This is a genomic window from Novosphingobium sp., assembly GCF_965229225.1.
Classification (GTDB): domain Bacteria; phylum Pseudomonadota; class Alphaproteobacteria; order Sphingomonadales; family Sphingomonadaceae; genus Novosphingobium.
Window position 1 is genome coordinate 2,878,224 of record NZ_OZ245867.1, and the last position, 111,139, is coordinate 2,989,362.

Annotated in this window: 112 protein-coding genes and 1 pseudogene (2 of these 113 only partly in view); 55 read left to right on the top strand and 58 right to left on the bottom strand. The window is 65.7% G+C overall.

Features of this window, described 5'->3' with window-relative positions; translation table 11 throughout:
• The 10 genes from ACO06X_RS13305 to ACO06X_RS13350 all read right to left on the bottom strand — a co-directional run.
• Positions 1–111 carry the start of an efflux transporter outer membrane subunit gene (locus ACO06X_RS13305; protein WP_421836728.1) on the bottom strand. It extends 1,314 nt beyond the left edge of the window, so the window shows 111 of its 1,425 coding nt (coding positions 1–111); its start codon is at positions 109–111; its stop codon lies off the left edge, out of view.
• 198 nt (positions 112–309) lie between these two features.
• The gene (locus tag ACO06X_RS13310) at positions 310–1,377 is read right to left on the bottom strand and encodes an AI-2E family transporter (protein ID WP_421836729.1); all 1,068 of its coding nucleotides are present in this window, start codon (positions 1,375–1,377) and stop codon (positions 310–312) included.
• Positions 1,374–3,980, bottom strand: coding sequence for a cation-translocating P-type ATPase (locus tag ACO06X_RS13315; protein ID WP_421836730.1), 2,607 nt, complete (start codon positions 3,978–3,980; stop codon positions 1,374–1,376). Before ACO06X_RS13315 ends, ACO06X_RS13310 begins: the two co-directional genes overlap by 4 nt.
• Entirely contained in the window at positions 3,922–4,653 is a 732-nt protein-coding gene (locus ACO06X_RS13320) for a cytochrome c3 family protein (RefSeq protein WP_421836731.1), read from the bottom strand. Before ACO06X_RS13320 ends, ACO06X_RS13315 begins: the two co-directional genes overlap by 59 nt.
• Positions 4,653–5,186, bottom strand: coding sequence for a hypothetical protein (locus tag ACO06X_RS13325; RefSeq protein ID WP_421836732.1), 534 nt, complete (start codon positions 5,184–5,186; stop codon positions 4,653–4,655). Before ACO06X_RS13325 ends, ACO06X_RS13320 begins: the two co-directional genes overlap by 1 nt.
• 73 nt (positions 5,187–5,259) lie before the next feature.
• On the bottom strand, positions 5,260–5,961 hold the full coding sequence (locus ACO06X_RS13330) for a VIT1/CCC1 transporter family protein (protein WP_421836733.1): 702 nt from the start codon (positions 5,959–5,961) through the stop codon (positions 5,260–5,262).
• A gap of 154 nt (positions 5,962–6,115) precedes the next feature.
• Entirely contained in the window at positions 6,116–7,456 is a 1,341-nt protein-coding gene (locus tag ACO06X_RS13335; RefSeq protein ID WP_421836734.1) for a sensor histidine kinase, read from the bottom strand.
• Complete coding sequence (locus ACO06X_RS13340) at positions 7,449–8,135, bottom strand: response regulator (protein WP_421836735.1); 687 nt, start codon at positions 8,133–8,135, stop codon at positions 7,449–7,451. The genes ACO06X_RS13335 and ACO06X_RS13340 overlap by 8 nt, the downstream gene beginning before the upstream one ends.
• Positions 8,110–8,691 (bottom strand): cytochrome b/b6 domain-containing protein, encoded by a 582-nt coding sequence (locus ACO06X_RS13345; RefSeq protein WP_421836736.1) that lies wholly within the window; start codon positions 8,689–8,691, stop codon positions 8,110–8,112. Before ACO06X_RS13345 ends, ACO06X_RS13340 begins: the two co-directional genes overlap by 26 nt.
• A 29-nt stretch (positions 8,692–8,720) precedes the next feature.
• On the bottom strand, positions 8,721–9,002 hold the full coding sequence (locus tag ACO06X_RS13350; RefSeq protein WP_421836737.1) for a PepSY domain-containing protein: 282 nt from the start codon (positions 9,000–9,002) through the stop codon (positions 8,721–8,723).
• Positions 9,003–9,205: 203 nt separating this feature from the next.
• Between ACO06X_RS13350 and ACO06X_RS13355 the strand changes: the two genes are divergently transcribed.
• A complete protein-coding gene (locus ACO06X_RS13355) occupies positions 9,206–9,682 on the top strand; it encodes a ferritin family protein (RefSeq protein ID WP_421836738.1) in 477 nt (158 codons plus the stop codon).
• Positions 9,683–10,157: 475 nt separating this feature from the next.
• Here the strand turns inward: ACO06X_RS13355 and ACO06X_RS13360 are convergent, their stop codons facing one another.
• The gene (locus tag ACO06X_RS13360) at positions 10,158–10,523 is read right to left on the bottom strand and encodes a hypothetical protein (RefSeq protein ID WP_421836739.1); all 366 of its coding nucleotides are present in this window, start codon (positions 10,521–10,523) and stop codon (positions 10,158–10,160) included.
• Between the two features lie 66 nt (positions 10,524–10,589).
• The gene (locus ACO06X_RS13365; protein WP_421836740.1) at positions 10,590–10,859 is read right to left on the bottom strand and encodes a hypothetical protein; all 270 of its coding nucleotides are present in this window, start codon (positions 10,857–10,859) and stop codon (positions 10,590–10,592) included.
• Positions 10,860–10,868: 9 nt separating this feature from the next.
• Here ACO06X_RS13365 and ACO06X_RS13370 point away from each other — a divergent pair, with 9 nt between their 5' ends.
• Positions 10,869–11,174: a hypothetical protein gene (locus ACO06X_RS13370; protein WP_421836741.1), complete on the top strand. Its 306-nt coding sequence runs from the start codon at positions 10,869–10,871 to the stop codon at positions 11,172–11,174.
• A gap of 30 nt (positions 11,175–11,204) precedes the next feature.
• Here ACO06X_RS13370 and ACO06X_RS13375 read toward each other — a convergent pair whose 3' ends face one another.
• The 4 genes from ACO06X_RS13375 to ACO06X_RS13390 all read right to left on the bottom strand — a co-directional run bounded on the left by ACO06X_RS13375 (position 11,205) and on the right by ACO06X_RS13390 (position 13,310).
• Complete coding sequence (locus tag ACO06X_RS13375; protein ID WP_421836742.1) at positions 11,205–11,327, bottom strand: hypothetical protein; 123 nt, start codon at positions 11,325–11,327, stop codon at positions 11,205–11,207.
• A gap of 13 nt (positions 11,328–11,340) precedes the next feature.
• Positions 11,341–12,039 carry an SDR family NAD(P)-dependent oxidoreductase gene (locus ACO06X_RS13380; RefSeq protein ID WP_421836743.1) on the bottom strand — a complete coding sequence of 233 codons (699 nt, stop codon included), beginning with the start codon at positions 12,037–12,039 and terminating at the stop codon, positions 11,341–11,343.
• Positions 12,036–12,629 carry a 2-hydroxychromene-2-carboxylate isomerase gene (locus ACO06X_RS13385; RefSeq protein ID WP_421836744.1) on the bottom strand — a complete coding sequence of 198 codons (594 nt, stop codon included), beginning with the start codon at positions 12,627–12,629 and terminating at the stop codon, positions 12,036–12,038. The genes ACO06X_RS13380 and ACO06X_RS13385 overlap by 4 nt, the downstream gene beginning before the upstream one ends.
• Before the next feature lie 75 nt (positions 12,630–12,704).
• Positions 12,705–13,310: a TetR/AcrR family transcriptional regulator gene (locus ACO06X_RS13390; RefSeq protein WP_421836745.1), complete on the bottom strand. Its 606-nt coding sequence runs from the start codon at positions 13,308–13,310 to the stop codon at positions 12,705–12,707.
• Between the two features lie 249 nt (positions 13,311–13,559).
• Between ACO06X_RS13390 and ACO06X_RS13395 the strand changes: the two genes are divergently transcribed.
• From ACO06X_RS13395 to ACO06X_RS13415, 5 genes are all read left to right on the top strand, one after another.
• Positions 13,560–14,333: an SDR family NAD(P)-dependent oxidoreductase gene (locus tag ACO06X_RS13395; RefSeq protein ID WP_421836746.1), complete on the top strand. Its 774-nt coding sequence runs from the start codon at positions 13,560–13,562 to the stop codon at positions 14,331–14,333.
• A 26-nt stretch (positions 14,334–14,359) separates the two neighbouring features.
• Positions 14,360–14,980 (top strand): 2-hydroxychromene-2-carboxylate isomerase, encoded by a 621-nt coding sequence (locus ACO06X_RS13400; RefSeq protein ID WP_421836747.1) that lies wholly within the window; start codon positions 14,360–14,362, stop codon positions 14,978–14,980.
• Positions 14,981–15,076: 96 nt separating this feature from the next.
• Positions 15,077–15,733: an enoyl-CoA hydratase-related protein gene (locus ACO06X_RS13405; protein ID WP_421836748.1), complete on the top strand. Its 657-nt coding sequence runs from the start codon at positions 15,077–15,079 to the stop codon at positions 15,731–15,733.
• 33 nt (positions 15,734–15,766) lie between these two features.
• Positions 15,767–16,636: an SMP-30/gluconolactonase/LRE family protein gene (locus tag ACO06X_RS13410; protein ID WP_421836749.1), complete on the top strand. Its 870-nt coding sequence runs from the start codon at positions 15,767–15,769 to the stop codon at positions 16,634–16,636.
• A 66-nt stretch (positions 16,637–16,702) separates the two neighbouring features.
• Complete coding sequence (locus ACO06X_RS13415) at positions 16,703–19,204, top strand: TonB-dependent receptor (protein ID WP_421836750.1); 2,502 nt, start codon at positions 16,703–16,705, stop codon at positions 19,202–19,204.
• A gap of 52 nt (positions 19,205–19,256) precedes the next feature.
• On the opposite strand, the gene ACO06X_RS13420 is transcribed toward ACO06X_RS13415, so the two are convergent.
• The 5 genes from ACO06X_RS13420 to ACO06X_RS13440 are packed head-to-tail and all read right to left on the bottom strand — an operon-like array spanning position 19,257 to position 23,296.
• Positions 19,257–19,661, bottom strand: coding sequence for a hypothetical protein (locus ACO06X_RS13420; protein ID WP_421836751.1), 405 nt, complete (start codon positions 19,659–19,661; stop codon positions 19,257–19,259).
• Positions 19,658–20,062, bottom strand: a complete 405-nt coding sequence (locus ACO06X_RS13425; RefSeq protein WP_421836752.1) for a c-type cytochrome — start codon at positions 20,060–20,062, stop codon at positions 19,658–19,660. Before ACO06X_RS13425 ends, ACO06X_RS13420 begins: the two co-directional genes overlap by 4 nt.
• The gene (locus ACO06X_RS13430) at positions 20,059–21,612 is read right to left on the bottom strand and encodes an FAD-binding oxidoreductase (RefSeq protein ID WP_421836753.1); all 1,554 of its coding nucleotides are present in this window, start codon (positions 21,610–21,612) and stop codon (positions 20,059–20,061) included. The genes ACO06X_RS13425 and ACO06X_RS13430 overlap by 4 nt, the downstream gene beginning before the upstream one ends.
• The gene (locus tag ACO06X_RS13435) at positions 21,609–22,091 is read right to left on the bottom strand and encodes a MarR family winged helix-turn-helix transcriptional regulator (RefSeq protein ID WP_421836754.1); all 483 of its coding nucleotides are present in this window, start codon (positions 22,089–22,091) and stop codon (positions 21,609–21,611) included. The genes ACO06X_RS13430 and ACO06X_RS13435 overlap by 4 nt, the downstream gene beginning before the upstream one ends.
• Entirely contained in the window at positions 22,088–23,296 is a 1,209-nt protein-coding gene (locus tag ACO06X_RS13440; RefSeq protein ID WP_421836755.1) for an MFS transporter, read from the bottom strand. The genes ACO06X_RS13435 and ACO06X_RS13440 overlap by 4 nt, the downstream gene beginning before the upstream one ends.
• A 152-nt stretch (positions 23,297–23,448) precedes the next feature.
• Here ACO06X_RS13440 and ACO06X_RS13445 point away from each other — a divergent pair, with 152 nt between their 5' ends.
• Positions 23,449–24,096 carry a TetR family transcriptional regulator gene (locus ACO06X_RS13445; protein WP_421836756.1) on the top strand — a complete coding sequence of 216 codons (648 nt, stop codon included), beginning with the start codon at positions 23,449–23,451 and terminating at the stop codon, positions 24,094–24,096.
• On the opposite strand, the gene ACO06X_RS13450 is transcribed toward ACO06X_RS13445, so the two are convergent.
• Entirely contained in the window at positions 23,997–24,554 is a 558-nt protein-coding gene (locus tag ACO06X_RS13450; RefSeq protein ID WP_421836757.1) for a TetR family transcriptional regulator, read from the bottom strand. The two genes, ACO06X_RS13445 and ACO06X_RS13450, sit on opposite strands and share 100 nt — an antisense overlap.
• Before the next feature lie 85 nt (positions 24,555–24,639).
• Here ACO06X_RS13450 and ACO06X_RS13455 point away from each other — a divergent pair, with 85 nt between their 5' ends.
• The gene (locus ACO06X_RS13455; protein ID WP_421836758.1) at positions 24,640–25,680 is read left to right on the top strand and encodes a Rieske 2Fe-2S domain-containing protein; all 1,041 of its coding nucleotides are present in this window, start codon (positions 24,640–24,642) and stop codon (positions 25,678–25,680) included.
• A 60-nt stretch (positions 25,681–25,740) separates the two neighbouring features.
• Here the strand turns inward: ACO06X_RS13455 and ACO06X_RS13460 are convergent.
• The 7 genes and pseudogenes from ACO06X_RS13460 to ACO06X_RS13490 all read right to left on the bottom strand — a co-directional run bounded on the left by ACO06X_RS13460 (position 25,741) and on the right by ACO06X_RS13490 (position 32,910).
• A pseudogene (locus ACO06X_RS13460) lies at positions 25,741–26,314 on the bottom strand (hypothetical protein).
• 279 nt (positions 26,315–26,593) lie between these two features.
• A complete protein-coding gene (locus ACO06X_RS13465; RefSeq protein ID WP_421836759.1) occupies positions 26,594–28,219 on the bottom strand; it encodes an FAD-binding oxidoreductase in 1,626 nt (541 codons plus the stop codon).
• On the bottom strand, positions 28,216–28,527 hold the full coding sequence (locus ACO06X_RS13470) for a c-type cytochrome (protein WP_421836760.1): 312 nt from the start codon (positions 28,525–28,527) through the stop codon (positions 28,216–28,218). Before ACO06X_RS13470 ends, ACO06X_RS13465 begins: the two co-directional genes overlap by 4 nt.
• A complete protein-coding gene (locus ACO06X_RS13475) occupies positions 28,524–29,018 on the bottom strand; it encodes a hypothetical protein (RefSeq protein WP_421836761.1) in 495 nt (164 codons plus the stop codon). Before ACO06X_RS13475 ends, ACO06X_RS13470 begins: the two co-directional genes overlap by 4 nt.
• Positions 29,015–29,194 carry a hypothetical protein gene (locus tag ACO06X_RS13480; RefSeq protein ID WP_421836762.1) on the bottom strand — a complete coding sequence of 60 codons (180 nt, stop codon included), beginning with the start codon at positions 29,192–29,194 and terminating at the stop codon, positions 29,015–29,017. Before ACO06X_RS13480 ends, ACO06X_RS13475 begins: the two co-directional genes overlap by 4 nt.
• A 91-nt stretch (positions 29,195–29,285) precedes the next feature.
• Positions 29,286–32,249 carry a sensor histidine kinase gene (locus ACO06X_RS13485; protein WP_421836763.1) on the bottom strand — a complete coding sequence of 988 codons (2,964 nt, stop codon included), beginning with the start codon at positions 32,247–32,249 and terminating at the stop codon, positions 29,286–29,288.
• Positions 32,250–32,274: 25 nt separating this feature from the next.
• The gene (locus tag ACO06X_RS13490; RefSeq protein WP_421836764.1) at positions 32,275–32,910 is read right to left on the bottom strand and encodes a response regulator; all 636 of its coding nucleotides are present in this window, start codon (positions 32,908–32,910) and stop codon (positions 32,275–32,277) included.
• A 338-nt stretch (positions 32,911–33,248) separates the two neighbouring features.
• Between ACO06X_RS13490 and ACO06X_RS13495 the strand changes: the two genes are divergently transcribed.
• The 8 genes from ACO06X_RS13495 to ACO06X_RS13530 all read left to right on the top strand — a co-directional run bounded on the left by ACO06X_RS13495 (position 33,249) and on the right by ACO06X_RS13530 (position 40,038).
• Positions 33,249–34,079: an alpha/beta fold hydrolase gene (locus ACO06X_RS13495; RefSeq protein WP_421839911.1), complete on the top strand. Its 831-nt coding sequence runs from the start codon at positions 33,249–33,251 to the stop codon at positions 34,077–34,079.
• 7 nt (positions 34,080–34,086) lie between these two features.
• Positions 34,087–34,569: a DNA starvation/stationary phase protection protein Dps gene (gene dps, locus ACO06X_RS13500; RefSeq protein WP_421836765.1), complete on the top strand. Its 483-nt coding sequence runs from the start codon at positions 34,087–34,089 to the stop codon at positions 34,567–34,569.
• Between the two features lie 33 nt (positions 34,570–34,602).
• Positions 34,603–35,280, top strand: coding sequence for a hydrolase (locus tag ACO06X_RS13505; RefSeq protein ID WP_421836766.1), 678 nt, complete (start codon positions 34,603–34,605; stop codon positions 35,278–35,280).
• A 36-nt stretch (positions 35,281–35,316) separates the two neighbouring features.
• Positions 35,317–35,583 carry a DUF1427 family protein gene (locus tag ACO06X_RS13510; protein WP_298165989.1) on the top strand — a complete coding sequence of 89 codons (267 nt, stop codon included), beginning with the start codon at positions 35,317–35,319 and terminating at the stop codon, positions 35,581–35,583.
• A 98-nt stretch (positions 35,584–35,681) separates the two neighbouring features.
• Positions 35,682–37,529 (top strand): amidohydrolase, encoded by a 1,848-nt coding sequence (locus ACO06X_RS13515; RefSeq protein ID WP_421836767.1) that lies wholly within the window; start codon positions 35,682–35,684, stop codon positions 37,527–37,529.
• 1 nt (position 37,530) lies between these two features.
• Positions 37,531–37,959: a DoxX family protein gene (locus tag ACO06X_RS13520; RefSeq protein ID WP_421836768.1), complete on the top strand. Its 429-nt coding sequence runs from the start codon at positions 37,531–37,533 to the stop codon at positions 37,957–37,959.
• A 4-nt stretch (positions 37,960–37,963) separates the two neighbouring features.
• A complete protein-coding gene (locus tag ACO06X_RS13525) occupies positions 37,964–38,674 on the top strand; it encodes a YoaK family protein (protein ID WP_421836769.1) in 711 nt (236 codons plus the stop codon).
• A complete protein-coding gene (locus ACO06X_RS13530; RefSeq protein WP_421836770.1) occupies positions 38,671–40,038 on the top strand; it encodes an alginate export family protein in 1,368 nt (455 codons plus the stop codon). Before ACO06X_RS13525 ends, ACO06X_RS13530 begins: the two co-directional genes overlap by 4 nt.
• A 4-nt stretch (positions 40,039–40,042) precedes the next feature.
• Here ACO06X_RS13530 and ACO06X_RS13535 read toward each other — a convergent pair whose 3' ends face one another.
• A complete protein-coding gene (locus tag ACO06X_RS13535) occupies positions 40,043–42,973 on the bottom strand; it encodes a TonB-dependent receptor (RefSeq protein ID WP_421836771.1) in 2,931 nt (976 codons plus the stop codon).
• A 488-nt stretch (positions 42,974–43,461) separates the two neighbouring features.
• On the opposite strand from ACO06X_RS13535, the gene ACO06X_RS13540 reads away from it, so the two are divergent.
• From ACO06X_RS13540 to ACO06X_RS13550, 3 genes are read left to right on the top strand one after another with little or no spacing between them, the layout of a single operon-like run.
• A complete protein-coding gene (locus tag ACO06X_RS13540; protein WP_421836772.1) occupies positions 43,462–45,450 on the top strand; it encodes a TadE/TadG family type IV pilus assembly protein in 1,989 nt (662 codons plus the stop codon).
• A complete protein-coding gene (locus tag ACO06X_RS13545) occupies positions 45,450–46,070 on the top strand; it encodes a TadE/TadG family type IV pilus assembly protein (protein WP_421836773.1) in 621 nt (206 codons plus the stop codon). Before ACO06X_RS13540 ends, ACO06X_RS13545 begins: the two co-directional genes overlap by 1 nt.
• Positions 46,061–46,747, top strand: coding sequence for a TadE/TadG family type IV pilus assembly protein (locus ACO06X_RS13550; protein WP_421836774.1), 687 nt, complete (start codon positions 46,061–46,063; stop codon positions 46,745–46,747). Before ACO06X_RS13545 ends, ACO06X_RS13550 begins: the two co-directional genes overlap by 10 nt.
• On the opposite strand, the gene ACO06X_RS13555 is transcribed toward ACO06X_RS13550, so the two are convergent.
• Complete coding sequence (locus ACO06X_RS13555) at positions 46,744–47,268, bottom strand: hypothetical protein (protein WP_421836775.1); 525 nt, start codon at positions 47,266–47,268, stop codon at positions 46,744–46,746. The genes ACO06X_RS13550 and ACO06X_RS13555 overlap by 4 nt on opposite strands.
• A gap of 129 nt (positions 47,269–47,397) precedes the next feature.
• Between ACO06X_RS13555 and ACO06X_RS13560 the strand changes: the two genes are divergently transcribed.
• A complete protein-coding gene (locus ACO06X_RS13560) occupies positions 47,398–48,543 on the top strand; it encodes an aminotransferase class I/II-fold pyridoxal phosphate-dependent enzyme (protein ID WP_421836776.1) in 1,146 nt (381 codons plus the stop codon).
• A 61-nt stretch (positions 48,544–48,604) separates the two neighbouring features.
• Here ACO06X_RS13560 and ACO06X_RS13565 read toward each other — a convergent pair whose 3' ends face one another.
• Positions 48,605–51,781, bottom strand: a complete 3,177-nt coding sequence (locus ACO06X_RS13565; protein ID WP_421836777.1) for an autotransporter domain-containing protein — start codon at positions 51,779–51,781, stop codon at positions 48,605–48,607.
• A 361-nt stretch (positions 51,782–52,142) separates the two neighbouring features.
• Between ACO06X_RS13565 and ACO06X_RS13570 the strand changes: the two genes are divergently transcribed.
• Positions 52,143–52,832: a winged helix-turn-helix domain-containing protein gene (locus ACO06X_RS13570; protein WP_421836778.1), complete on the top strand. Its 690-nt coding sequence runs from the start codon at positions 52,143–52,145 to the stop codon at positions 52,830–52,832.
• Between the two features lie 8 nt (positions 52,833–52,840).
• Positions 52,841–54,244 (top strand): ATP-binding protein, encoded by a 1,404-nt coding sequence (locus ACO06X_RS13575; RefSeq protein WP_421836779.1) that lies wholly within the window; start codon positions 52,841–52,843, stop codon positions 54,242–54,244.
• Here the strand turns inward: ACO06X_RS13575 and ACO06X_RS13580 are convergent.
• On the bottom strand, positions 54,200–57,646 hold the full coding sequence (locus ACO06X_RS13580) for a glycosyltransferase (protein WP_421836780.1): 3,447 nt from the start codon (positions 57,644–57,646) through the stop codon (positions 54,200–54,202). The genes ACO06X_RS13575 and ACO06X_RS13580 overlap by 45 nt on opposite strands.
• Positions 57,647–57,956: 310 nt before the next feature.
• On the opposite strand from ACO06X_RS13580, the gene ACO06X_RS13585 reads away from it, so the two are divergent.
• From ACO06X_RS13585 to ACO06X_RS13600, 4 genes are all read left to right on the top strand, one after another.
• Positions 57,957–59,144, top strand: coding sequence for an FAD-binding domain-containing protein (locus ACO06X_RS13585; protein WP_421836781.1), 1,188 nt, complete (start codon positions 57,957–57,959; stop codon positions 59,142–59,144).
• Positions 59,141–60,667 (top strand): FAD-binding domain-containing protein, encoded by a 1,527-nt coding sequence (locus ACO06X_RS13590; RefSeq protein WP_421836782.1) that lies wholly within the window; start codon positions 59,141–59,143, stop codon positions 60,665–60,667. The genes ACO06X_RS13585 and ACO06X_RS13590 overlap by 4 nt, the downstream gene beginning before the upstream one ends.
• Positions 60,664–62,184 (top strand): cryptochrome/photolyase family protein, encoded by a 1,521-nt coding sequence (locus ACO06X_RS13595; protein ID WP_421836783.1) that lies wholly within the window; start codon positions 60,664–60,666, stop codon positions 62,182–62,184. The genes ACO06X_RS13590 and ACO06X_RS13595 overlap by 4 nt, the downstream gene beginning before the upstream one ends.
• Positions 62,185–62,260: 76 nt before the next feature.
• Positions 62,261–63,097 (top strand): DODA-type extradiol aromatic ring-opening family dioxygenase, encoded by an 837-nt coding sequence (locus ACO06X_RS13600; protein WP_421836784.1) that lies wholly within the window; start codon positions 62,261–62,263, stop codon positions 63,095–63,097.
• Between the two features lie 22 nt (positions 63,098–63,119).
• On the opposite strand, the gene ACO06X_RS13605 is transcribed toward ACO06X_RS13600, so the two are convergent.
• The 3 genes from ACO06X_RS13605 to ACO06X_RS13615 are packed head-to-tail and all read right to left on the bottom strand — an operon-like array spanning position 63,120 to position 68,029.
• Positions 63,120–63,995, bottom strand: coding sequence for a DUF6671 family protein (locus ACO06X_RS13605; RefSeq protein WP_421836785.1), 876 nt, complete (start codon positions 63,993–63,995; stop codon positions 63,120–63,122).
• A gap of 3 nt (positions 63,996–63,998) precedes the next feature.
• Positions 63,999–66,419 (bottom strand): YbcC family protein, encoded by a 2,421-nt coding sequence (locus tag ACO06X_RS13610; RefSeq protein ID WP_421836786.1) that lies wholly within the window; start codon positions 66,417–66,419, stop codon positions 63,999–64,001.
• Between the two features lie 32 nt (positions 66,420–66,451).
• Positions 66,452–68,029, bottom strand: coding sequence for a proton-conducting transporter membrane subunit (locus ACO06X_RS13615; RefSeq protein ID WP_421836787.1), 1,578 nt, complete (start codon positions 68,027–68,029; stop codon positions 66,452–66,454).
• A 109-nt stretch (positions 68,030–68,138) separates the two neighbouring features.
• Between ACO06X_RS13615 and ACO06X_RS13620 the strand changes: the two genes are divergently transcribed.
• The 3 genes from ACO06X_RS13620 to ACO06X_RS13630 all read left to right on the top strand — a co-directional run bounded on the left by ACO06X_RS13620 (position 68,139) and on the right by ACO06X_RS13630 (position 70,864).
• A complete protein-coding gene (locus tag ACO06X_RS13620; protein WP_421836788.1) occupies positions 68,139–69,035 on the top strand; it encodes a LysR family transcriptional regulator in 897 nt (298 codons plus the stop codon).
• Between the two features lie 230 nt (positions 69,036–69,265).
• A complete protein-coding gene (locus ACO06X_RS13625) occupies positions 69,266–70,039 on the top strand; it encodes a TauD/TfdA dioxygenase family protein (RefSeq protein WP_421836789.1) in 774 nt (257 codons plus the stop codon).
• A 216-nt stretch (positions 70,040–70,255) separates the two neighbouring features.
• Positions 70,256–70,864, top strand: a complete 609-nt coding sequence (locus ACO06X_RS13630) for an NAD(P)H-dependent oxidoreductase (protein WP_421836790.1) — start codon at positions 70,256–70,258, stop codon at positions 70,862–70,864.
• 30 nt (positions 70,865–70,894) lie between these two features.
• Here ACO06X_RS13630 and ACO06X_RS13635 read toward each other — a convergent pair whose 3' ends face one another.
• Complete coding sequence (locus ACO06X_RS13635) at positions 70,895–71,290, bottom strand: MerR family DNA-binding protein (protein ID WP_421836791.1); 396 nt, start codon at positions 71,288–71,290, stop codon at positions 70,895–70,897.
• 93 nt (positions 71,291–71,383) lie between these two features.
• On the opposite strand from ACO06X_RS13635, the gene ACO06X_RS13640 reads away from it, so the two are divergent.
• The gene (locus ACO06X_RS13640; RefSeq protein ID WP_421836792.1) at positions 71,384–72,820 is read left to right on the top strand and encodes a hypothetical protein; all 1,437 of its coding nucleotides are present in this window, start codon (positions 71,384–71,386) and stop codon (positions 72,818–72,820) included.
• 9 nt (positions 72,821–72,829) lie between these two features.
• On the opposite strand, the gene guaA is transcribed toward ACO06X_RS13640, so the two are convergent.
• Positions 72,830–74,389 (bottom strand): glutamine-hydrolyzing GMP synthase, encoded by a 1,560-nt coding sequence (gene guaA, locus ACO06X_RS13645; protein WP_421836793.1) that lies wholly within the window; start codon positions 74,387–74,389, stop codon positions 72,830–72,832.
• Between the two features lie 552 nt (positions 74,390–74,941).
• Here guaA and gluQRS point away from each other — a divergent pair.
• The 4 genes from gluQRS (at position 74,942) to ACO06X_RS13665 (ending at position 77,577) form a co-directional block, all read left to right on the top strand.
• Complete coding sequence (gene gluQRS / locus ACO06X_RS13650; RefSeq protein ID WP_421836794.1) at positions 74,942–75,796, top strand: tRNA glutamyl-Q(34) synthetase GluQRS; 855 nt, start codon at positions 74,942–74,944, stop codon at positions 75,794–75,796.
• Positions 75,793–76,029, top strand: a complete 237-nt coding sequence (locus tag ACO06X_RS13655) for an HIG1 domain-containing protein (protein ID WP_298165936.1) — start codon at positions 75,793–75,795, stop codon at positions 76,027–76,029. The genes gluQRS and ACO06X_RS13655 overlap by 4 nt, the downstream gene beginning before the upstream one ends.
• An 18-nt stretch (positions 76,030–76,047) precedes the next feature.
• Complete coding sequence (locus tag ACO06X_RS13660) at positions 76,048–76,623, top strand: cob(I)yrinic acid a,c-diamide adenosyltransferase (protein WP_421836795.1); 576 nt, start codon at positions 76,048–76,050, stop codon at positions 76,621–76,623.
• Positions 76,624–76,707: 84 nt separating this feature from the next.
• On the top strand, positions 76,708–77,577 hold the full coding sequence (locus tag ACO06X_RS13665; RefSeq protein WP_298165932.1) for a 3-hydroxyacyl-CoA dehydrogenase NAD-binding domain-containing protein: 870 nt from the start codon (positions 76,708–76,710) through the stop codon (positions 77,575–77,577).
• Between the two features lies 1 nt (position 77,578).
• Here the strand turns inward: ACO06X_RS13665 and ACO06X_RS13670 are convergent, their stop codons facing one another.
• Positions 77,579–77,923: a hypothetical protein gene (locus ACO06X_RS13670; protein WP_421836796.1), complete on the bottom strand. Its 345-nt coding sequence runs from the start codon at positions 77,921–77,923 to the stop codon at positions 77,579–77,581.
• A 147-nt stretch (positions 77,924–78,070) separates the two neighbouring features.
• Here ACO06X_RS13670 and ACO06X_RS13675 point away from each other — a divergent pair, with 147 nt between their 5' ends.
• On the top strand, positions 78,071–78,556 hold the full coding sequence (locus tag ACO06X_RS13675; protein ID WP_421836797.1) for a thermonuclease family protein: 486 nt from the start codon (positions 78,071–78,073) through the stop codon (positions 78,554–78,556).
• Here the strand turns inward: ACO06X_RS13675 and ACO06X_RS13680 are convergent.
• Positions 78,553–79,188, bottom strand: coding sequence for a TetR family transcriptional regulator (locus ACO06X_RS13680; protein WP_421836798.1), 636 nt, complete (start codon positions 79,186–79,188; stop codon positions 78,553–78,555). The two genes, ACO06X_RS13675 and ACO06X_RS13680, sit on opposite strands and share 4 nt — an antisense overlap.
• A 125-nt stretch (positions 79,189–79,313) precedes the next feature.
• On the opposite strand from ACO06X_RS13680, the gene ACO06X_RS13685 reads away from it, so the two are divergent.
• Positions 79,314–81,086 (top strand): bifunctional metallophosphatase/5'-nucleotidase, encoded by a 1,773-nt coding sequence (locus ACO06X_RS13685; protein WP_421836799.1) that lies wholly within the window; start codon positions 79,314–79,316, stop codon positions 81,084–81,086.
• A 3-nt stretch (positions 81,087–81,089) separates the two neighbouring features.
• Here the strand turns inward: ACO06X_RS13685 and ACO06X_RS13690 are convergent, their stop codons facing one another.
• Genes ACO06X_RS13690 through ACO06X_RS13700 form a run of 3 tightly spaced genes read right to left on the bottom strand, consistent with a single transcriptional unit; the run spans position 81,090 to position 82,979 of the window.
• Positions 81,090–81,593, bottom strand: a complete 504-nt coding sequence (locus ACO06X_RS13690; RefSeq protein ID WP_421836800.1) for a DUF2306 domain-containing protein — start codon at positions 81,591–81,593, stop codon at positions 81,090–81,092.
• Entirely contained in the window at positions 81,575–82,360 is a 786-nt protein-coding gene (locus tag ACO06X_RS13695; protein ID WP_421836801.1) for a DUF1295 domain-containing protein, read from the bottom strand. Before ACO06X_RS13695 ends, ACO06X_RS13690 begins: the two co-directional genes overlap by 19 nt.
• A complete protein-coding gene (locus ACO06X_RS13700) occupies positions 82,353–82,979 on the bottom strand; it encodes a lysophospholipid acyltransferase family protein (RefSeq protein ID WP_421836802.1) in 627 nt (208 codons plus the stop codon). Before ACO06X_RS13700 ends, ACO06X_RS13695 begins: the two co-directional genes overlap by 8 nt.
• A 242-nt stretch (positions 82,980–83,221) precedes the next feature.
• Between ACO06X_RS13700 and ACO06X_RS13705 the strand changes: the two genes are divergently transcribed.
• From ACO06X_RS13705 to ACO06X_RS13720, 4 genes are read left to right on the top strand one after another with little or no spacing between them, the layout of a single operon-like run.
• Entirely contained in the window at positions 83,222–83,593 is a 372-nt protein-coding gene (locus ACO06X_RS13705; protein WP_421839912.1) for a MarR family winged helix-turn-helix transcriptional regulator, read from the top strand.
• Positions 83,586–84,659: an HlyD family secretion protein gene (locus ACO06X_RS13710; protein ID WP_421836803.1), complete on the top strand. Its 1,074-nt coding sequence runs from the start codon at positions 83,586–83,588 to the stop codon at positions 84,657–84,659. Before ACO06X_RS13705 ends, ACO06X_RS13710 begins: the two co-directional genes overlap by 8 nt.
• The gene (locus ACO06X_RS13715) at positions 84,643–86,193 is read left to right on the top strand and encodes a DHA2 family efflux MFS transporter permease subunit (protein WP_421836804.1); all 1,551 of its coding nucleotides are present in this window, start codon (positions 84,643–84,645) and stop codon (positions 86,191–86,193) included. Before ACO06X_RS13710 ends, ACO06X_RS13715 begins: the two co-directional genes overlap by 17 nt.
• A 40-nt stretch (positions 86,194–86,233) precedes the next feature.
• The gene (locus ACO06X_RS13720; RefSeq protein WP_421836805.1) at positions 86,234–86,659 is read left to right on the top strand and encodes a DUF983 domain-containing protein; all 426 of its coding nucleotides are present in this window, start codon (positions 86,234–86,236) and stop codon (positions 86,657–86,659) included.
• On the opposite strand, the gene ACO06X_RS13725 is transcribed toward ACO06X_RS13720, so the two are convergent.
• Genes ACO06X_RS13725 through ACO06X_RS13745 form a run of 5 tightly spaced genes read right to left on the bottom strand, consistent with a single transcriptional unit; the run spans position 86,647 to position 89,969 of the window.
• Complete coding sequence (locus ACO06X_RS13725; protein WP_421836806.1) at positions 86,647–87,177, bottom strand: GNAT family N-acetyltransferase; 531 nt, start codon at positions 87,175–87,177, stop codon at positions 86,647–86,649. The genes ACO06X_RS13720 and ACO06X_RS13725 overlap by 13 nt on opposite strands.
• A 17-nt stretch (positions 87,178–87,194) precedes the next feature.
• Positions 87,195–87,878: a glutathione S-transferase family protein gene (locus ACO06X_RS13730; RefSeq protein ID WP_421836807.1), complete on the bottom strand. Its 684-nt coding sequence runs from the start codon at positions 87,876–87,878 to the stop codon at positions 87,195–87,197.
• Positions 87,879–87,882: 4 nt separating this feature from the next.
• The gene (locus ACO06X_RS13735) at positions 87,883–88,542 is read right to left on the bottom strand and encodes a CoA transferase subunit B (RefSeq protein WP_421836808.1); all 660 of its coding nucleotides are present in this window, start codon (positions 88,540–88,542) and stop codon (positions 87,883–87,885) included.
• The gene (locus tag ACO06X_RS13740; protein ID WP_421836809.1) at positions 88,542–89,252 is read right to left on the bottom strand and encodes a CoA transferase subunit A; all 711 of its coding nucleotides are present in this window, start codon (positions 89,250–89,252) and stop codon (positions 88,542–88,544) included. Before ACO06X_RS13740 ends, ACO06X_RS13735 begins: the two co-directional genes overlap by 1 nt.
• 54 nt (positions 89,253–89,306) lie before the next feature.
• Entirely contained in the window at positions 89,307–89,969 is a 663-nt protein-coding gene (locus tag ACO06X_RS13745; RefSeq protein WP_421836810.1) for an HAD-IA family hydrolase, read from the bottom strand.
• Between the two features lie 140 nt (positions 89,970–90,109).
• Between ACO06X_RS13745 and ACO06X_RS13750 the strand changes: the two genes are divergently transcribed.
• The 6 genes from ACO06X_RS13750 (at position 90,110) to yihA (ending at position 94,646) form a co-directional block, all read left to right on the top strand.
• The gene (locus ACO06X_RS13750; protein ID WP_421836811.1) at positions 90,110–90,889 is read left to right on the top strand and encodes a universal stress protein; all 780 of its coding nucleotides are present in this window, start codon (positions 90,110–90,112) and stop codon (positions 90,887–90,889) included.
• A gap of 430 nt (positions 90,890–91,319) precedes the next feature.
• Positions 91,320–91,454 carry a 50S ribosomal protein L34 gene (gene rpmH / locus ACO06X_RS13755; protein ID WP_298165898.1) on the top strand — a complete coding sequence of 45 codons (135 nt, stop codon included), beginning with the start codon at positions 91,320–91,322 and terminating at the stop codon, positions 91,452–91,454.
• A 56-nt stretch (positions 91,455–91,510) separates the two neighbouring features.
• Positions 91,511–91,888 (top strand): ribonuclease P protein component, encoded by a 378-nt coding sequence (gene rnpA / locus ACO06X_RS13760; RefSeq protein ID WP_298166067.1) that lies wholly within the window; start codon positions 91,511–91,513, stop codon positions 91,886–91,888.
• Positions 91,885–92,097, top strand: coding sequence for a membrane protein insertion efficiency factor YidD (gene yidD, locus ACO06X_RS13765; RefSeq protein ID WP_298165888.1), 213 nt, complete (start codon positions 91,885–91,887; stop codon positions 92,095–92,097). Before rnpA ends, yidD begins: the two co-directional genes overlap by 4 nt.
• 54 nt (positions 92,098–92,151) lie before the next feature.
• The gene (gene yidC / locus ACO06X_RS13770; RefSeq protein WP_421836812.1) at positions 92,152–93,972 is read left to right on the top strand and encodes a membrane protein insertase YidC; all 1,821 of its coding nucleotides are present in this window, start codon (positions 92,152–92,154) and stop codon (positions 93,970–93,972) included.
• Between the two features lie 11 nt (positions 93,973–93,983).
• On the top strand, positions 93,984–94,646 hold the full coding sequence (gene yihA / locus ACO06X_RS13775) for a ribosome biogenesis GTP-binding protein YihA/YsxC (protein ID WP_421836813.1): 663 nt from the start codon (positions 93,984–93,986) through the stop codon (positions 94,644–94,646).
• Positions 94,647–94,652: 6 nt separating this feature from the next.
• On the opposite strand, the gene ACO06X_RS13780 is transcribed toward yihA, so the two are convergent.
• Positions 94,653–96,614 carry a putative bifunctional diguanylate cyclase/phosphodiesterase gene (locus ACO06X_RS13780; protein ID WP_421836814.1) on the bottom strand — a complete coding sequence of 654 codons (1,962 nt, stop codon included), beginning with the start codon at positions 96,612–96,614 and terminating at the stop codon, positions 94,653–94,655.
• 162 nt (positions 96,615–96,776) lie between these two features.
• Between ACO06X_RS13780 and ACO06X_RS13785 the strand changes: the two genes are divergently transcribed.
• On the top strand, positions 96,777–97,445 hold the full coding sequence (locus ACO06X_RS13785) for a glutathione S-transferase family protein (RefSeq protein WP_421836815.1): 669 nt from the start codon (positions 96,777–96,779) through the stop codon (positions 97,443–97,445).
• On the opposite strand, the gene ACO06X_RS13790 is transcribed toward ACO06X_RS13785, so the two are convergent.
• Positions 97,442–97,828 (bottom strand): hypothetical protein, encoded by a 387-nt coding sequence (locus ACO06X_RS13790; protein WP_421836816.1) that lies wholly within the window; start codon positions 97,826–97,828, stop codon positions 97,442–97,444. The two genes, ACO06X_RS13785 and ACO06X_RS13790, sit on opposite strands and share 4 nt — an antisense overlap.
• Positions 97,829–97,942: 114 nt before the next feature.
• Positions 97,943–98,407: a cupin domain-containing protein gene (locus ACO06X_RS13795; RefSeq protein ID WP_421836817.1), complete on the bottom strand. Its 465-nt coding sequence runs from the start codon at positions 98,405–98,407 to the stop codon at positions 97,943–97,945.
• Between the two features lie 44 nt (positions 98,408–98,451).
• Between ACO06X_RS13795 and dapE the strand changes: the two genes are divergently transcribed.
• Complete coding sequence (gene dapE, locus ACO06X_RS13800) at positions 98,452–99,594, top strand: succinyl-diaminopimelate desuccinylase (protein ID WP_421836818.1); 1,143 nt, start codon at positions 98,452–98,454, stop codon at positions 99,592–99,594.
• Complete coding sequence (locus tag ACO06X_RS13805) at positions 99,591–100,067, top strand: nuclear transport factor 2 family protein (RefSeq protein ID WP_421836819.1); 477 nt, start codon at positions 99,591–99,593, stop codon at positions 100,065–100,067. Before dapE ends, ACO06X_RS13805 begins: the two co-directional genes overlap by 4 nt.
• Positions 100,068–100,071: 4 nt before the next feature.
• Here the strand turns inward: ACO06X_RS13805 and ACO06X_RS13810 are convergent, their stop codons facing one another.
• Genes ACO06X_RS13810 through ACO06X_RS13820 form a run of 3 tightly spaced genes read right to left on the bottom strand, consistent with a single transcriptional unit; the run spans position 100,072 to position 102,545 of the window.
• Positions 100,072–100,641, bottom strand: coding sequence for a Smr/MutS family protein (locus ACO06X_RS13810; protein WP_421836820.1), 570 nt, complete (start codon positions 100,639–100,641; stop codon positions 100,072–100,074).
• Positions 100,638–101,864, bottom strand: a complete 1,227-nt coding sequence (locus tag ACO06X_RS13815; protein ID WP_421836821.1) for a murein transglycosylase A — start codon at positions 101,862–101,864, stop codon at positions 100,638–100,640. Before ACO06X_RS13815 ends, ACO06X_RS13810 begins: the two co-directional genes overlap by 4 nt.
• Positions 101,865–101,870: 6 nt before the next feature.
• Positions 101,871–102,545, bottom strand: a complete 675-nt coding sequence (locus ACO06X_RS13820; protein ID WP_421836822.1) for a Tim44/TimA family putative adaptor protein — start codon at positions 102,543–102,545, stop codon at positions 101,871–101,873.
• A gap of 285 nt (positions 102,546–102,830) precedes the next feature.
• Between ACO06X_RS13820 and secB the strand changes: the two genes are divergently transcribed.
• The 4 genes from secB to ACO06X_RS13840 all read left to right on the top strand — a co-directional run bounded on the left by secB (position 102,831) and on the right by ACO06X_RS13840 (position 106,934).
• Positions 102,831–103,358, top strand: coding sequence for a protein-export chaperone SecB (secB, locus tag ACO06X_RS13825; protein ID WP_298165868.1), 528 nt, complete (start codon positions 102,831–102,833; stop codon positions 103,356–103,358).
• Positions 103,359–103,414: 56 nt separating this feature from the next.
• Positions 103,415–104,989, top strand: a complete 1,575-nt coding sequence (murJ, locus tag ACO06X_RS13830; protein WP_421836823.1) for a murein biosynthesis integral membrane protein MurJ — start codon at positions 103,415–103,417, stop codon at positions 104,987–104,989.
• A 15-nt stretch (positions 104,990–105,004) separates the two neighbouring features.
• On the top strand, positions 105,005–106,024 hold the full coding sequence (gene trpS / locus ACO06X_RS13835) for a tryptophan--tRNA ligase (protein WP_421836824.1): 1,020 nt from the start codon (positions 105,005–105,007) through the stop codon (positions 106,022–106,024).
• A 208-nt stretch (positions 106,025–106,232) separates the two neighbouring features.
• Positions 106,233–106,934: a DUF4136 domain-containing protein gene (locus ACO06X_RS13840; RefSeq protein ID WP_421836825.1), complete on the top strand. Its 702-nt coding sequence runs from the start codon at positions 106,233–106,235 to the stop codon at positions 106,932–106,934.
• A gap of 17 nt (positions 106,935–106,951) precedes the next feature.
• Here the strand turns inward: ACO06X_RS13840 and dut are convergent, their stop codons facing one another.
• Both dut and coaBC read right to left on the bottom strand, forming a co-directional pair.
• Complete coding sequence (dut, locus tag ACO06X_RS13845; RefSeq protein ID WP_421836826.1) at positions 106,952–107,422, bottom strand: dUTP diphosphatase; 471 nt, start codon at positions 107,420–107,422, stop codon at positions 106,952–106,954.
• Positions 107,409–108,602 (bottom strand): bifunctional phosphopantothenoylcysteine decarboxylase/phosphopantothenate--cysteine ligase CoaBC, encoded by a 1,194-nt coding sequence (gene coaBC, locus ACO06X_RS13850; RefSeq protein ID WP_421836827.1) that lies wholly within the window; start codon positions 108,600–108,602, stop codon positions 107,409–107,411. Before coaBC ends, dut begins: the two co-directional genes overlap by 14 nt.
• A 111-nt stretch (positions 108,603–108,713) precedes the next feature.
• On the opposite strand from coaBC, the gene ACO06X_RS13855 reads away from it, so the two are divergent.
• The gene (locus ACO06X_RS13855) at positions 108,714–109,118 is read left to right on the top strand and encodes a hypothetical protein (protein ID WP_421836828.1); all 405 of its coding nucleotides are present in this window, start codon (positions 108,714–108,716) and stop codon (positions 109,116–109,118) included.
• Here ACO06X_RS13855 and ACO06X_RS13860 read toward each other — a convergent pair.
• Both ACO06X_RS13860 and ubiB read right to left on the bottom strand, forming a co-directional pair.
• Positions 109,115–110,233: an acyltransferase family protein gene (locus ACO06X_RS13860; protein WP_421836829.1), complete on the bottom strand. Its 1,119-nt coding sequence runs from the start codon at positions 110,231–110,233 to the stop codon at positions 109,115–109,117. The genes ACO06X_RS13855 and ACO06X_RS13860 overlap by 4 nt on opposite strands.
• 1 nt (position 110,234) lies before the next feature.
• Positions 110,235–111,139 carry the 3' portion of a 2-polyprenylphenol 6-hydroxylase gene (gene ubiB / locus ACO06X_RS13865; protein WP_421836830.1) on the bottom strand. It continues 649 nt past the right edge of the window, so the window shows 905 of its 1,554 coding nt (coding positions 650–1,554); its start codon lies off the right edge, out of view; the stop codon is at positions 110,235–110,237.

The window sequence follows — 111,139 nt, forward strand, 5'->3', positions numbered from 1 at the left end:
GCGCGGAACCGCCAGCGCGTCCGGTGCAGGGGGATGGTAGTTCGGCCCGACCACACAGCCGCACAGTGCCAACACGCCGGGCACAGCCAGAAGCCGGAGCCCCAGCCTCATGCCGGCCCGCGCATGACGGCGGCTTCGAGCGAACGGCTGCGCATGAGGTCTTCCCACTGGAATGAGCGTGCAACGGTATCGCCTTGGGCTGCCAAGCCAGCGCGCGCACGCTGCCGAAGCAATGGGGCAGGGGGGTAAGGCTCACCGCTGTGAACTTGAGGTATGAAGCTGCGCTTCTGCCAGCGATACTGTCGGAATCTACGCAGCTGGCCGAGCGTCGCGGAAGATGTCCCAGACCGCCATGAACAGCGCTGCGATCACCGGGCCGATGACAAAGCCGTTGAAGCCCATCAGTTCGAACCCGCCGAGGGTTGCAACTAGGACGACATAGTCCGGCATCCGCGCATCGCGCCCGACAAGGATCGGGCGGACCAAATTGTCGACGCTGCTGACAATGAAAAAACCGACGAGGACCAAAGCCCCGCCGCGCCACAGGTCGCCCGTGAGCAGCAGCCATGCTGCGACAGGGACCCAAATGAACCCGGTCCCGATCGCGGGAAACAACGAGAACACGCCCATGGCGACGCCCCACAGCAGCGCGCCGCCGATCCCCAGCATCCAGAAAGCAAGGCCACCGGTCAGCCCCTGCAGCACCGCGACGATCAGGCTGCCCTTGATCGTGGCGCGGACGACTTCGACGAACCGCGCGGTCAACAGGCTGCGCTGATCGGGCGGCAGCGGCAGGCAGCTTTCGATCCGGCTGATGATCTGCGTGCCGTCACGCAGCAGGAAGAAGGTGAGATACAGCATTACCCCGAGCGACAGGAAGAAGGCGAGAGCCCATTGCCCGATATCGAGCGCCCGGCCAGCCAGCGGCTGGAGGCTGCTCGCGATGGCCTGGCTAATTCGCTGGCGCACCATGGCGAAATCGCCAAAGCCGATGTCCTCGAGCCAGTTACGCGCGGCTTGCGGCAGATGCTGTTCCGCAGATGCAAAACTCCTGGCGAAATCGATCTCCCCCGATTGCAGATTGCCAACCATCGCAGCCGCTTGGCTCAGCAGCGCCGCACCCAGCAGCATGGCAGGAATGACCGCGACCGCGATGACGGCCAGAAGCGTGCTGGCAGCCGCCAGATTGGCCCGCCCCGGCGCGCGGTGTAGCAGCGCAGCGTTGAGCGGGGCGAAGAGAATGGCAGCAATTACCCCCCACAGGATCGCACCGGCGAAGGGACCTGCCAGCCAGGCAAAGGCAAGCGTGACAGCCACGACCAGCATGAGGAGAAAGGCGTGCTCCATGGCGCTTTGCGGGTTTGGCGGTGCGGTCATGCAACGCTCTCGCGGAAGAGCGGTGCATTCTGCCCCCGACGCTCCAGGAACCGGCCCAGAGCCAACTTGCCTGCTTCAAGAACGGCCAGCAGCAGTGCGCCGAGAGCGCCAGCCAGCGCCATGTCGTCCCATGCGATCGCGCCGAACTTCAGCAGGGTCTGTGCTGAAGGGATGAACAGGATGGCCCCGGTGATCGCGGTGACGGCCATGAGGACCATGCGCAAGGCCGGGTTGGGCCGCAGCAGCGCCTGCCCCAGCGATGCGCTGAACGAGCGGTTGACGAAGGTCAGTGCCAGCACCGCAGCGATCAGCGCGAAGAACATAAGGGCGCGCAATTCGGTCTCGGACATGCCGCTAGCGGTCTCCAAAAACAGCACGGCGGCCAGCATGGCGAGCGCGGTGCCGCCCTGAAACACGCTCCAGGCGATCATCCGCCAGGAGAACAGCGGTTCGTCCGGCGCGCGCGGCGGTCGAGTCATGATATCGGCCTCGTCCTCCTCCGCCTCGAACACGAGCGCGCAGACCGGGTCGATCACCATTTCAAGCAGCGCGATGTGGATCGGGCCGAACAGCAGGGGCAGGCCGAAGAGCAAGGGGATCAGCGCAAGCCCGGCAATCGGAACGTGCACCGCGAAGATGAAGGCCATTGCCTTGCGGAGATTGTCGTAGATCCGCCGCCCGAGCCGCACCGCCTGCACGATCGCACCGAAATCGTCCTCCATCAGAACGATCGCCGCCGCCTCGCGCGCCACATCGGTGCCGCGCTTGCCCATCGCCACGCCGATATGCGCGGCCTTGAGCGAGGGGGCGTCGTTCACCCCGTCGCCAGTCATCGCCACGATCTCGCCCGCCGCCTTGAAGGCCTGCACGATGCGCAGCTTCTGTTCGGGCATAATCCGGGCGAACACGGTCACCGTTTTCAGGCGCTGCGCCAGTGCGGCGTCATCGAGCGCGGCAAGGTCGTCGCCGGTCAGCACATCGCCCGCCGCGATCCCCGCCTCGGTCGCGATGGCGCGCGCGGTGGCGGCATGATCGCCGGTGATCATCACCACCCGGATACCCGCGCTGCGGCATTCGGCGACAGCGGCTGGGACGCTGGCGCGCAAGGGATCGGCGAGCCCGACAAGTCCGGTCAGCATGTAGTGATAGCCCTGCTGGCTCTCGGCCCAGTTGCGGTCTTTCGGCGCAGCCGTGGCAACCGCCAGCACCCGGATGCCCCGTTCCGCCATAGCCTCGACCGCCGCTTTCATCGCCGCATGGTCGACCTGGGAGAGCCGGCACAGCCCGGCAATCGCTTCCGGCGCGCCCTTGGCGGAGAGCCGCAAGTCCTCGCCATCGTCCCACACGTTCGACATCGCCAGTAAGTCCGGGCGCAAGCCATAGGCCTGCACGAGATCGCCATGCGCTGCTGCGAGCGGTTCTTCCTTGTCGCGCGCGCCGTGAAGCGCAATTTCCATCGGATCGCTGGGGGTCTCGGCACTGGCAAGCGCAGCAGTTTCGACCAATGCACCAAACCCCTCCGGCATCACGGCGCCCGCCTTCAGCGCAAAAGTCTGCCCTGAGGGCAGCCACAGAGCGGCTACCGACATGCGGTTTTCGGTGAGCGTGCCCGTCTTGTCGGTGCACAGCACGGTGGCCGACCCCAACGTCTCGATCGCGGCGGCGCGGCGGGTGAGTACGCCGACCTTGCCGATCCGCCACGCACCCATCGCGAGGAATATGGTGAGCACAACCGGAAATTCCTCCGGCAGCATCGACATGCCGATGGCGATCCCGGCCAGCACTGCCTCGATCCACCCGCCGCGCAGCAGGCCGAATAGCAGCACAACCGTGAGCGCCACTGCGCCGCCGCCCAAGGCGCACCAGCCCACGATCCGCGTGGTCTCGCGGCGCAGGCGCGGCGCTTCGGTTTCCAGATCCGCGAGCGACTGGCCGATACGTCCGATCTCGCTGCGCGGCCCCGTCGCCAGAACGCGCGCGATCCCGCTGCCGCGCGTGACGAGCGAGCCCGAATAGAGGAACGGTAGCCCATCGCCCCCCGGACGCGGCGCGCCCTCCTCAGTCTTCTCTCCCCCCGCGACTTTACCAACAGGCACGGATTCGCCCGTCAGCAGCGATTCATCGGCCTGCAGGTCATGCGCTTCCACCAGCCGCGCGTCAGCAGCGATCCTGTCCCCCTGCTCCAGCACGATCAGATCGCCGCGCACCACCTCGCGCCCGGCAATGCGCAGCCGCGCACCGCTGCGGATGACAAGCGCCCGCGGTGCCGACAGATCGCGCAAGGCTTCCAGCACATGCTCGGTCCGCGCTTCCTGAATGACCGTGACGGCAATGGAAAACGTCGCGAACGCCAGCAGGATCAGCGCTTCGCTCAGGCTGCCGAGCAGCAGATAGGCACCTCCGCCCAACAGCAGCAACGCCAGCATCGGTTCGCGCACCACGCCCAGCGCAATGCGCAGGACTGAACGCTGCCCCGCGCGGGCGAGCTCGTTGGGGCCATCGGACGCAAGCCGGGCGGCTGCTTCGGAAGAGGTCAGGCCCGTGTCAGTCGCCCCTGCCACCTTCACCCCCACCTTCGCGCCCTTCCCCGCCTTCGCCCGCATCGCTGCGATGGCAGGCCACGCAATTGCTGATGTTCTGGATGCCTTCCTCTGCGTGGCTGGCGCGAATCTGGTCAGGCTGGTGCTCATGGCAACCGAAGCAGGTGTAGCGGCTGGTGTTTCCGCCGATGTGGCAAGTTGTGCAGGCCGCCTTGTGCGGTCCGGTCAGAGCAAAGTAGCGCGTGTGATCGAACGTCGCGGGCTTCCATGCTTTGGATGAATGGCAGGCGGCGCAATTGCTGCCGGCCTGTGCATGGAACGGTGTGGCCGGGGCGCGGTGGCATGCGGCACACTGCCCGCGCACATCGGGGCGCAGAAGGGAGTGCGCGAAGCTGCGATGCGCCGCCTTCAGCAGCAGCGGCCCGGAGTGATCGCTGTGACAAGCCATACAGTTGGCCTCGCTCAGCGCCTGATGGAACGCGATCCGGCTGCCGCTGGATTTCACCGGCACGCCCTTGGTGGTGCGAATGCCGATGTCGGACAGCTTGTGACAGGCTATGCAACGCCCCGCCGAGACACCGCGCAGCGGCGCGTGGCAGGCAAAGCAGTTTCCGGCGATGGCACTATGCGCGGGGATTACCGGGCCGGGCGCGACCATTGCTTGCGGCCAGACAAACGCCAGCGCAATGACCCCGGCGAGGGCGGCGATCAGCAGCCAGAGACCCGGGCGGCGCATCAATGCCACCCCCAGAACAGAAACGTCGAAACGATGTGCGCCAGTGCCAGCACGCAGAAGGCCAGCGTGATCGGCAGATGGACCACGCGCCACGACTTGACGAGATCATAGGTCAGGCTGTCCCAGTAGGTCTCCTCTTCCAGCGCCCCATCCGATAGCCCCGCCTCAAGCAGCCGCGCGCGGTTCGCCGCCAGCCGCTTGCGCGAGGGTCCCATCAGGTATTTGCCGGTGAGGCCGCTTGCGACGTTGATCAGCATGGCAGCAACGGTCAGCCACGCCAGCACCGCGTTGAAATGGATGCCGGCATGGACGAGGACCAGAAGCAATCCGGCCCAGGCCAGTCGCTCATGCAGGCGCAGCAGCGTGACTGGTTTGCCCGAGGAAATGAACTTGCGCTTGCGCAGCGAATAGGCTGACGAGGCGAGGATCAGCAGAACACCGGGAATGCCGAGATAGCGGCCGATCCAGACCACACCCGCAAGATGCAGTCCTGCGTCGACTGCCAGCGCCGCGCCGATCAGTGCCACAAGCATCAGCGCGAATGGCATAACCTCCCGGCTGAGCAAGCTGGTGCGCAGGCCGTTCATCCTGGTACCATACCGGGGGTCACACCGCAGTGCCAACAAGATTGCCGATCCCGGCGGTCAGCGCCATCGCCAGCGCGCCCCAGAAGGTGACCCGCAACGTGGCGGTCAAAACGGGCGCCCCACCTGCTCGCGCACCGATCGCGCCGAGCAATGCGAGAAACAGCAGCGAGGCGACAGCCTCGATCAGCACCAGCAGGCTGGCCGGTGTAAGGATCACGATGGCCAGCGGCAAGGCCGCGCCTGCGGTGAAGGTTGCAGCCGATGTCAGCGCTGCCTGAATCGGGCGCGCCGTGGTAAAGTCGGAAATGCCGAGTTCATCGTGCGCGTGGGCGGCCAGCGCATCCTTTGCCATAAGCTGCCGCGCTACCGTGTCAGCCGTGACAGCGTCCACGCCGCGCTTGATGTAGATCCCCGCCAACTCCGCGATCTCGGCGTCGACATTGCCCGCCAATTCCGTACGTTCGCGCGCCAGATCTGCCTGTTCCGTATCGGCCTGCGAGCTGACCGAGACATACTCCCCTGCCGCCATTGACATCGCACCCGCGACCAGCCCTGCGGCACCGGCAATCAGGATATCGGCGGGCTTTGCGGCAGCCGCGGCCACGCCGATGATCAGACTGGCGGTCGAGACGATGCCGTCGTTCGCCCCGAGCACAGCTGCGCGCAGCCAGCCGATGCGCGAGACGAGATGCCGTTCCGGGTGAAGATGCAATCTGGTCACGTTCGCAAATCCCTGTCGCGGCGGTTTGTTCCGGCCCGTGCTGCATCTGATGCAGCGCAGACTGAGACATGGCCATGCTGGTTGGCCTCGACTGGACCTTTTGTCGGCCAAAGACCTGACAGAAACCTGACGCCTACAACCGTCTGCACGCTCATCAGCCCAGTCCGGACGGTGCAAACGTCACCCGGAACAGAGCCCCGCCGCCAGGTGCATTGCAGACCGTGATCGCGCCGCCGTGCGCTTCTGCGAGCCGCTGGACAATGCCGAGTCCCAGCCCTGCGCCATCGCTCTTGCGCCGATCCTTGCGCCAGAAGCGCTCGAAGATGTGTGGCAGGTCCTCTTCGGCAATGCCTGGCCCATAGTCCCGAACGCTGACTTGCGGCCCCGGGCCGGCGGTGACCTCGATCGGCGTGTCACCGGGGGCATGCGCCAGCGCATTGTCGATCAGGTTGCGATAGATGCGGTAGATCGCCTCGGCATGGCCCAGCGCGCGGGTGTCGCCGATCGCTTCGAAGCGCAGGTCGCGCTGTGCAGCGAACGCCTTGGGCGCCATGGCCCCGACGATCTCCCGCCCGATCTCGGCCAGATCGACCAGCACTTTAGGCTCAACCGCTAGCGCATCGGCCTGCGCGAGATCGAGCATCTGCCCGACCAGCCGCGCCATATGCTGGGTGTCTGCCTGAAGGTCATCCCGCAAAGGGCCGGGCGGCAGTTTATCGAGCGAAAGCTGCATGATCGAAAGCGGCGTCCGCAGCTCATGCGCGGCATTGGCGGTAAAGCCGCGCAGGATCGCCATCGTTTGGTCAAGCCGTGTCAGCGCACGGTTGACCGCCCGCACCAGCGTATTGACCTCCCGCGGCTCGGGTGCCACCGAAAGGCGCAAGAGGACGTTATCGGGATCGAGCGCATCTACTTCGGCCTCGGCGCGCTGGAGGGGGCCCAGCACGCGGCGGACCGCGAAGACGTTGAACAGCAGCAGGAGAAGCGAAAGCGGGATCAGTGGCAGAGCGACATGCTGGATAATCTCGTTGGCGATCACGGGCACGTAGGGCCGGATGCCATCGCCTTCGAACTGCATGAAAAGCCACCGCTGCTGCCCACCCTGCTGCACCGAACGGACACCCGAGATTCGGTAGCCGCCAGGAATGCGTTCGCGGCGGGTCCAGTCCATCAGAATGCCGCCGGGCGCTTCGACCCGCGATGGCAGAGGCACGGATCCGCCAGCAGCCGGTTCGATATTGCGGGCCGTCCAGTGCTCCGCCCCAGGTGGCCCGGCCAGCAGATCGGGTGCTAGTGCCGTCGATCGTTCTGCTTTGTTAGCTTCCAGCGTCAGGAGTTCCTGCGCCAGCGATTCCGGCTGGCTGCTGTAAGTGAATACAACTATGCCGACGTCGAGAAGCGCGAACAGGAGCGTGAAGGCCGCCAGCCGCGTTGCGATTTGCCGGAAGAGCGTGGGGCCGGCAGGGTCCCTCTTGCTGTTGCCCGCCTTATCCATGCGCAGGCATCGGCGCGAACAGCGCATAGCCCACGCCGTGTACAGTCCTGATCTGCACGTCCGCGCCGGCCGTCGCCAGCCGCTTGCGCAGGCGCGAGACGCAAGCCTCCAACGCGTTCGGCGTCACTTCTGCATCCATGGAATAGAGTGCGCCCTCGAGTGCCATTTTGGCCACGACATGCCCTGCCCGCCGTAGCAGACATTCAAGCAGATCCACCTCGCGCGGAGTCGCAACCACGGGCTCGCCTGCCACCTTCACGCTACGCTCGGCCGAATGCAGTGTGACATTGCCTGCGCAAAGCTCAGTGCCCAGCGACGCGCCTGGCCGCCGCAACAGCGCCCGGCAGCGCGCGGCCAGCTCGGGAATCTGAAAGGGCTTCACCAGATAATCGTCCGCGCCGGCATCAAGGCCGAGCACCCGATCATCAAGCCCGCCACGCGCGGTCAGGACCAGGATCGGCATCGTGTTTTGCCGCCGTCGGAGCCCGCGCACCAGATCAAGCCCCTCGCCATCGGGCAGGCCAAGATCGAGGAGCATCAGGTCATAGTCGTTGATCGTGAGGGCATGCTCGGCCCCGGCCACGGTTTCGCACCAGTCGACCGCAAAGCCCTGACGATCGAGACCCTCGCGGATCAGGCTCGCCAGCCGTGCATTATCCTCGACTAGGAGCAGGCGCATTGTCGATGTCCGTTCCGGTTGCTGCCCGCTTGTAGCCGGTTATCATCGCCAGTGGCAGGTTCTCGTGATGGCGCACGCTTTCGGCAATCGCGCCGATCACGTGCAAGATTACTGCGCCGATCAGCACGTTCGCCGCAGTCTCATGCAGTTCCTCGACCCAGCTCACGCCCCAAAAGGCATCGAGGCCCATCATCCAACCACTTATGCCGACCATCATGAGTAATACGAGCAGGAGCACGATCATCGCCGCGCCCGCAGGATTATGGCCCAGATAGCGCGGCTCACGCCGACCGAGCATGGCGCCGACATAGCCGAAAAACCGGCCCGGCCCCGGCACGAAGCTGGCGAACCGGGCGTGCCCGCGCCCGACAAGGCCCCAGACGAGCCGCACGGCCAATGCCGCCAGAACAATGTAGCCTACGGTTATGTGGGAGCTCTTCGCCTCGCGCAGGAAGGTCAGGTTGGCGATGACGCCCCCCGCGACCGTCCAGTGGAACAGGCGGACAAGCAGGTCCCACACCCTGACCTGGCGGGGAACCAGGTCAGGGGCGGGCATGGCCGCGCGGGGGGGAGCCGCAGCCATGATCAATCAACGTTGTTCTGGACGACCGCGCCGGTCACCGGGTTGAAATAGACTTCAGCGCGCTTGCCGTCCTTGGTGTGCGCATAGATTTCGTAGCAGCTGCCCGAAACCTGAAAGACCTTGATGTCGCGGTAGCCCATCTTGGCGATCTTGGCCTTCATCTGGGCTTCGGTGAGCCACTTGGCCTTCGGCTGCGTCGTGCAAACGGGTGCGGCGCTGGCAGTTGTTGCGACCGTGAGTGCCAAGGCGGCGAGGGCGAGCTTGAGAGGGGTAGAGCGCTTCATGGGGAAGTCCTTTGTCGTCCGGCGGAGCGATCGCCCCGGCGGTTTCGATCTGGACCGGAGGACTGACGAAAAGCTGACAGGCACTGCGAAAAACGGGATAGGCGGTGCACCATGCCCAATCGATCTCACCGTCAGTGCCCGGTCAGAAGTTCGGCGCATTCCCCGGTTGTCGCCGATATCGGCTACACCCGGAGATACTCAGCATGAACCGCACCCTGCTTGCCGCAACCGCCACCGCGCTCGCGCTCCTTGCCACCCCCGCCATGGCAGCGGAGCCTGAAACCAGCACGCTATCCGCGCAGACCCGCACCAACCTCGAGGCGGCCATGCACGGCGAGGCCTACGCCAATCTCAAGTATCTTCGCTATGCCGAGCAGGCCGAAGCTGCTGGCAAACCCGAACTCGCCAAACTGTTCCGCGATTCCGCCAACATCGAAGCCAACGAGCATTTCGACCGCGAAGCGCAGGCATTGCAGCTTGGCGGAGCCAACAGCGCTAACCTGGAAGACGCGATGGTGGGTGAGCACTATGAGAACGTGACGATGTACATCACTTTCGCCAAGCAAGCCGAAGCTGATGGTGACACCAAAGTGGCCGCCATGTTCAGGCAGATCGCCGCCGACGAAGGCACGCATTTCGAAGCCTACAAGGCAGCGCTGGCCAAGCTGAAGGCACGCTGATCGAACCCTGCGGGTGGTGGTGCACCATCCTCTGCGAAGCGTGCTGGTGCCGCCTGCAGGTATGGCAGACATTGGCCGTTGGCCGGAGGGGAATGCAGGGCTGACCTTGATACAGCAGCCTGACCACGAGAATGGCCAAAGTTTGTACGGGAGCGGGCCATCCCATGAGAGGCCACGAATGGTCCGCTTTCCGCAAATGGGCAATTCAATGACCGCCAATCCGTAGCCGGCCCAGTTGTATTCTTGACCGGAACCGCATTTGCGGTGTCAAAAATGACCGATTCGGCGAAACCGGTCATTTTCATTGGCGGTGGCCACCAGCAGTTTTGTCCCAGAGTCTGCCCATGCGCCAGATGATTGGGCCAGGAGGAACCGATCTCGATTCCGGCTTTGGGAATTGAACCCATTTCGAATTTAGCTGTGATGGACCAATTGATGGACGAGCACCTCTGGTGCTCAATAATGAGATGTTAAATCAATGGTGTAGATCGACAATTGGATTCCGGCACGGATCGCGGATGGCCTGATTGGCATTGTAATGGCGGCGCCGCCCGGCGATCGACATGATCGGATAGGCTGGGTCCGACTCCACAGCGGCGATATCGAGCCGCGCCATCCAGTCAAACATCTCGGGGATTGCCAGATGGACCTTGCCATCGGGATGGCTGACCAGCCGCCACAGGTCCTCGTCCTTTTCGTCGATGAAGATCACGCCAGAACGCCGGATGATCATCGCCTCGAACAGCGCCTCGCCGAGCGCCGGGCGGTCGCCTGCGAACCAGGTTCTGATCACGGCATCGCGGTCTACCCGCGCGCAGTGATGCGCGGTCGGCCACCACACAGCAGTTGCCGCAGCGCCTGCTGGCAAGGTCTGGCCCAGCGTCTCGTAGAGGATGGCGGGCGCGATTTACCGGTCATGCGGTGCGTCCTTCAGCAGATCGGAGAAGGCAGCTGAGAACGCGGGGCGATCTGCACGGGCCAGATCGCGCAAGTGCTCCAGCGTGTCGTCCGCCGGCATGAACCCCATCGCGCGGAGCAGCCGCACGTAGATTTCCGGCTCGGGCATGGCGACTTCGACGACCACAAGCAGGTCAAGGCTGGAAAGCGCAGTTTCGACCGCTGTGGTATCCGTCACGGTATTGGCCGGATTGCCGGAATCCACGAACATCGCGCGCATGCGCTCGGGATGATCGGTCAGGATCGTCCTGGGCAGATCATTGGGCGGGGAAAGGCCCGCGATGCGCGCCTGCCCGGTGGCGAGATCGACCGAACCGGGCCGCGAATGGCCTCACATCGGCGCAAGCCAGCTGTGCTGGCCATTGCAGCCGAGCACGATGGTCAACTCCGCGCCGTGGACATCCTCTGCGGTGTTCAGCTTGGCTGCGATTTCGGCAATCCCGACGTACCAGGTGATCTCGTCGAACCCGCCAGTGGCATTCCGGCGCAGGGGACTCCTGAGCCGCAGCGCGCGATGATTGGCGTAGAACGGTAACCGTCCGGCTTTCTGGCAGATGCAGCCAAGCTACTTGGGATTGTCCTTGTCCCCGCATACGCGCTTCATCAGGCCGCCTTCGATCTCGACCTCGTTGCCGCAGTGCACATAACACAGGACGCAGGCCGATCTGCGCGTCACGGTTGCAGGCATGGCCCGCTTCCTCCTACCAGTTCTCTCGGTATGGCCTCACTTCGGCAAGGAACGACCAGGCCGACCGATCCTGATGCGCCAGATGGAAGACCTCGTCGGCAATCGCGGAGGGCTTGATGAAGAAGTCGTCCTCGGCGCTGGAATAAAGTTTCCGGGCCCAGGGAACGTCGATCACGGCATCGATGATCAGATAGGCGACATGGACACCCTTGGGGCCCAGATCGCGCGCGATGGATTCGGCCAGAATGCGCTGCGCGGCCTTGGTCGGAGCAAAGCCGGCAAATTTGGGACGTCCGCGCTGTGCAGAGGTGTTGCCGGTGACGATGATCGCGCCCTTGCCCTGTTCGATCATCAGCGGCGCGGCCCACCGGGCAAGATGCAGCAGCGCCATCACGTTGACATCGAAATTGGCCTGCAGCGTTTCCGGCGCCACTTCCTGAAAATCGGCAAAGGCCCCGCCAACCGCATTATGGACGACGACTTCGGGCGCTCCCGCCCGCGCACGGATTCCATCGAGCGCCGCGTGCAATGCAGCTGTATCCGTTACGTCGCACGGAACCGCGAAGGCATCGGGCAGTTCCGCGACCAGCGCATCAAGCCGCGCCGTGTTGCGGGCGATCATGGCAACCTGATACCCGCCGGCGATAAACCGCCGGACCAGCGAACTGCCGGTGCCGGGGCCGACCCCGGTGACGACTGCGAGGGGCTTCATGCCGCCACCGCCCCGGCTTCTGCCAGAGCTTCGCGCAGGAAATCGAGCCGGTCGTTGCCGAAGAACATAGCATCCCCGGCGAAAAAGCTGGGCGACCCGAACACGCCCTTTTCAGCGGCGGCGGCGTTTGCCGCATCGAGCATGGCTTCCAGATCGTCGCCATCCATCCGGTCGGCCAGTTCCGCGCTTCCCGCAACGCCAGCCGAGGAGAGCAAGGCCGCGATCTCGGCGGGCGAACCCAGCGACGCCGGCTCTCCCCACATCGCCTTGAACAGCGCTTCAACAGCCTTGCGACGTTCGGGGCCATCGGGAATGGCGAGCGTCGCGCGCAGCAGCCGCCGTCCGTCAATCTCGCGCATCTGGGGATTGCGGCTGAGCGGCACGCCGTAGCGGCTGGCCCAGCGGCCAAGGTCGGCGTTCGCGTATTGGCCTTTGACCATGCAGGTGATTGTGGTCGGCGTGTTGCCCACCCGTTTCATCACATCGATCACATCGAAGGGATGGAGGGTCAGTTCAAGGTCACGGATCTGCGTCAGCGCCAGATAGGAGTAGGGGCTGCGATAATCGAAATGGAAGGCCACTGCCGCCACGACTCATCTCCTCGATGCCAGACCGGCAAATGAGTATGATGACCATCATGCAAAAGCAAGCCGGTTATCCAGCCATCAGGCCTTGCGCGCGCCGTGCAGCTGCGCAAGCTCCAGAATGGACTTGCGCGCATGCGCCAGCACACGGTCGGCCAGCGGATCACCTGCCATGATGCGCGAGATCATCATCGCGCCGATCATCATCGACCATGCGGAGGCTGCAAACTGCTCCGTGTCCGGGTTTGCCTCACCTTTGGTCTCACCCAAGGCTTCGCCGATGATTCCGAAGCCCTTGGCCAGCTGCTGCGCCATGATGGCGCGCACTTCCGGATCGGCGCGGCTCACTTCGCTGGCAAGCGTCGGAATCGCGCAGCCGCTGCTGGGATGATCGCGGTGTGCGGGGCTGAGATAGCTGTTAACGATGGACTTGACCGTAAGATCACCCTTTTCGCCAAGATGGGCTGCAACCGCCTTGTCGCTATCGGCCAGTGCCTGCTCCAGCGCCGCCGCGATCAGATGCGCGCGCGATTCAAAGTGCCCGTAAAACCCGCCATGCGTGAGATTGACCGACTTCATGAGCTCGCCGACGCTGATGCCTTCAAGCCCGGCTTCGCGGATACGCGTGGCGGCAGCGGCCAGAATGCGCTTGCGGCTCTGTGCCTTCTCGGCCCTAGAATGCCCCAATTGTGGCCTCCATCTGCATCGGCTTTCCCTCTCACCATGATTTTCATCATGCTGAATATCCACCGCGCGGTACAGCGCGGCGGCAGAGAATGCCAGCAATTCCTGCCCGATTGAGCGCTACTTTAGCGCAAGTAACGCCACCTGGGACCGGAGGACAGCAACTCGCTTGACCATCTGCATGATAAATATCATACAGATGGTCAAGCGAGCGGCAGCCAAGCCGGAACTTGGCTTCAGCGGAATGCCCCGATGCAGGAGAGGCAGTTGGAACAGGCCAAGCAACTTAAGCCAACGCGCAAGGACGTGTGTCTGGTAATTGGCGCAGGCGACGGAGTTGGCGGGGCAATCGCTAGGGCTTTCGCACGCGAAGGCATGGCGGTTTGCATGACCCGGCGGGCCCGCAATCTGGACCAGCTCGAAGCGCTTGCCGAAACGATCCGGGGCGTGGGGGGCGAGGCACATGCCTTTGGCGTCGATGCGCGGTCCGAGGCGGAAACCATTGACCTGTTTGCAGCCATCGAACGGGACATCGGGCCGATTGCCGTGGTCGTTTTCAACATCGGCGCAAACGTCCAGTTCGGCATTCGTGAGACGACGACGCGGGTGTTCACCAAGGTCTGGGAAATGGCCTGTCTGGCGGGTTTTCTCGCCGGGCGGGAAGCGGCCAACGTCATGGTCCCCCGGCAGCGGGGCACCGTCATCTTCACCGGGGCAACCGCCAGCATCCGCGGGCGCGAGCGGCTGGCCGCCTTTGCCGCCGCCAAGAACGGCCTGCGCGCGGTGGCCCAGTCCATGGCACGCGAGCTTGGGCCGCTGGGCATTCATGTTGCGCATGTGATCTGCGACGGGGCGATCGACGGGGTCTTCACCCGCTCGCGGTTTGATGACGTGACGCCGCTGTTGGAGGAAGACCTTATCCTCAAGCCCGACGAAATCGCCCGGAACTACGTCATGCTGCACCGCCAACAGCGGTCGGCCTGGACGCACGAGCTCGATCTGCGCCCGTGGCGTGAGCAATGGTAAGTCTGAACGGGTCAGGGAGAACACCAGTGAGCAAACTGGCCATCGAGTTCATCTTCGACTTCGGCAGCCCCAATGCCTACCTCGTGCTGAAAGTCCTGCCAGCCATCGCGCAGTGGCACGGCGTGGAGATCAAGCTGATCCCATGCCTGCTCGGTGGCATCTTCAAGGCAACCGGCAATCAGGCGCCCTTCAACGCCTTCGCCGGCATCAAGGGAAAGCTGGAGTACGACCGGCTGGAAATGGAGCGCTTCGCCGCCCGGCATGGTTTGACTGCATTTCGCATGAACCCGCATTTTCCGATGAACACCCTGGCGCTCATGCGCGGCATGGTGGCCGCGCAGCACCTCGGCGTGGCGGAGACCTATGTATGCGCCGTGCTCGCCGGGATGTGGGAGCACGGCGAGAAGATGGACGACCCCGAAGTCGTTCTGGCCATATTGAACCGCAGCGGGCTGGATGGTGCGCGCTTGTTCGAACTCTCGGCCAGCCCCGAGGTCAAGGCCGAACTGGTGGCCAACACCGAAGCCGCAGCCCAACGCGGCGTGTTCGGCATTCCGACGTTCTTTGTCGGCGATGAGATGTTCTTCGGCAAGGAGCGCCTTGGCCAGATCGAAGAGCTGCTGGGCGCGCTCCCGTCTGGCGCGTGAACATCTGCATTCCAGAAATCATCCAGAATTGAGGCCAAAGTCGGCGCTGAAACGCGCGCAGCACGCGATCCTGTCGAATACCCCGCGAGCACAGCAATGTCTGATGTGTCTGCAGGCCGCGTCTACACCGAACGGCACGATTACGTTCTGAAGATCGTCATCGAAAATGTGGCGAAGAAAAACGCCCTCAGTCCGAAGATGATGGCCAAGCTTTCCGATGCGCTCACGTTGCTCGAAAACGATGATGCGCTGTGGGTCGGCGTGCTCTGCGCCGAGGGCGGCTCCTTCACTGCTGGCCTCGACATGCCCAAATTCTTCGGACCCACGGCCACGGTCAAGCCCGATCCCGAAGGCAACATCGATCCCTTCGACCTTGCCAACCAATGCACCAAGCCCATCGTCACGGCGGTCCAGGGCATCTGCTACACGATCGGCATCGAACTGATGCTCTCGGGCGTTATCGTCGTCGCGGCGAGTGACGCGCGCTTTTGCCAGATGGAAGCCCAGCGCGGCAGAGGCCTATCGCATCGGTCTGGTTCAGGAGGTTGTCGAACCGGGCCAGCAAGCCGCAGTAGGCGCCATCCCCGGCATCAAGGACCGCGTCATGAACAGCGCCCATGCGGCCGAGGGGATCCGATCCTTTGCGGAGCGCAGGGCCGCAGTGTTTCAAGGGAGATAGACTGCCGCCTGATGCGCAGAAAATCGAGAACGGCGCTTGACTCCTTAATGGTGTTAAATGATTATCTCTCATAACAACCGATCTCAGATCGGGCATGGGAGAGTGCAGTGCAGATAACTAAGCTGGATGTTCCCCGCTGCCTTGTGGGCGAAGGCCCGGTGTGGGACGTCGGCTTGGGGCTGCTGTTCTGGATCGATATCCTCGGGCGCAAGGTTCACAATCTCGATCCCGCGACCGGTGCAACCAGAGCCTGGGAAGTTCCCGGCGTGATCGGATCGATGGCGCTGCGCGAAAGCGGCGGGGCGATCGTTGCGCTGGCCAATGGCGTCCATGCGCTTGATCTGGATACCGGCGACTGCACGCTGATCGCGTCGAGCCCGGACCTTGATGATCAGGTGCAGCTGGCGGACGGCAAGGTCGATCGGCGAGGCCGTTTCATCGTCGGATCGAGCGACCGGAGCATGAAGGATGCGCGGGGCAAGCTCTACGTGCTGGAACCCGGAGCCGCGCAGCTGCGCGTGATCGACGAGGGCATGACTTTGTCGAACGGGCCGTGCTGGTCGCCGGACAATGCGACGTTTTATCACGCGGATTCGATCCGGAACGAAATCTACGCCTACGACTACGACATCGAGACGGCAGCCGTTCTGAACCGCCGCCTCTTTGCCAGCACGGCCGAGCTTGGCGGCATCCCCGACGGCGCAACCGTCGATGCTCTTGGCGGCGTGTGGAGCGCGATCTGCGAAGGCGGTAAGCTGGTTCGTTTTCTGCCAGATGGCTCCGTTGATCGGATCATCGACATGCCGGTCCGCCTGCCGGGCAGCGTCATGTTTGGCGGTGCGGCGCTGGACCGATTGTTCGTCCCCAGCCTCGATCCGTCCTTCATGGGGCGCGCCAACGATCCGCTCGACGGAGAAACCTTCGTGATCGACGGGCTTGGTTTCACTGGCCTGCCAGAGCCTCGCTTCACCGGTTAGCGGCGTTTTTCAAGACCACACAGATCAGCCGGACGCGTTTCGATTCGGCAATACAGGAGAGGGAATATGAAAGATCGCAACCCCCCGATTGTCCGACTGAGCGCCCTCCGGCTGGGCCTCAGCGCTTCGGTACTGGCCATCTCCACCGGCGCAGCAGCGCAGGCGCAGGAAGCCCAGCAGGCCGCCGCCACGGACGAGATCGTGGTCACCGCCCAGTTCCGCGAACAGCGTCTGCAGGATACGCCGTTGGCGATTACCGCGGTTGACAGCAAGCTGCTGGAATCGCGCAGCCAGACCAGCCTGACCGAAGTTGCCAATCAGGCTCCCAGCGTGGTGCTGCGCCCAACGACAGCCGCTTTCGGCCCCTCGATAACGGCTTCGATCCGCGGGCTTGGCCAGATCGATTTCAACCCGGCGCTGGAACCCGGCGTCGGTCTCTATATCGATGATGTCTATTACCCGCGGCTCGTGGGTGCCAACTTCGACCTGCTTGATGTGGAACGCATCGAAATCCTGCGCGGCCCGCAGGGTACGCTGACGGGGCGCAACTCCGAAGGCGGTGCGATCAAGTTCATCTCGCGCAAGCCGACCGGGGATTCAGGCGGATATCTTTCGGCCACTTACGGCATCCGCAACCGCATCAATCTGCGCGGCAGCGTGGACTTCACCATCGCCAAGAACCTTTTCGCGCGCATTTCGGGCACGTTCGCGGACCAGGAAGGCTACGTGAAGAACATCGATTATGGCTGCGCGTTCCCGGCCAGCGGTGTGCCGACGCGTGCGGGCGGTGCCAACTGCGTCGTGGGCAAGGATGGTGACGTCGGCTACAAGGCGCTGCGCGGTATCGTGCGCTACAACCCTTCGGATGCCGTCGATCTCACGGTCAGTGGCGACTATATCCGCGACAGCCGCCGCAACTCCGCCGAAGTGCTGCTCTATGCCAACAACACCAATCCGAACGTTGCGACGCCGAACGGTCTGCCGTTCGATTCACGCTTCATCTGCGGCCGGTTCTGCAACTATGCGACGACTGGCAACACCGCCGCATCCTTCGTCGCCGGGGCGATCCCGCCGCTGAACGGCCTGCCGATGGCGGCGACCCAAGGCTCAGGCCGCATGGAGTACAAAGGCTGGGGCCTTGCCGCAAACGCGGACTTCAAGCTGAACGACGATCTGAAGCTCCAGTCGATCACCGCTTATCGCAAGTTCGATACCGGCTTCAGCCCCGATGGCGACCTTTCGCCCGCCAATGTCGGCTTTGGCATCAGCCAGCTCGACAGCTGGTTCGTCAGCCAGGAACTGCGCCTTAATGCCAAGCTTGGCGATCTGGCAGACTTGACTGTCGGCGGTTTCATCTCGGATGAGAAGACCACCTACTACACGCTGCAGGACATCCGGTACGTGGCCATCGCGCTGCCGTCCGGTCCGCTGCCGCTCTTCCCACTGCAGTTCATCGGCAACGATCCGGTGCGGTCAAAGTCCAAGGCCGTGTTCGCCACCGCGATCATCCACCCGGCCCCGGCCCTGACGATCACCTTGGGTGGTCGCTATACCAATGAATCGAAGGCTTACACCTTCAACCGTTTCAATCTCGACGGCAAGACGATCAACGGCTTCCTCGATCCGGTCGGCGCTGCAAACGGGGCTGGTTACAATGGTCCAAACGGCAAAGCACTGACTGGCAGTACCGGCCGGTTCAACGGCAACCGGTTCGACTACCGGGTCAGCGCGGACTACCGCTTCTCGCCTGCGGTTCTGGCCTACGCGACGGTCTCGACCGGCTTCAAGGGCGGCGGTATCGCGCCGCGTCCGTTCAACGCGGCGCAGGCCGTGCCGTTCGGTCCGGAAAAGCTGACGGCCTTCGAACTCGGCCTGAAGACGGACTTGTTCGACCGCCGCGTGCGGTTCAACGTCTCGGCCTACTATAACAAGTTCAAGGGCGCGCAACTGACGCTGCTGTCCTGCCCGCAGTTCGGTGGCCCCGGCCCTTGCGCTGTGCCGCAGAACGCCGGTGACGCCGATGTTAAGGGCCTGGAAGCCGAACTGTTCATCCAGCCGGTCAAGGGCCTGCAGATCGATGCCTCGGCCTCGGTGCTGGATTGGAAGTGGAAGTGCGTCGTGCCGGCTGTCGTCAATCCTGCAGGGGCGACCAGCGGCTGCTCCAGCGAACCCGCGCTGGTCAGCCAGTTGGTCTCGCCGCCGCGCGGCGTGTCCAAGGCGCAGTGGAGCGCTGGCATCCAGTACGAGGCTGACCTTGGCAATGCCGGGTCGATCACGCCGCGCTTCGACGCCGCCTATCAAGGCGCGATTGCCGGCACCGCGACGATCGCGCCCAAGGGTTCGCCTTCGGATCTCTACGCCACCGCAGCGGCCTTCACGCTGGCCAATGCGCGGCTGACCTGGCGCAATGCCAGCCGGAATCTGGACGTTTCGTTCGAAGTGACGAACCTCTTCGACAAGTACTACTTCCTGTCGAAGTTCGACCTGACCGGCGCGGGCGCCGGATCGATTTCGGGCATGCCCGGTCGTCCACGCGAATGGGCGGTGACGGTCAAGAAGAAGTTCTGAGGCAATGGGGGCGGGTGCTGCAGTACCCGCCCCTATTTCTGATTGCGCCGCCTCAGGCCAGCGCGGTCAGGGTCAGGCAGAACGTGCCTTGCCCCAGCTGCCGGATGCTCGTGCGCAGCGCTGCCTCCCGTCCCAGCATTGAGAGCACATAGACGGCATCCCACCGGCCGATAACGTGCGCCGATCCTGCCTTGCACACAGCCGATCCAAGCCCGTCGCGCCACGCCCGGACCGGTTCCTGTTCCAGAATCTCGAAACGCCTTGTGCCGTAGATCTGCTCCACCATCGCCAGCGTCATCGGGTCGGTCTGGCGCGCATCGATCAGCAGCAACGGCACGGCCAAGCCGCCCGGCAGATTGTCCTGTGCCACTGCATGCCCAAGGGAAACGCCAAGCGCACCTCCGGCCCCGGCCAGACCGGCCATGGCCTTGCGGCGGCTGATCACCGGCCCTTTCACGGCTTTGCTTTCGCGAGATAGGCCGCGATCCGGTCCAGCTGCGCGTCCGAGAGCTCGCCGCGCCGCACCGGGGGCATATTGCCCATGCCCTGCCGCGCGACCGTTTTGATATAGTCCACGGTCAGGTCGGTGCGCGCTTCCAGTTGCGCGAGCGCGGGGTTCATCCGGCGGGCGAGCAGGACGGTGCCCATGCCCATGCGGCGATGGCACATGGCGCATTTCTCCACGAACAGCGCTTCATTGGGGCTGCGGGAAGAGCGGTCCTGCTGCGCGTTGGCACCGGCGTTGGCCTTCTGCTCGCCATTGGCGGCAGGGCTGCTCTGTCCGGCTTGCGCGGTGCTGAGCGCACTTGTCATTCCGACAAGCACCAGCGGGGCAATCCACCAAAGGGCGCGGCTCATGCCTTCTGCTCCCGCCGGCCCGCAGGCCAGATGCCGCTCTTGCCCGGCGCGATCACGCCGCGCGGGTCGAGCGCGTCCTTGACCCTCTGGTTCAGCCGCCGCAGCGCGTGGCCGTTGAAATCGAACGTGTCCGCGATCAGGTCCATGTAGGAGATATGCGCACGGTACTCGGCATAGCCTTGCGCGGCGGCTTCTTTCACCAGTTGCCGCAGGAGCTTGTCAGCATTGGCGACAAAGGCGGGATTGTCGCGGTCGAACAGCAACTGGTTGACGTTGTTCATGCTCCGCTCGCCGATCGCGAAGCTGGGATGGTAATCGAGGCCATACTGATCGTGCAGCTCGTAGTTGCGCTTGAACAGCTTGAGCGCCGCGTCACCGTCTACCGGCAGCACCGGTGAAAAGCCGAGGTGCCCGCCCCGCCCGCCGAACCAGTTGGCGTTGGCAAGCGGATAAGTGATCGGCACGCCGGTGACCGGTGAGCCTTCCGGCGGATCACCTTTCAGCCACCGGGTGTGGCCGAGCTTCTGGACCGGCTTGCCCTCGAACGCCTTCTCCACCACGCGTAGCGTCGCCTCGGTGATTTCAAGCGGGCCGTAGAACCGCAGCGCGACCGCCCACCAGCCGATGCCGAACTTCTGGCGGATCGCCGCAATCGCGCTGGGGCCGAGTTTCTCGCCGGGCTTGGCCCATTGCTCGCGCGTGGTGAGCGTGGCTGCCGCGCGCAGCCAGTTGCCGATCGAGGGCGACTGCTGCAGGATCCCATTGCGGCGCAGCGGGGCCAACGTGTCGATCAGCCAGCCCAGATCCTCGGGCTTGTCGACATCGATGTTGAGGCCCAGCACCGATTCCGGCTCGGCCATCAGCCACAGGCCCAGCTTGGTCACGATGCCGAAGTTGGATTGGCAGAACATCTTGTCCCAGCTTGGCCCATAGCCCGGCTTGTAGAGATTCCATGTCGGCCCCGACCCGATGGCGCCCATGCCGGTGCGCACCAGATCGCCATCGGGCAGCACCACTTCGAGCCCGCAGATGCGCGAGGCGTGATCGCCATAGGGTGTATAGCCCACCCCCCGGTCCAGCGCATTGCCGGCTACCGAACCCCAGCTGTTGCCCGGCACCGAAAGGATCAGCGGCAGCCCTTTGGCTTGAATGAAGTCGTAAAGGTCGAAGAAGCTGACCCCCGGCTCGACCACCACGGTGCCGTTGCGCTCATCGATCTCGATCTTCTTCATGCGCGAAAGATCGAGCACGACCGAGCCCGCAAGGACCGGCGCGGAGCCGCCATAGCCGAAGTTCTTGCCCCGGCTGATCGGCCAGAGCGGCGTGCCATGGCGATTGGCAATGCGCACGATTTCGCGCACTTCCTCCACGGTATCCGGCGCGATGGCGGCAGAGGGGCGGTGCGCCGCCACCTGATCAGCACCGGCAAAGTGATCCGAATAGGCGTCCTTGTCCTCATCGGAGGCAAACACGCGGTCCTTGCCCAGCAAGGCGGTGAAGTCCCGGAGCGCCTGTTGCAGACCCTGCGCGTCAATTGCGGTGCGTTTCATGGTTCATCACCCGTCATCGAGAGCAGAGGCGTGGGCTGGAAAGCCTCGGCAGCGGCACACAGTTTCAGCAGGTGGTCCATCAACTGCAATGTGGCGGCCTGGCCAATCACCTCGCAGCAGAATTCGAACTGCGCATCGATAGAGTCCAGTTCGAACGCTACAGCCGCTTTGCCCTTCGGCTTTACATGGAGCGCAACGGCCTGGCCTCGGGTGTCCGTGGCCCTACCTTCCAGCAGACCCTCACTCAGCAGTTCCTGAATGATGCCGTGCATGGTCGTGCGCCCATTGCTGAAATAGCGCGCAAGGTCTGCCTGCGTGATGCCGGGATTGGCGTCCACCAGCACGAGTGCCGTTGCGCCCTTGGGCGTCAGGTGCCTCATGCGCAGTCTGCCGGCGCGGTGTTTGGCCAGTGCGCGGCTGGCAAGGCCGATCCGCAGGCCGATGTCGCGATCGACAGGGGTGGTGTCGAGACGGGTCATGCCTGTGCGAGCCTCGGGGCCGTGAGCTTCACGACGGCCAGAGCCACCGGGACCACGAGTGCAATGATTGTCGCGCCAAGCAGGAAGGGCGCATCGGAGGCCTGGCTGAACACAAGGCCGAACAGCGGCGGCGCCAGAATCCTCGAACTCGCGTTCGATGCCATGTTCAGGCCCATGACGCTGCCCTGGCGTTCTGGCGGCGTATTGCGCGAAATCAGCGCGCCCGCGTTGGGAAAGGCAAGGCTGTGGCCTGCCATCATGAGCGCCATGAGGCAGACAGTGGCGACCGGTGCGTGGAAAATGGGCTGGAGGCCCACGGCCGCGCAAAGCAGGATCAGCCCTCCCACGATGACTCTTGCCTCACCGAACCGCTTGACCAGTGGGCCGATCCCCAGCGTCTGGACGAGCAGACCGATCCCGCCGACCGCGAGGAACGTGAGACCCACTTCGTGCGTGGTCCAGCCAAAGGCGCGCTCGGTCCACAAGCCGAACACCGCTTCGACCGAGGCGAATATGGCGATGCCGCACCAGGAAATGAGAAGCAGCCGCCAGAGCAGCGGACTCGCGCGCACGAAGCTGACAGCCTCGCCATAGCTGGGGGGCGTTCTGGCCGGACCCGGCTGCCGGGTCTCTGCAAGGAAACACCAGGCCCAGAGCGAGGCACCTGCAGCAAGCATGGCCGCCGCAAAAATCGGCAGATGGAAACCGGCAAGGCCTTGCTCCGGGGAAGCCAAGAGGCCGCCGATCGCTGGCCCTACGGCAAAGCCGAAATTGAAGGCCGCCCCGAAGTACCCCATGACCTTTGCGCGATCGCGCGGCGGCGTGATGTCTGCGATCACGCCCTGCACAACGCCCAATGTACCGCCGAAGAAGCCGCCGATGACGCGCAGGACCAATGCGGTTTCAAGGTTCTGCGAGAAGGTGAAGGCGATGTAGGTCACTGCAGCGCAAGCTGTGGTCAGGACCAGCACAGGCCTGCGCCCTCTCACATCCGATCGCCGGCCCCAGAAGATCTCCCCGGCGATGTTGCCAAGCGAATAGGCGGCAAAGAGGCAGGCAACAGCAAACGGGCCTGCGCCGAAGGCGTGCGCGTAGAAGGGAAGGAGCGGCAGGAGCAGGCTGAAACCGGCGATGTTCAGGAATACCATCACCAGCAGGAGCGGCAATGAGCCTGCGCCGATCTTGGGGCGATCTGCAGTGCTCACCGCGCCGGCCCGGCAGCATTCGGGCGCGTTTCAACACGCGCAGAAGCGGCGCAATCGCCCATTGTTGCCCTCTCCTTAATACCATTAAGGTGATTGCGTAAGGCCCGCTCAAAGTCAATAGCAGCACGCCAAGCGTGGGAGCAAAGGCAGCGATGGCGCTCGATCAACAGTCAATTGTGAGTGCGGCGCGCGAGATCCTTCAGAAGGAAGGTTTCGACAAGCTGAGCCTGCGCAAGATCGCCGACGCGCTGGGCGTGCAGACACCGGCGCTTTACTGGCACGTGCGCGACCGCGCACAGCTCTACGGCATGCTGGCCGAACAGTTCCTGCGCGAAGTCATTGTCGAGACCGGGCTTGAGACGACCGGGCGAGATTGGTTGATCGCGTTCGGGACCGCCTTGCGCGAAAGTCATCGCATCAATCGCGATTCAGCGCGGCTCGTTGCCTTCGTTCAGCCATCGCAGACCGTCGAGCAGGAAGTGGCCAATGTCATTCTGGACCACCTTGAAGCAGGCGGGATGAGCCGCGACCTGGCCAGAATTGCGTGTTCCAGCATGCAGGCGTTCACGCTCGGCTGGTCGCTGTTCGAGAGCAACGCCTCGGTGCGCCCCATGATGATCGGCAACCTCGATAGCGATGCCGCATTCCATCTGGCTCTGTCCCAGCTTGCCGAAGGGCTGGCCCATGCAGAGCTTTCCAGTCAGGCTGCAGCAACAGGGTCTGTTGCCGCCAGTCCGCCGACGATCGCCCGCAACCCGGCTGCAAAAGCGGTGTCGAAATCCAGCATGCCGACCAGGTGATCGTGCATGGTCTCCGATTGCTCGTAGACCACCCACCCGAGCGTGAGCGCGAAAACGGAGGCAACTGCGTTCAGCGCCTGCTCCTGCGTCATCCCCCAACTGGTCAGATTTCCGGTCATTCGCTCTTTGGCCTCGGGCGTGTCGCTCACCGCTGGCGGCGCGATGGCGCATAGCCGCGCTGAATCGCGGCAAGCCAGCAGGCCTTCCCGGAATGTGCTTCCGAGACGTTCAAGCCATTCCTGCGGACCGGACGCGGTGCTGGCCGCAGCGTAGGCCGTCCCGTAGAAATGTCCGGTCATCAAGGCATAGAGGCCGTCCTTGCTCGGCACGTGCCAATAGAGCGCCGAGGCCCGCACCCCCAGCCGCTCCGCCAAGGCGCGCATGCCGAGCCCCTCAAGCCCCTGCTCCTGCATGAGGGCGAGCGCGGCGGCGGTGATCTGGTCGCGATCAATCTTCATCCCCGCAATCTGGACAAGCACCTGTGGCTTGACAAGTGAACAGCGTTCAATGAACACCGTTAAGGAGAAACGGGCGAGGTGCTGAATGACCTATGTGCGCAATTGCTGGTATGTCGCTGCTTGGGATAGCGAGCTGGCCCGGGGCCAGCCGATGGCGATGCAGGTCCTGAGCGAGCGCATCGTGCTCTGGCGCGGAGACGACGGCGCGATCCATGCGCTGGAGGATCGCTGCGTGCACCGCATGGCACCCCTCTCACTGGGCCGGTGCGAAGGCGTGAACCTGCGCTGCATGTACCATGGCCTGCTGTTCGGGCCCGATGGCGGCGTGCTCGAAATTCCGGGGCAGGACAAGGTGCCGCCGCAAGCAAAGGTCCGCGCCTATCCCGTTGCAGTCCGGCACAGCTGGGTCTGGGTGTGGATGGGCGATCCGGCGCAGGCGGATGAAGCGCTCATTCCGCCCGCCGTCGGCTATGACGATGGCCGCTTCATCCTCGGGCACGGCCATCTCGACTATGCCGCACAGGCACGGCTGATCTGCGACAACCTGCTCGATTTCAGCCACCTGACTTATGTCCACGCTGCCAGTTTCCAGGCGGGGCCGACCTTTGCCGAACGGCTGCCGGAGATCACCCCGCTCGAACGCGGCGTGCGGTTTTCACGCTGGTCGCAGAATGTGCCCAACATCCGCGATCCAAACTCCGCCGAACGCTTCGATAATTACATGACCTACGACTTCCTGCTTCCGGGCGTTCTGCTCATGGAGTCTGCCAGCTTCATGGCAAGGACCGCAGCGGCGCTGGAGTTCGGACCGCCCGATTTCGACACCGCGATAGCCGGGCGCAACTTCACCAGCCAGGCGGTCACTCCGCTGACCGAGGGCACCGCGCGGTACTTCTTCAATTGGGGCCCGCACGGCGACCACGGCGACGAGGCCATGCGCGATGGCATGATGCAGCTCGCCGCGATGGCCTTTGGCGAGGACAAGGTCATGATCGAAGCGCAAAGCCGCGTAATTGCAGACAGCCCCGGATACGCCGTCATGCCCACAGCGCATGATCGCGGCGTAACCTTGTACAACCGCATTGTGGAGCGACTGGCGCGGGAAGAAGGCGGGGCTGGCAGATAATGTCTCGAAGGTGGTCGGCGGCTTGTGCCACTCGGTCGACTTGCTGCGTGACCGTTCGGCTCAGGCCAAGGCCCGCTCGGCGTCCATCATGCGCTGCAGCAGCCGGCGGCTCTCGACGGCCGTCCCGTCGCACTTGAGCATGAGTTCGGAGAGCAGCGTCTCGCAGCGGGTGAGGATCTTCTCGATCTCCACGGTCGCGAAAGAGTCTTCATCGAACACGGGCGGCAGCGCGATTTTCAGGGCCTCAACTTGTGCTTCGCTCGTGCCGCCGAGCGCAAGGAAACAGTTGGTCTCATGGCGCGTGGCCGGGGTGACCGCGTGGAAGACTTTCACGCTTTGCAAGCATTCGCCGCCGCACTCGGGATGACCGGCCACAACGTAGGTATCATCGAGGCCGGCATGGAAGCCGGGAGCAAAGAAGGTCATCCCGGCCAGCCGATCAATCGGGCCAGCGTAGCCTGTATTCTTCGCCATGAGCGGCGGGCAGGCCGTACCGCGCAGCCAGCGGCGGATGGCGACCTTGCGGCTCGCTGACTTGCCGTTCCTCGGGGGCACTGGGGTTCTCCTCACTGCCGATGCTGCTGGCATGGAGGAAGCCGAGGTGGGTGAGATCGAGCAGATTGTCGTTGAGCAGCTGTTATCGCCCTTCAACATCCAACGTGCTGAAGGGTTTGTAGATATAGCCATCGAGGCCGAAACCCATGTCCGCCTCGTAGGGGATCAGCGCTTCGTTGGCCAGTTCAGGATCACCCATCCAGAGGAACGCCCAGAGCCTGCGCTCGACGAGGGGACAGGACGGGATCTTGTAGACACCGGGAACCGTGTCCTGGCTCGGCGCGCGGGTGCATCGGGAAACTCCCTGAGCGCTTGCGCGAATGTGGATCGAAGGGCGCGGAACCCGCGCAGCTGTTTGTCAGGCAATCCCCTGTTTCCCCGGCGCAATAATGTGGTTGGGATCGAGCGCCTGCTTGAGCCGCGCGTTCACCTCGCGGTTGGTCGCGCCATACTGGGCAGCGACAAGGTCCATCGTCGAAACCGCCGAGCGGTAGGCACACCAGCCCTTTTCGCCGAAGCGGGTGATCATCTCGGTCATGCAGGCGTCCGCCCGATTCTCCTGCTCGGGGTCCGATTTGTCGAACATCAGGAAAATGATGTGGTGCAGCTCGCGTCCGCCCACGGCATAGGCCGGGGCATAGTCGAAGTTGTATTTGGCCATGATCTCCTTGGCGAGCGCAGTCTGGCCCTTGGGTTCCTCGCCCTTGGCCGGGGCAACGGGGGCGAAGGCAACCATGCCGCCACCGTTGCCACGCCAGCGCACGATGCCGATTTCCTCGAGCGTCATGCCGCCGCGCATCAGGGTCTGGTGGTGTTCGAACCACGGGTTGCCGGTCATCTCCGCCGCGGTCATCACCTCGCCGCCCGAAGCCTCGAACGCACGGCGCACGATCGGCTCGATCGCGCCGATGATCTTGTCGGTGCCGTAGAGCGCGAAATAGGTGTTCCACATGCCGAGCCCGCGCTTGGCAGCCTCGCGCTTGACCACCTCGTCGGGGATCGATCCGGGTTCCTTCCAGAACTCGTCGCGGCGATGGAACATCGCGAGCTGGTAGGCTGCCCCCATGATCAGCACGCCGTTGGGAATGAGGTTGCTCATCCGGAACGGACGGATCGTGTCGGTGATCGCGGCAATGTCTTCCGGATTGGGATGCCGCACCATGAAGGCTTTGTAGGCGGGCGGTTTGGGCATCAGCCACATGCCAAGCTTGGTGACGACGCCGAAGTTGGACTGGGTGAACAGCCCGTCGAGATAAGGCCCGTAGCCCCATTTGAAGGCTTGCCAGGTGGTCGAGTCCTTGACCGAGCCCATGCCGGTCTTGAGGATCGAGCCATCGGCCAGCACGACTTCCATGCCGCATTGGAAGAAGAAGTGATCACCGTAGGGCGTGTAGCCGACACCGCGCTCAAGCGTGTTGCCAAGCATCGAGACGATCGGACCGACGGTGGGCACATCGAGCCAGTAGGGCAGGTTATGTGCCACGAGGTAATCGTGCATGTCCTGATAGGTCACGCCCGGTTCAACCAGCGCAGTGCCAAGTTCGCCATCTACGTGGATGATCTTGTTCATCCGCTTGAGATCGAGGATCATCTGCCCCGAACTGGCAGGCGTCGCCATGCCATAGCCCATATTCTTGCCGGTCGAGACGGGCCAGAGTGGCAGCTTGTAGCGGTTGGCCACCTTGAGGATGGCCTGAACTTCCTCGACCGAAGCCGGAGCGACCGCGCCTGAGGGGATATGGTGACCGAGCGGGTCGGGGATGAAGCTCTTCTTGTAGCTGGCTGTGCTGGCTTCATCGGCAAAGACCCAGTCCGCGCCCACAATGGCGCGCAAATCCTTGAGCGCGGCAGCGAACACATCGCGGTCCATCGAAGCCGGCATCATCCGAGGACCGCCAAGCGGCGAGGCGATCGCCTGCCCCGCGAGGAGCGCCGAACCGACCGCGCCTGCGCGCAGGATTTCGCGCCGGGAAATGCCGTTCATTGGCCGTGCTCCTTGCTGTCGGCCTTCGACGCCGAAATCCATTTGGCGAGTGCAGAGAGTTCTGCCGGGCTGATCTCGGTGGGTTTGAAAGCAGGCATTGCGCCCTGCCCGTGGCGGACGATCATTTCGATCGCCTCGGCGGGCAGGCTGCGTCCTCGGATGACCGGCCCAACATTATGCCCATGGCAATAGCCGCAGGTCTTGGCGTAGATCGCATCGGGCGCACGCGGGGGCGGCGGATCGCTGGCATGAGCGGCACTTCCCATCGTTATCGAAAGCATGGCCGCCAGACCGAAGGCGATTTTCATTCGGCGATCTCCATGGACGCGACCTTGCTCGTTTCAGCTGCGCGCTCCACTGTGTCCTTGTCTTGAGCGCGCATCAACCGGGGGAAAAGGGTGATCGCCTTGCCTGCATTCGTGGGAAGGGGCCGGCGCGATGGGTCGGTGTTGATGATGCGCTGTTGCGCCTCGATCATGCCATTGTCTTCGTTGAAGGCCATCGTCGCAATATCGATCATGAGCTGCGCCATCGCCTCGTCGCCATGCTCCGCGGCAGGCCCCCACGAGTAGTAATAAGTCGTCGTCGTCTCGCTGGTCGGGGTCACCGCCAGCACCGAGTTCGGCGTCGCCGACTGGTCGATCTTTAGGTAGTCGCCGCCAAGCGTGACCTTCAGCTTGTCACTCGCCTGCAACTGCAGTTTGCTGCGGATGGTCCATTCATGCTGGCCGCCCTCGCGGTCGGTCGTATGGAGCGTTGCCGACTGATACGGGATGCTGGCCTGACAACCGCATTTCAAGCCGCTTTCTTCACCAGCTCTTCGCCGAAAATGGCGAAGGCTTCGGGAAGCAACTGCTCAAGCTGCGGCTGCAGAAGGCCGAGCAGATATTGGGCGATTATCGCTTCAGGTGGCTGACGATAGCCGAGATCGCCCAGCCGGTCGGCATATCCGACTTGGCCCTGTTCTCGCGCCATTTTCGCAACCACTATGCATATGCACCCCCTCGATGTTCCGGGGTCACGCTTCACCCGCCCAGCCGGGGAGACGAGCGCCTAGATACTGGCCCTAGAAAGTATGGCCGGGCAGATAGGCGAAGCGGGCCGGCACGATCAGGCGGATTTCGGTTCCGAACCCTTCGGCGCTCTCTATGCGCAGTCTGGCCTTCATGGCCCGGGCGCGTTCATACATGCCGAGGAGGCCGAAGTGACCGGGTCGCCCGCGCGGCGAAACGAAGTCGCGGCGGATCCCCTTGCCATTGTCGCGCACGAAGGCGCTGAAATGGAGCCGGCTGAAGACCACGCCGATATCGACGCGCGTGGCTTCGGAATGGCAGGCTGCGTTGTTGAGCGCTTCGCCGAGGACGGCGAGCACTTCATCGACCAGTTCGGGCAGCAGACGGCGCGGCTTGCCCTGAACCTGCAGCGGCCCGATCAGCCCGGCCGGGTAGATTTCCTGCGCGGCAATCCGGGCGAGCTCGGTCAGGATGTTGCGCTCGTCCATCCGGCGCAGCCCGGTCACGCGGTCGCGGCCCTCCACCAGCATTTCCTCGGCACGATCGAGCGCGGGCACGAGAATCGCCTGCGCATCGGCATCGTGCGCGAAGCGGTCTGCCACGGCCTGAAAGCGCAGGATCAGGCCCTGCACGCCCTGGATCATCGTATCGTGGAGTTCGCGCGCGATGCGCTCGCGCTCGCGGTTGCGCTCCAGCATGCGGTCCCGGATCTGGCCGCTCACCTGGCTGAGGCGCAAGCTGAAGAGGGCGTAGAGCCCGCCGCAGATGGCGAGGGCGGCAAGGACCGTGAACCACCAGGTCTGGTGCCAGGCGCGGGCGATGGTGAAGGAGAGGCGCAAGGGGGTGGGGCTCCACACTCCGTCCTCGTTGGCCGCGATCACTTCGAAGGTGTAGTCGCCGGGGCGGAGATCGGCGAACACGGCTTCGCGCAGGTTGCGCACGCTGGTCCATTCCGCATCCGCGCCCAGCAGCCGGTAGCGGAACCGGACCCGCTGGGGCACTGCAAGGCTGGTCGCGGTATAGCCGATCTCGATCCGCGTCGTGCCGGCCGGAAGCACCATTCCGCCGGTCGCAGCGAAGCGTAGCCCCTTGGCCATGATGTCGCGCACCAGCACTGTCGGCGGCAGGGGATTTACCGTGATCGCGGCGGGATCGATGAAGAGGATGTTGCGCCGGGTGGCGAACCATACCCGCCCGTCGCCGCCGATCACGACCTGATCGCCGCCCCCTTTCTGGACGAAGCTGTTGAGCCCATCGCGGAAATCGAACACGCGCGCGGCCACCGGTGCGCCTGGCCGCGCAAGCGCGCCGGCCAGGTCGGCAGTGCGTAGCCGCACGATGCCCATATCGCCGATGCCCCAGCTTTCGCCGCCACGCCCTTGCGCAAGCCCGTTGAGCGAGGCCGCCCAGGGATAGCGCTGCTTGTCCAGCAAGGGCCGGCCGGGCAGGAACGGCGCGGACAGGCCCGCCGAGCCGCTGACGAGCAGGGTCCCCTGCGCCCGCAGCAGACCCTCGATGCCGCCGCTCGCCACCGCGCGATTGTCGAGCGCGAGGAACGGCGTGGGGCCGCGCGGCGCTCCGGCGCGGAACTGGATCATCGCGCGTCCATCCGGCAGCAGCGCGGCATTGCTGGGAACGCCGGTGTTGGGACCAAGCCCCGGCCAGGCGTGCCAGCGCCCTGCTTCGAGCACGAAGAGACCGTGATCGAGCGCCGGCAACCACAACCGGCCAGCGGCATCTTCGGCGCAGGCCTGGGCGGTGAACGTCGCACGCTTGGCCCTGCGCGCGCCGCTGTCTTCCTTGGCATCCAGCCGAACGATCTTGTCTGCGAGCACGGCCCAGATACCGCCAGCCCGCGCGGGACAAAGCGCCTCGACCGCGTCCTGGGTGGCAAGGATCCGGACGGGATCCGCTCCCGGCGCGATCCGGTAGATTCCGCTGCCTTCAGCGGCAAAGACCACTCCGGCCTGGTCCACAGTGAGCCGGTACGTGTTGGCCGAATTGACCGGAATGCCCGGCGCAACCGTGATCGGCACCCGCCGCAGCATGTTCAGCCCCAGTTCGGTGCCGATCCAGATATTGCCTTCCCGGTCCTGAAAGATCGCGCGGGTCTGGTTTGAGAGCAGGCCGGTCGTCATGTCGAGCCGGCTCACTTCGGTGCGACCAACCGGACTGAGCGGTGCCACGACGCGCACGACGCCGCTGCTCCATGTCGCTTCCCACAGATCGCCGCGCCGATCGAACAGGGTGCGCGTCCCCCCCGCAGGGTCGGCATTGCTGTGCTGCCGTCCGGTTCTGATCGGTTCCGACCCGCCTTGCGCGATCTGCTGCGTGCCCGTCCGGTCGGAAAGCCAGATGCCGCCTTTTGCATCCTGCGCCAGGCTGGCGCGCGGGGGCACGATCAAGCCGGTCGGCTCGAACGTCCGCCTGCCGGGAAGGCGGCGGTAGATGGTGCGTTCCAGCACGACCCAGAGCGTGCCGTCGCGCGCGAAGAGCAGGTTCCAGATCGGCTGTTCGGGCAAGCCCGAGGCGCTGTCGAACTCCTCCCAGCGGCCGCCGGAAAACCGCGCCAGCGAGCGAACGGTGCGCCCGCCGCGAGCGACCCAGATCGCCCCGTCGGGGCCTTCCACGATATCGTTCACCTCGCGCGAGGGATTGGGCATGCCTGAAGGTCGGAGCTGGCCCTGCCGCCAGACGAGCAATCCCTGTCCGCGCGCCAGCCCGATCCAGACATCGCCATTGCGCGCGGCCAGGACCTGCGAGACCACCAGCCGCCGACCATCCTCGACTTGCTCGAACGTGACGCCGTCAAACCGGAACAGGCCGTCCACGCCGCCGATCCAGAGCATGCCATCGACAGACTGGGTGATCGAATTGATCCGGCTGGGGGCACCTTCTTCCAGCGACCAATGCGTGATCCGGAAACCCCGCAAGGCATCCCGGTCATTCGCCGATGCACGCGCGCCGATCAGGAGGATCAGGGCGGCGAGGCACTGAACCACCAACCTGCAGGCCATCGCCCCCCGGCGCGGCAGGCATCTGCTAAAGCTCAATGATGCCCCGGCGCGCGGCGGTGGTCACCGCATGGGTGCGATCGCTGACATTGAGCTTGGAAAAGATGCTCTTGATGTTCGACTTGACCGTTTCCTCGGCCACGCCAAGCCGCCAGGCGACCTGCTTGTTCGATTGGCCGCCCGCGATCATCTGCAGGATCTCGACCTCGCGTGCGCTCAGCGCATCCTGGATGGCGTGGAGCGCGATCTCGTGCGCCACATCGGGGTGGAGATGGCGCTGGCCCTTGTGAACCGTGCGGATGGCGCTGAGCAGTTCGCGGCGCAGGCTGCTCTTGAGGAGGAAGCCCGATGCGCCTGCGCGCATCGCTTCCAGCGCCTTGGCATCGCCCGAATAGGTGGTGAGCACGATGATCCGCGCATCGGGTGCTTCGGCGCGGATCGCCCCGATCGCCTCGACTCCGCCCATCTCGGGCATGCGCAGGTCCATCAGCACGATATCGGGCTTCAGTTCGCGGAACAGCCGCACCGCGTCCGTGCCGGTCTCCGCTTCGCCGGCGATCACCATGTCATCCTGCAGCGCAATCACCGAGCCCACACCCTCGCGCAGGATGGGGTGATCGTCGGCGATCAGGATGCGGATCGGCATGGCAGGCGCGGCAGGCATGTCGGGCTCCGGAAAGGACTGGGCCAAATGCGAATGCCGTTCGCTCGCATTCGGCAAGCTGAAATATCATGCCATGCAAGGGCTTGAAACCCACTCGAAAGTGGGCGGCACATGCCCCCGACCGGGTGTTCCCGGCAGCGCGAGGCAAGCGCACTCTGCTCGGGCATTTGAGCAGGGGAGAACGCGCCATGACCGATCACGAGGCACCAGCCGCAGGCCCCGCGCTCCGCCGCCGGGATTTCATCGCGGCCACGTCGGCTGGAGCGATCCTTGCGACCCTTCCCGGCCCTGCGCTGGCCGCCGCTACCACCACACCCCCCACTTCAGGAGACCGCACCATGGGTACCGTGACCACGAAGGACGGCACGTCCATCTTCTACAAGGACTGGGGCCCCCGCGATGCGCAGCCCATCGTGTTCCACCACGGCTGGCCGCTGAGCGCGGACGACTGGGACAACCAGATGATGTTCTTTCTGCTCCACGGCTACCGCGTGATCGCGCATGACCGCCGCGGACATGGCCGTTCGACGCAGACCGACACCGGCAACGAGATGGACACCTATGCCGCCGATGTCGCGGCGCTGACCGATCATCTCGATCTCAGAAATGCGATCCATGTCGGCCATTCGACCGGTGGCGGTGAAGTGGCGCATTATGTCGCGCGGGCGAGGGCCGGGCGCGTTGCCAAGGCGGTACTGATCGGCGCTGTCCCGCCGATCATGCTCAAGACCGCTGCCAACCCCGGCGGCCTGCCGATGGAGGTGTTCGACGGCTTCCGCGCGGCGCTTGTCGCCAATCGCGCGCAGTTCTTCCGCGATGTGCCGACAGGGCCGTTCTACGGCTTCAACCGGCCGGGCGCGAAGGTCAGCGGAGGGCTGATCGACAACTGGTGGCGGCAGGGCATGATGGGCGGTGCCAAGGCGCACTACGATTGCATCAAGGCCTTCTCGGAAACCGATTTCACCGAGGATCTCAAGGCGATCCAGGTGCCGGTGCTGATCATGCACGGCGAGGACGACCAAATTGTGCCGATCGCCGATTCCGCACAGCTTGCGATCAAGCTTGTGAAGAAGGGCACGCTCAAGACCTATCCGGGGCTGCCGCATGGCATGGCGTCCACGCATCCCGACGTGATCAATGCCGATCTCCTTGCGTTCTTCAAGGCGTGAGGCGGACATGAGCTACATCAGCCGCCTCGATCTTTCGGAGCATGTCCGCAAGCAGGCCTGCGGGCTGCTGCAGGCCCGCCTGTCCGATGCGCTCGATCTCGAAGCGCAGGCCAAGCAGGCGCACTGGAACGTGAAGGGCCCGCACTTCCTCCAGCTCCACGAACTGTTCGATCGCCTGCACGGCGAGATCGAGGACTTCGTGGACATGCTGGCGGAACGGATCACCACGCTCGGCCACGTGGCGGATGGCCGCATCGCGACGACCGCCGCCAATTCCACGCTTTATGGCTATCCGATCGAGGCGAGTGGCGGCGAGGCGCACCTCAAGGCGCTTTCTGCCAGCCTCGGCGCCTTCGGCAAGGCGGCGCGCGATGCCATCGATCAGGCCAGCCTCGCCGGCGATGCTGATACCGCAGACCTGTTCACCCAGATCTCGCGCGAGACCGACAAGCAGCTCTGGTTCCTCGAAGCGCATCTTCAGGCGCACTGAACCGGACCAACCCTCTCCCGAAAGGAGCATCCCATGTCCTTCCGATCCCAGAAACTGATCAATGCCGACGACACGCTGTTCATCTTCGTCGACCACCAGCCGCAGATGGCCTTCGGCGTCACCAGCATCGACCGCCAGCTGCTCAAGAACAACACCGTCGCGCTCGCCAAGGCGGCGAAGTTGTTCAACGTGCCGATCATCCTGACTGCGGTCGAGACCGAAGCCTTCTCCGGCTATATCTGGCCCGAATTGCTTGATGTCGTGCGCCAGAAGCCGATCGAGCGGACTTCGATGAACTCGTGGGATTCGGACGAGCTCGTCGCGCAGGTGAAGGCGAGCGGGCGCAAGAAGCTGGTCATCGCCGCGCTGTGGACCGAGGCCTGCCTGCTCTACCCCACGCTCTCGGCGATCGAGGAAGGCTTCGAGATCTACTTCGTGACCGATGCCTCGGGCGGCACTTCGCTCGAAGCCCATGATGCCGCGATCCGGCGCATGGAGCAGGCGGGCGCACACCCGCTCACCACGATCAACGCGCTGCTCGAACTTCAGCGCGATTGGGCGCACCGGGATACCTACGACGGCGTGATGGACATCGTGCGCGAGCACTTCGGTGCCTACGGCATGGGCGTCGATTACGCCTACACCATGATCCACAAGGCCCCCCAACGCGGTACATTCCCGCATGAGGCGCCCCACCCGGCAGGGCACTGAACCCGCCCGCAGGCCTGCCCGGGAGACCTCCTGCCCATGAAACCCTACCTTGTCGCTCTTGGCATCGGGCTGCTCGTCGGCGCGATCTACAGCCTGCTCGGTACGCGATCGCCCGCCCCTCCCGCGATCGCGCTGCTCGGATTGCTCGGCATGTTGCTGGGCGAACAGGCTGTGCCGCTGGCGATACGGGTATGGCATGGGCAGGAGGTCGCTTCTTTCTGGAGGACCAACTGCGCCGCGCGGGTGACGGGATTGCCACCCGCCGCGGCGCCTTCTTCCTCCGCCGAGCCGCACCAGCCATGAGCGCGACCCGGCGCGGCACGCTCTCCGGCCTTGCCGGCACGGCTGTGCTCTCGCTTCTGCCCGGCCGCCTGCGAGCCGCGTCCCCAAGGAACGCATCGATGACCGACGATCTCATCATCCACAACGCGCTCATCACCACGCTCGATCGCGCCAATCCGCGCGCCGAGGCCGTGGCGATCCGCGACGGGCGTATCCTTGCCGTGGGTAGCGAGGCGGAAGTCCGCGCCGCCGCGCCCGAGGCGACCCTGATCGATGCTGGCGGCAGGCGTCTGATCCCCGGCCTCATCGACAGCCACATGCACATCATCCGCGGCGGGCTGAACTTCAACATGGAGCTGCGCTGGGACGGCGTGCCGACGCTGGCGGACGCGATGGCCATGCTGAAGGCGCAGGTCGATCGCACGCCCGCCCCGCAATGGGTGCGCGTCGTCGGCGGCTTTACCGAGCACCAGTTCGCGGAGAAGCGCCTGCCCACCCTCGCGGAGCTCAACACGGTCGCCCCCGATACGCCGGTGTTCATCCTCCACCTTTATGACCGCGCGCTGCTCAACGCGGCGGCGCTGCGCGTTGTGGGCTATGGCAAGGATACGCCGAACCCGCCGGGCGGCGAGATCGTGCGCGACGCTGCGGGCAATCCCACCGGGCTGCTGCTCGCCCAGCCCAACGCGACGATCCTCTATTCGACACTCGCCAAAGGGCCGAAGCTGCCCGAGGACTACCAGATCAATTCCACCCGCCATTTCATGCGGGAGGTCAATTCGCTCGGTGTCACCAGCGTGATCGATGCGGGCGGCGGCTTCCAGAACTACCCCGACGACTACCGTGTGATCGAGAGGCTCCATGCGGACGGGCAGATGACCGTGCGGATCAGCTACAACCTCTTCACGCAGAAGCCGAAGGAGGAGCTGGCGGACTTTGCCGGCTGGGTGAAACAGGTCAGCCCAGGGCAGGGCGACGATACCTATCGCCACAACGGCGCGGGCGAGATGCTGGTCTATTCCGCCGCCGATTTCGAGGATTTCCGCGTCGAGCGGCCCGATATGCCGCCCCATATGGAAGGCGATCTCGAACCGGTCATCCGCCTCTTGGCAGAGCACCGCTGGCCCTGGCGGCTCCACGCAACCTACGATGAAACCATCGGCCGCGCGCTCGATGTCTACGAAAAGGTAAACCGCGACATTCCGCTCGCCGGGATCAACTGGTTCTTCGATCACGCAGAAACGATCAGCGACCGCAACATCGACCGCATCGCGGCGCTCGGCGGCGGGATCGCGGTGCAGCACCGCATGGCCTATCAGGGCGAATACTTCGTCGAACGCTATGGCCGCCGCGCCGCCGAACGCACGCCGCCAATCGCGCGTATGCTCGCGGCAGGTATTCCCGTCGGCGCGGGCACAGATGCGACGCGGGTGGCGAGCTACAACCCCTGGGTCTCGCTCTCGTGGCTCGTCACCGGGCGGACGGTGGGCGGACTTTCGCTCTATCCCGGCGCCAACCGCGTCAGCCGCGAAAAGGCGCTGGCGATGTGGACGCACGAGAACACCTGGTTTTCCAGCGAAACGGGCAAGAAGGGGCAGATCAAGGCCGGGCAGCTCGGCGATCTCGTCCTGCTCTCGGCCGATTACTTCGCCGTGCCCGAGCACGAAATCGCGCACATCCGTTCGGTGCTGACGCTGCTGGGTGGCAAGGTCGTGCATGGTGAAGGAGACTTCACCGGCCTCGCCCCCAAGCTGCCCCCGCCGATGCCGGACTGGTCGCCGGTGCGGACAGTTGGCGGCTATCACCGCGAACCGGAAACGGCGGCCAAGCTGGCAGCGGCCTGCGGCTGCGCTTCGGCCTGCCAGGTCCATGGCCACGATCATGCCCGCGCACTGGGTGCCGCAGCGCCGGCAGCCGATGTGCAGGGCTTTTGGGGCGCACTCGGCTGCGGGTGCTGGGCGGTCTGAGATGATGGATCCCGAACCGCGCGCGGTCCACGCGCTGCTCGATTGGCCGCCGGTGTGGTTTGTCGCCCGGCTGCTGCTGGTGGGTGCCTACGCGGTGGGCGCTCTTGCCAAACTGACCGACTGGCCGGGCGCGGTTGCCGAGCAGGCGCATTTCGGGATGAGCCCGCCTGCGCTCTGGGCCGGACTGACCATTGCGGTCGAGATCGTGGGGCCGCTGCTGATCCTTACCGGGCGGCTGGTCTGGCTGGGGGCGGGTATGCTCGGCGTGTTCACGCTGCTGGCCGCGCTCAAGGCCAATGCCTTCTGGGCCATGGCCGGCCCGGCGCGCTTCGCTGCCACCAATGCCTTCTTCGAGCATCTTGGCCTGATCGGCGGCTTCATCCTCGCCGCACTGGTGGCCGAACATGCCCGGCGTGAGGGGCGGCTCTAGCACCATGGCCAGCCAGCCCACCGTCTCACTCAAGACGCCTGCCCCGCTGCTGCGATTGCTGCTCCTGCTCTCTGCAACGACCGGTATGCTCGATGCAGCGAGCATCCTGTGCCTCGGCAAGGTGTTCACCGCGAACATGACCGGCAATGTGGTGTTCCTCGCTTTCGCGGTGGCCGGCGCGCCGGGCTTCTCGCCGCTGCCGTTCATCGTGGCGCTGGCCGCGTTCATTGGCGGCGCGATGGTGGCGGGGCGCATCTGGCGCACTCGCGGTTCGCACTTGCTGCGCGATTGGCTGGTGGTCGCCGCCGGCATCGAAACCGTGCTGCTCCTCCTCGCCGCGCTGGTCGCCACCCGGTTCGACATCGCCCGCGGCGAGCCGCTGTGGAAACTGGCAACGATCCTTGCGCTCGTGTCCGCCGCAATGGGCTTTCGCAACGCCGTGGTGCGCCAGCTGAAGGTGCCCGATCTCACGACGACGGTGCTCACGCTCACCATCACCGGCATCGCTTCGGATTCGCGGCTGGCGGCAGGGCCGTCGCCAAACCTGCCCGCGCGCCTCGGTGCGGTCGTGGCGATCTTCGCTGGTGCCGTGGTGGGCGCGCTGCTGGTCCTTCACGCCGGCCTTGCCGCCACTCTCGCGTTGACGGCGGCGCTGGTACTGGTTGGCACGCTGGTGTTCGCGCGTCACCCGTTGATGGCAGACCTCAAGCGGTGAGGCTGCGGCTGGTCCTGCGTGCGGCCATCGGATCGGTGGCGCTGCTGGCAGCCACGCCCGCCCACGCCGAGCCGCCCCAACGCACCAACCTGCGCTATGATGAGGACTGGTCAGCCAATGCGGGCACGCCCGGCATCGAGGGGCTTAAATACCTGAAGCTTGACGATGCGGGCACGGCCCATGCCACCTTCGGTCTGGAACTGCGCGCACGCTACGAAGGCTTCGACAATCCGCTGTGGGGGGGTGATCCGGACACGGGCTACCTCTGGCTGCGCGCCATGCCCTATGTCGATCTCCAGGCCGGGCCGGTGCGGGCGTTTGTCCAGCCGATGGCCGGGTATGTCCGGGGCCTTTCCGGACGCAAGGGGCCCGCGGACGAGACGGGCGTCGATCTGTTGCAGGGCTTTGCCGATCTGCGCCTTGCGCTGCCGGGGGAGGGATCGATCACGGTGCGCGGGGGGCGCGGCCTGATCGGGCTCGGCTCGGAACGGCTGGTGGGCCTGCGCTATGGGCCCAATATCCCGCAAGCCTTCGATGGCGTGCGCGTGATCGCCAGCCGGGGCCGCTTCCGGCTCGATGCCTTCCACGTTCGGCCGGTGCAGGTGGGTCTGGGCGACTTTGATGATCGCACGTCCGATACGCGGCGGCTCGACGGCGTTTATGCGACGGCGGCGCTTGGGGGCGGGGCCAGCGCCGATCTCTACTGGCTGGGCTATCGCAACCACGCCGCGCGTTTCGGCGGGGCGACGGGCGCCGAGGCGCGCGATACCTTCGGCCTGCGCCTTTTCGGCAAGCGCGGGCGGCTTTCGTGGAACTGGGAAACGATGATCCAGCGCGGCAGCTTTGCCGGCAAGCGCATCCGGGCCTGGTCGCAGGCGACCGAGACGGCGCTCAGCTTTCCGCACCTGCGCTTCCAGCCGCGCCTGCGCCTGCGCGCGAATGTGGCAAGCGGGGATCGCGATCCGCAGGATGGCACGCTCGGCACCTTCAACGCCCTGTATCCCAAGGGTCGTTACTTCGGGGAGCTTACCCCGATCGGGCCGCGCAACATCATCAACCTGCACCCCAGCATAGACGTGAACCTGGGCCGCACGATCAGCCTCGAACTCTCCGGCGCGGCCTTCTGGCGCGAGACGACGGGTGACGGCGTCTATGACATACCGGGCCAGCTGATCCGGGCCTCCAGCGGCAGCAAGGCGCGGCATATCGGCAATCAGGTCGAGGTTGTTGCGAGCTGGCAGGTCAGCCCCATGCTGTCCTGCAGCGCATCGCTCTCGCTGTTCGCGCCGGGTGCCTTCCTGCGCGATACGGGACCATCGCGGACCATCGGCATGGTCGGCCTCGAAACCGCCTTCAAGTTCTGAACGCTCAATAGCGCGCGCCGAAACCGAGCATGTATCGCGGCCCCGGATAATAGACCGCGAATGCCGCGTTGGCGTAGCCCAGCGTGGTGCGCAGCGGTGCATTGGTGAGGTTGAGCGCGCTGGCGGTGAACTGGAAACGCCCGGCGCTTTTCGGCACGCGGTAGATCAGCGAAAGGTCGAGTTGGCCGCGCGGATCGGCGTATTGCGCAAGGTCGAGCCCGTTGAGCGGGCCGTTCGCGGCGATGAACCGCCCGGTCCAATCGTAGCGCGCGCTCGCCGAAACCGGGCCGCGTTCGTAGAACAGCTCTCCCGAAGCCGACAAGCGCGGCACACCCGGCGCGACAAGCCCGGTGGCCGAGCGCTGGTCGAGCCAGCTTGCCGTGACTGTCAGGCCCGCGCCTGCCAGCAGCCGGTCCAGCGGATGGGTCCAGGCGAAATCGAGCCCCCGGATCAGCAGGCTTTCCAGATTGACCGGGCGCGTGAGCGAGACCGGCAATTGCGCCACCGGCACACCCGTCTGGAACGAGCGGTCACTCAGCACATTCTGCTGGGTCGACGAAAGCGCAGCGAATGGGATGCCGAGCGAGGCGAAAGCAACCTGCTCCGATTGCACCACCGTAAACCCGTCGATGCTGCGCGAGAACGCGGCGAGGCGGACCGAGCCGATACCGCCGGTCGCCCATTCCAGCCCCAGATCGAAGTTGCTCGAGGTATAAGGCCGGAGGCCGGGATTGCCTGCCGCCGCAATCTGGGCGGAGGAATCGGTGAAGACCGTGCTCGGCAGCAGCAGCGCGGGATCGGGCCGGGTCAGCGTGCGCGCAAAGGCAAACCGCAGTGTCAGGCGCCGGGTCAGCGCGGCGCGGATATTAGCGGAGGGGAGCCAGTTCCCGTAGCGCCGCTGCGCCGGGATCTCGACCACCTTGCCATCGAGCAGCGCCACGCCCGTCACGGTCTGCCGCGTATCGACGCCGCGCAGCCCGAGATTCAACGCCACCTCGCGCCCCAGCACCGTGAACCGGCCATTGGCCTCGCCAAAGGCGGCAAGGACGCGCTCGGCGATATCGCCCGGCGGATTGCCGCCGACCTGTGTCGTCGCGAGCGGTGCGGCAGCGCTGAAGGCCTGATAGCCGGTCGCCTGCTTCAGCGCGGCGAAATCGGGCGCAATGAAACTGGTGTATCCCACCGGGCCTTTGGCGAGGCGGGCGAAATCGCTGATCGGTGCGCGCCGCAGAAAGCCTTCGAGCGCGGCATTGGGCACGCTGCCGTCCTTCCCCGCACAGTTCACGCCGCAGACCGCAAGCTGATAGGCCGCGCTGTTGTCGAAGGAGCGGATCCTGCGCCGCGCCAGATCGTAGGCCCCTCCGATCTTCAGGTTCAGCCCTTCGCCTCCCAGCACCATGTCGAGCCGCGCGCTGTCAGTCAGTGTCTCGCGCGCGATGTTCTGGATGTTGAGCCGCGACCACTGCCAGCCGAGCCCCGGATCGCCGAGATCGCGGTTGGTGGTGATCACCGGCTGGCGCGGATTGCTCCGGTTGTCGAAGCGCACGTCGATCCCCGATTGCATCGGCGTCTGGAACAGGAAGGTTGGCTGCTCGCGCTTGAAGGTGCTGCGGTTGCGGCGGGCTTGCGCCTCGATCCGCAAATGCTTCGCCGCCTGCCATGAAAGCGCCCCGCCCAGCGCGTGGAAGCGGGTGTCCTGATCGGTCAGCGTCTCCTCGGCGAGAAAGGCGGAATTGGCGAAAAGCCCCGAGGTGACCACATTGTTGGCATCGACCGTGAGCCCGATGGGCACCATGCCACCGGTCGATTGCGGTGTCTTGCCCGGCCCGGAATTGCGGACATACCACTGCATGCCCAGCCGCTCATACCGCCGCGCCGCGTGGGCATAGAGCCCATCGAGCACGAGATGGACGCGGTCCGCCGGTTGCCATTCGATGGAAGCCATGGCCGCCGTTCGCCGCCGCATGCCGCTCAGCGCAAGCTGGCGCGCGAGACGCGGGAGCAGGGCCGCGCTGATCTGTGGGAGCGACAGGCCGGACGTCGCGACGAGGTCGACTTGATCGCCGGGGTTGAGGCCGTGGCCTGCATTGGCTGGCACGACCGAGGCATAGCTGAAGCCGTTGCCGCTATCGCCGGGGCGCCGGCAGTCTGGCCCGCAGGCCGGCACATTGGCATCGGTCCAGCCGATCGTCTCGAACCCGTCGAGCCGCTGGCTTGCTTCCAGCACGGAAATGCCCGCCAGCACGCCGATCCGCTTGCCCGCCCAGCTGGCGATTGCCGTGCCGCGCGGCGAAGTTTTCCGGTTCGCGGCGCTGTATTGCGCCTGCCCGCTCAGCGTGATGGTCAGGCCCGGTCGGTCGGAAGGCCGCAGGGTCCGCAAGTCCAGCGTGCCGTTGATCCCGCCTTCGGGCATCCCCGCCGAAGCTGCCAGCAGCACATCGCCCCGGGCAAAGAATTCCGACGGCAGGATATCGAGATCGACCCCGCGTCCGCGCGATCCGCCATTGGTGCCGCCATCGGAGGCCACCTGCAGCGGCGCGCCATTGAGCAGGACCCGCGCGAACTCCGATCCCAGCCCCCGGATCGAAAGCTGCACGCCTTCGCCGGTGATATCGCGGCCCAGTCGCACGCCGGGCAGGCGGTCCAGCGTCTCGGCGATGTTCGCGCCGGATGTCCTCGCAATGTCTTCCAGTGCCAGTGTCTCGATCAACTCCGGCGACCGGCGGCGGCGCTCCAGCGCTTCGAGCAGGGTGGAGCGCAGCCCCGTAACGAGGATCGGCGTGTGGGGCTGTTCATCGGAGGATGCTGTGAGGCCTAACTCGCTGTCGGCACCGACGGGCTGCGCCGGGGCGCCGCCCGGGATGGCGATCAATGCACCCGAAAAGGCTGCGCCAAGGCGCTTGTACCCCCGTGCGTGAACAGCAACGCCAAGCACAACAACGCACCTCCCCCCATGATCGGCACAATACATCCAATTTGGCTGGGAGTCGTAGGTCAATTTGGTCGCATGGTAAGTCCGCGATCAGCAATCGGACTGGCAAACAGTGGCCGATAGCCAGCAATCAATACTTCGGGGGTGAGGCCTGCGACCCGGGCCGAGGATGCGAATTGCCATGTGCATTCCAAGTGTCTGGTGAAGCGTCTCTGATACCGGCCCGGCCCCATCGAACGCGCGGGCGGCCTCGTCGCGAGGCGAGAGCTACCACCGCATTTACCATCGATCCTGCGGCATCAGCGCTTCCTGCGTAGTCTTCCCGTGGCAAATTTTTCGGCAAATTTACGATTTGGAAGGCGATCTGCCTGCATGGACGGAGCTTGGGTCATTCTCGTGCCCGCGATCCGCCATTTGCGGCGGGGTTGCGTCCTATCGCGAAAGACCCCCGGGCTCCGGGCTCGGCCAGTCTGTAGGAGGAATGTCGCCACATGCCGCGTCGGTCGAAAGCAACGGGAGGCCGGTTCCGTGCCTCGATGCGATCACTGATCGGGAGCCTGCTGCGCGATACGGCAGGCAACACGCTGGGCATTGTCCTCGCCACGATCATTCTCCTTGTCAGCCTCGCAGGCAGCGGCACCGATATGGCGCGCGCCTACATGACCAAGACCAGCCTGCAGAATGCCTGCGATGCGGGCGTGCTGGCAGGCCGCAAGGCCATGGCGACCACAGGCACTTACGGGACCACGGAGACGGCGAAGGCGAACAAGATGTTCAACTTCAACTTCAACCCGTCCGCCACGAATTCCCAGAGCGTAACCTTCACCACGGACTCGTCCGGCACCGGCGCGGTGAGCGGGACTGCATCGACAGTCATGCCCACGGTGATCATGGGCATCTTCGGCTTCAAGTCGATCACGCTGACCGTAGCGTGCAGCGCCGAACTGCAGATGGCGAGCGCTGACGTGATGTTCGTGCTCGATACCACCGGTTCGATGGCTTGCAATCCGGACGGGTCCAACTGCAACAGCAGCAGCACGTCCAAGATCATTGGCTTGCGTCAGGCGATCCGCGATTTCTACAAGACCGTTGCCGCTGCGGTGGTCGACAAGACCAATACGCGCATCCGCTTCGGGTTCGTGCCCTATACGGCAACGGTGAACATGGGCGGCATCGTTGCCGCCGGGCAGATGCCGACGAGCTATTTCGCCGACACCCAGCCGTTCCAGACGGCGCTCGCGAACTTCAAAACCAAGGTGTTTGTCCCCACGGCAGGCTCGCCTGTGGCAACGACCGAGACATATGGTTCATCCATCACCAAGTCGGATTGCGATAACTACGGCGTAAACGCCTATCCCAGCGCGGGCGGCAACCCCGTGGACACCGGCGGTCCGGCCCCTGCAGACACTGTCCGGACGACCTATTCGTACAAGTCGTGGACCAAGAACAGCGGCAAGAATGCCACGACAGGTACCTGCGTGCGCAACAAGTCGGTGACGACGACGACCTATGCCACGCGCTATCAGTTCACCAACTGGACCTTCCAGGCCGCAACCATTGACATGACCGCCTTCAAGGGCATGGCCAATGTGCCCGTGGTCACGAACATTTCGGCGACCGCGACAGTGCCCACTGAAGGCACCTACGACATGCCCTCGCTGGCAGCCCTCAACGGCACAACCGGCGTGACCGGGCTTACCACCACCAACGCCAAGTGGGACGGCTGCATCGAAGAGCGCAAGACGGTTCAGAACCTCGCGATGAATCCGGTGCCGAGCGGGGCGACCGACCTCGACATCGATTCCGTGCCGACGGATGATGATACCCGCTGGAAGATCTACGAAAACGATCTGCTGTGGTATCGTGGCTCCACCAACGTGGCTTCCGTTACCTCTGCCACTATTCCCAGTGGCTACGGCCGCGAAAATTCGCAGTGCCCGCCGCGTGCGATGCTCTTCACCGATGTCGACACCTCGGCTCCGACCGTCGTGCCGACCTGGCTCGAAACCTATGTCAACACGCTGGTGGCGTCGGGTAGCACCTATCATGATATCGGCATGATCTGGGGCGCGCGTTTGGCCAGCCCGACCGGACTCTTCCAGTCCAATGTCAACGCCGATCCCGTCAAGTTCCCCTCGGTCAGCCGCCATATCATCTTCATGACCGACGGTGAAATGGCGCCGACGATCGACAGTTACAGCGCTTATGGCGAGGAAATCTACGACAACCGCGTGGCGCCTTCAGGAACCTCGAGCACCACGCTGAAGAACTATCACAACAACCGCTTCCTGGCGGCCTGCACCAAGGCCAAGAACCTTGGCTATACCGTCTGGCTGATCGGCTTCGGCACCTCGCTCACCACGCAGATGACCAGCTGCGCGACGGCTGGCCGTGCCTATTACGCCAGCGATACGGTCGCGCTCAACAACACCTTCAAGTTCATCGCCGGCCAGGTGGCCGACCTGCGGATCAACAAGTGATGGCTTGGCGCGCCATGCACCACCGCTTCCGCCGGCTGCGCGAGCGCGCGTTGCTGCGGGACCAGCGCGGTGTCAGCGCGGTCGAATTCGGCCTGACAGCGCCGATCCTGTTTCTGGTCGTGTTCGGCACCTTGCAGGTCGCGCAGGGCTACTATGTCCGCACGGTGCTTACAGGTTCGATCAATGCGGCGGCGCGCAAATCGTCGCTGCAGAGCGGTCAGACCAACTCGACGACGCTCGACACGCTGGTTTCGAACAGCATCAAATTTGTCATGCCCACGGCGAGCGTCACGTTCACGCGGAAAAACTACGCCGAGTTTTCCGCGGTCGGCACGCCGGAGGATTTTACCGATACCAACAAGAACGGCACGTACGATTCTACCGAATGCTTTGTCGACATGAACGGCAATGGTGTGTGGGATGCCGATATGGGCAAGACCGGCCTTGGCGGCGCAAACGATGTGGTCGTCTACACGGTGACCGTTTCCTACAAGCAGTGGTTCGGGTTCGCGAAGATGTTCGGCCTGCCCGAATACCAGACCATTCCGCAGACAACGATCCTCAAGAACCAGCCCTTCGCGACCCAGTCCACCCGCACGGGGACATCGATATGTCCGTGATCACGCCGAATGCACCTGAAGACCGCGGCCTGGCTCCGCGCATGCGCCGCTTCATCGGGCGCCTCGCCCGCAGCACCAGTGCGGTGAGCGCGGTCGAACTCGGCCTCGCCATGCCGTTCCTCATGGGCCTGTCGCTATCGGGGGTCGAGGTGGTCAACCTCGCGCTGATCCACGTGCGCTTGAACCAGCTGGCGATTACCGTGGCGGACAACGCCAGCCGCGCCAAGCAGACACAGGTCAATGGCGCGCCGCAGTTCCGCGAATACGACATGAATCAGGTGTTTCGTGCCGCAGCGCTTCAGGCCGAAGACCTGCAGATCCCGACGCGCGGCCGGGTTATCGTCTCCAGCCTTCAGGTCAACAGTTCAGGCGGCCAGTGGATTGCCTGGCAGCGCTGCTGGGGCAAGAATACATGGGCCTCGCGCTATGGAACGCAGGGTACCGGCGCCACGGGCACTTCGTTCGCAGGCATGGGCTACACGACCACGAAGATGACCGCCGATTCCGGCACCGCGATCATGTTCGTCGAAATCGCCTATGATTACAAACCGTTCTTCCTCGGCAGCGTGCTTCCCTCGAAGCTGATCCGCAAGGAAGCCGCGCTCTATGTGCGTGATGACCGCGATCTGACGAAGATCTACAATCCGTCGCCCACCCAGACCGTTGCCAGCTGCTAGGTTACGGCAGGCGCGGCCGCTGGTGAGGGCACGAACCGGCTGATCACCCAGGCCACGAAACCGAACCACACGGCGCCCAGCGCAATCGCCACGATGACCTGGCGGAAGTTCTCGCCAGCCTGAATCACAGGCGCGTTGAGCACGGTGATAAACAGCATCGTGCTCTGGTTGCAGAAGAGCGCAGCGCGGCCTGCCACGACCAGAAACACCGCGACGATCATCAGCAGCAGCGCCAGTATGATCAGCTGCGGGCTGCCCATCGCGGCGCCTGTCTGCAGCAGGAAGCTTAGGCTCGCCCCGGTAAGCGCGCCAATCAGCGCGCCGGGCAGTGCCTTCAATGACAGTTCGTGGAGCGCCGACCAGGCCCACAGCAGCAGGAACCCCGCATAGAGCGGCGTGACATGCAGCCACGCGCCCAGCGCAACGAAACCGGCGATCACGACGATCACGCCCAGCGTGATGATCGCGGCTTGGCCCAAAGGCATCTGATGCGGCGGTGCCGCCCCGGCTGGTGTCGACATGATCTGGCTCTCCCACGGTGCCCGGTGCGGCTCTCCCGCCCGGATCTGCCGCGAAGGCTCGCCCGCGCGCCGGTCCTTGTCAACAGTGCCGCCTTTGCGCTGCTGCGTGCCGGTGCTAGGCCAAGTGTCATGACCGCTCTGCTCGATCCGTTTCACGCCATCACGATTTCCGCCATCGCCCAGCGCCTCTGGGCCGAGGGCCGCTCGATCATTCGCATGGAATATGGCCAGCCCTCAACCGGCGCGCCGGCCGCCGCGCTCGATCGTGCGCGCGCCGTGCTGGACGAGGAAGACAAGGGCTACTGGGAAAGCACCGAGCTACTGGCCCGGCTCGCGCGGCACGTGGAGGAGACCACCGGGGTTGCGGTCTCGCCATCACAGATCGTGCTCACCTGCGGCGCATCGCCCGCGCTGGTCATCGCGCTTTCGCTCCGCTTCGGCCCCGGCGCGCGCGTCGCCATCGCGCGGCCGGGCTATGTCGCTTATCGCAACACGCTGCGCGCGCTGCATATCGAACCGGTCGAGCTGCGGTGCGGGCCCGAAGTCGGCTATCAGATCACCGCCGCCGCGCTCGAAGCGCTCGATCCCGCGCCCGATGGCGTGATCATCGCCAGCCCTGCCAACCCGACCGGCACCGTGATCGCGCCCGAGGAAATGGCGGCGATTGCCGAGGTCTGCCGTGCGCGCGGGATCCGCATTGTCTCTGACGAGATCTATCAGGGCATCAGCTATGGCGCGCCGGCCAGCTCGATGCTGCCGTTCGACCGCGAGGCGATCGTGGTGAACAGCTTCTCCAAGTATTTCAGCATGCCGGGCTGGCGGCTGGGCTGGCTGGTCGTGCCGCCGGATCTGGTCGATCAGGCGCGCGCGCGGATGGGCAACCTGTTCCTCACCCCGCCCTCGCTCAGCCAGCACGCGGGCCTTGCGGCGCTCGATTGCGGCGCGGAACTCGATGGCCATGTGCGCACTTATGCGCGCAATCGCGATCTGCTGCTGGCCGCGCTGCCGGCAATGGGCCTCGCGCGGATCGCTCCGCCGGACGGTGCGTTCTACGTCTATGCCGATGTCGGGCATCTGACGCAGGATTCGATGGCCTTCTGCATCCGCCTGCTGGAGGAAACCGGCGTTGCGACCGCGCCGGGGATCGACTTCGATCCGGTCGATGGACATCGCTTCGTGCGGTTCAGCTTTGCGGTTTCAACCCCGCTGGTGGAAGAAGCCATCGCGCGGATGGTGCCCTGGTTCCAGGCGCAGAGCGCGCTCGTGCGGGCCTGATCCCGCAACAAAAAAGGGGGCAGCCCAGCGACTGCCCCCTCCCTTTTTCCGGATCAACCGATCACAGCGCGATGGCGAGCGACGCGCGGGCCGAATAGCCGGTGCCGCCGCCTTCCAGCTTTTCGTAGCCGCCGCTGATCTTCCACGTGTAGTCGAGCCCGCCCTGGATCAGGCTGACTTCGCCGGTCCAGGCCGAAGGCATCTGCTGGCCGGTGAGCGTGAAGGTATCGCCGCCGCTGGTCGCGCCGCGATTGAAGGTGGCAATGGTGTTGCCCACCTCGCCCGAGATACGGCTGCGGCGACCGCCTTCGACCTCGACAGTGAAGGGACGGTTTTCGTAGTCGCCCGGCGCCGTGCTCCAGCTGGCGACCAGCGTGGTCGTGCCGTTCACCACCTGGCTGGTGCGGCCCGCCACCGTCAGCGCCAGCGGAGCGCTGCCGGTTTCGGTGTAGCCGTTTTCCTTGAGGCGGAAGTATTCGATCGTCGCGCGCGGCTTGATCTTGAAGTGATCGCCGATCGGAACGGCATAGGAAATGCCGCCCGCGCCGGAAATCATCGTGCCCTTCCACTTGCCGCCCGCACCATAGCTGAAGGCCTGGCTATCGACCGTTCCGGCAAAGGTGCGCGTCGAAGTGAAGGACGGACGGCCATAGCCGATGCGCGCATAGGCATAGAGCGGCCCCGAGGCGAGGCGCCAGAACGCCGCCAGCTCGATGTCGCTGACCTTGACCTTCTGCGTGGCATCGGTGGTCGAATTGCCCGAGAAGTAGGTGAACGAGCCGCCGACGTGGCCGAAGCCCAGCGACTTCTCGAAGCCGAGCGAGAGACCGCCGCCGCTGTTGCTGTAACCCTGCGTGGTGCCGGCCGTCTTCTTGCCCTTGAAGTAGATCGGTTCGACCCAGGCACCAGCATTGCTGATGGTGAACCAGCTCGAATCGTCATCGATCCGGCGCGCCGCGAGGCGCGTGCCGCGCGTGAGCAGATCGAGCGAACCGCCCGCATAATCAGGCAGCATCTGGTTGAACTGGGTCTGCAATGTGGCCGTATCGGCTGCCTGCAGCAGGCTCGATTGCAGCAGCGTGTCCTTCGCGGCGTTGGCGAGGATCGCGTTGTAGGCCTGCGACTGCGGGACATTGAGCCCGATCTCGCTGGCAGACTTGCGCGCGATCGTCAGCGTCACGTCGTTGCCTGCCGCCGCCACGGTGCCCTTGAACAGCACCGGCAGGTTGAGTGCCGAGCTGGCGACGTTGGCGCCGCCCGTCAGAGTACCGGCGCTGAGCACGGTGTAGGTGCCTTCCGCCTTGGCGAGCGAGGTGACCCGGGCCGAGATCTTCGCGCCGCTGGCAAAGTTCGCCGTGTTCGCCACGAGCTTTGAGGCCGTACCCGTCGCGCCGTCGACATAGACGCCCAGCGTGCCGGTCGCGCCGACATCGAGCGACTTGATCGTGGTCGTGGTCGCCGAATTGGCGCCGAACGTGCCGCCGTTTACGGCGACGGCCAGCTGGGAACCGCCGGTCACCGTGCCGCGATAGATTGCCTTGTCGGCAAGGGTCAGCGTGCCGACCTGATCGTTCAGGATCAGCGTGCCGGTAAAGCGCGAGTTACCGGCCATCGCCAGCGAGCCCGTGCCGGTGCCGAAATCGATGTTGCCGGTGTACTTGGCATCGTCCGCCAGCTTCACCGTGTCGTTGCCAGCGCCCAGGAAGCTGTTGCCGGTGACCGTGCCCGAACCGATGTCGAGCGTATCGTTGCCGCTACCGGTGTAGATGTTGCCCTTGATCGAAGTGTAGACCTTGGCGGTATCGGGATCGTAGCCGGTGGCCGCCTTGTCTGCGGTCTGCGAGGTCGCATCGGTGCTGTTGAGGTACTGCTTGATCGTCACGCCCGAGGTGTTGGCCGAGACGTCGATCGCGGCCAGCTGGTCCTCGCTCGAACCGGTGACCGAGATGGTCTTGTTGTTGTTGATCGTGGTGAGCGTGCCCGAAAGGTCCTTGATCGCCGCGGAAGAGCCGATGCCCGGCTGGCTGATCACGGCGCTGATCGTGCCGTTGTTGTAGAGCGTGCCGACTGTCGATCCCGAGTTGATCAGGATGCCGACCGCGCCTGCGTCAACCGTGGTCGCGGTCACGCTGCCGTTGACGGCAATGCCCTTGGTCAGCGTGACGTTGCCGCCCTTGCCGCCGATCACGACCGCCGAGGCGTTGGTCGAGCTGAACGTGGACGTCGCCGCCACGCTGCCGTCGATGCCGAGCGAATAGGTACCATTGGTGGTGGTGCCGCCGCCGATGGTGATATCGCGGGTGCCGCCGATCTGGAGCGCCGGGGCGTTGCCCACGGACTGGATCGAGCCGGTGGTCTCCGCCGTGGTGCCGCTGCCCGAGGCGGTCGTCACGATCACGCCGCCAGCCACATTGCCGTTGATTTCGACCGCAGCCTTGCCGGTGGAAAGTGCGCTGCGCGGCAGGGTCTGCGTTGCCCCGCTATCTGCCGTATAGCTTGCCGACTGCGAGAGCGAGCCGTTGATCTTGACGAGGCCGCCGACATCGCCGTCCACCACCAGCGCCTGCGTGCCGCTGCCGACCACGCCGATCGTGCCGCCCGCCGCAACGTTGCCGGAAACCGCGCCGGTGCGGATGCCGACCGAATTGTCGCCCTTGATCTTGATCGTGCCGGTGTTGGTGACCGAGCCGGTCAGGGCCGAATCCACCGCGATACCGGCCGAGTTGAGGCCATCGATGGTGATCGTGCCGGTGTTCGAGATCGTGCCGGTGGCCGTGCCGCCGGGGGCGACGCGGATGCCGTAGCGACCAGTCGCCTGCGCGATCGGCCCCTCGGGGATGCCGTTGCTATCGGTATCGGGCGGGGTGAAGGTTTCCAGCACCTGGATCGTGCCGGCGTTCGAGACGTTCGAAGTGGTGCCACTCTGGACCACGACGCCCGCAGCGCCGTTGCCCGCACCCATGTCGAGCGTGCCGCCGGACTGGACCGTTACGTCCTTCGATGCATCGACCGTCACGGCCGTGCCGGAGTCGAGCTTGATCGTGCCGCCGCTGGCGACGGTCACCGCGCCGGCGGTCGAGGTTACCAGCGGGGTGGTCGTCGCAGTGCTGACGGTGGTGTCGGCAAATGCGGGGCTCACGCCTGCCATGAGGGCAGCCGGTGCGGCCGTGGCGAGGAGGTTTGCCACATTCTTGGCCGCGTGCTTAACGGTGCGGGCGATCGGGGTTGAGCTGTCCATCGGTATCTCGTCATCCGGCATGGGGTGCATCGCCAAAACGGCAGACTGCGCCCGTGTGGTACTCCGTCCGGTGTGCCGCGTGATCGCGGGCCGGCATTGATCAGTGCAAAATCGCCGCGCACACTCCCTTTCCGGCAGGTTGCCTCGTGCGATTTGCGCGCGTCTTAACGCGATTCTTCGTCATGCCTTAGCGGAAAATTTCAGCAACAATTCGTAGCGGTAAAGCCCGCGTTCAGGTCAGGCCTGTGGTGAGCGGGGAGGAGGGCTTCGGCGCGCGCGGGAAAGCACTTGCGACGCGATGCCGGGGTGTCCATTGTGCGCGGCCAAGTCTTCGTTTTTGTTGCAACATGGAAATGGCCCAGTGGCAGGACGCATTCTGCTCGTCGAGGATGATCCCCAGATCGCGGACTACATCATGTCCGGGCTTGCCGAGGAAGGTTTTACCCTCGATCGCGCCGATAATGGCCGCGACGGGCTGTTTCTGGCGACGGACAGCCAGTTCGATCTCGTCGTGCTCGACCGCATGCTGCCGGGGATGGACGGGCTGGCGCTGCTCAAGGCCATGCGCGCGGCCGAATTGGCGACGCCGGTGATCATGCTTTCCGCGCTGGCGAGCACCGATGACCGGATTGCCGGCCTGACCGCTGGGGCAGATGACTATCTCGGCAAGCCGTTTTCGTTCGGCGAACTGCTCGCCCGCATCCAGGCGCTGCTGCGCCGCGCGGCGGGCGGGGTCAGGCAAGCGCAGGAGACCATGCTCCGCTGCGCCGATCTCGAGCTTGATCGGCTGACCCGGCAAGTGCGCCGCGGCACCCGCAAGATCGCGCTGCAGCCGCGCGAGTTCCGCTTGCTCGAATACATGCTGATGCACGCGGGCGAAGTCGTGACCCGCACGATGCTGCTCGAGGCGGTGTGGGACTACCACTTCGATCCCGGCACGAACGTGATCGATGTCCACATCAGCCGCCTGCGCCGCAAGATCGATGATGGCGAGGAGCAGATGCTGTTCCACACCGTGCGCGGGGCGGGTTACCGGCTCGCCGCCGATTGAGCGGGGCGATGGCGCTGCGTCCATTCCGCCGGACCGCCCGCCGCGGCCTTTCGCCAACGATGTTGCGGCTGGTGACCGCAATTTTCGTGCTGCAGATCCTCTCCAGCGCGCTGGTGATCCTGTTCCTGCGCGGGCAGATGCTTGATGTGGTGCGGCTCGATCGCGAACGCCAGGTCACCGACGTGCGCGACGACCTCCTTGCAGCCTATTACGACGGCGGACGGGAGGAGCTGGCGGAGTTCATTACCGCCCGCCGTGGCAGCGCTGCCGATCCCGCCGTGTTCATTGCGCTGATCGGCAAGGGCCCGCCGGTCCTCAGCAATCTCGTGCGGGTGCCCGAAATGCAGGCAGCGGCGCGGCCGCAGTCTGTTGTCGTGCGGCGCGGGCCGGATCAACCGCCGAGCGAGGGGCTGGCGCTCGTCGGCCTGCTGCCCGATGGCGAGCGGCTGATCGTCGGGGTGGTCAGCCTGACCGAGCGGCGCATCGATGTCGCCTTTGCTTCCACTGCCGAACTGACCATCGCGGTTGCCGTCCTCATGGCGCTGCTCAGCGCGGTGGTCGCGGGGTTTGTCATCAGCCGCCGCACCCATCTGATCGCCGAAACTGCGGCCGAGCTCGCTTCCGGCAATTTCGGCGCGCGCGTGCCCATCGAAGGAACAGGGGACGGCTTCGATCACCTTCGCCAGCAGATGAACCTCATGGCCGAGCGGATCGGCCAACTTGTCGGGCAGCTCAGTGCCGTGTCCGGCGCGCTGGCGCATGATTTGCGCTCGCCCGTCACGCGGCTTTCGGCGGCCATCGATCTTGCTTTGGCGCGGGTGGAGGAGCCGCGCGCGCTGGAGGCGCTGCAGGCCGCGCGCGCCGATGCGGATGCCTTGCGTGCCATGCTGGAGACGGCGCTGGAGATCAGCCTGATCGAAGGCGGCGCGGTCGAAGACCGGCGGCGCCCGCTCGACCTTGCCGCAGTGGCGGAGGATCTGGTCGAGCTCTACGACCCTCTGGCCGAACAATCGGGCGTGTCGCTCGAAGCGCGGCTTGACCCCGTAACCGCACCAGCGGACCGCGAACTCGTCTCGCGCGCACTGGCCAACCTCATCGACAATGCGCTCAAGTATGGCGGCAAGGCGATTGTCGTCACCACCCGCGCCGTGCTGGATGCGGACGGCACCAGCTGGGCAGAGATTGCCGTGGAAGACAACGGCCCCGGCATTTCCCCGGCCGACCGGGCCCGCGTGGTCGAGCGGTTTGTCCGGCTCGACAACGCGCGGACGCGGCCAGGTGGGGGGCTGGGCCTTGCCATGGTCGCCGCAGTGGCGCGGCTCCATGGCGGCATTTTCGCGCTCGGCGATCCGGCGTCCAGCGGTGCTTCAGGCGGGAAGGGCCTTGTCGCCACCTTGCGGCTTCCCGCCTGAGGTTGGCCCGCCTGAGGCCTGCCCACCTGATGATGGCCCGGCTGATACCCGGCCGGTCCGCTCCAGCTTGCCCCAGCCGATCCCCAGCCCCTGCAGCGCGGCACCCACCGCGCGGATCACCACGCCGTACATCAGCTGGCGATAGACGAAGCGCTGGCTGAGCAGCAGGATCGGCGGGAAGCGCCGCTCGCGCACGTCGAGCCGGAAGGCGACCCAGCCGCACAGGAGGTCGATCACGGTGAACACGGCCCAGTAAAGCGCCATGCGCAGCACGTCGGTCTGCGTCTGCGCCCAGCCATGCTGCATGACCCTAACAGCCGTGCCAAAGATCGAGACACCCAGCGCGAGATCGATCAGCGGCGAGATCAGCGCGAAGAGGATCTGGAACAGCCACGCCTGCGGCATGCCGACGAAGGCGAGGCCGGCGGGCTGGCGCTGCCACAGCACCGAGCGATGCTTCCACAGGCACTGCAGTGTGCCGAAGGCCCAGCGGAAGCGCTGCTTCGAAAGGCTCCCGAGCGTTTCGGGGGCTTCGGTCCAGGCGACCGCATCTTCGTCGTAGCACACCTTCCAGCCCTTGCGCTGGATCGCGATGGTGAGATCCTGATCCTCGGCCAGCGTGTCTTCGGGATAGCCGCCGACATCGCTGAGCGCACTGCGCCGCCACGCGCCAACTGCCCCCGGCACGACCATGATCGCCCCGAAGCGGGTCAGCGCGCGGCGTTCGATGTTTTGCGCGGTGGTGTATTCGACCGCCTGCCAGCGGGTGACGAGATTGACCCGGTTGCCCACCTTGGCATTGCCCGCCACCGCGCCGACGCGCTCGTTTTCGAACCAGCGCACCAGCCGTGCGATGGTCTGCGGCTCGAACTGCGTATCGGCGTCGAGCGCGACGACGATCTCACCCTTGGCCACGGCCAGCGCGCGGTTGAGTGCGGACGCCTTGCCGCCGTTGACCATGGTCATCAGGCGCACGCGGGGATTGCTGCCGAAGGCTGCCTCGACGATCGGGCTGGTGCGATCCTTCGAGCCATCATCGGCCACGATCACTTCCATGTGCGGATAGTCGCTCGCCAGGATGCGCCGCACCGAAGCTTCGATCACCCGTTCTTCGTTGAAGGCCGGGATGATCACGCTCACCAGCGGCTGGTAGCCATTGTCGAGCGCGGGTACCTTGCGCCGGTCCGGCACGAGCGCGAGCCCGGTGAGCCCCAGCGCGCGGATCACGCCGAGCGCGATCGCGAAGAAGAAGCTCCAGTTGAGCGCGGCCAGCAGCACCGCGAGCACGGAGAAGATCGCCACGTCGACGCGCACTGCGGCAAGATCCCAGCCCTTCACCTGCGGCATCACGTCATCGCGCTTGAGGCCTGCCAGCGTGGAGGCGGGCACTAGCCGGTAGCCGTCTGCCTCGAGCCGTTCGATGATGCGCGGCAATGCCAGCACGGTCTGCTCGCGGTCGCCGCCGCCGTCGTGCAGCAGGATGACATTGGCGCTGCGGTCCGGCGTCGCATGTTCGACCGCGTCGACCGTGCGGTTCACGATGTCGTCGGCACTGCGCTTCATCCAGTCGCCCGGATCGGCATGGAGCCCGACGACGGTGTAGCCTTCCTGCTGCGCGATCAGCGCCGGCCAGAGTTCGTCCGACGTGGTGGGTTCGGCGTCGCCGAAATAGGGCGCACGGAACAGACGGGTGGAGCGGCCGGTATAGGCCTCGATCAGGCGCTGGGTGGCATTGAGCTCCAGCCTCACGCCGGTCGCCGAATCTTCCGCCATGTTGGGATGGGTGTAGCTGTGGTTGCCGATCTCGTCCCCATCGGCGACCATGCGCTGGAGCAGGCTGCGCCCGGCCACGCCGTTTTCGCCGATAATGAAGAAGGTCGCCGGCACGTGGTAGCGTTCGAGCACCGAAAGCACCTCGGGCGTGTATTTCGGATCCGGGCCATCGTCGAAGGTGAGCGCGACCAGCTTAGGACGATCGCCCGTGCGGCGCACGACATAGGGCGTCGGCAGGTTGCCGTACTGCTCGTCATCGATCAGGCTGGGCCGGCCCGGCTGGGCGGCGGTATAGTGGATCTGGCGGGTGCCTTCCTCCGGCGTCGCGTCGATGCGCAGGATTTCGCCGTTGCCTTCGACATCGACGTTGTTCGCCTCCTTGATCCGGCCGAGGTCCGGAGCAAGGCCGTGCGGATTGCGCCACGCCTTGAGCACATCCCAGAAGCCCGGATCCTCCGACCCCAATCGCCACAGCGCGACCGAGCCGACGCCGAGGCGCGAGAGCATCTGCATCTGATTCCAGCTTGAGGCGGCATCGAGCATCCACACCTGGTGGCGCTCGGATGGCGTCGCCGCATTGCTGTCCTCGTCATCGAGGTAGCCGAAGCCGGTGTTCCCGCTGGCCTTGTCCCATGTCGGCGTGGTCCCGCTGTCATGTGCGGAAAGCCAGGCCTCTTCCACCGTCTGCACATCGGCATGACCGCGATACCAGTCGTAACCATAGTTGCCGAGCGCGACGATGACCTTGTTGGCGGCCAGGCCCTTGAGCTGGTCTGCCAGATGGCCGGCAAACCAGCCGTTCGAGGCAATCGGTCCCGGCTCGCCGCCCTGCCAATGTTCGTCATAGGCCATCAGCACGACCTTGTCGGCCACCTCGGCGAGGCGCTTGGCCGACCAGTCGGCGTCGTCGATCGGCATCGTCACCGCCACAACGCGGTGCTTGGGGGCGAGCCGCGCATGAAGATCGGCAACGAAGCCGCGCAGCGCGGCGATGCCGGGCTTCGGCAGGTTTTCGAAGTCGATCATCACGCCGCCATCGCCGGACTTGTCGAGCGCGGCATCGATCTGGCTGACGAGCGCTGCGCGGCGGGCGGGGCTTTCCATCATGGCGGTCGCGCCTGCGCCGTCCCACTTCGCGTTGGCGGCGTTCTGCAGCACGGGGACTACCAGCGGGCGGCGCAGCGCCGAGGTCAGCACGCGGCGCATCGGCGCATCGTCGGTAACGACCAGATTGCCGTTCTGTCCCAGCGAGAACAGCGTCGGCGCGACCCAATCGAGCTGGCCGATATGGCGCCGCAAGGTCTGCGCGCTGCCATCGGTCCATGATGTGTAGAAACCCACGCTGAGCGACTGGCCGCCGCCATGCGCGGCCGGTGTGGTGCGGCGGCCGAACAACTGGCCCAGCTGCTGCGAGATCCGATGCGAGATGCGGCTGACCTGCGTCTTGAGCGGGAACGGCGCCTGCCGCTCGAAGCCAAGCCTGAGCGGCGCGGCAGGGGGCGGAACCGCGACCACGGTCGTCGCGAAGATCATTGCAGCCAAGAGCAGCACGACAAGCCCGATGAACGCACCGCGGCGGGTCAGGCGGCGGCGGCGGCCGGTGGGATCGAAGAAGATCGGACGAGACACGTGACAATTCCCCATTGCAGTCGCCGGAGACGACAAGGCGCGCGCTGGAGTCATGGCTCTCGCGCGGGCTGGGTTTGCGGCAGCCGGCTGGGTGACGATGGATGCCGGACCGGCAATCGGAACAGGGGACCGTCACGTCACGATTCCCGTGACAGGCACCCATCGTCGAAAGCCGTTCTAGGGGGGCACGCCCGTCCGAGGTGTGAGCAGAACATTACGCTTTGGCCATTTTCGCAATTCCTGCCGCTGCTGCGGCTTGCCCGCATGACCATCTGGGCCGGAGCGGCATGCAGGGCCAAGGATCTGGGTCATGTTCCCCGCCCCGACCCGACGCGCTGCCCTCGATCACTTGCGCCAGTTCGTGCCCCGCGCGGGCGCGTCCTACGCCGCTGGTCGCAATTCCGATCCGGGGCCGGGGCGGCCCGCTGCGGTATCGCGGCTTTCGCCGGCAGTGCGCTACCGGCTGGTGACCGAGCAGGATGTTGTCGCCGAAGTGCTGGGGCGCCACAGCTTTAACGCAGCCGGGAAATTCATACAGGAAGTCTGCTGGCGCACGTACTGGAAGGGCTGGCTCGAACTGCGGCCTTCGGTCTGGCAGCGGTTCCTCGCCGAACGCGATGCGGCGCGCGCGGCCATGGCGGGCAGCGCCGATCTGGAGGCGGCGGAGGAAGGACGCACCGGGATCGATTGCTTCGATGCCTGGGTGCGCGAGCTTGCCGAAACCGGCTATCTCCACAACCACGCCCGGATGTGGTTCGCCTCGATCTGGATTTTCACGCTGCGGCTGCCGTGGACGCTGGGCGCGGACTTCTTCCTGCGGCACCTGATCGATGCCGATGCCGCCAGCAACACGCTCTCATGGCGCTGGGTGGCGGGGCTGCAGACCGCCGGCAAGACCTACCTCGCCCGCGCCGACAATATCGCGCGCTACACCGAGGGCCGCTTTGCGCCGTGCGGCCTTGCGCAGGAAGCCGAAGCGCTCACCGAGCAGCCGGTCGGGCCCGCAGGCACACTGGCACCGCTCGCCGCTTTCGATCCCGCCGCGCCCAGTCTGCTGCTGGTGCACCATGAGGACCTCAGCGCGGAGGCGCTGCTGCCCGCCGATGCGCCAGTGCTGGGCGTGCTGGCCGTTTGCGATCCTGCGCTGCTCTGGGGCGATGCGGCGCGGCGCTATGCCGGGGCCGCTGTGGCGGACGCGGCAGCGCGCGCCGCAGCGCATTGCCGCTGCGGTTCGACGCTGGCGGATACGCTCGATGCCGAAAACCTGATCGCCGCAGCACGGGCCGCCGGCGCGCGGCAAGTGCTGACACCCTATGCCCCGGTCGGGCCCGTCGCCGATGCCCTCGCGGCGCTGGAACCCGCGCTTGCCGCCGAAGGTATCGCGCTCCGCCCGGTGCGACGCCGCTGGGATTCCGGCCTCTGGCCCCATGCGCGGCGCGGCTTCTTCGCCTTCGATGCCGAGATCGAAGGGCATCTGCGCGCCGAGGGGATGCTGTGAAGCGGCCGCTGCAGGTCGTGTGGTTCAAGCGCGACTTGCGACTTGCCGATCATCGCCCGCTGGTGCTCGCAGCGGAGCAGGGGCCGGTGCTGCCGCTCTATATCGCCGAGCTGGACTTGTGGGCGCAGGACGATGCTTCGGCCCGGCAATGGGCCTTCGCCGCCGAATGCCTCGCCGAACTGCAGGCTGCGCTCGGCGCGCTCGGCCAACCACTGTGCGTGGTGCGCGGGGATGTCGTCGCGGTCCTAAGCCGCATTCACGAACGCCATGGCATCGCCGCGCTGTGGAGCCATGAGGAGACCGGAGGCGGCTGGACTTATACGCGCGACAAGGCGGTGGCGGCATGGGCGCGCGCGGCCAATATACCGTGGCAGGAACTGCCGCAGACCGGCGTGATCCGCCGCCTCAAGACCCGCCACGGCTGGGCGCGCGCGTGGGATCTCCGCATGGCCGAACCGGTAGCCGCCCCGCCCGCCGCGCTCGAACCGCTGGGCAGCGATTGGCCCGCGCGCATTCCGGGTGCGCGCGACCTGGGCCTTGCGCCCGATCCCTGCCCGCAGCGCCTGACGGGCGGGCGCGTGGCAGGCCTTGCCACGCTGGCCAGCTTTCTGGAGCGGCGCGGGCGCGATTATCGCTGGCAGATGTCGAGCCCGGTCACCGCGTTCGATGCCAGTTCGCGCCTTTCGCCGCATCTCACCTGGGGCACGCTCAGCTTGCGCGAAGTGGCGCAGGCGAGCCAGACGCGCCTTAAAGGCCTGCGCGGCGATGAAAGCGCAGCCGCGCGCAGCTGGCGCGCCTCGATGATCTCGTTCACCGGGCGGCAGCACTGGCACTGCCATTTCATGCAGAAGCTGGAGGACGAGCCGCGCATCGAGTTCGAGAACCTCCATCCCGCCTACAACGGCCTGCGCCCCGATGTGCCTGATGCCGATCGTCTGGCGGCTTGGGTAGCGGGGCGCACGGGCTTTCCCTTCGTCGATGCCTGCATGCGCGCGCTGGCGGCCCACGGCTGGCTCAATTTCCGCATGCGTGCGATGCTGGTCTCCTTCGCGAGCTACCAGCTCTGGCTGCCGTGGCGCGCCACCGGGCTGCATCTGGCGCGGCAGTTTGTCGATTATGAGCCGGGCATCCACTGGAGCCAGGTGCAGATGCAATCGGGCACCACGGGGATCAATACGATGCGCGTCTACAACCCGGTCAAGCAGGGCCACGATCAGGACGCTGAGGGCGCGTTCGTGCGCCGATGGGTGCCCGAGGTGGCCGATGTGCCCACGCCGCTGATCCATGAGCCTTGGCTGTGGGAAGGCGCGGCCAGCCTCGCCTATCCACCGCCCATCGTCGATCATGCCAAGGCCGCCGCCGCCGCGCGCCAGGCACTGCATGCGGTGCGCACGGGCGCGGGGCACCGCACCACCGCGAGTCGGATCGCGGAGAAACACGGCAGCCGCAAGGCAGGGATGCCGATGACGGGCCAGAAATCGCGCAAGCATGCGCCCACCGCGCAACTGGCGCTGGATCTGTGAACCGCCTCGTCCTCGTACTGGGCGATCAGCTCAGTCCCGCAATGTCCTCGCTCATGGCGGCGGACAAGGCGCGGGACCGTGTGCTGATGGTCGAAGTCAGCGAGGAGGCGACCTACGTGCGCCACCACAAGAAGAAGATCGCTTTCCTGTTCAGCGCCATGCGCCACTTTGCCGAGGAACTGCGCGGGGCTGGCTGGACGGTTGACTACGTGAAGCTCGATGATCCGGGCAACAGCGGCAGCTTCACCGGCGAAGTGGCTTGCGCGGTCGCAATGCACCGGCCTTCCAGCATCCTCGTCACCGAGGCGGGCGAATGGCGCGTCGCGCAGATGTTCGCGGGCTGGGAGGCAGCGTTCGGCATCCCTGTCGAAGTCTGCCCCGATATGCGCTTCGTTTGCCCGCTGCCGGTGTTCCGCGATTGGGCCGGGGGCCGCAAGGCGCTGCGCATGGAGTACTTCTATCGCGAGATGCGCCGCCGCACCGGCCTGCTGATGGAGGGTGACAAGCCCGCAGGGGGCGAGTGGAACTACGACGCCGAAAACCGCAAGGCCGCCGCGCCCGATCTCTTCATGCCGCGCCCGCCAGTGTTTGCACCGGACAGCATCACGCAGGAGGTCATGGCGCTGGTCGCAAGCCGCTTCGGCAATCACTTCGGCGATCTCGAACCCTTCCAGTTCGCCGTCACCCGCGCGGATGCCGAAGCCGCCTTCGCCGCCTTTGTGCAGCGCGCCTTGCCGCGCTTCGGTGATTATCAGGATGCGATGCTGGAGGGCGAGCCGTTCCTTTATCACGCGGTGATCGCGCAATATCTCAATTGCGGCCTGCTCGATCCGCTTGCCGTCTGCCGCGCGGTGGAAGAGGAATGGCGCGCGGGCCGCGTGCCGCTGAATGCGGCGGAGGGCTTCATCCGCCAGATCATCGGCTGGCGCGAATATGTGCGCGGGATCTACTGGCTGACGATGCCGGGCTACGAACGGCGCAACTTCCTTGGCCACACGCGCCCGCTGCCCGAATTCTACTGGACCGCCGAGACGGACATGGCCTGCGTGCGCGCTGCTGTCACCCAGACCCGCCAGCACGCCTACGCGCACCACATCCAACGCCTGATGGTCACGGGCACCTTCGCGCTGCTGGCCGGGATCGATCCGCACGCGCTCCACGAATGGTATCTCAGCGTCTACGCCGATGCCTATGAATGGGTGGAGCTGCCCAACACCGTGGGCATGAGCCAGTTTGCGGACGGCGGAATGCTCGCCTCCAAGCCCTATGCGGCGAGCGGGGCCTATATCAACCGCATGTCGAACCACTGCGGCACCTGCCGCTATGACGTGAAGCAGCGGACGGGGGCCAATGCCTGCCCGTTCAATCCGCTCTATTGGGATTTCATCGCCCGCCACCGCGGCAAGATCGGCGGCAATCCGCGCATGGTGCAGATGGTGCGGACTTACGACAAGTTCGCCGATGCGGAGAAGGCGCGGATTGCGGAAAGCGCGGCGGCGGTTCTGGCGAGGCTTTGATTGTTCGAGCAAATCGAACGCCAGCGCCGGAATCTTGTGGCTGTTGCGATGGTCGCCGTAGCCTTAGATTGGCAACATGAAACAGCCCGTGTTCTTCCTTTCGCATGGCGGCGGCCCCTGGCCATGGCTCGATGGTCCGTTTCGCGACGGCTTTGCCTGGCTGGAGGCCTCGCTGAAGGCGCTGCCCGCGCAGCTGCCCGAACCGCCCCGCGCGGTGCTCGCGGTGTCCGGCCACTGGGAGGAGCCCGAGTTTACCGTATCCAGCGCCGCGCAGCCGGGCATGGTCTATGATTACTACGGCTTCCCTGAGCACACGTACCATATCAGCTACCCTGCACCGGGCGATCCGGCGCTGGCGGCGCGGGTGCGCGAACTGGCAGCAGCGGCAGGGATCCCGGTCGGCGATAATCCCGCGCGAGGGTTCGATCATGGCACGTTCTCGATGATGCAGCCGATCCGCCCTGAGGCGGACCTGCCCGTCGTCAGCCTCTCGATGAAGATCGGCTATGATCCCGCCGCCCATCTGGCGCTCGGCCGTGCGCTTGCCCCGCTGCGCGATGAAGGCGTGGTGATCATGGGCTCGGGCCTCTCCTACCATAACTTGCGCATGTTCGATGCGCGCGCGGCCGAGCCCTCGCGCCAGTTCGACGGCTGGTTGCGCTACAGCCTGCTTGATCCGGACCCCGCCGCGCGCGCTGCCGCGCTGCTCCGCTGGGATCAGGCCCCCGCCGCCCGCGTGGCTCACCCGCGCGAGGATCACCTGATCCCGCTGATGGTCGCGGTCGGTGCCGCGGGCGCAGACCCGGGTGTGTGCATCTATTCGGAGAACGGCCTGCGCGGGGGCATCACCGCCTCGGCCTATCGCTTCGGCGAGGATGTGACGCCGACCGGGTTCGACAAGCTCGCCGCCTAGGGCCTGACCCTAAGGCCTGACCTTAGGGATTGCATTCCTCGCAGTGCATCGGATCTGCGCTCGCTGTGGCCACTGCTCGTTCTTCGCGGTGGCCGCAGCCCTCGCAGGTCCAGACTTCGGCGCGGGTGAGATGCGTGGGGCTCGCGCACCACGCGCAAGGCAGACCGTGAATGCGCCCGGTCTTCGCAAAGCCGGGCCGCGTGCAGGCGGGGCAGCGGCTGCGCGCGCGGCGGACAAGGTCGATCATGGCCCGCTCGATTGCGCGCATGCGGCGTGGATTGCGGTGGGCACGCATGTCGGTTTCGATATGCGCGGCGCCGGTCAGGGCGATGGTCCGGTCAATCACCGCAATCAGCTCTGCCTCGGTATCGATCCCCTTGAACAGAGCGAGGTGCGGCGCGGGCTGGCCGTCCAGCACCCCCATCACGATCACGCCGTGCGCGGGAAAGCCCGCTTTTGCAGCAAAGTCGATGCCTGCCGAAGGGTTCGTCACCACCGCATGCGCGAAATTGGTGTCCATTGCCGTATGGTGGCCGACCAGTTCCAGCCCGGTTTCCCGGTCGATCAACAGGACAAGTTCGCGGTTGAGCGCGCAGAACGGCACGCTGGGATGCGGACCGAAGCTGCCCTCGCTGGCCAGCCCGATGCGCGCATCAGGCGCCAGCGCGAAGGCCGCGGCGATCTTTGCCTGCGCAGCCTTGCGCGGGGTGCCAACGCGGCCAATCTCGCGGCTGAAAGTGCCGAAAGCATCGGTGTCCAGACCTTCGGCCACTTGCAGGTCCAGACCCAGGAAACGCGCGGCAAGGGGGGCAATCGCCCGTTCCTTGCCGTGCATCGTCGCCAGTACGGCCCGCGCCCCGTTGCACTCTGCGCCCCGGGGCGGCGGCGTGTCAGCCATGGCTCAGATCGCCATTTCCGTGGCTGCCGGAGCAGGGAATGCCTCCAGCGTGGGCTCCCAGCGGAGATCGCCCGCATAGCGCCAGGCTAGCCGCCCCTCGTCGTCGATCGCGAAGAGGTGCAGCCACTTGTTGTCGAACAGCGCGCGCACCCCGGCGTGCTTTTCGAGCACTGCGGTCATCGCCTCGCGCGGGGCCTCGATGCAGACCGAGAGGCGCAGCGGTTCGTGCATCAGCTTGTGCCCATCATGCACCGATTGCCATGGCAGACCGGCGCGCAGCGGCCCGCCGTTGCCCTCGATCACGCCGATCCCGCCGACCACGTTGTGGAGCAGCTTGTTGCCGCCCCCGAACAACTGCGGCGCCACGCTCGAGCCATAGTACTGCAGGCTGATCCAGCTCGCGACGACGACCGGCGCGGTCATGATCAGTTCCAGCACGCCGAAGCCTTCGTCCCGCCGCCAGACGTAGTCATGCAGGAACGCGCGGCCTTCGAGGCTGCGGCCCGCTGTGCGTGCGCGCGGTGCGGCGATGAAGGCCTTGCAGCCAGCGAGCGCCCATTCGGCCCGCGTTTCCGACCAGTCGCGGCTGCGCTTGATCACGCTGGCATCGCCGGTGGCGCGCGGCAGGCGCAGCGCGCGTTCGCTGCGGGTGAGCACAGCGGCCGCCGCCAGCCATTCCTCGGCCTGCGCGATGGCTTCGCGGTGCGCATCGATGGGCTGATCCTCGGTGTAGAGTGTCACCGCGTCGGTCGTCGTATCGTGCAGCGCCGCGACGAACAGCGTGGACCGCGGGATCACGATACCTCTGTCGATCAGGCCTGCGCGCACCTCGGGATCGTTGAGCAGCCCGGCCAGCAGCCGAGCGTTCACTTCGCCCGAATAGCCGCCGCAAGCACCGCAGTGGAGCCCGCTCGCATGCGGGTTGTTGACGACGTTGGCACCGTGGCCAGCCAGCAGGACCAGCGGCGCGAACTCGGTGGTGAGCGACATCGCGCCGAGGATCGAGGCTGCCATGCCCACCCGCGTCGCGGCATCGGGCGCGGGATCGGCAAAGGGCTTGGGATCGCGCGGCACCGGGTTGGCCTTGAGGCCTAGCGCATCCTTCAGCAGCTTGCCGATGTAGATCGGCCCTGCCGCCTCGACAAAGGCGAAAGAGGAAACCGCTGCCAGCTTGAAGCGGCCCCAGGCCCGCTCTGCGCGCGCGGAATGGCGGGCCTGAGTCGCGTCCCCATCGCCCTTGGCGCTGCCGGTGCGGCTGGTAAGCCCGGCATTGAGCAGCACGGGCAGGCGGTGTTCGGCAACGTCCGAGGCATAGCGCCGGTGCGAGGCAGTGAGGCCGAAGAACCCGGCAAAGCCCAAGGTCTGGACCCGCCGGTCGACGGATTCCAGAGCGCGGCGGAACACTTCGGAGCGCACGTCGATGCAGAAGGCGGCCTGCAGCACCGGCGGCTGACGTTCGTTGCGGACGAGCTTCTGGCTGAGCGTCTCCGCAAGGGCGGACTGTCCGGCGCGTTCGGCGGCTTCCTGCAGGATCGCGTCGATGATCTGGTCGGCATTCGGCGCGACCGGCTCCTCGTGCGTGGCAAGCGTCGCCTGCCAGCCTCGGCCGATCTCGGCGCCATAGCGGTTCAGCAAGGCCTGCTCCCACAGCAGGCGGATGGTGAGGAAGTCGGTGATCGTCTCGTCGCTCTTGCCGGCAAGTTCGGCCTGCCACAGTTCGTAGCGCGCGACATGGGCCCAGCCGCCGAGCGTGACGAGCAGGCTGTGGAAGTAGGTTTCGAGCGCTGCAGGCGGCAGCTCGAGCCCGGAAACGGCGCTCGCCAGCGCTTCTGCCGCGCGCTCGGGCGCATCGGCCACAAAGCTGCCGAAGCCGGTAAGCCCGGCAATCTCAGGCGTCAGGTCGTGCGAGGCGACAGCCTGCCACGCGGCATAGGCGCCCTTGCCGCGCGGGGCGGCCCACAGCGCCTGTCCCTGATCGAAGTAGCCACCCGCCCAGGCGCCGAAGCGCTCGGCAATCACGCCGGGCCAGTCGATGCCCGAGGCCTTTGCTGCCAGATCGGCGACCGTCGGCACGGCCTTGATCGGTGCCGGGTCATGCGCGATCGCAGCCAGCAGCGCGGCAAGCGAGCTTGGCTTGCCGGCATGGGGTGAAGCGGCGAGCGCAGCGGCCAGATCGGCCTCGGCGATCGTGCCGGTAGCGATCCGGTCGCGGTACCATTGGCGCGGCATGGTGACGGGGGTGCCCGAAACCCGCGCCATGAGTGCGGCGGTTTCGGCAAGCGTCAGCCCCGTCTGGCCGAGGTACGGATTGACCGCGACGCTGGAGGCCAGCGGCCAGACCGGCGGGATCGCACGGGCCGCGCCATCGGCGGCGACCTTGAGCTGCGCGATGGTCTGGCTGTTATCGGTGGGGATCATGAGCATGGGAGTGATCCTTCGGGAGACGTGTGGAGGGGTCAGGCGGGCCGCTTGAGGGTCCAGCCGCCAAGCATCCGGTCGAACAGGGCGTTGGCGTAGATGCCGTTGGAGAGGTGGACGCGCAGGCCTGCAGCCGCCGGGTGGTAGGCCCAGAGCGGGAACATCGACTGTGCCACTGCGACGACGCCGAAGCTCAGCACCGCGAGCACCATCAGGGTCCATTCGAGCGGACCCGGCGCCGGTGTGGCGGGCAGGGTCCCGGCGGTGAGCCAGAGCGCGAGGCCGTGGAGCGCGAAGTAGCCGATCGAGGCGGCGACCGCGTAAACCGCCATCTTGCGGGTCAGTGCGCGCGGAGCGCTGTCAGCCAGACCCTGGGCGAAGAGGTAGGCGACGCCGAAGATGAGGATCGCGCCCAAGGCAACCGCCTGCGGCGACTTGTGGTGGAAGCCCGGGATGGCATCGAAGGCGAAGGTCAGCAGCGCGTAGATCGCCAGCGCCGCAAGGAACGCACGGCCAACCGCAGCGGGACGGGGGATCGCCACCGGCCCGGGCCGCCGGACCGCCGCGATCTGTTCGACTGCACCGCCCGAGGCGAGGAAGGCATGCGCCTTGTAAAGCGAGTGGAGCACGATGTGCAGCAGCGCGAGCGGGAACAGTGCGAGGCCGCACTGCATGATCATGAAGCCCATCTGGCCGACAGTCGACCAGGCGAGCGAGGTCTTGATCGCCGGCTGGGTGAGCATGACCAGCCCGCCGAACAGCGCGGTAAACCCGCCGATCATGACGAGGACTGCGAGCACGCCAGGGGCAAGCAGCATGACATCGGCAAAGCGGATGAGCAGGAACCCGCCCGCGTTGATCACGCCGGCATGGAGCAGCGCGGAAACCGGGGTGGGCGCTTCCATCACTTCGGTCAGCCAGCCGTGCAGCGGGAACTGGGCCGATTTGAGCAGTGCGGCGAGGGCGAGGAGCCCGGCGGCGGCCATCGCTGCGTAGCCGCCCATCCCGGCGTGCGCGGCGGCAAGGATCGCGGGCAGGTCGGTCGTGCCATAGGCGCTGAAGAGCAGCACTTCGGCGCCCAGCAGCGCGGCGTCACCCGCGCGGGCGGTCACGAACTTCTTGCGCGCGGCGCGCTGCGCGGCGACCCGTTCGGGATAGAACAGCAGCAGCTTGTGCAGCGCGAGGCTGGTCGCGATCCATGCCGCCAGCAACTGGACGAGCGAGCCCGCCGTTACCAGCAGCATGACCATCACCAGCGTCGTTGCCAGCCAGGCCATGAACACGCCGTGGCGCGTCTCGCCATCGAGGTAGACGCGGGCATAGCGCACCACGATCCAGCCGACGAAGCTGACGAGGAGCAGCATTGTGGCGCTGATGAGATCAAGCCGGAAGGCCAGCAGCGGCAGGGCAGGGCCGGCAGCGGCAAGGGTGAGGGTGGTGGCACCGCCGATTGCCAGTGCCGCCATCGCGCCCCCGGCCATCGCCACCGCAAGCAGCGCAAGCAGCTCGATCAGGGCCAGCGGGCCGCGCGCGATGCGACCGGGCTGCGCGAAGCCGAGCGTGGCAGCGATCAGCAGCAGGGCGGGTGGGGCAAGGACCAGAAGGGAAAGGGGCATGATCGGCGCTCCGCAGGAGGGGCTTTCGAAGTTGCCCCGCTCCTAGCGAAACCGCAGCTCAGCAAAAAATTCATTGTTTAGCTGATACCGTTCGCTTTAAGTGAACGATATGGCTGATCTCAACTACAACCATCTTCGCTATTTCTGGGCCGTCGCGCAGGATGGCAACCTCTCGCGTACCGCCGAGCGCCTCAACGTCTCGCAGTCGGCGCTATCGGTGCAGATCCGCAAACTGGAAGATCGGCTTGGCCATGCGCTGTTCGAGCGGCGCGGGCGTGCGCTCCATCTGACGGAGGCGGGCCGGATCACGCTCGATCATGCCGAGTCGATCTTCGCCACCGGCGAGGAACTGCTCGGCACGCTCAAGGAGACCGGCAATGCGCGGCAGGCGGTGCGGATCGGCGCACTGGCCACGCTCTCGCGCAATTTTCAGATCAGCTTCGTGGAACCCCTGCTCGCGCGGACCGATATCGAGGTTGTGCTGCGATCGGGCAGCCAGGGCGAATTGCTCGGTGCGCTGGAATCCCTCGCCCTCGACGTGGTGCTCACCAACCAGACGCCCGCGAGCGATGCCCTGACCCCCTTCATCGCCCACAGGTTGTCGGAACAGCCGGTCAGCCTGATCGGCACGCCCGCGCTGCTGGGCGAGACGCGCGCGGTGGCGGACCTGCTGCGTATGCACCCGGTGATTCTGCCGATCGCGGGCAGCGGCGTGCGCGGCGGTTTCGATGCGCTGGTCGACCGACTTGATCTGAGGCCGCAGATCGCTGCCGAAGTGGATGACATGGCGATGATGCGATTGATGGTACGCGAAGGGCATGCGCTGGGCGTCCTCCCCGCCATTGTCGTGCGCGATGAGCTGGGTGCCGGCACGCTGGTGGAGGCCGAGGGGTTGCCCGGCATTGCCGAGACGTTCCTCGCTGTTACGACCCGCCGGCGCTTTCCCAATCCGGTGGTGCGTCAGCTGATCGATCGGGCGATGCGCGACCGGTTCGACCATGCCTGACGACGATGTGAACGGCTGGAAAGGGGCTTCGAGGCCGCCTTTTTCATACAGCCCACAACTATAATTGCAAATTCCGTTCAAGTTAACATTGATCCAGATCAAAATAATAATTAAATAATTGCCCTTGGAACTATGGTAAATAAATCCCATCTCTTCCCATGGGAGGTCTACTTACTATGGTCAGTGATGATGCAGGTCTGCATTCAAGTGCAGGTCTTGGTGAAGCTGTCGTGACCCTCGATCGCCGCTGTCTGGCCGATCTTTTGATCGGAGACCGGGACTGGTTGCTCACGCGACTGGAGGACAGGGAGGTCATCGTCGTCCGGCAGGCGTTCTGTCCGGAGCGGCCGCTGCGTTCCTTTGCCGAACGGCTGGAAGCCACGCTCCACGGCCCGCTGGCGCCCACGCGCCTGCCAGTGCCGGAGGATTGCCTCATCGTGGGCGATCGCCAGGTTTCCGCGCTCGCCGAGTATCTCCAGAACAGCCGCGTGTGGGAAAACGACCACGTGATGGCGCGCGCGCCCGGCGGGGTTTCGATCATGGCGATCCCCGGCGAGGGCAGCATTGCCACGCCGACCGAATTTGCCTGCACGGCCGCCGCCTGGGATGGCCTTGCACCGACCGAGCAGCGCGAACTGGCATCGCTGCGCGTGCTGCATGGTTTCTGGCACGACCGGCTCTATCACGAGCGCGCGCCGCGCCACGAAGCCCTGATGCAGTGGATGGCCCGGCAAAGCGCGGAACTTCCACTCGTCCACCGCTTGCCCGGTGGCCGCCACGGCCTGCTCATCGACGATACCGCGATCCAGCTCGCTGACGTGGAGTTCACGCAAAGCGAGGCCTTCCTCGGTGACTTGCGCAAGTGGGCCACGCAGCCGGCATTCATCTATCGCCACACTTGGCAGCCCGGCGATCTGGTGCTCTGGAACAGCGCTTCGGTGATGTACCGCGACCTTCCACGGCCCGACAATCCGATCTGGAAAATGGCCCAGTCCCGGCGCTGATCAAGCGCCGTTTTGTCGGGATCTGGCATGAGCCCGGTCGGTGCGCAGCCGGCCGGGCGTTTTTGTGGCCATTCTGGCACCATCCGATCGGCACTTGTCATCAAACCGGCATCTTTCCGGCTGGGCAAATCAACCCGCATCTGCTGCGGATGCTGGCTGAAACCTTTCCGTTTCAATACCTTTTCGCCTCTCACGCCTGCCGGAAAACGATTCCCGATGAACGTTCTTGCTCTCTATCCGGCCGCCGCACCGAACAAGGCGTGGATCCATGAACACATCACCGGCATGCTCGGTCGTGTCGCCGGGGCCGTGCCCGATCTTGTGGTGAAGGAGCGCGATCTCACCGGGCTTGCGCCGCATGGTGCCGCTGGCGACCTGTCAGACCAATTGGTGCAGGAGTTGGTAGCTGCCGATCTGGTGGTGATCGGTGCGCCGATCGGCCACCATCCGGTGCCCCCCGCGCTGGCCCAATGGTATCGCCGCGCCAATGGCAGCAAGAGCAATGGCGCGCCGATCTATGCCATGGGGCTCAATCCTGAATTGCAGGCCTGGTTCAGCCACGTCATCCGGGCTGACCGCACGTTCCGCTACACCGCGCAAGGGCCGCGCGGCTTGCTGTCTGGCAAGAAGGCGATCGTGCTCGCCGCCCGGACCGGGTCCTGGCACAACGAGGCGATGACGGACTATCAGGTGCATTGCATCGATACCCAGCTGCGCTTCATGGGTATCGACGAAATCGCCACGACCGCAGCAGATCGCCATGTCAATCCCGTCCGCAGCCCACGCCGCTGGCAGGCGAGGCCGGCGCAGAAGCTCGCGGCCTGATCCGCGTCTCGGCGCCGCATCGTCCGGCGTTCAGGGTTCGAACGCGGTCAGGATCGGGCAGAGCCGCGTCGAGCCTTGCTCGCAAACCTGCGCCAGCCGGCTCAACGCGTCGCGTGCGGCTTGCAGTTCCCGGATCCGGGCGTCGAGCGCGTTGACGCGGGCCCGCGCCAGTTCGCGCGCCCGCGCGCGATCGTCCGTCGCATCGAGCGATAGCAGCTGGCCGATTTCCTCCAGCGTGAAGCCTGCACCCTGCGCCGCCTTGATGAAGCGCAGGCGGCGCACATCGTCCGAACCATAGCGGCGCACCCGCCCGTTCGCGCTTGTGCCGGAGGGCCGTTCAGGCTCGGGCATCAGGCCGCGGCGCTGGTAGTAGCGCACCGTTTCCACGCCGACGCCGCCCTCGCTGGCGAGCCTTGCAATTGTCATCACCGGTATGGGTTGACTCCGTACTATGGTACGGAGGCTATATGGGCCGGGGTTCGAAGAACCACAAGCGTGCAGCCCTTTTCAGGAACCCCGATGATCAGGACCCTTTTTGCCGCGACGGCGCTGGCCCTGCCGCTCGCCGCTGCGGCCCAGTCCATGCCCGGCATGGACCACCAAGCTCACCCCATGCCCGGCATGGACCACCAAGCTCACCCCATGCCCGGCATGGACCACGACTCGCATCCGATGCCCCCGGCTGAAGCCGAAGCACCCGCTGCGCCCCCGGTCGATCACGCTGCCATGGACCACAGCATGCACGGCATGGACATGAAGAGCATGGACATGAAAGGCATGGTGGGCGCACTCGGTTCCTACAGCATGATGCGCGATGCCTCCGGCACGGCTTGGCAGCCCGATAGCGCGCCAATGTGGGCGATCATGGGCAGGGCTGGCGATTGGTCCACCATGGTCCACGGCTTCGCCACGCTTATCTACGACAACCAGGGCGGGCCGCGCGGCGATACCAAGACCTTCTCGACTTCGATGCTCATGGGCATGGCGCAGCGCCCACTTGGCGGCGGCACGCTATCGCTTAAAGGAATGGTCAGTCTCGATCCGCTGATGGGAAAGCGCGGCTATCCGCTGCTGCTGGCGAGCGGCGAAAGCGCGGACGGTGTGACCAAACTGATCGACCGGCAGCATCCGCATGATGCGTTCATGGAGCTCTCGGCCACCTACAGCCACCCGATCACCGACCAGTTGTCCGGTTTCGTCTACTTCGGATTGCCCGGTGAACCCGCGCTCGGCCCCGCCACCTTCATGCACCGCTTCCCCGGCATGGCGAACCCCGAAGCGCCGATCTCGCACCACTGGCTTGATAGCACGCACGTGACGTTCGGCGTCGCGACTGCGGGCCTCGTCTATCGCGGGGTGAAGCTTGAAGGCTCGGTGTTTACCGGGCGGGAACCTGATGCCAACCGCTGGGATTTCGAGCGGCCGCGCTTCGACAGCTGGTCCGTGCGCGCCACGTGGAACCCCACGGCAGACCTTTCGATGCAAGTCAGCCATGGCTTCCTCAAGAGCCCCGAAGGCCTGCACCCGGGCGAGAACGTGCGCCGCACCACGGCCTCGATCACCTGGAACCGCGCGCTCGCGCCCGGGCGCAACTGGCAGTCCACGCTGGCGTGGGGCCGCAACACCCATCTCGGCGGCGATCACGCCCACCCCGCCGATGCCTTCCTGCTCGACAGCGCCCTGCAACTGGGCCGCTGGACGCTGTTCGGCCGGGCCGAGAACGTCGACAAGGACGAGCTGTTCGGCGATGAGGCGGAAGGCAATCCGCTGGCGGGCCAGGTGTTCAACGTCAGCAAGTTCAGCCTCGGCGGCTATCACTCGCTGCCGATCGGCAAAGTGGCGTTCGATCTCGGCGGGCTGGTCAGCAAGTACGCGCTGCCCGAAGTGATCCAGCCCGCCTACGGCTCCAGCCCGACGAGCTTCATGCTGTTCATGCGCCTGCGGATCACCGGCTAGCCGGGGGGGCTATTCCCACTCAATCGTGCCGGGCGGCTTCGAGGTGTAGTCGTAGACCACGCGGTTGATGCCCTTGACCTCGTTGACGATGCGCGTCGCCACGCGGCTGAGGAACCCGGCGTCGAAGGGGTAGATGTCGGCGGTCATGCCGTCGGTCGAGGTGACGGCGCGCAGCGCGCAGACCGCGTCATAGGTGCGGAAATCGCCCATCACGCCCACGGTGCGCACCGGCAGCAGCACCGCGAAGGCCTGCCAGATCGCATCGTAGAGCCCCGCGTTGCGGATCTCTTCGAGGTAGATCGCGTCGGCCTTGCGCAAGATGTCGCACTTCTCGCGCGTCACTTCGCCGGGGATGCGGATGGCAAGGCCGGGGCCGGGGAAGGGGTGGCGGCCGACGAACACATCCGGCAGGCCGAGTTCGCGGCCAAGTGCGCGGACTTCGTCCTTGAACAGCTCGCGCAGCGGTTCGACGAGCTTCATGTTCATGCGGTCGGGCAGGCCGCCCACGTTGTGGTGGCTCTTGATCGTGACGGATGGCCCGCCGGTGAACGAGACGCTCTCGATCACATCCGGATAGAGAGTTCCCTGGGCAAGGAAATCCGCGCCGCCGACCTGCTTGGCCTCGGCCTCGAACACGTCGATGAAGGTCTTGCCGATGAACTTGCGCTTGGCCTCGGGGTCGGTCACCCCGGCGAGGCCGCCGAGGAACAGCGCCGAGACGTCCTTGTGGACGAGCGGAATGTTGTAGTGCCCGCGAAACAGGCTGACGACCTGCTCGGCCTCGCCCATGCGCATCAGGCCATGATCGACGAACACGCAAGTGAGCTGGTCGCCGATCGCTTCGTGGATGAGGACCGCCGCCACCGCCGAATCGACGCCGCCCGAAAGGCCGCAGATCACGCGGGCTTCCCCCACTTGTTCGCGGATTTCGGCGATCTTGGTCTTGCGGAACTCAGCCATCGTCCATTCGCCGGTGCAGCCGCAGACGTGGCGCACGAAATTGGCGATGAGCTTGCCGCCATCGGGCGTGTGGACCACCTCGGGGTGGAACTGGGTGCCGTAGTACTTCTTCTCCTCGTTCGCGATCACTGCGAAGGGGGCGCCGTCCGAGACTGCCACGATGCGGAAGCCGGGGGCGAACTGCGTCACCTTGTCGCCGTGGCTCATCCACACCTGATGCCGCTCGCCCGGTTGCCAGAGGCCGTCGAACAGGGCGCAGGGTTCGGTCACGGTAAGGAAGGCGCGGCCGAATTCGCCCGAGTCGCCGGGCAGGACTTCGCCGCCGAGCTGCTGGCTCATCACCTGCTGGCCGTAGCAGATGCCGAGAATCGGCAATCCGCTGTCGAACAGCACCTGCGGTGCGCGCGGGCTGCCTTCCGCCGGAACGCTGGCGGGTGAGCCCGACAGGATAATGCCTTTCGGCTTCATCCGATGGAAGGCGGCCTCGGCCTGAGTGAAGGGGGCAATTTCGGAGTAGACTCCCGCTTCGCGCACGCGGCGTGCGATCAGCTGGGTGACCTGGCTGCCGAAGTCGACGATGAGGATCGATTCTGAAGGCTGAATGCTCATGGCAGGCGGATAATGATCTCGGTATCCGCTGTCCAGCGAGGCGCGAAAAAAGGCAGATCGCACGATTGCGCGGTGTGCATCTGGTTTATAAAATGTTCTTCCCTTGAAACATTCGTGCTTCACCAAAGGGCATATGCCGAGAAAATCCTGATTTTTCAGTATATCAGTAGCGTATCGCAATTGATTGCAAGAAATGCAACCATGGTTGCCTTGTTCGCACTTGCAGCAGGCGGGGGAAGGCCTATTTGCGCCCTCGTTCCGAACGCTTCCGTGCAATCCACCACCCTGCCGGCGCGGCTCGAACGGGAGAGTCCCCTGAAAGTGCCCAAAACAGGAGGACATTATGCGTAACTACACTTCGGCGATCCTTTCGCTGGTTCTGGCTGCTGGCATCAGCAGCATGTTCTTCGGCGCCACGCTCGTCTGAGCTGGCACGAAGCACTTGCCCCCTCCCGCGGGGCGAACCATGCGGGTCTTCCAGATAAAAGCGGCTGCCTTGCACTTTGAGGCAGCCGTTTTTGTTTTCCGGCCACACGGTTATGGACGGTCTTCATGGACCTGCCGACCGTCACGCGATTTGCCCCCAGCCCCAACGGCCCGCTTCATCTGGGGCACGCCTATGCCGCGATCGTCGCACATGATCGCGCAGCGCAGGGCGGCGGCCGCTTCCTCCTGCGCATCGAGGATATCGACGGCGCGCGCAGCCGCCCGGACCTTGCGGAGGAATTTCGCGCCGACCTCGCCTGGCTTGGCCTTGCGTTCGAGGAAGTGCCGGCCCAATCCACGCGGATCGACCGCTACCGCGAGGCGGCCAACAACCTGCGCGCGATGGGCCTGCTCTATCCCTGCCGCTGCACCCGCGCCGAAGTGGCCGCCGCCGCCACGCTGCAAGGGCCGGACGGGCCGATCTACCCCGGCACCTGCCTGCGCAATCCGCCGCTTTCCCCTCCCGATCCGGTCTGGCGCCTTGATGTCGAGCAGGCGGCGGAACTGGCCGGTCCGCTCACCTGGTTCGATGAACGTCGCGGCCCGCAGAGCGCGCGCCCGGCCATGCTCGGCGATGTGGTGATCTGGCGCCGCGATGCGCCCGCCAGCTACCACCTTGCCGCCACGCTCGATGATGCCGAGGACGGCGTGACCGTCGTCACCCGCGGGGCCGATCTCTTTGCCGCAACGCATATCCACCGCCTGCTGCAAGTCCTGCTCGGCCTGCCAGAACCGCGCTGGCATCATCACGGGCTGCTTGCCGGGCCTGATGGCCGCAAGCTTGCCAAGCGCCGCGATGCGCCTTCGCTCGGGGATCGCCGCCGCGCGGGCGAGGATGGCCGCGCGCTTGCCGATGCGCTGCGGCATACCCGCTTTGACACTGGCGTTTCGCTTCATGACGGCCTAGACCTTGCGCCATGACGATGCTCCTTGTTCCCGTGATCCTTGTGCTGATGGCACTGACGGTCTGGTCGCTCCTTCGCGGCATTGGCGCTTTTCTCAGCACCACCAAGGCTGATCTGGAAGGTGACGGCACGCGGGCAACCGAAATGCAGCTGCTGCAGAACAAGATGATGTTCAACCGCATCAAGTACCAGGGCCTCGCCGTGGCTGTGGTCGCGGTGCTGCTGCTGTTCACCCACGGCGGTCGCTGAGCCGGCTCAGCTTCTCTCGTGGTCAAACTCAACAAGATCTACACGCGCACCGGCGATGAAGGCACGACCGGCCTCGTCGATGGTTCGCGCCGTCCCAAGCACGATCTCCGGCTTGAAGCGATCGGCGAGGTCGATGAGCTCAACAGCATGGTCGGTTTCGCCGCCCTCGCGCTGGAGGCAGACCGTGCCGCTCCGCTCCACCGCATCCAGAACGACCTGTTCGATCTCGGCGCCGATCTGGCCACGCCGCTCGGCGATGTGGGCGGTGCCGATTTCACGCCCTCCGAAATGGTGCTGCGTGTCGTGGCGGCCCAGCCCGAACGGCTAGAAGCCGAGATTGACGCGCTCAATGCGCAGCTCCCGCCGCTGACGAGCTTCATCCTACCCGGCGGCAGCGAGGGCGCGGCCCGCGTCCACCTCGCCCGCGCGATCACCCGCCGTGCCGAGCGCGCCGCCACCGCGCTGGCCGCGTCGGAGCCTGTGAACCCCTCTGCACTCGCCTATCTCAACCGGCTTTCGGACTATTTCTTCGTACTCGCCCGTGCGCTCAATGCCGGGAACGATCCGCTCTGGGTCCCCGGCGGCTCGCGCTGATCATACTCCCAAATCTGCGGCTTCCCACGCGCGCCAAACCTCACTAGGCAGCGCGCCAAAGTGCAATCACGCGGGGTTCAAGTCATGCAGACAATCGCAGTCATCGGTGCCGGTCAGATGGGTTCGGGCATTGCCCAGGTCGCGGCCGCCTCGGGCAAGACGGTGCTGCTTTCCGATGTCTCGCTGAGCCTGGCCGAAGCCGCGCGCACGAAGATTGAAAAGGGGCTGATGAAGCTTGCCGAGCGCGGCAAGATTCCCGCAGAGGATGCCATCGCCACCGTTTCGCGCATCACCCCGGTTGGCGATTACCTCCGCCTTGGCGAGGCCGATCTCGTGATCGAGGCCGCGACCGAGCGTGAGGACATCAAGCACAAGATCTTCGAGGCGGCGGGCAAGCACCTCGCGCCGAGCGCGATCATGGCGTCCAACACCTCGTCGATCCCGATTACCCGCATGGCGGTTTCCTCGCCCGATCCGGCGCGCTTCATCGGCATCCACTTCTTCAATCCCGTGCCGCTGATGAAGCTGGTCGAAGTCATCCCCGGCCTTGCCACTTCGGTGAGCACCATCGAAGCGGTGCGCGGCTTCGTCGCCGATATCGGCAAGGAAATCGTGCTCTCGCAGGATGAGCCGGGCTTTATCGTGAACCGCATCTTCGTGCCCTTCATCAACGAAGCGGCCTTCGTGCTGGGCAGTGGCACCGGCTCGATTCAGGATATCGACAAGGGCGTGAAGCTCGGGCTCAACCACCCGATGGGCCCGCTTGAACTCGCAGATTTCATCGGGCTCGATACCCTGCTCGAGATCATGAAGATCTACCTCGCTTCGACCGGCGATCCGAAGTACCGCCCCGCGCCGCTGCTGCAGAAGTATGTCGAGGCCGGCTGGCTCGGCCGCAAATCAGGCCGGGGATTTTATGACTACAGCGGCGAGGTACCCGTCCCGACCCGCTGAGCTACTGGCTGTCCGGCTCGTCTTCGAGTTCCTCCTCGGCTTCGCCCTGGGTGAAAGGCGCCCTCTGGCCATTTGTGGTGCCCGCGTCCTGAAGTGGCGGCTTGCCGTCGCGAACGTGCTCGGGGCTTGAGGGATCGAACCCCGTCTCGTCGTCCATCCGGCGCTTGTCATCTTCCGCCCAGGCACGGAACTCGCTCTCTCGGGCTTCCCGGGCCGCGCGCGCTTCGAGCTTGCCCGAAGTGATCCATGCACCCGCACCCGTGGTCGTGAACATGACAGCGCTGGCCGCCATGAAGACCGCCCAGGCAAGGGCATACCAGCGGCTGCGGAAGAGCAGTTTGTACACGGGTCGGGCGGTCCGGTTGATGGTGCTCCGGCAAGCTTGCGGCCGCCGTGGTTAAGAAAGGCCAAAGCAGTCCGAATCGGACTGAAATCAGTTAAGTGGACGCCCTAAGATACTGTCCTATCGGTATTTTTTGGAATGGAACAAAGCATGAAAATCCGTCAGTCCGGCGGCATGCTCAAGCTTCCTTCCGCCCGCTCCCTGTCCGCGCTCGCCGCGATCGCAGGTTTCTCCCTCACCCTCCCGCTGTCGAGCGCGTCCGGTGCGGCCTCTGACGATCGCGAGACTGCTGCCTTTGCCCGCTGCGACGGACCGGCGCGCGTCACCTGCGTCGTGGACGGCGATACGTTCTGGTATCGCGGCCTCAAGATCCGCATCGCCGATATCAACGCGCCCGAACTCGGCCATCCGTCCTGCGCCTACGAAGCGCGGCTGGCCGAAACCGCAACGACGCGGCTGACGGACCTGCTCAATGCCGGCCCCTTCACGCTTGCGGTCGAAGGGCGTGAGACCGACCGCTACGGCCGCGCGCTGCGGGTGGTTCTGCGCGGAGGGCGCAGTCTGGGCGAGGTGCTCGAGCGCGAGGGCCTTGCCGAACATTGGCAAGGCCGGCGCGGAGAATGGTGTGTGGCTTAGGCTGCTCGGAGCCCACTTACACCCATCGCGCCGCGGTCCTGTGCCGAAAGCCCGTCGAACACAGCATCGATGATGCGCGCAAGCTTTTCCTCGCTCAGCCGGTCCATCAGCATGCCCATCACGCCGATGTTGCAATAGGGCGAGACCATCTGGTTGATCAGGCTCAGCGTCATGTCGATCTCGAGCCCGGGGAAGAACCCTTCGCCCATCGCCTCGGCGATGATCATGCTGAGATAGTGGTCGGCAAGGTCGACGTAGCTGCGCACCTGCTCGAAGTATTCGTTGCCGAGCTCGACATACATCTCGTGAGCCACGGGATCGGCGCGGTAGGCATCGCGCATCATCACGAAGCGGCGCGCGAAGAATTCGTACATCTTGCGGCGGGCCGGCAGTTCGCTGGCGACCACGTCTTCCATGATCGCGACCTTGGGGCGGAACCAGTATTCCGCCACGGCCTCCAGCAAGGCCTCCCGGCTATCGAAATAGCGCAGCACCTGCGCTGGCGAGATGCCCGCGCGCGCTGCAACTTCCTGCATTGTCAGCGCTTGCCCACCGCGCTCTTCGATGAGCGCACAGGCGAGTGCGACCAGTCGCTCCTGGCCGGCTTCAATATCGGGCTGCGCGCGCGGCATGTTATGATCCTGTCGCCTGAGAGGGCTATGCGCCATTTTAGGGATTACCTGCGCCGGTTTCAATTCCGCTTCAGGTAATTGATCGAGGCAGGAATGGCGTTGATATGGGCAAGGAAGCGTACGGCATGACGAAGATTGGCAACTCACACCATCGCAGCGCCATCGCCGGGGCCCTTGCCCTCACGGCGCTGCTCTCCGCCTGCGCCGCGCCGCACGCGGCAGGCAGCCTCGCTTCGGCCCCAGTTTCGTCGGCGCCGGTCGAGGTTGCCGTGCTCGCCTTCAACGACTTCCACGGCAATCTCGAACCCCCGCGTCAGAGCGTGGGCATGCCGGACGGGCAGGGAGGCACCGCGCAAGTCCCCGCCGGCGGCGCCGCATGGCTTGCCGCCGCGCTTGATTCGCTGCGCGCACGCCACGCCCACTCCATGACCGTGGCGGCGGGCGATCTCATCAGTGCGTCCCCGCTCGCATCCTCGCTGTTCCTCGATGAACCTTCGATCGAAGCGCTCAGCCGCCTCGGTCTCGACTATGCCGCCGTCGGCAACCACGAATTCGACCGGGGGACGCGGGAGCTGCTGCGGATGCAGGCGGGCGGCTGCGAAAAGCTCACCGCGCGCGAGCCGTGCCAGCTCGAAAAGTTTGCCGGCGCGCGCTTCCGCTATCTCGCCGCGAGCACGCTTACGGCCGGCGGCACGCCGCTGTTTCCCGCCAGCGCGATTCGCACCTTCGGTAGCGGTGCCAGTGCGGTGAAGGTCGGCGTGATCGGCCTGACGTTGCGGGGCACGCCCATGCTCGTCAATCCGGCGGGCATTGCGGACGTGACATTTGCCGACGAGGCAGACACGATCAATGCCGAAGTGCCCAAGCTCAAGGCGCAGGGGGCGGACGCCATCATCGTGCTGATCCATCAGGGCGGCAAGCAGGCGGCCGCCCCCGATCCCAATGGCTGCGCAGGCTTCGACGGCGAGATCCTGCCCATCCTGCGCCGCCTGTCCGGCGCGGTCGATGTGATCGTCTCAGGCCACACCCATGCAGACTATATCTGCGAACTCCCCACCAGCGATCCGGCCCGTCCAGTGCTGCTCACCAGCGCGGGGCTCTATGGCAAGGAACTGACCGAGATCACACTCGCCATCGATCCCGCCGCGCATCGCGTGATCAGCCGCAGCGCGCGCAACCTGATCGTGCAGTCGCAGCCCTTTACCTCGGCCAAGGGTCCGGTCGCTCTCTCGCCGCTGGCACCGCACTATACGCCGCGCGCGGATATCGCGGCCTATGTGCAGCGCTATGTCGATGCCTCGAAGGCCTATGCGACGCGCCCGGTCGGCAAGCTTTCCGGGCCGGCGGCGAAGGGCGAAGGGGCCACGGGCGGCCCGCTCGGCAACCTGATCGCCGATGCGCAGCTCGCCGCCAGCCGGTCCGCAGGTGCGCAGATCGCGCTGATGAACCCCTTCGGCATCCGCGCCGCGATTGTTCCCGCCGCAGATGGCACGGTCACCTTCGGGGATATCTACCTCGTCCAGCCCTTCGGCAACGCATTGACCATCGAAACGCTCACCGGGGCGCAGATCAAGGCAGTGCTCGAGCAGGGCTTCGATGATGTCGGCCCCGAACAGGCGCTCGCGCCTTCGACCGGCTTTGCCTACCGGGTCGACAGGGGTGCTCCGGTAGGCAGCCGCATCACCGCGATCACACTTGACGGCAAGCCGCTCAATCCCGCTGCGCGCTACCGGGTGGCGATGAACGGCTTCCTCGCGCTTGGCGGAGATGGCTTCACCGTGTTCAAGGCAGGGCAGGATGCCGTGACCGGACCGACCGATATTGATGCGCTTGAAGCGTATTTCCGCGCCGCTTCCCGCATCGATGTTCCGATGGAGGAACGCGTTACCGGCGACTGATGCTCAGCCCAGCAGCCAGCGCCCCAGCAGGCGGTGGAACGGGAACGTCAGCGCGCCGGCGGTCAGGAGGCCGCCGATCACCAGCCCGCGCACGGTGCGCCGATGTGCGGCATGGTTGTGCGCCCGGGCGGTGAGGACGAGGCGCGGGGTTTGCACCGCCACGAAGGCGGAAAGCAGGTGGATCACGCTGAAATGGCCGTGGTTGGTTTCAAGGATCCAGAAGCTGTCCAGCGCCGAGACGAACATCGCGCTCGCCCAGACATATCCCAGCCGCCGGTGCAGCCGCGTGCCGCGCCTCTGCCACAGAATTACCGGGGTCAGCGTCAAAGCCACGATGACCGTGCCGAGGTGCAGCCAGATCGCGGGCGGCACCGCGCCCCAGCTCGCATGGCCGCGCATGATGGCGGCCAGCGCGGCAGCAAGCAGGGCCAGCGCTGCCCAGCCCAGCACACGTTCAAGCAGGTCGGGAGCGAGCGGCTGCGGGCGGGTTAATGCTTCGGCGGCCATGGAATGAACCCGGATGTGCGGCGCACATAGTCGGCATAATCCGGTCGGCGCTGGACGAGGCCTTTTTCGAGCAGCGGCTTGCCCGACCAGCGGGTGAGCGTGAAGGTCAGGAATACCGGCCCCGCCAGCGAAGCCAGCGCCACCGGCAGCCCGGCCTCGCTCGCTGCCAGCCAGATCCCCCACCACACGCAAGTGTCGCCGAAATAGTTGGGATGGCGGGTATAGCGCCACAGCCCGGTATCAAGCACTTTGCCCTTGCTGGCGGGATCGGCGCGGAACCGGGTGAGCTGCGCGTCGCCGATCGTCTCGAACGCAAAGCCGATCAGCCAGAGCGCGCCGCCCGCCATGGCCAGCGGCCCGATGCCTTCGCTGCCAGCGGCGAGCACGCCGAGCTGTGCGGGGAGGCAGGTCACATAAAGCAGCACGGCCTGCACCGCGAAGACTTGCGCCGCCGCTCTGCCATACTTGCCAGCCTTGCGCGCCTTGCCCAGCATCCTGGCGTAGCGCACGTCCTCGCCATGCGCGCGCCAGCGGGTGTAGAGATGCCAGCCGAGCCGCGCGCCCCAGATCAGCGCCATTGCCGCGATCAGGCTGGCGCGCGGACCCTTCTCAGCCGCCTGCGCCCAGGCCGAAACCGCGAGCGCCGCCATCGCCGCGCCCCACACCGCATCGATGAAGCTGACATCGCCGATCTTCGCGGCCGTGCGCGCCAGCACCGCCATCAGCACGGCGAGCGCCAGTGCATTGACGATCAGTCCTTCAAGCATCGAACATTCCCGCAAAGTCCTTGATCCCGCGCTCCGGATGGCGCGGGGTCACGCTCTGGTAGATCTCGGCGACCTGTTGCATGTCGGCCTTGTAGTCCCCCGTCGGCATGATCGCCGGGCCAAGCCCGCCAACCTTGCGGCCATAATCCATCATCCCGATCACCAGCGGCACGCCCGCGCCCAGCGCGATATGGTAGAAGCCTGTGCGCCACTGGTTGACCGCGCTGCGCGTGCCTTCGGGCGCAATCGTCAGCGCAAAGCGGTCGCGCCGCGCGAATTCGGCGATCATCGCATCGACCACGTTGTGCCGCGCCGAGCGGTTGATCGAAATCCCGCCCATGTCGCGCATGAAGCCGCCCATCGGCCAGCGAAACAGGCTGTCCTTGGCCATGAAGTGCGCATCGAGCCCCAGTTCGTTGACGAGGCCGAGAAAGTACACGAAGTCCCAGTTAGACGTGTGCGGCGCGGCGATGATCACATAGCGCCCACCCGGCGGCGGCGTGCCCACCGCCTTCCAGCCCTGCATCCGGTAAAAGCCCAGCAGCGCGCGCTTCACCACGCGCGAGGACAGACCGACTCGTCTGCCGTCTGGACCGCTTTCCAGCACGCCTTCGCCCATTCACCCATCCCCTTTACCCGCCGGTTTTAGCGGGGAGAAATTGGCTTGTCGAAGGGAACAAAGGTGCGGTCCGGGACTTTGGCCTGCCCTTTTAGACAAGTTTGACTATTATAAGCATAGTTATTATGTGCGTGGATATGCAGAACAACATCGCTTTCCTGACCTCGGACGTGAGCCGCCTGCTGCGCAAGCGTTTCGACGTGGTCAGCCGCCGCTTCGGCGTTACCGGTCCGCAGTGGCGCATGCTCGCCGCGCTGCGTCGCACTCCCGGCATCAACCAGGGCGCGCTCGCGCAGTGGCTCGAAGTGGAAGCGATCACTGCCGGCCGCATGATCGACCGGCTGGAAAAATCCGGCATGGTCGAACGCCGCGCCGATCCCAACGATCGCCGCGCCTGGCGCCTGTTCCTCACCGAAGCCGCCACCCCGCTGCTCGACGAACTGTTCGTGTGCGCGACCGATGTGTTCGAGGAAGCGCAGCAAGGCTTCTCGCCTGCCGAGCGCGAGCTGCTCCTTGCCCTTCTTGAACGGGTGCGGGCCAATCTCCTTGAGGATATCCCGCCCGAAAAGGCACCCGAAAGTTCTCTGGCCGAAGGAGCGCTCGCCCATGGCTGAAGCAGATCCCTTCAAGCCTGCCGAAGCAGCGGCGGCTGCGGCGAGCGAGCGGCGCAAGGCCACCCGCAGCAAGCGGCTGCGTCTTGCCGCCATGCTGATCGTCCCCGCCCTTGTCGTGGGCGGCGCACTTACCTGGTGGTTCGGCAGTCCTGGCGAGGTTTCGACCGACAACGCCTACGTGAAGCAGGACATCGTCTCGATCGCGGGTGAGGTGAACGGTCTCGTCGTTGCCGTGAACGTGCGCGAGAACAAGCAGGTCAAGGCGGGCGATGTCCTCTTCCGCATCGATCCCACCAGCTACGAAGTCGCGATGCGCCAGGCCGATGCGCAGATCGCCAGCGCGCAGGCCAACATTACCGCGCTTGTCGCCGATGTCGGCGCCAATGCCGCCAATATTGCCGGCGCGCGCGATGATCTCGCCCTCGCGGAAGCGCAGTATGCGCGCGAGAAGGCGCTGCTTGATCGCGGCTTCAACACCCGCGCCCGGATGGACGAGGCGCAGCACGCCGTCGCCTCCGCGCGGGATCGACTGGCCTCGGTTGCCGCCGAAGTGGAGAAGGCGCGCGCGCAGCTTGCCACCGGCGCGCAAGTGCCCGGGCAGAACCCGCAGGTCGCGGCGGCGCAGGCCACCCGTGCCAAGGCCGCGCTCGATCTCACCCGTACTGTGGTGCGCGCGCCGGTCTCGGGCCGTGTCACGCAGGTGAACCGCCTGCAGATCGGCCAGATGGTCTTCACCGGCGTGCCGATGCTTTCGATCGTGCGTGAAGGCGGGGCCCGCGTGGAGGCAAATTTCAAGGAAACCGATCTCGCCCGCATGCGCCCTGGCCAGCCCGCTGACGTGAAGCTCGATGCCTATCCGGGTCTCAAGCTCAAGGGCCATGTCGATAGCATCGGCGCGGGCACCGGCTCCGAATTCTCGGTGCTTCCCGCCCAGAACGCCACCGGCAACTGGGTCAAGGTCACCCAGCGCGTGCCGGTGCGCATCGCGATCGATTCGTCCAGCGGAGATCGCCCGCTGATCGCCGGCCTGAGTGCGAACGTGACGGTCCATGTCGGCGGCAAGTGATGCCCAGCAGCCCGCCTGGCTGGTAAAGCATCGCCCGCTGCTGTTCACTGCGGTGATGGCGGCGATGGTCATGCAGGTGCTCGACACCACGATTGCCAACGTCGCGCTTCCGCACATGGAAGCCTCGCTTTCGGCCACGCAGGAAACGATCAGTTGGGTGCTGACGAGCTACGTGCTCGCCTCTGCAGTCGTGCTGCCGCTCGGCGGCTGGCTGGTCGACCGGTTCGGCATCCGCCTCGTCTTCACGTTTTCGGTCGTGGCTTTCACCGCCGCCTCGATCATGTGCGGCCTTGCGCAGAACCTTGGGCAAATGGTGGCGTTCCGCGTGGTGCAGGGGATCGGCGGCGCGTTCCTTTCGCCCTTCGCGCAGACCGTGATGCTCAATTCCAGCACGACCGAAGAGCGGCCGAAGATGATGGCCCTGTTCACGCAGGGTGTCATGCTGGGCCCCATCGCGGGGCCGCTGCTCGGCGGATACATCACCGAAAGCTACTCGTGGCGCTGGGTGTTCTTCATCAACGTGCCCATCGGGATCGCGTCCGGCCTCGTGCTGTGGTGGCTGCTGCCGCGCCAGGATGCGATCCGCCGTCCGATCGACCTCACCGGCTGGCTGCTGGTGGCGCTCGCGCTTGCCTCGTTCCAGCTCATGCTCGATCGCGGCCCCTCGCAGGACTGGTTCGGTAGCGCCGAAGTGGTGACCTATGCCGTGATCTGGGCCTGCAGCGCGTGGATGGCGGTCGTCCACCTCGTCACTGCCGAAAAGCCGCTGTTTCCGGGCCGCATGTTTGCAGATGCCAATTTCGTTGCCAGCCTCATCTTCATGTTCCTGATCGGGTGCGTGATGATGGCGGTGCTCGCGCTGTTGCCTGGGCTGCTGCAGGGCATCTATGGCTACCCGGCAGTCGATGCCGGCTGGCTGCTTGCCCCGCGCGGGCTGGGCCTGCTGGCCACGATCACGCTGCTCGGCCGCTGGATCACGAAAATGGATCCGCGCATCGCGCTCACCATCGGGATGGGGCTTTCCGGCTGGTCGCTGTGGCTCATGGCGGGCTGGTCGCCCGATATGCCGATGACCCCGATCTTCCTGACCGGCCTGATCCAGGGCGTGGGCATCAGCTTCACGATCATGCCGATCAACCTGATCGCCTTCGCCACGTTGCCGCCAGAACTGCGCACCGATGCCGCCGGGCTCAACAACCTGATGCGGTCGATCGGCGCCTCGATCGGCATTGCGGTGTGCACCTTCATGCTCGCGCGCAACATGCAGGTGAACCACGCGGAGATGGGCGCCCAGATCACCCGGATGAGCGTGCCGTTCGATCTCGACCGCATCACTGCTTATGGCGGCGTATCCGAGGCCGGGATGCGGGTGGTCGATGGCATGGTCAACAAGCAGGCGGCGATGATCGGCTACCTCAACGATTTCTACATGATGGGCCTGCTGTGCTGGGCCTCGATCCCGGTGCTGTTTTTCGTGAAGGCCGGCAAACCCGCCATGGGCGGCGCACCCCAGATGGCGGCGGCAGACCACTAAGCGGTTGCTGGCAGGGGCACCGGGGTCTATCGGCAGCCCCATGGCCCTGATTTCCAATCCGAAGCTCGCCTGGATCCTGCGCTGCGGCTGGCAGGGCAAATGCCCGCGCTGCGGCGAGGGGCACATGTTTGCCGGCTGGCTCAAGCTCGCCAAGACCTGCGACCACTGCGGCCTCGATTTCAGTTACGCACAGACGGACGATGGCCCCGCCTTTTTCGCCCTGTGCATCACCGCGTTTCCGCTGGTCTTCGTCGTCGTCTATGTGCAGGTGAAGTTCGATCCGCCGTGGTGGGTCCATGTGTTCACTTCGATGCCGATCCTCGTCCTCGGCTGCGTCGCCACGCTGCGCCCGTTCAAGGGCTGGCTCGCAGCCTCGCAATACGTGAACAAGGCGGTCGAAGCGGGCACCGAAGGCCTCTGGGCAGAGCTGAACGCGCGCGAGAAAGCTGAGGATCAGGGTTCCTGAGCCGCACCGTCTAGCCATTCGCCGCGCAAAAGTCCCATGATCGCGGTATCCCACCGCTCTTTGCCCACGCGCGCAGAAGACCGGCGGATACCTTCCATACGAAAACCCAGCCGCTCGTAGACCCTGATGGCGGGCTGGTTCCAAGTATAGACTTTGAGCTCCACACGGGCGATTTCGGCCTTGGCGAAAGCCTTATCCACCACCAGCCGCAGCATCGGCAAGGCAAGACGAAGACCGCGCGCCTGCGGTGCAATTGCGACGCGGGAAAGCAATGCAACCCCGTTGCGCCAGTCGAGCCCAAGCTGCGCGTGCCCTATCGCCGTCCCATCGCTCTCAACCATCCAGCACACGCGCGTCGGTGGTGATGCAGCTGCCTCCGCCAGCATCGCCCCGAGTTGGCCAGCATCAAGCGGGAAGGTGACAAATGGGCCGCCCCACTGGACCAGATCGGCTTCGCTGAAGAACCAGCTACCGAGCGTTTCGAAATGCGCCTGCGAGAAGGGAACCAGCTTCAGCATGCCGATTGAGGGGCTAGCTAGACCGTCCGGTAGTCGGCAGTAATCGCCCCGCAGGAGAGCAGCTCTTCCTCGTGGCTCACTTCGCGCCAGGTTTCGGCCAGCGCCGCCGTTTCCCATTCCTGCATGACGGGATGCGCGATCACGTGGTCGATCCAGGCCTGACCCTTCCCAACGTCGAGGCCATAGGTGCGCACACGGTAAGCGACCGGCGCATAGAAGGCATCGAGCACCGTGAAAGCCTCGCCCGCCAGCCACGGCCCGCCGAAGCGCGCAAGGCCCTGCTCGAAGATCTCGCGCACCCTTGCCACATCGCGCACCAGCGCCTCGCGCATCGGGCGCGGCTGCACCCGCACGCCGACATTCATCGGGCAATCATTGCGCAAGGCCGAAAAGCCGCCATGCATTTCGGTCACGGCACTCTGCGCGAAGGCCCGTGCCGCCGCATCCACCGGCCACACGCCCTCGTGCCGGTCCGCCAGATAGAGCGCGATGCCGAGCGAATCCCACACGGTTGTCCCGCCATCAAGCAGCACCGGCACTTGGCCCGTGGGCGAGAACGCGAGGAACTCGTCATAGTTCGAAGGTTTGGTGAAAGGCTCGAAGCGTTCCTCGAAGGGAATGCCCAGCATCTTCATCAGCACCCAGGGGCGCAGTGACCAGCTTGAATAGTTCCGGTTTGCGGTGATGAGCGTATAGGGCATGGGGTTACTCCACGTAGTGCGCCGTCGTCTTCGCTCTCACATCCTCCGCGCTGACGCCCGGCGCCAGCTCGATCAGCCGGAACGGCGAGGCATGATCCGGGCGCGCGAAGACGGCAAGGTCGGTGACGATCATATCGACCACGCCCTTGCCCGTCAGCGGCAAGGTGCATGCCGGAATGAACTTGGGGCTGCCGTCCTTGGCGCAGTGCTCCATCACCACGATGATCTTCTTGACCCCCGCGACGAGGTCCATCGCGCCGCCCATGCCCTTGATCATCTTGCCGGGCACCATCCAGTTGGCGATGTCGCCGTTCTCCGCCACTTCCATTGCGCCCAGCACGGTGAGGTCGATATGCCCGCCGCGGATCATCGCAAAGCTCTGCGCGCTGTCGAAATAGGCGGACTGCGGCAGCTCGCTGATCGTCTGCTTGCCGGCATTGATCAGGTCGGCGTCTTCCTCGCCCGCGAGCGGGAAGGGGCCGATGCCCAGCATGCCGTTTTCGCTCTGGAGCGTCACCGTCATCCCCTCGGGGATATGGTTCGCCACCAGCGTCGGTATGCCGATGCCGAGGTTCACGTAGAAGCCGTCCTGCAGCTCGCGCGCGGCGCGGGCGGCCATCTGGTCGCGGGTCCAGCCAGCGGTCAATCCATCATGCTTGGTCATCAGCCGACATCCGTGTTGCGAACCGTGCGGAACTCGATCTTCTTGTCATAGGGCGAACCCACGATGATCCGCTGGACATAGACGCCCGGCAGGTGGATCGCATCGGGATCAAGGCTGCCGGTGGGGACGATCTCTTCCACCTCGACCACGCAGACCTTGCCGCAGGTGGCGGCCGGCACGTTGAAGTTGCGCGCCGTCTTGCGGAACACGACATTGCCCGTCTCGTCGGCCTTCCACGCCTTCACCAGTGCCAGATCGGCAAAGATCCCGCGTTCTAGGATGTATTCCTGGCCGCCGAACACCTTGCTTTCCTTGCCCTCGGCCACCAGCGTGCCGACGCCCGTCTTGGTGTAGAAGCCGGGAATGCCTGCGCCGCCTGCGCGCATGCGCTCAGCCAGAGTGCCCTGCGGGCTGAATTCCACCTCGAGCTCGCCCGAAAGATACTGGCGCTCGAATTCCTTGTTCTCGCCCACATAGCTGGCGATCATCTTCTTCACCTGCCGTGTGCGCAGCAGCATGCCGATGCCTTCGTTGTCGATCCCGGCGTTGTTGCTGGCGAAGGTCAGGTCCTTGACCCCGCTTTCGCGCACCGCCGTCAGCAGCCGCTCGGGAATTCCGCAGAGGCCGAAACCTCCGCAGGCGATCAGCAAGCCATCGCGCAGCAGGCCATCAAGGGCGCTGGCGGCATCGGGATAAAGCTTCTTGGCCACGCGAATCCGGCTCCTCTGCTATGCAGCGCCTATCTAGCGCCCAGCGGCAGCTTGTCACCCCAGCGGGAGCGCGAGCAGTGCTGAAAGATCGGCCAGCGCCTGTTCGCCGCTTGTCACCTTGATCGCGTGCATCCCCAGCTTTGCCGCCGGTTTGCAGTTCACGCCAAGGTCGTCGAGGTAGATGCAGGCCGCCGGTTCGAGCCCCAGTTTCTCGCACATCATCTGGTAGATGCGCGGATCGGGCTTGCGCACGCCGGCCTTGCTGCTTTCGATCACATGCTCGAAGCGCGCGAAGATAAGCTCGAGCGCATCGCTGCGGTCTTCGCTCCTCGCCAGGCCCGCGCCGCCGTGTCCGGCGGGCACATTGTTGGTGATGCAGGCGATGCGGTAACCGGCGGCCTTGAGCTGGTCGAGCGCAACGACCATCGCTGGCCGGACCGCGCCTGCCAGCACGGCGAGCACTTCGCTACCGGCCAGATCATGCCCCTGCACGCGCGCTTCCGCTGCAAACAGCGCATCGAACTGCGCCGCACCGATCTCAGCTCGTTCAAACTTTGCCCATGCGTTGTCGTCGGGGTTGGCCGCGTTGACCCGGCGCACGAAGTCCTGCGGCAATCCGCGATCCGCTTCCAGCCGATTGAACGCCTCGAACGGCGACGAGGTGATCACCCCGCCGAAATCGAAGATCACTGCCGCAAACGCCCGCTCCGTCACCATGCCCGCTCCCAGTTGCGTGTTGCTGGCGGCATAGCGGTCGCGGCGGCGCGCGCAAGGGCAAGGAATTGACCTGGATCATTGGGCACCGGTCCGGATCGGGTCTATCAGTGGCCGCATAGCCAAACCCAAGGAGAAACCCCATGCGCTCGATTCTCTGCCCGGCGGACAACGCCGAAACGCTGAACGACAGGGTCGAAACCGCGCTTGCGCTGGCGCGGGCGATGCGCGGCCACGTCTCTTTCCAGATCGCGACTCCCTTCGCGCAGATGGCGCTGTGGGAACCCTTCGGCGGGGCGGCGCTCTCGGCCGAAGTGATCAACGAGGTGCGAGCAGCAGACGAGCAGCTTGCCACGGACCTCGACAAGCGGCTCGCCAACGAAGACGTGCCCTTCGATGTGGTGCTCACCGATCAGGGCCGGGTCGAAAGCGTGGCTGCGGCTGCGCGCTTCACCGATTGCATCGTCGCCAGCCTCGATGATCCCGCGCTCGAGGAAGTGGCGCTGGGCTCGCGCTGCCCGGTGCTGGCTCTGCCGCGCGGGGTGCCGCTGGTCGTGTTCGACAAGCCGGTGCTGCTCGCCTGGGATGGCGGGCATGAAGCCGCTGCTGCCATGCACGCAGCGCTGCCGCTGCTGGCTCTCGCCAGCGCGGTTCACATCCTGATGGTGCGCGAAAAGGAAGACAGCTTCCCCGCGCGCGATGCGGCCTGCTATCTTTCGCGGCACGATATCCATGCCGAAGTCCATGAAGTGGCAAAGCACGGCGCGATCGGCACCGTGATTGCCGACAAGGCGCATGAACTGGGCGCGGGACTGATCGTGATGGGCCTGTTCGGCAAGAGCCGGCTGCGCGAACTCCTGCTCGGCGGAGTCTCGCGCGAGTTGCTCGACAAGTCGATGGTCCCGCTGCTCCTGGCACACTGAACCGCGTGACATTCCCCTTGGGGCATGTTGCGACGCAACGAAAGCGCTATCCGATTTTTGCATTGTCGCCATATCCGGGAGTCATACTGCTGTAATGGCGATGGAAATTGGCGGCTCCCCGGCGATTATGCTGTTTCGATTGCAAAAAGTGCAACCATTATGGCCCATTTCGCACTTGCGAGAACGGGGGGATAGTTGCATATGAAAATGGCCTTTCAGGCATCCTCTCCCAAAACTTTCAGGCCCGGTTGGCAACGACCGGGCCTTTTTTCTGCCTGGGCCATTCGGCCTGGGGCATGGGGCAGGAAGGCGCCGCAATCCTAGCGGTGCTTGACTGCAAGAGCATCGCAGCGTAGTGGCCCGCACCTGATTCCGGGCCGCGTTTTGCGCTGGCCACGGTCAAACCGATTCGAACGAAAAGAGCAAACCGATGAAGCGCACTTTCCAGCCCAGCAACCTCGTGCGTGCCCGCCGTCACGGCTTCCGCGCCCGCACGGCCACTGTCGGCGGTCGCAAGATTCTCCGTGCCCGCCGCGCTCGCGGTCGCAAGAAGCTTTCGGCCTGATCCCCGAAGCGCCAGCCGCCCCGCACGCTGCGGCGACGGGGCATCGGCTGGAAATCATTGCGAAGCGCGCCGATTTCCTCGCCGCGAACAACGGAATCCGGGTCGCAAGGCCCGGTTTCGTGCTTTTGGTGAACCCGCTGGCGCGCCCCGATGGCTTGCGCCGCTTCGGGGTCACCGTCACCAAGCGCATTGGCAATGCCGTCGCCCGCAACCGCATGAAGCGCCGCCTGCGTGCGCTCGCACGGGAAATCCTTCCAGCTCAGGGCATTGCCGGGGCAGACCATGTGCTGATCGGCCGCGAAAACGGGATCGAACGCAATTTCGCGCTGCTTCGCCAGGAACTCGAAGCCGCGCTTTCCCGCGTGGCTGCGGGCAAGGGCGATCCGCCGCGCAGACCTTCTACCAAGGGCAAACCCAAGGGACGCGGCAAGTGATCCGCCGCCTGCTGATCGTCCTGGTGCGCCTCTGGCAACTCGGTCCCTCGGTGATCCTGCCGCCCTCGTGCCGCTACAGCCCCTCGTGTTCGCACTATGCGATCGAGGCGCTGCGCAAACACGGTGCGATTAAGGGTGGTTGGCTGACGGTGAAGCGGCTATTGCGCTGCCATCCTTGGGGTGGCCACGGCTACGACCCCGTCCCCTAGTGCCGGTGCCGTGACAGCGTATCCTGCAGACATGACTTTTCGACGCGAGGCAGAGTGGAAAATCAGCGCAACGTAATTCTGGCGATGGTGCTCATGGCCCTCATGCTGGTCGGCTGGGACCTTGGCATGCGGTACTATTACCCTGCGCCTGCCAAGCCTGTCGCCGGTGCTGCCGCCGCACCCGGCGCCTCCGCCGGCAACGCACCTGCCCCCGCGCCCACGCTCAAGCCGACCCGCGAAGGCGGCCTGCAGGCCCCGGCCGATGTCGCGCTCGAAAAGCAGGACCTTGCCCAGACCCTCGCCGCCGGCCACCGCATTCCGGTCGATGCGCCCGGCCTCAAGGGTTCGATCAATCTCCTCGGCGGCCTCGTCGATGATCTCACGCTCGCCCGCCACCGCGAAACGCTCGACAAGAACAGCCCCCCGGTGCGCCTGTTCTCGCCCGCCGGCACGCCCGCGCAGCACTATGCGCAGGTCGGCTGGATCGGCCAGAACGGCATTGCCGCCCCAGGGCCGGACACGATGTGGCAGGCCGAAGGCGCGAAGCTGACGCCGGCGACGCCCGTCACGCTCAAGTGGACCAACCCCACCGGCCAGACGTTCGCGATCCGCTATGCGATCGATGCGAACTACATGATCACGCTGACCCAGTCGGTCAGCAATGCGGGCGGCGCGCCGGTTGCGGTCAAGCCGTTCGCGCTGGTCAACCGCACCGACCGCACCGCAAGCCTCGATACGTGGAACGTCCACTCGGGCCCGATCGCGGCGTTCGATGGCGCGGTCACGTTCGACAACAACTATTCGGATGTGAAGACTGCCGGCACGGTCAGCCCGGCGGGCTCTGCCAACTGGATCGGCTTCACCGATATCTACTGGCTCTCGGCGCTGGTCCCGGACACGGCGAACGGGGCGGTTCAGCCCAAGGGTGATTTCCGCAGTGTCGCGCCCGATATCTTCCGCGCGGACCTGATCTATCCCGTCGCGACCGTCGCGCCGGGGCAGACCGCGACGCAGACCGTGCGCCTCTTCGCCGGGGCCAAGGAAAACAATGTGCTCGAGGCCTACGAGAAGCAGGGGGCGACCAACCTTTCGCTCTCGATCGACTGGGGCTGGTTCCGCTGGTTCGAGAAGCCGATCTTCTGGCTGCTCGATTCGCTGTTCCGCGCGGTGCACAACTTCGGCCTCGCGATCATCCTGCTCACGCTGATCGTGCGCGGCATGATGTTCCCGGTGGCGCAGCGCCAGTTCTCCTCGATGGCGGCGATGCGCGCGATCCAGCCCAAGCTGAAGGTCATCCAGGAACGCTTCAAGGACGACAAGCAGAAGCAGCAGCAGGAAATCATGGCGCTGTACAAGGCGGAAGGCGTGAACCCGCTTGCCGGCTGCCTGCCGATCTTCCTGCAGATCCCGGTATTCTTCGCGCTCTACAAGGTGCTCGTGCTGACCATCGAGATGCGCCACCAGCCCTTCTACCTCTGGATCAAGGACCTCTCGGCCCCCGATCCGCTGCATGTGCTCAACCTGTTCGGCCTGCTGCCGTTCACCCCGCCCGCCTTCCTCGCGATCGGCGTTCTGGCGATCCTGCTCGGCATCACGATGTGGGCGCAGTTCAAGCTGCAGCCAGCGGCGATGGACCCGGCGCAGCAGCAGGTCATGGCGCTTATGCCGTGGATGATGATGTTCGTGATGGCGCCCTTCGCGGCGGGCCTGCTGATCTACTGGATCACCTCGAACCTGCTCACCATCGCGCAGCAGAAGTACCTCTACAGCAAGCACCCGCAGCTGAAGGCGCAGGCGAGCAAGGACCAGCTCGATATCGACCGCGTGGCCCTGCGTGAGCAGAAGACCACTCCGCGCAAGCCCAAGACCCGGTGAGTGACGCCGCGATGACCGCACCGACCGAAGAGGAAGCCGCGGCGCGCGCCGCACTTGAGGAGCGTGCCCGGCGCCTGTTCGCAGGCCCGGTGACCTTCCTCAAGTCTGCGCCCGCGCTCCAGTTCCTGCCCGATCCCACGGTGCCGGAGATCGCGTTTTCGGGCCGCTCGAACGTCGGCAAGTCCTCGCTGCTCAATGCGCTCACCGGGCGCAATTCGATGGCGCGCACCTCGGTCACCCCGGGCCGAACGCAGGAACTCAATTTCTTCGATCTTGGCGAGCCGATCCAGATGCGGCTGGTCGACATGCCCGGCTATGGCTTTGCCAAGGCGCCGCCCAGTGTGACCGAGCAATGGCGGCGGCTCGTGCGCGATTTCCTGCGCGGCCGCGTCGTGCTCAAGCGCACTCTGCTGCTCATCGATGCGCGCCACGGCATCAAGGCGGTCGATCAGGACATGATGCAGATGCTCGACGAGGCCGCCGTGGGCTACCGCGTCGTTCTCACCAAGGCTGACAAGATCAAGGCCAGCGAGCTTGCAGCGACGGTCGCCGCGACCGAGGCTGCCGCGCGCAAGCGGACGGCAGCGTTCCCGCAGATCCACGTCACTTCGTCGGAGCTCAAGATGGGCATCCCCGAGCTGCGCGCCGCGATCCTCGAAGACGCGGCGATCTGAGCGCGATCAGGCCGCGCGCGTGGCCTTGCGCTCCAGCAATGTGTCCAGCGAAACCGGGCGCTCGATGAAATAGCCCTGCGCGTAGTGGAAGCCGGCGAGCGTCGCTTCCATCAGCTGCATTTCGGTCTCGATTCCCTCGAACACGCATTCCAGTCGCAGCGAGCGGGTGAGGTTGAAGATCGCCCGGATCAGCCGCCGTCCCTCGCCATCATCGAGCCGCGCCGCGAAGCTGCGGTCGATCTTGATGATGTCGATCGGCAGCATGTGCAGCGTGCTGAGGCTGGAATAGCCGGTTCCGAAATCATCGAGCGCGATCTTGGCCCCGCAGGCGCGCAATTGCTCGAGCGCGGCGCGCGCGGCGGCGAAATCGCCGATCAGGGACGTCTCGGTGATCTCGAACACCAGCCGCTCCGCATTGATCCGGCGTCTCGCAATCCGCTCGATCAGCGCGGCGACCGTGCCGGGATCGGCAACGTCGGTCGGGGCGAGATTGAAGGACAGCCGCTGATCGGGCGGCAGCCGCGTGAAATCGTCCAGCACCCGCTCGAACGCGGCAAGGGTGACGGTGCGCGCCATGCCGAGCCGCTCGGCCGCAGCGAACAACTGTTCGGCCGGCACCGCGCCGATGGCCGGGGATTCCCAGCGCGCCAGCGCTTCGGCACCGACCATGTCCATCGAGCGCGTGCAGACGATCGGCTGATAGACCATCGCCAGCTCGCGGGTGAGGTCCGCGCTCTGGAGCGCGGCCTCCAGCGCCTGTTCGGAGCGGATGATTCGCTCCAGCTCGGACGAAAAGCGCACGATGCCGCCGCGCCGCGCCCGCTTGGCATGGTAGAGCGCGAAGTCCGCGCGGTCGAACAGGTCGTGCGCCGAAGTGCCCGCCTCCGGCCAGGTGGCGAGCCCGCCCGAACAGCCGACTGAAACCACGATATCGCCGAGCGGCACCGGTTCCTGCACGCGCTGGCACAGCCAGACGCCGATGGCCTCGGCCGATTGCATCGAATCCTCGACGATCAGGCCGAACTCGTCACCGCCAAGGCGCGCGATCACCGCGTCGGGCCCGCTCGCCTCGCGCAACCGCTCGCCGATCACCTGCAGCAGCCGGTCGCCCTGCGCGTGGCCGTGAACGTCGTTGATCGGCTTGAACCGGTCGAGATCGATCACGCCGATCGTGAAGGGCGCCGCCCTGTCGCCGCGCGCCAGCAGGGCATCGAGGCGGGCGAAGAAATAGCGCCGGTTGGGCAGCCCGGTCAGCGGGTCGGAATGCGCGAGCCGCGCGTTCTCTTCGGCAAGGTGCTGTGCCTGGGCCCGTTCGTGCTGAAGCGCCGCCCGCGAATCCTCCAGCGCGGTGAACGATCCGAACGAACCGCGCAGCACCTGCAGCACGACCACGACCACCAGCAGGATGTTGAGCGCCATCGCGGCCATCGTCACGGTTCCGCGCGCGAGGCAGTAGGTCAGGAACATGCCGAGCACGATGAAGCACACCAGATGCGCGGCCCGCGGCAGGTAGCTCAGGCAGAAGATGCAGCCCATCACGGTGATCGCGACGAACACCGTGACGTGGCCGTGTTCGTCGCCGCGGCCATACTGATCGAGCGCGAGCGCCCACAGGACAAACATCAGCGAAAGGGCCGTCGCCAGGATCTCGGTACGCCGCAGCATGTGCCGCGCGTAGGCCTCGCTGACCGCGTTTTCATCGATCGGGCGCATCCAGTTGACCACCCGCACGAGACACGCCGCGATGAGCACGATGGGCAGGGCGATCGTCAGCACACGCGGCGCATTCCCGATATGGGTATAGGCCAGTGCGGCCGCGTTCATCGTGAGGATGACGTACATCGACGGCAGCTGCTTGCGCAGGCGCAGGAACTGTTCAACCGGTAGCGGACGCCGCACGGATCCCGCTGCAGTTGATCCGTCTGCCGCCACAAAAGGCGCAACCGCCGCGTCTGCCTTCGATGCCATGCCGCATCTTCGCGTGCGCGCTCTTTGCGCCGGGTTGCGCTGGCTATCCGCGCGACCCCGCCGAGGCCTGCACGAAAAAACTAACCATCCGGCATGTCTCGGCTTTCTGCCTCATCCCCCTGCCTCGACAGCGCCGCGCGGAGAAGTTAGGTCTCACCCCCTATGAAGCTCATCATCGGCAACCGTTCGTATTCCAGCTGGTCGCTGCGCGGCTGGCTCGCAGCCCGCCAGTCCGGCCTCGCGTTCGAGACACAGGTTGTCCCGCTTTACGGCGACAACTGGGATGAAGCGAAGCGCGCCATACCAGACCTTGCGCCTTCGCAGGGCAAGGTGCCGGTGCTGTGGGACGGTGAGATCGTGGTGTGGGACAGCCTCGCGATCCTCGAATACCTGGCGGACAAAGTGGGGCGCGACCGGTTCTGGCCCAAGGCAGACGATGCCCGCGCCGTGGCGCGCGCGATGGTCGCCGAAATGCATTCGGGCTTCACCGCGCTGCGCAGCGAACTGCCGATGAACCTGCGCATGGCGCCGATCGCCAAGCCGCTCGGCGATGCGGTGCGCGCCGATGCCGACCGTATCCTGACGCTCTGGGCGCAGGCCCGCGCCCGCTTCGGGCAGGGCGGCCCGTTCCTCTTCGGCACCTTCGGCGCGGCGGACATCTTTTTCGCGCCCGTCGTGGTGCGGCTACGCCAGTACGGCGTGCCCGTGCCGGGCTTTGCTGCGGCCTACATGGACGCGGTGTGGGAGCACGAGTGGCTCGAAGCCTGGCGTGCCGCGGCTGCCGAGGAGCCATGGTCGATCCCGCGCTTCGATGCGGCGGCGAAAATCTAGTCCTGCGCCGGTCGCCACAGCGGCCCGACCGCCGTCAGCAGCACGATCACGTTGATCATCGCATTCGCCGCATTGCCCGATGCGATCGAGCCTGCGCTATCAAGGCAGAACCACGCCAGCAGCCCCGTCAGCACGGTGCGCCGCACGCCTTCGGGCGCGGAATCGTGGACCCATAGCGCGAGGCACCAGATCGTCACGCCCCAGCCGAGCAGGAAGCCGCCGGTCAGCGCGGAAAGGAACCGCGTATCGGGCGCGGCATAACTTGATCCGCCGTCCAGCGGCCAGCTCAGGAGGTCGAGCGTGAACCGTGCGGGCTCTGCCGTCGCTGCCATCGTGCCGAGAAAGAACACCGGCCCGAAAGACCCCACGATCACTGCAGCCACCTCCAGCCACAATTTGTGAAACGCCTGTGATCGCATAACTGCAAGCCTCCGCCACTCAGATGCGATCCTGCTTCTCATGGTAGGAGTACGCTGTGCAATTACGTCGGAGATCATTCAGGGCGTTCGCGCCGCACCATAGGGCGTTCCGTCCTTGTGGAAGTAGCTGTCACCGCTGAACATCATGTCGATGTCGGAATAGCCGCCACCGCCATCGCGATTGCCGGCACCGACCGCGATGAGCACGCAAGGCTGATCCGAGACATTCCGCAAGTGGTGGCCGTTGGCCTCTCCGGCTGGAAAGCTGGCACAGTCCCCCGCGCGCAATAGGTGAACTCCGGTATCGTCGACGAGTTCGGCCTCGCCGGACAGGATCACGATGAATTCGTCCTCGTCATCGTGCCAATGGCGGTGGGAGGACCAAGCGCCCGGTTTCAGTACGACATGGCTCACCCCCATGTGCGTCAATCCGCCAGCCGGGCCTAGCCGGCGATACCAGCGCCCCGCGACTTCTGCGTTGAACGGCGCAGGGTAGCCGGTCTTGTTGGTCTGCGGGATGGCTTCAAGATCGAGTTTGGGCATCGCGGGCGCTTTCTTCCTGAACGCGGCTGGTTTAACGGCGGGGCATGGTACTTTCCAATGATGTTGTAGCGCGCGCATCGCAGCTGATCGAGGCACCCAGCATTACCCCCGCCACCGGCGCGGTGTTCGATTGTCTTGAAGCCATGCTCGTCCCACTGGGCTTTGCGGCGCACCGCTTCCTCGCGGGTGGGCCACCCGAAGGCCCGGTCGAGAACCTCTTTGCGATCCGCCAAGGCCCGGCAGGCTCGCGCCATTTCGCCTTCGCCGGCCACCTCGATGTCGTGCCCCCGGGTGAGGGCTGGAGCAGCGCGCCCTTTTCGGCGGACCTGCGCGAAGTGCCCGGCGGCACGATGCTCTACGGCCGCGGAGCGGTCGACATGAAGGGTGCGATCGCGGCGATGGTCTGCGCCGTGGAGCAGATCCCCGCCGAGGCCGGCACGGTGAGCTTCATCATCACCGGCGATGAGGAAGGCCCCGCCAAATACGGCACCGTCCCGCTCATCGCGCATATGCGCGAGATCGGCGCGATCCCCGATTTCTGCCTGGTGGGCGAGCCGACATCGGTCCATCGGCTGGGTGATATGGTCAAGATCGGCCGGCGCGGCTCGGTCAACGTGTGGCTCACTGCCAAGGGCGCGCAGGGCCACGTCGCCTATCCGCACCTTGCGGATAATCCGATCCCGCGCCTTGTCGCGCTGCTGGCGGAACTCGATGCGCTGGTGCTCGATGAAGGCAGCGCGTGGTTTCAGCCCTCGAACCTCGAGATTACCGATCTTGAGGTCGGCAACCGCGCCACCAACGTGATCCCGGCAGAAGCCCGCGCGCGGCTCTCGATCCGCTACAACGATCACCATACCGGGCAAGCTTTGGTCGACCGCGTGACCGAAATCGCCGCAAGGCACCGAACGGAGGTGCGCGCCACCTTGCACGGCGAGGCCTTCATCACGCTCCCCGGCGTGCAGTCCGCACTCGTCGCGGCGGCGGTGGAGGCGGAAACCGGCCTCAACCCCGAGCTTTCCACCACCGGCGGCACATCCGACGCCCGCTTCCTGCGCGCGCTGTGCCCGGTGATCGAATTCGGCCTCACCAACGCGACGATGCACAAGACCGACGAAGCCGTGGCGGTGGAGGACCTCAAAGTCCTCGTGCGTATCTATCGGCGCATCGCCGAGTCAGCGCTCGCATGAAGGGCCTTCACAAGATGACGGGGCGCAAGATAGCGGCGCTCCTTGCCATCGCCGCCCTGCTCGCCCCATCGCTCGCCGCTGCGAGGCCCGCTCTCACGCTCACCGAACGCAACCGTGCGGTGATCACGGCTTTCGCCGCGATGTTCTACGGCAAGCGCGATGTGCGCGGCGCGTTCGAGCGCTATGTCGCGCCGGACTATATCCAGCACAATGCCAATATCCTCGATGGCCGCGACGCAGCGATTGCCGCGCTTGAGCCGATGTTCCGGCAGGAAGGTTCGCGCTTCGAGATCAAGCGGATCGTGGTGGATGGGGACATGGCCGTGATTCACCTCCACGGCCGCGCCGGGGCGCAGGGCAACGGCGGCACGGTGGCCGACATCTACCGGCTGGAGCACGGCAAGATCGTCGAGCATTGGGACATTCTGCAGCCCATCGCCGACAAGCCGCTGAATCCGCACGCCTACTTCTGATCGCTCAGCGCGCTTTCCTGAGCACGATATAGACCGCACCGTCCCCGCCATGGCGCGGCTGGGCGGGGCGGACCGAGGCGATGCGACCGGCGTGGGGGCTTGCCGCCAGCCAATCGAGCAGCTTGGCCCGGATCGCGCCGCGCTTCTCGCCTCTCAAATCGTTCTCCGGCACCGGGCGGTGCTTGCCCGCGATCAGCAGGATCACCCGTGCGCCCATCGCCAGCGCCTGCGCGATCCCGCCGTTGAGCCGGTCGTGCGCCATGGCGAGGGTGAGGCCGTGGAGGTCGATCGTCACATCGGGTTGGATCGGCCCTCGCCCCAGTTTGCGGTCCCAGCTTGAATCGAGCCCGCCCGCAGTCAGTGCGCGCACCGGGTTTGCCACCGGCACCGGCTCGGGCTTCGGCGCCGGGATGCGGCCTTTTACGCGCTTGGGGGGTGGGGGAAGGGGCTCACTCGGCGCGACAACTACGGGCGCGGTTGCGGGCCGCCTGGGATGCAGCGGGGTCACCGTCGCGGCGACCCTCCGCCACAAGGCGGCTTCATCCGGGCTCAGCCCGCGCGGTGGCGCCCTCATTGTCCGTTCAGCCGGGCCAGCGTGCCCTTGGGCAGCAGGATCAGCGCCTGCCCTTGCGCGCGCATCCCGCCTGCGATGGTGCGCGCCTCGGCACCGGCGCCCCAGAAGCTGTCAAAGCGGTTGGGGCCCTTGATCGCACCGCCGGTATCCTGCGCCACCCAGAGTCCACTGATATTCTGGCCGCTGATCCCGCCATCACCCTGCAGCCACACCGGCGCGCCGAGCGGCACGAATGCCGGGTCTGCCGCCAGTGTCGTGCGCGGGGCAATCGGCACGCCGAGCGCGCCCACCGTGTCTGGCCCCGTCCGTTCGCGGAAGAACACATAGCTCTGGTTCTGCCGCATCAGCGCGCTGCCCTCCACCGGATGCTCGTGGATGTAGCGCAGGATGCCCTGCATCGAACCGGGATATTGGCCCGATTTGGCATTGGGTCCGCTGCCGATCAGCCCCTGCGCGCGCATCACGCTGCCGATGCCGGTGTAGGGATAGCCGTTCTGCCCCGCGAAGCCGAGCCGCACGACCGTTCCGTCGGGCGCGCGCAGGCGGCCCGAACCTTGCACCTGAAGGAAGAACAGTTCGGCGCGGTCCGCCACCCAGCCGATCTCCAGCCCCCGGCCGGCCAGCGCGCCGTTTTCGATAGCGGTGCGGTCGAAGTAGGGGACGAAGCGCCCCGTTTCGTCATAGCGGCCCAAAGGCTGGCTGCCATCGGGCTGGGGCGGCGCATCACCCGGCCTTGCGCGGACCAGATCGGGGGGAAGGGCATAGACCGGCACGTCGAAGCCCGGCTGGCGCACGCGCACGCCGGCGATCTCCGGCTCGTAATAGCCCGTGACGAGCGCTTCGCCGCGTGCGACGGTTGCCGTCTCGAAATAGCGGCTGAAGAAACCCCGCGCATCCTCCGGTGGCCAGCCCGCCGCAGCAGCGCAAGCGGGGGTCCAGTCCTCCGGGCGGGTCAGCCCGCTCGCGTCGGTGCGGCGCGTGAGCCGCGGGCAACTCGTGACAAAAGCGGCAAGCGCGGCACGCGCGTTGGAATCACTGAAGCCCAACCCGGCCGGCGTTGGCCCCGGGCGCGTGCCGACCAGCGCGGCATTCGGCGCGGTGGGCGGCACCGGGGGCACCGGCGCGCCTTGCGGGATCAGCGGAATGCAGCCGGAAAGGAAAGCGGGCGCGAGAACAGCAAGCCAGGCTAGCTTGCCGGCCCGCCGTGCCCGCCATACCGCCACGTTGGCTCAGCCTTCGTCGGTCTCGTCGACAATCCAGTCCGGATCGCGCGAGGTGATATCGCGCGAGAAAGTCCAGACGTCGCGGGTCTCGATCGCATCGTCGAGCGAACCTGCCACGACTGCGCCGTTCGCATCGCGGGTGACCGAGGCCACATCAGCGACGAAGCTGACCGAGATGCGCGCACGCGGCGCAGCGTAGCTGGCGTCGATGATGCGGGCTTCCTCGATTCGGATCAGCTTGGCGGTCACCGATTCACCGGCAGCGCTGCGCGCGTCGATCGCAGAGGCAAAACCGTCAAACACGTCGCTGTCACACAGCTGCGAAAGCTCTTCCTTGTCGCCGCGCCAGAAGGCTTCGAGCACCATGCCATAGGCACCGCGCGCGCCTGCCAGAAACTGGCCGACATCGAAGCGGCGGTCCGCCGCGACAATCGCGCGGATGCCTGTTTCGGCGCGGGAATCGAGCTGGCTGTCCTGCGGCAGCGGCAGAGTGCGGGGCGCGCCGGTGGTCTTTTCCGGCAGGCGCGGCGCCAGGGTACGCGGTGCGCTGGCCGGATCGGGCTGCTCCACGCGGCGGCGCAGCGGCTCATCGTTCTGCTCGGGTCGGCGGCCAAGAACGGCATAGAGTCGCAGGCCCAGGAATGCTGCGATCATCGCGAGAATCACAATTTCAACAATCACAAGGCCATATCCTGCTTGATCAGGGCGGTGGCCGGGCCTGCGGGTCCCGGTCGCCGCCAACACTTCATCGTGCCCTATGTGGTTACGAAATACAAATGAACAACGCGTGGACGGCACCCGGATTGGCCTCCTGAGGCAGTTTTTCGCCTGCCTCTAGGTGCACTCCGTCGCAACCGACGTTCCCGACCCCGCCGCGCAAGCGCGATTGCCCCGTCCAGCGGCAGGTGCTAGTCGCCCGCCAAACTGCACTTAACCGTTCCAACTCATTCGCATGAAAGCACGATCATGGCCGAAGAAGGCGATATCATCACCCCGCTCGATCTCGACACGTCTGGCCCCGTTCCCAACGGCGAGGATACCAGCCCCGCGATCGGCCTGATCTCGCAGTACATCAAGGATCTCTCGGTCGAGAACCCGAACGCGCCGGACAGCTATCAGTGGGCCGAAGCCCCGGAAGTCTCGATCGATTTCAACATCGGCGCCCGCCCGCTTGGCCCCGATGTGCACGAGATCGAGATGAAGATCACCGCCACTTCGAAGACGTCGCAGGGCACCCAGTACGCGGTCGAGCTGCTCTATGGCGCGCTGATCGGCATGCGCAACGTGACCGACGAGCAGGCCCATCCGTTCCTCTTCGCCGAGGGTCCGCGCCTTGTGTTCCCCTTCGCCCGCCGCATCATCGCCGATGCCGTGCGCGATGCAGGCTACCCGCCGCTGCTGCTCGAACCGATCGACTTCAACGGCCTCTACCTGCAGCAGCTTCAGGCCCGTCAGGCCGAGGAACTGGCCGCTGGCACAGCCGGGCAGGCCTGATCCGGGCGCTTTCATGGCCATTCCAGCCATGAAGCAAATCCCATGAGCCTTTGGCCATGAACCTGCTGAAGGCGACCGGCACGATCGGCGGGCTCACGCTCGCCAGCCGCGTGCTCGGCCTGGTGCGCGACAGCCTGTTTGCCCGCTATGTGGGCGCAGGCTTCGCGTCCGATGCGTTCCTCGTCGCCTTCCGCCTGCCCAACATGTTCCGCGCCCTCTTTGCGGAAGGGGCGTTTGCCTCCGCGTTCATCCCGATGTTCAACCGCAAGGTGGGTGATCCGGAAGGGCAGGGCCTGCCCGACGGACTCGATTTCGCCGAGCGCGCGCTGGCCGTGCTGCTGCCGGTCCTCGTGGTGATGACGGCGCTGCTCGAAATCTTTGCCTGGCCCGTCACGCTGGTGCTCTCGGGCCAGTTCAACGGGGTCAGCGCCGATCAGTTTGCGTTCGCGGTCGCGCTGTCGCGGATGACGATCCCCTACCTGATGCTGATCAGCCTCGTCTCGCTGTGCGGGGGCATTCTCAATTCGCTGAACAAGTTCTGGGTCAACGCCGCCGCGCCGATCCTGCTTAACCTGACGCTGATTGCGGCACTGCTGCTGTTCCATTCGGCCGATCCGATGATCACCGCGCGCAATCAGGCCATCGGCGTTTCGGTGTCGGGCGCCTTCCAGCTCCTGTGGCTCATCTGGGCCTGTCGCCGTGCCGGAGTGAGCCTGCGGCTGCGCGTGCCCCGGCTCGATGCCGATGTGAAGCGGCTGATGGCGCTGATCTGGCCCGCTGCCGCCGGCGCAGGCGCGGTGCAGATCAACCTCGTCATTTCCACCGCGCTCGCCGCCTCGCTCCTCGCGCATGGCTCGGTGACCTATATCTACATGGCGGACCGGCTGAACCAGCTTCCGCTGGGCCTGATCGGCATCGGCCTTGGCACCGTGCTGCTCCCCACGATCTCGCGCCAGCTCGGCGGCGGGGATGAAGCGGCCGCGATGGAAACCCAGAACCGCGGGCTTGAGCTCGCGCTGCTGCTCACGCTCCCCGCCACGGTCGCGCTGGTGCTTTGCGGTGAACCGATTGCCGCCGCGCTGTTCGGCTATGGCCGCTTCACGCCGCAGGACGCGCACTTCACCGCGCAGGCGCTCGCCGCCTTCTCGATCGGCCTGCCCAGCTACATCCTCGTGAAAGTGCTGACTCCCGGCTACTATGCGCGGCAGGATACCGTCACCCCGGTGCGCTACGCCACGATCTCGATGGGGGTGAACCTCGCGCTCAATCTGGCGCTGATCGTGCCGCTGCAGCATGTCGGCCCGCCGCTGGCCACTGCGATTGCCTCCACCGTCAACGTCGCGATGCTCTATCGCACGCTGGTCGCACGCGGGCAGTTCACCACCGATGCGCGCCTCAAGCGCCGCGCGCCGCGCCTTGCGCTTGCCGCGCTCGCCATGGGCGTGGTGCTCTGGGCGGGGCAAGGCCAGTTGATGCCTTATGTCCACGGCACCTGGTTCGTCCGCTTTCTGACGCTCGCCGTGCTGGTCTCGGCGGGCGGCCTCGTCTATGGGCTCAGCGCCATCCTGCTGGGCGCGTTCTCGCGGGATGATCTCACACTGCTCCTGCGGCGCAGGGGCAAGGCCAACTAACAGCGAGCTACCCTCATGCGTATCGTCTCGGGCATCCAGCCCACCGGCAATCTTCACCTCGGCAACTATCTGGGCGCGATCCGGAACTGGGTGGCGATGCAGGACGAATGGACCGCAAAGGGCGGCGAGTGCCTCTATTTCCTCGCCGATCTCCACGCGATCTCGATGCCGCATGATCCCGCTGCGTTGACTGCGGGCACGCGCGAAATGGTCGCCGCGCTGGTGGCCTGCGGGATCGATCCCGCGCGCTCAGTCGTGTTCAACCAGACGCAGGTTCCCGCGCATGCCGAGCTGCAATGGCTGCTGACCGGCACCGCGCGGATGGGCTGGCTGAACCGGATGACGCAGTGGAAGGACAAGGCGGGCAAGAACCGCGAAGGCGCTTCTGTTGCCCTGTTCACCTATCCGGTGCTGCAGGCGGCGGACGTGCTGCTCTATCAGGCGACCCACGTGCCGGTGGGAGAGGACCAGAAGCAGCACCTCGAGCTCGCGCGCGACATCGCGCAGAAGTTCAACAACGACTTCGCAAGTGAAGACGCGCCCGTCTTCACCCTGCCCGAGCCGATCATCCCGCCCGAGGCCGCGCGGATCATGAGCCTGCGCGATGGCAGCGCCAAGATGTCGAAGTCCGATCCTTCGGACATGAGCCGCATCAACCTGACGGACGATGCCGACGCGATCATGCAGAAGGTGCGCAAGGCCAAGACCGATCCGGAGCCGCTGCCGGGTGAGGCTGGCGGCCTCAAAGAGCGCCCCGAAGCGGCCAACCTTGTCGGCATCTACGCCGCGATGGCGGGGATCAGCCAGGCCGAAGTGCTGGCGCAGTTCGCCGGGCAGGGCTTCGGCGCGTTCAAACCCGCGCTGGGAGAGCTGCTGGTCGAAAAGCTCGCCCCGATCACCGCGCGCTACCGCGAGCTGCGCACCGATACCGCCGCGCTAGATGCGATTCTGGCTGATGGGGCCCGGCGCGCTCGCACGCTCGCCGAGCCCACTCTGGCGCGCGCTTATGCCGCGCTTGGCCTGCTCAGGGGTTAAACAAGCTTGCTGTGTTGATGGGGTGATGCGGGGGTGTAACAAATTGCATCACATTGCCGCGCAAGGTCCGAAATGGCCCGGAAACACGGGGCTTTTGCTTCGTTGTTCAACCAGCATTCAGCACCTGACGCGCATCCAATTCCCATGCTACCAATGCGCCGGTGCTGGCTGACAGGGGAGCCGGTCCCGCACCAAGGAGTCGCTGGAAATGAACCTTAATCCCATGCGCAATCGCTTCGCCATGCTGGCAGCGCCCCTGCTGCTTTCGCTTGGCGCGTGCGCCACGCCATTCAATGCCAATGTCTCGCGCTTCCAGGCCGAACTGCCCGCGCCCGCAGGCCAGAGCTTCGCGATCGTTCCGCAGGATCCGCGCAATGCCGGCGGCCTCGAATTTTCGCAATACGCCAGCCTCGTCGCCGCGCAGCTGCAGAAGGTGGGCTATGTGCCCGCCACCAGCCCGCAGGCCGCCGATCTCGTTGTCCAGTTCGACTACGGCGTCGACAAGGGGCGTGACAAGCTGCGCACCAGCGGTATCGGCGATCCCTATTGGGGCGGCTGGTACGGTCCGGGCTGGGGCCCAGGCTGGGGTGGTTGGGGCGGCGGTTGGGGCCGCCGCGGTTTCGGCGGGCCTTGGGGTTACGGCATGTATGATCCGTTCTTCTTCGGCGGTGCCGGCGGGTTCAACAACGTCGATGTGGTGACGTTGTACACCAGCGGCATCGACATGAAGATCGACCGCCGCGCCGATGGCAAGCGTCTGTTCGAAGGCAAGGCCGAGGCGGCTTCCACCTCGAACCGCCTGCCCTATCTGGTGCCCAATCTGGTCGAAGCGATGTTCACCGGCTTTCCCGGCCACAACGGCGAGACGGTGAAGATCTCGATCGCACCGGAAAAGAAGAAGAAGACCTGAACGAGGTGCGGTTCGGCTCAGCCGGGGAGTGCCGCAAGGCCCCCGGTCGAGCCGAACCCGCCCGCGCCGCGCGCGGTCTCGTCCAGCGTATCGACTTCGAGCCAGCTTGCCTGCGTGACCGGCGCCAGCACCAGTTGCGCCACGCGGTCCCCCCGGCGGATCGAAAACGTTTCCGCGCCGAGGTTGATCATGATCACCTTGAGCTCGCCGCGATAGTCGCTGTCGATCGTGCCCGGCGTGTTGGGCACGGTGACGCCGTGCTTCAGCGCCAGCCCCGAACGCGGCCGCACCTGAATTTCGAAGCCCTCGGGGATGGCCATCGCGAGCCCCGTCGCCACCGCGTGGCGCGCGCCGGGGGCGATATCGACATCTTCTGCAGAAACGACATCCATGCCCGCCGCCCCGGCTGTGGCATAGGCGGGCAGCGGCAGATCATCGTTGCCGGGCAGGCGCTTGACCATCACGGGAACAGGGTCAGGCAAGCTCATCGGCAATCCTTTCAACCAGCGCGGCGGCCACCGCGTCCTTGGGCATCTCGGGCAGGCTCTCCACCCCACCCGCGCGCACGATGTGCACCGCGTTGAGGTGCCCGCCCATCACATCGCCCGAAACATCGTTCGCGACGATCCAGTCCGCGCCTTTCCTGATGAGCTTGGCCTGCGCGTGCGGCACCACGTTCTCCGTCTCGGCAGCAAAGCCCACCAGCAGGCGAGGGCGATCGGGCGAAGCGCCCAGCCGCGCGAGAATGTCGGGGTTTTCGGTGAGGTTCAGCGGCGGGATCACGCCCGAACCGTCCTTCTTGAGCTTCTGATCGGCCTCGGTCGCAACCCGCCAGTCCGCCACGGCCGCGACCATGATCGCAGCATCGGCGGGCAGCGCCTCGGCCACCGCAGCCGCCATTTCGCGCGCGCACTCGACATCCACGCGCGTCACCCCCGGCGGCGTGGGCAGGCTCACCGGGCCTGCCACCAGCGTCACCCGCGCTCCGGCGCGCGCGGCGGCGGCGGCAATCGCGAAGCCCTGCTTTCCGCTTGAACGGTTGGCGATGTAGCGCACTGGATCGATCGGCTCGTGCGTCGGCCCCGCCGTCACCAGCACATGCTTGCCCGCCAGCGGCCCGGTCGGGCTTCCGCCGAGCTTTGCGGAAATCGCAGCTAGGATCGCGGGTGGTTCGGGCAGGCGTCCGGGGCCGAATTCACCGCAGGCCATCGGCCCTTCGTCGGGGGGCATCACTTCGATCCCGTCCGCGCGCAGCGTCGCCACGTTGCGCCGGGTCGCGGGATGTTCCCACATCCGCACGTTCATCGCGGGCACGGCGAGGACCGGCTTGTCGGTCGCGAGCAGCAAGGTCGTCGCGAGATCATCCGCGATCCCCGCCGCCATCTTGGCCATGAGGTCCGCCGTCGCCGGGCAGACGACCACGAGATCAGCCTGCCGCGAAAGCTGGATGTGGCCCATCTTCGCTTCGGCATCGAGGTCCCAAAGCGTCGTGTGAACGGCGTTCTCGCTCAGCGCCGCGAGCGTCATCGGGGTGACGAACTGGCTCCCACCCTTGGTCAGCACGCAAGTGACGGCGCCGCCCTCACGGCGGATCAGGCGCACGAGTTCGCTGGCCTTGTAGGCCGCAATGCCGCCGCCGATGATGAGGAGGATGCGCTTGCCCTGCATGGCCGCGCTTGTGCAATGGCGCGCCGCGCCGCGCAATGGTTTTGCTTGCACCGCCCTTGCGTCCGCGTCCGGGCTGGCCCACGCTGAAACAAACATAAGGAAAACCTGCCGATGCGCCTGATCCTGACCGCCCTGATCTTCCTCGTCGGGATGTTCGACCTCTCGATGGCCGGTTCGTTCCTGCTCACCCCGCAATCGACGGCCTCAGGCCCGGTCTTCGGCCTCGCGCCCATCGGCATTGCCGGCCTCTCGACCATTCGCGGCGACATGACCTCGTTCTTTGCCGTGGGCGCGGTGTGCATGATGTGGGGTGCGTGGCGGCGCAATGCCGATCTGCTGCTTGTCCCCGCGATGCTGTTCGGTACGACGCTCTTCGGACGCGCGGTCAATCTGGCCGTGGTCGGCGCCTATCCCGGCTGGGCCATGCCGATGGCGGTCGAGGCAGGCCATGTCGTCCTGGCGCTCGCGGCGTGGCGCCTGTTGCCGCACCACAAGATTGCCGAGATCGCCGGCTAGGCGGTGACCGCGCTGGCCGCGCGCCGCTTGCCCGCCAGCTTCAGCACCAGGCGCTGCGCTGGCCGTTCAACCCAGCGGTGCGAGGCAAAGCCCGCCAGCACGCTCGTGCCCACGAAGAACAGCAGGAAGACCGGCTGCCGCGCGATGCCACGCGATCCCAGCGCCCAATCGATCAGGAGCACCAGTGCCAGCTGGATCGGGAAGTGCCACAGATAGACCCCGTAGGACGCGTCGCCGAGGTGCCTTGCCACCGCCAGCCGGTCACCGCGGTCGGCGGTGTCGATCGCCAGCACGGCAAGCAGCGCGGCAAACGTGCCCGCCAAAGTCGCCGCATCGCCCCAGTTCCGCTCCAGCCCCAGCCACAGCGCCGCGAGGGCCAGCAGCGCCGCCAGCGCGGCGAGCACGCCTGTGCGCAGCCCGCCCTTGAGCGCCGCGCCATAAACCGCCGCTCCGCCGAAGAAATAGCCAATGCATGTGAGCACCGGGCCATCGGGGGCCTTGAGGAAAAACAGCGTAAGCGCCATCGCCGCCGCCGTCAGCGCCAGCACGGTGGGCGACCGGCGCAGCCCCGGCAGCAGCAGCCAGAACGCGGCGTAGGCGAGGATCTCGGTCGATAGCGACCACGACGGTCCGTTGAACGATTGGTCCGCCTGCCAGCCCCAGTAATGCGCCAGCCCTAGGCTGAGCACGAAATGCTTTGCATCCTGATGGTGGTAGATGAACTCGGTGCCATTCACCCCGTTGTAGGCGGCCTGCATCACCGCCACGAGACCGAGCGTCAGCAGGTGGAGCGGCCACAGCCGCGCCACCCGTGCCAGCCAGAAACGCCCGCGCGCGCCCGCGTCAGCCAGATAGACATGCGCGAAAACAAAGCCCGAGACGGCCCAGAAATACTGCACCGCGACGTGTCCGTAGTCGAACAACCACCACAGCTCGTTGTAAAGCGGCGAGACCTTCGCCCTGTTCACATGGAACTGGTAGTCGACCGGCGGCACGAAGAAATGCTGGTAGTGCCAGAACAGCACCGCGCAGGCCGCGAGGAGGCGCGAGAGATCGAGCGCATTGAAGTGTCGCTTGGGCAGGCGCAGGCCGGGCAAAGGGGGCGGCTTGCCCACCTCAGCTCCACGGGCCGAGCAGGATCACCCCCGCGCTTGCCGCCGCGCCGACAACCGCCGCCATGACATAGCCCAGCCACTTGAGCCCCCCGCCATCGCTGATCAGTGCGATCGGCTGCAGCGGCGGATCTTCGGGCGCGCCGCCCTTGGGCGGGAAGCGCTCCTCCACCCGGCGCACGAGATCGGGCAGGCCGAACAAGGTCTTCACGTTCTCGCGAATGCGGTCGGCAATCGCAGCCTCTGGCCCCAATTCGTCACGGATCCAGTCGCGCACGAAAGGCGCGGCGACGTCCCACATGTTGATCGAGGGGTCGAGCTGGGTGGCGATGCCTTCGACCATAACCATGGTCTTTTGCAGCAGCAGCAGGTGCGGCTGGGTCTGCATATCGAAATCGCGGGTAATCGCGAACAGCCCGTCGAGCATCTGCCCCACAGAAAGCTCGCTCACCGGCTTGCCGCGCATCGGCTCGCCCACCGCGCGCAGCGCCGTCGCGAACTCGGCCACCGAATGGTAGCTCGGCACGTATTGCGCCTCGAAGTGGATCTCGGCGACGCGGGTATAGTTGCCCGTTGTCAGACCATAGAGGATTTCCGCGAGCCACTGCCGCGCGCGCCGGTCGATGCGGCCCATGATGCCGAAGTCGATCGCGGTGATCGTGCCGTCGGCTTCGATGAAGAGGTTGCCCTGGTGCATGTCCGCGTGGAAGAACCCGCCGCTGATCGCCTGCCGCAGGAATGCGATCACCAGCCGGCCGGCCAGTTCCTTGCGGTTGTGCCCGGCAGCTTCGATCGCATCGTTGTCGCTGATCTTGATGCCGTCGATCCAGTCGAGCGTCATCACCCGGCCATTGGTGCGATCCCAGTCGATCGATGGCACACGGTAGCCGGGGAAGGCATGCATCTGCT

Excerpts from the sequence above, each read along its gene's own strand:
- ACO06X_RS13310 (WP_421836729.1), bottom strand. The coding sequence starts at position 1,377 with ATGACCGCACCGCCAAACCCGCAAAGCGCCATGGAGCACGCCTTTCTC.
- ACO06X_RS13315 (WP_421836730.1), bottom strand. The coding sequence starts at position 3,980 with ATGCGGGCGAAGGCGGGGAAGGGCGCGAAGGTGGGGGTGAAGGTGGCA.
- ACO06X_RS13320 (WP_421836731.1), bottom strand. The coding sequence starts at position 4,653 with ATGCGCCGCCCGGGTCTCTGGCTGCTGATCGCCGCCCTCGCCGGGGTC.
- ACO06X_RS13325 (WP_421836732.1), bottom strand. The coding sequence starts at position 5,186 with ATGCTTGTGGCACTGATCGGCGCGGCGCTGGCAGTCGACGCAGGACTG.
- ACO06X_RS13335 (WP_421836734.1), bottom strand. The coding sequence starts at position 7,456 with ATGGATAAGGCGGGCAACAGCAAGAGGGACCCTGCCGGCCCCACGCTC.
- ACO06X_RS13340 (WP_421836735.1), bottom strand. The coding sequence starts at position 8,135 with ATGCGCCTGCTCCTAGTCGAGGATAATGCACGGCTGGCGAGCCTGATC.
- ACO06X_RS13345 (WP_421836736.1), bottom strand. The coding sequence starts at position 8,691 with ATGCCCGCCCCTGACCTGGTTCCCCGCCAGGTCAGGGTGTGGGACCTG.
- ACO06X_RS13350 (WP_421836737.1), bottom strand. The coding sequence starts at position 9,002 with ATGAAGCGCTCTACCCCTCTCAAGCTCGCCCTCGCCGCCTTGGCACTC.
- ACO06X_RS13355 (WP_421836738.1), top strand. The coding sequence starts at position 9,206 with ATGAACCGCACCCTGCTTGCCGCAACCGCCACCGCGCTCGCGCTCCTT.
- ACO06X_RS13365 (WP_421836740.1), bottom strand. The coding sequence starts at position 10,859 with ATGCGCGCGATGTTCGTGGATTCCGGCAATCCGGCCAATACCGTGACG.
- ACO06X_RS13370 (WP_421836741.1), top strand. The coding sequence starts at position 10,869 with ATGATCGGTCAGGATCGTCCTGGGCAGATCATTGGGCGGGGAAAGGCC.
- ACO06X_RS13375 (WP_421836742.1), bottom strand. The coding sequence starts at position 11,327 with ATGCCTGCAACCGTGACGCGCAGATCGGCCTGCGTCCTGTGTTATGTG.
- ACO06X_RS13380 (WP_421836743.1), bottom strand. The coding sequence starts at position 12,039 with ATGAAGCCCCTCGCAGTCGTCACCGGGGTCGGCCCCGGCACCGGCAGT.
- ACO06X_RS13395 (WP_421836746.1), top strand. The coding sequence starts at position 13,560 with ATGCAGGAGAGGCAGTTGGAACAGGCCAAGCAACTTAAGCCAACGCGC.
- ACO06X_RS13405 (WP_421836748.1), top strand. The coding sequence starts at position 15,077 with ATGTCTGATGTGTCTGCAGGCCGCGTCTACACCGAACGGCACGATTAC.
- ACO06X_RS13415 (WP_421836750.1), top strand. The coding sequence starts at position 16,703 with ATGAAAGATCGCAACCCCCCGATTGTCCGACTGAGCGCCCTCCGGCTG.
- ACO06X_RS13425 (WP_421836752.1), bottom strand. The coding sequence starts at position 20,062 with ATGAGCCGCGCCCTTTGGTGGATTGCCCCGCTGGTGCTTGTCGGAATG.
- ACO06X_RS13430 (WP_421836753.1), bottom strand. The coding sequence starts at position 21,612 with ATGAAACGCACCGCAATTGACGCGCAGGGTCTGCAACAGGCGCTCCGG.
- ACO06X_RS13435 (WP_421836754.1), bottom strand. The coding sequence starts at position 22,091 with ATGACCCGTCTCGACACCACCCCTGTCGATCGCGACATCGGCCTGCGG.
- ACO06X_RS13445 (WP_421836756.1), top strand. The coding sequence starts at position 23,449 with ATGGCGCTCGATCAACAGTCAATTGTGAGTGCGGCGCGCGAGATCCTT.
- ACO06X_RS13450 (WP_421836757.1), bottom strand. The coding sequence starts at position 24,554 with ATGAAGATTGATCGCGACCAGATCACCGCCGCCGCGCTCGCCCTCATG.
- ACO06X_RS13455 (WP_421836758.1), top strand. The coding sequence starts at position 24,640 with ATGACCTATGTGCGCAATTGCTGGTATGTCGCTGCTTGGGATAGCGAG.
- ACO06X_RS13465 (WP_421836759.1), bottom strand. The coding sequence starts at position 28,219 with ATGAACGGCATTTCCCGGCGCGAAATCCTGCGCGCAGGCGCGGTCGGT.
- ACO06X_RS13470 (WP_421836760.1), bottom strand. The coding sequence starts at position 28,527 with ATGAAAATCGCCTTCGGTCTGGCGGCCATGCTTTCGATAACGATGGGA.
- ACO06X_RS13480 (WP_421836762.1), bottom strand. The coding sequence starts at position 29,194 with ATGGCGCGAGAACAGGGCCAAGTCGGATATGCCGACCGGCTGGGCGAT.
- ACO06X_RS13485 (WP_421836763.1), bottom strand. The coding sequence starts at position 32,249 with ATGGCCTGCAGGTTGGTGGTTCAGTGCCTCGCCGCCCTGATCCTCCTG.
- ACO06X_RS13490 (WP_421836764.1), bottom strand. The coding sequence starts at position 32,910 with ATGCCTGCCGCGCCTGCCATGCCGATCCGCATCCTGATCGCCGACGAT.
- ACO06X_RS13495 (WP_421839911.1), top strand. The coding sequence starts at position 33,249 with ATGGGTACCGTGACCACGAAGGACGGCACGTCCATCTTCTACAAGGAC.
- dps (WP_421836765.1), top strand. The coding sequence starts at position 34,087 with ATGAGCTACATCAGCCGCCTCGATCTTTCGGAGCATGTCCGCAAGCAG.
- ACO06X_RS13505 (WP_421836766.1), top strand. The coding sequence starts at position 34,603 with ATGTCCTTCCGATCCCAGAAACTGATCAATGCCGACGACACGCTGTTC.
- ACO06X_RS13510 (WP_298165989.1), top strand. The coding sequence starts at position 35,317 with ATGAAACCCTACCTTGTCGCTCTTGGCATCGGGCTGCTCGTCGGCGCG.
- ACO06X_RS13515 (WP_421836767.1), top strand. The coding sequence starts at position 35,682 with ATGACCGACGATCTCATCATCCACAACGCGCTCATCACCACGCTCGAT.
- ACO06X_RS13520 (WP_421836768.1), top strand. The coding sequence starts at position 37,531 with ATGATGGATCCCGAACCGCGCGCGGTCCACGCGCTGCTCGATTGGCCG.
- ACO06X_RS13525 (WP_421836769.1), top strand. The coding sequence starts at position 37,964 with ATGGCCAGCCAGCCCACCGTCTCACTCAAGACGCCTGCCCCGCTGCTG.
- ACO06X_RS13540 (WP_421836772.1), top strand. The coding sequence starts at position 43,462 with ATGCCGCGTCGGTCGAAAGCAACGGGAGGCCGGTTCCGTGCCTCGATG.
- ACO06X_RS13545 (WP_421836773.1), top strand. The coding sequence starts at position 45,450 with ATGGCTTGGCGCGCCATGCACCACCGCTTCCGCCGGCTGCGCGAGCGC.
- ACO06X_RS13550 (WP_421836774.1), top strand. The coding sequence starts at position 46,061 with ATGTCCGTGATCACGCCGAATGCACCTGAAGACCGCGGCCTGGCTCCG.
- ACO06X_RS13555 (WP_421836775.1), bottom strand. The coding sequence starts at position 47,268 with ATGTCGACACCAGCCGGGGCGGCACCGCCGCATCAGATGCCTTTGGGC.
- ACO06X_RS13560 (WP_421836776.1), top strand. The coding sequence starts at position 47,398 with ATGACCGCTCTGCTCGATCCGTTTCACGCCATCACGATTTCCGCCATC.
- ACO06X_RS13565 (WP_421836777.1), bottom strand. The coding sequence starts at position 51,781 with ATGGACAGCTCAACCCCGATCGCCCGCACCGTTAAGCACGCGGCCAAG.
- ACO06X_RS13575 (WP_421836779.1), top strand. The coding sequence starts at position 52,841 with ATGGCGCTGCGTCCATTCCGCCGGACCGCCCGCCGCGGCCTTTCGCCA.
- ACO06X_RS13585 (WP_421836781.1), top strand. The coding sequence starts at position 57,957 with ATGTTCCCCGCCCCGACCCGACGCGCTGCCCTCGATCACTTGCGCCAG.
- ACO06X_RS13600 (WP_421836784.1), top strand. The coding sequence starts at position 62,261 with ATGAAACAGCCCGTGTTCTTCCTTTCGCATGGCGGCGGCCCCTGGCCA.
- ACO06X_RS13605 (WP_421836785.1), bottom strand. The coding sequence starts at position 63,995 with ATGGCTGACACGCCGCCGCCCCGGGGCGCAGAGTGCAACGGGGCGCGG.
- ACO06X_RS13610 (WP_421836786.1), bottom strand. The coding sequence starts at position 66,419 with ATGCTCATGATCCCCACCGATAACAGCCAGACCATCGCGCAGCTCAAG.
- ACO06X_RS13615 (WP_421836787.1), bottom strand. The coding sequence starts at position 68,029 with ATGCCCCTTTCCCTTCTGGTCCTTGCCCCACCCGCCCTGCTGCTGATC.
- ACO06X_RS13620 (WP_421836788.1), top strand. The coding sequence starts at position 68,139 with ATGGCTGATCTCAACTACAACCATCTTCGCTATTTCTGGGCCGTCGCG.
- ACO06X_RS13630 (WP_421836790.1), top strand. The coding sequence starts at position 70,256 with ATGAACGTTCTTGCTCTCTATCCGGCCGCCGCACCGAACAAGGCGTGG.
- ACO06X_RS13635 (WP_421836791.1), bottom strand. The coding sequence starts at position 71,290 with ATGACAATTGCAAGGCTCGCCAGCGAGGGCGGCGTCGGCGTGGAAACG.
- ACO06X_RS13640 (WP_421836792.1), top strand. The coding sequence starts at position 71,384 with ATGATCAGGACCCTTTTTGCCGCGACGGCGCTGGCCCTGCCGCTCGCC.
- guaA (WP_421836793.1), bottom strand. The coding sequence starts at position 74,389 with ATGAGCATTCAGCCTTCAGAATCGATCCTCATCGTCGACTTCGGCAGC.
- gluQRS (WP_421836794.1), top strand. The coding sequence starts at position 74,942 with ATGGACCTGCCGACCGTCACGCGATTTGCCCCCAGCCCCAACGGCCCG.
- ACO06X_RS13655 (WP_298165936.1), top strand. The coding sequence starts at position 75,793 with ATGACGATGCTCCTTGTTCCCGTGATCCTTGTGCTGATGGCACTGACG.
- ACO06X_RS13665 (WP_298165932.1), top strand. The coding sequence starts at position 76,708 with ATGCAGACAATCGCAGTCATCGGTGCCGGTCAGATGGGTTCGGGCATT.
- ACO06X_RS13675 (WP_421836797.1), top strand. The coding sequence starts at position 78,071 with ATGAAAATCCGTCAGTCCGGCGGCATGCTCAAGCTTCCTTCCGCCCGC.
- ACO06X_RS13680 (WP_421836798.1), bottom strand. The coding sequence starts at position 79,188 with ATGCCGCGCGCGCAGCCCGATATTGAAGCCGGCCAGGAGCGACTGGTC.
- ACO06X_RS13685 (WP_421836799.1), top strand. The coding sequence starts at position 79,314 with ATGACGAAGATTGGCAACTCACACCATCGCAGCGCCATCGCCGGGGCC.
- ACO06X_RS13690 (WP_421836800.1), bottom strand. The coding sequence starts at position 81,593 with ATGGCCGCCGAAGCATTAACCCGCCCGCAGCCGCTCGCTCCCGACCTG.
- ACO06X_RS13695 (WP_421836801.1), bottom strand. The coding sequence starts at position 82,360 with ATGCTTGAAGGACTGATCGTCAATGCACTGGCGCTCGCCGTGCTGATG.
- ACO06X_RS13700 (WP_421836802.1), bottom strand. The coding sequence starts at position 82,979 with ATGGGCGAAGGCGTGCTGGAAAGCGGTCCAGACGGCAGACGAGTCGGT.
- ACO06X_RS13705 (WP_421839912.1), top strand. The coding sequence starts at position 83,222 with ATGCTCGCCGCGCTGCGTCGCACTCCCGGCATCAACCAGGGCGCGCTC.
- ACO06X_RS13710 (WP_421836803.1), top strand. The coding sequence starts at position 83,586 with ATGGCTGAAGCAGATCCCTTCAAGCCTGCCGAAGCAGCGGCGGCTGCG.
- ACO06X_RS13715 (WP_421836804.1), top strand. The coding sequence starts at position 84,643 with ATGTCGGCGGCAAGTGATGCCCAGCAGCCCGCCTGGCTGGTAAAGCAT.
- ACO06X_RS13720 (WP_421836805.1), top strand. The coding sequence starts at position 86,234 with ATGGCCCTGATTTCCAATCCGAAGCTCGCCTGGATCCTGCGCTGCGGC.
- ACO06X_RS13725 (WP_421836806.1), bottom strand. The coding sequence starts at position 87,177 with ATGCTGAAGCTGGTTCCCTTCTCGCAGGCGCATTTCGAAACGCTCGGT.
- ACO06X_RS13730 (WP_421836807.1), bottom strand. The coding sequence starts at position 87,878 with ATGCCCTATACGCTCATCACCGCAAACCGGAACTATTCAAGCTGGTCA.
- ACO06X_RS13735 (WP_421836808.1), bottom strand. The coding sequence starts at position 88,542 with ATGACCAAGCATGATGGATTGACCGCTGGCTGGACCCGCGACCAGATG.
- ACO06X_RS13745 (WP_421836810.1), bottom strand. The coding sequence starts at position 89,969 with ATGGTGACGGAGCGGGCGTTTGCGGCAGTGATCTTCGATTTCGGCGGG.
- ACO06X_RS13750 (WP_421836811.1), top strand. The coding sequence starts at position 90,110 with ATGCGCTCGATTCTCTGCCCGGCGGACAACGCCGAAACGCTGAACGAC.
- rpmH (WP_298165898.1), top strand. The coding sequence starts at position 91,320 with ATGAAGCGCACTTTCCAGCCCAGCAACCTCGTGCGTGCCCGCCGTCAC.
- yihA (WP_421836813.1), top strand. The coding sequence starts at position 93,984 with ATGACCGCACCGACCGAAGAGGAAGCCGCGGCGCGCGCCGCACTTGAG.
- ACO06X_RS13780 (WP_421836814.1), bottom strand. The coding sequence starts at position 96,614 with ATGGCATCGAAGGCAGACGCGGCGGTTGCGCCTTTTGTGGCGGCAGAC.
- ACO06X_RS13785 (WP_421836815.1), top strand. The coding sequence starts at position 96,777 with ATGAAGCTCATCATCGGCAACCGTTCGTATTCCAGCTGGTCGCTGCGC.
- ACO06X_RS13795 (WP_421836817.1), bottom strand. The coding sequence starts at position 98,407 with ATGCCCAAACTCGATCTTGAAGCCATCCCGCAGACCAACAAGACCGGC.
- dapE (WP_421836818.1), top strand. The coding sequence starts at position 98,452 with ATGGTACTTTCCAATGATGTTGTAGCGCGCGCATCGCAGCTGATCGAG.
- ACO06X_RS13805 (WP_421836819.1), top strand. The coding sequence starts at position 99,591 with ATGAAGGGCCTTCACAAGATGACGGGGCGCAAGATAGCGGCGCTCCTT.
- ACO06X_RS13810 (WP_421836820.1), bottom strand. The coding sequence starts at position 100,641 with ATGAGGGCGCCACCGCGCGGGCTGAGCCCGGATGAAGCCGCCTTGTGG.
- secB (WP_298165868.1), top strand. The coding sequence starts at position 102,831 with ATGGCCGAAGAAGGCGATATCATCACCCCGCTCGATCTCGACACGTCT.
- murJ (WP_421836823.1), top strand. The coding sequence starts at position 103,415 with ATGAACCTGCTGAAGGCGACCGGCACGATCGGCGGGCTCACGCTCGCC.
- trpS (WP_421836824.1), top strand. The coding sequence starts at position 105,005 with ATGCGTATCGTCTCGGGCATCCAGCCCACCGGCAATCTTCACCTCGGC.
- ACO06X_RS13840 (WP_421836825.1), top strand. The coding sequence starts at position 106,233 with ATGAACCTTAATCCCATGCGCAATCGCTTCGCCATGCTGGCAGCGCCC.
- dut (WP_421836826.1), bottom strand. The coding sequence starts at position 107,422 with ATGAGCTTGCCTGACCCTGTTCCCGTGATGGTCAAGCGCCTGCCCGGC.
- coaBC (WP_421836827.1), bottom strand. The coding sequence starts at position 108,602 with ATGCAGGGCAAGCGCATCCTCCTCATCATCGGCGGCGGCATTGCGGCC.
- ACO06X_RS13855 (WP_421836828.1), top strand. The coding sequence starts at position 108,714 with ATGCGCCTGATCCTGACCGCCCTGATCTTCCTCGTCGGGATGTTCGAC.